The sequence below is a fragment of the Levilactobacillus sp. genome (assembly GCF_022646225.1).
In the GTDB taxonomy this organism is placed as follows: domain Bacteria; phylum Bacillota; class Bacilli; order Lactobacillales; family Lactobacillaceae; genus Levilactobacillus; species Levilactobacillus suantsaiihabitans.
Genome location: NZ_JALCJA010000002.1, coordinates 1 through 115343 on the forward strand (window position 1 = coordinate 1; position 115343 = coordinate 115343).

At 51.7% G+C, this 115343-nt stretch carries 98 protein-coding genes, 1 rRNA gene and 1 riboswitch (1 of these 100 running past the window's edge); of the genes, 54 read left to right on the forward strand and 45 right to left on the reverse strand.

The features are described from left to right. The first annotated feature begins 3 nt into the window (after nucleotides 1-3). The 3 genes from rrf to LKH74_RS02835 all read left to right on the forward strand — a co-directional run bounded on the left by rrf (nucleotide 4) and on the right by LKH74_RS02835 (nucleotide 3655). Nucleotides 4-120, forward strand: a 5S ribosomal RNA gene (rrf, locus tag LKH74_RS02825). Between the two features lie 553 nt (nucleotides 121-673). After that, nucleotides 674-1960, forward strand: a complete 1287-nt coding sequence (locus LKH74_RS02830) for a cation:dicarboxylate symporter family transporter (protein ID WP_135368898.1) — start codon at nucleotides 674-676, stop codon at nucleotides 1958-1960. Nucleotides 1961-2707: 747 nt separating this feature from the next. Then, nucleotides 2708-2874: riboswitch (M-box (ykoK) riboswitch) on the reverse strand. A 217-nt stretch (nucleotides 2875-3091) separates the two neighbouring features. Further along, nucleotides 3092-3655 (forward strand): redoxin domain-containing protein, encoded by a 564-nt coding sequence (locus LKH74_RS02835; protein ID WP_135368899.1) that lies wholly within the window; start codon nucleotides 3092-3094, stop codon nucleotides 3653-3655. 197 nt (nucleotides 3656-3852) lie between these two features. Here LKH74_RS02835 and LKH74_RS02840 read toward each other — a convergent pair whose 3' ends face one another. Further along, nucleotides 3853-4200, reverse strand: coding sequence for a hypothetical protein (locus LKH74_RS02840; protein WP_135368900.1), 348 nt, complete (start codon nucleotides 4198-4200; stop codon nucleotides 3853-3855). A gap of 186 nt (nucleotides 4201-4386) precedes the next feature. Here LKH74_RS02840 and LKH74_RS02845 point away from each other — a divergent pair, with 186 nt between their 5' ends. Further along, nucleotides 4387-5028 (forward strand): SDR family oxidoreductase, encoded by a 642-nt coding sequence (locus tag LKH74_RS02845; RefSeq protein ID WP_135368901.1) that lies wholly within the window; start codon nucleotides 4387-4389, stop codon nucleotides 5026-5028. Between the two features lie 91 nt (nucleotides 5029-5119). Beyond that, nucleotides 5120-5383 (forward strand): hypothetical protein, encoded by a 264-nt coding sequence (locus tag LKH74_RS02850; RefSeq protein WP_135368902.1) that lies wholly within the window; start codon nucleotides 5120-5122, stop codon nucleotides 5381-5383. A gap of 78 nt (nucleotides 5384-5461) precedes the next feature. Here LKH74_RS02850 and LKH74_RS02855 read toward each other — a convergent pair whose 3' ends face one another. Beyond that, entirely contained in the window at nucleotides 5462-6010 is a 549-nt protein-coding gene (locus LKH74_RS02855) for a TetR/AcrR family transcriptional regulator (RefSeq protein WP_287788015.1), read from the reverse strand. A gap of 139 nt (nucleotides 6011-6149) precedes the next feature. On the opposite strand from LKH74_RS02855, the gene LKH74_RS02860 reads away from it, so the two are divergent. Then, nucleotides 6150-7325 carry an NADH-dependent flavin oxidoreductase gene (locus LKH74_RS02860; RefSeq protein WP_287788017.1) on the forward strand — a complete coding sequence of 392 codons (1176 nt, stop codon included), beginning with the start codon at nucleotides 6150-6152 and terminating at the stop codon, nucleotides 7323-7325. A gap of 371 nt (nucleotides 7326-7696) precedes the next feature. On the opposite strand, the gene gndA is transcribed toward LKH74_RS02860, so the two are convergent. Beyond that, on the reverse strand, nucleotides 7697-9139 hold the full coding sequence (gene gndA / locus LKH74_RS02865; protein ID WP_287788018.1) for an NADP-dependent phosphogluconate dehydrogenase: 1443 nt from the start codon (nucleotides 9137-9139) through the stop codon (nucleotides 7697-7699). Nucleotides 9140-9291: 152 nt separating this feature from the next. Further along, nucleotides 9292-9705 carry a MarR family winged helix-turn-helix transcriptional regulator gene (locus tag LKH74_RS02870; RefSeq protein WP_287788020.1) on the reverse strand — a complete coding sequence of 138 codons (414 nt, stop codon included), beginning with the start codon at nucleotides 9703-9705 and terminating at the stop codon, nucleotides 9292-9294. A gap of 82 nt (nucleotides 9706-9787) precedes the next feature. Here LKH74_RS02870 and LKH74_RS02875 point away from each other — a divergent pair, with 82 nt between their 5' ends. After that, nucleotides 9788-10225, forward strand: a complete 438-nt coding sequence (locus LKH74_RS02875; protein WP_287788022.1) for a GNAT family N-acetyltransferase — start codon at nucleotides 9788-9790, stop codon at nucleotides 10223-10225. Here the strand turns inward: LKH74_RS02875 and LKH74_RS02880 are convergent. Continuing rightward, complete coding sequence (locus LKH74_RS02880) at nucleotides 10222-10908, reverse strand: Crp/Fnr family transcriptional regulator (protein WP_287788024.1); 687 nt, start codon at nucleotides 10906-10908, stop codon at nucleotides 10222-10224. The two genes, LKH74_RS02875 and LKH74_RS02880, sit on opposite strands and share 4 nt — an antisense overlap. 88 nt (nucleotides 10909-10996) lie before the next feature. On the opposite strand from LKH74_RS02880, the gene LKH74_RS02885 reads away from it, so the two are divergent. Next, entirely contained in the window at nucleotides 10997-11749 is a 753-nt protein-coding gene (locus LKH74_RS02885; protein WP_287788027.1) for an SDR family NAD(P)-dependent oxidoreductase, read from the forward strand. Between the two features lie 107 nt (nucleotides 11750-11856). Here the strand turns inward: LKH74_RS02885 and zwf are convergent, their stop codons facing one another. Together zwf and LKH74_RS02895 are read right to left on the reverse strand one after the other, a co-directional pair. Next, the gene (zwf, locus tag LKH74_RS02890) at nucleotides 11857-13344 is read right to left on the reverse strand and encodes a glucose-6-phosphate dehydrogenase (RefSeq protein WP_135368910.1); all 1488 of its coding nucleotides are present in this window, start codon (nucleotides 13342-13344) and stop codon (nucleotides 11857-11859) included. A 609-nt stretch (nucleotides 13345-13953) separates the two neighbouring features. Further along, complete coding sequence (locus tag LKH74_RS02895) at nucleotides 13954-14796, reverse strand: aldo/keto reductase (protein ID WP_135368911.1); 843 nt, start codon at nucleotides 14794-14796, stop codon at nucleotides 13954-13956. Between the two features lie 239 nt (nucleotides 14797-15035). On the opposite strand from LKH74_RS02895, the gene LKH74_RS02900 reads away from it, so the two are divergent. Further along, a complete protein-coding gene (locus LKH74_RS02900) occupies nucleotides 15036-15842 on the forward strand; it encodes an Ig-like domain-containing protein (protein WP_287788030.1) in 807 nt (268 codons plus the stop codon). Between the two features lie 1285 nt (nucleotides 15843-17127). On the opposite strand, the gene LKH74_RS02905 is transcribed toward LKH74_RS02900, so the two are convergent. After that, nucleotides 17128-17913: a hypothetical protein gene (locus tag LKH74_RS02905; RefSeq protein ID WP_135368913.1), complete on the reverse strand. Its 786-nt coding sequence runs from the start codon at nucleotides 17911-17913 to the stop codon at nucleotides 17128-17130. Nucleotides 17914-18882: 969 nt separating this feature from the next. Here LKH74_RS02905 and LKH74_RS02910 point away from each other — a divergent pair. Then, complete coding sequence (locus LKH74_RS02910) at nucleotides 18883-19233, forward strand: hypothetical protein (protein ID WP_135368914.1); 351 nt, start codon at nucleotides 18883-18885, stop codon at nucleotides 19231-19233. Between the two features lie 64 nt (nucleotides 19234-19297). Here the strand turns inward: LKH74_RS02910 and LKH74_RS02915 are convergent, their stop codons facing one another. From LKH74_RS02915 to LKH74_RS02925, 3 genes are all read right to left on the reverse strand, one after another. Beyond that, on the reverse strand, nucleotides 19298-21199 hold the full coding sequence (locus LKH74_RS02915) for a heavy metal translocating P-type ATPase (protein ID WP_287788032.1): 1902 nt from the start codon (nucleotides 21197-21199) through the stop codon (nucleotides 19298-19300). A 220-nt stretch (nucleotides 21200-21419) separates the two neighbouring features. Beyond that, nucleotides 21420-21749: a 5'-nucleotidase C-terminal domain-containing protein gene (locus tag LKH74_RS02920; protein WP_353845638.1), complete on the reverse strand. Its 330-nt coding sequence runs from the start codon at nucleotides 21747-21749 to the stop codon at nucleotides 21420-21422. 379 nt (nucleotides 21750-22128) lie between these two features. Next, nucleotides 22129-22710, reverse strand: coding sequence for a hypothetical protein (locus tag LKH74_RS02925; RefSeq protein WP_287788035.1), 582 nt, complete (start codon nucleotides 22708-22710; stop codon nucleotides 22129-22131). 161 nt (nucleotides 22711-22871) lie between these two features. Between LKH74_RS02925 and LKH74_RS02930 the strand changes: the two genes are divergently transcribed. After that, nucleotides 22872-23120: a helix-turn-helix domain-containing protein gene (locus LKH74_RS02930; protein WP_287788038.1), complete on the forward strand. Its 249-nt coding sequence runs from the start codon at nucleotides 22872-22874 to the stop codon at nucleotides 23118-23120. A 329-nt stretch (nucleotides 23121-23449) separates the two neighbouring features. Here LKH74_RS02930 and LKH74_RS02935 read toward each other — a convergent pair whose 3' ends face one another. Genes LKH74_RS02935 through LKH74_RS02945 form a run of 3 tightly spaced genes read right to left on the reverse strand, consistent with a single transcriptional unit; the run spans nucleotide 23450 to nucleotide 24525 of the window. After that, complete coding sequence (locus LKH74_RS02935) at nucleotides 23450-24013, reverse strand: Dps family protein (RefSeq protein ID WP_287788040.1); 564 nt, start codon at nucleotides 24011-24013, stop codon at nucleotides 23450-23452. 34 nt (nucleotides 24014-24047) lie between these two features. After that, nucleotides 24048-24275, reverse strand: coding sequence for a heavy-metal-associated domain-containing protein (locus LKH74_RS02940; RefSeq protein WP_125575572.1), 228 nt, complete (start codon nucleotides 24273-24275; stop codon nucleotides 24048-24050). 22 nt (nucleotides 24276-24297) lie between these two features. Then, nucleotides 24298-24525 (reverse strand): heavy-metal-associated domain-containing protein, encoded by a 228-nt coding sequence (locus LKH74_RS02945; protein WP_135367217.1) that lies wholly within the window; start codon nucleotides 24523-24525, stop codon nucleotides 24298-24300. Nucleotides 24526-24753: 228 nt separating this feature from the next. Between LKH74_RS02945 and LKH74_RS02950 the strand changes: the two genes are divergently transcribed. Together LKH74_RS02950 and LKH74_RS02955 are read left to right on the forward strand one after the other, a co-directional pair. Continuing rightward, nucleotides 24754-25923, forward strand: coding sequence for an MDR family MFS transporter (locus LKH74_RS02950; protein WP_287788044.1), 1170 nt, complete (start codon nucleotides 24754-24756; stop codon nucleotides 25921-25923). Between the two features lie 437 nt (nucleotides 25924-26360). After that, nucleotides 26361-27476, forward strand: coding sequence for an AAA family ATPase (locus tag LKH74_RS02955; protein ID WP_135367215.1), 1116 nt, complete (start codon nucleotides 26361-26363; stop codon nucleotides 27474-27476). An 89-nt stretch (nucleotides 27477-27565) separates the two neighbouring features. Here LKH74_RS02955 and LKH74_RS02960 read toward each other — a convergent pair whose 3' ends face one another. From LKH74_RS02960 to LKH74_RS02970, 3 genes are all read right to left on the reverse strand, one after another. Then, complete coding sequence (locus LKH74_RS02960) at nucleotides 27566-28330, reverse strand: NADPH-dependent oxidoreductase (RefSeq protein ID WP_287788046.1); 765 nt, start codon at nucleotides 28328-28330, stop codon at nucleotides 27566-27568. Next, nucleotides 28327-28797 (reverse strand): class Ib ribonucleoside-diphosphate reductase assembly flavoprotein NrdI, encoded by a 471-nt coding sequence (gene nrdI / locus LKH74_RS02965; protein WP_287788048.1) that lies wholly within the window; start codon nucleotides 28795-28797, stop codon nucleotides 28327-28329. The genes LKH74_RS02960 and nrdI overlap by 4 nt, the downstream gene beginning before the upstream one ends. Nucleotides 28798-29059: 262 nt before the next feature. Next, complete coding sequence (locus LKH74_RS02970; RefSeq protein WP_287788051.1) at nucleotides 29060-29479, reverse strand: hypothetical protein; 420 nt, start codon at nucleotides 29477-29479, stop codon at nucleotides 29060-29062. A 353-nt stretch (nucleotides 29480-29832) separates the two neighbouring features. Between LKH74_RS02970 and LKH74_RS02975 the strand changes: the two genes are divergently transcribed. Further along, nucleotides 29833-31539, forward strand: coding sequence for an ABC-F family ATP-binding cassette domain-containing protein (locus LKH74_RS02975; protein WP_434737643.1), 1707 nt, complete (start codon nucleotides 29833-29835; stop codon nucleotides 31537-31539). A 128-nt stretch (nucleotides 31540-31667) separates the two neighbouring features. After that, nucleotides 31668-33101 (forward strand): DHA2 family efflux MFS transporter permease subunit, encoded by a 1434-nt coding sequence (locus LKH74_RS02980; protein WP_287788053.1) that lies wholly within the window; start codon nucleotides 31668-31670, stop codon nucleotides 33099-33101. 665 nt (nucleotides 33102-33766) lie between these two features. Here the strand turns inward: LKH74_RS02980 and LKH74_RS02985 are convergent. Further along, a complete protein-coding gene (locus LKH74_RS02985; protein WP_287788056.1) occupies nucleotides 33767-34696 on the reverse strand; it encodes an AEC family transporter in 930 nt (309 codons plus the stop codon). Nucleotides 34697-34828: 132 nt separating this feature from the next. On the opposite strand from LKH74_RS02985, the gene LKH74_RS02990 reads away from it, so the two are divergent. Beyond that, entirely contained in the window at nucleotides 34829-35026 is a 198-nt protein-coding gene (locus LKH74_RS02990; RefSeq protein ID WP_135367209.1) for a hypothetical protein, read from the forward strand. A 9-nt stretch (nucleotides 35027-35035) separates the two neighbouring features. Continuing rightward, entirely contained in the window at nucleotides 35036-35215 is a 180-nt protein-coding gene (locus tag LKH74_RS02995; RefSeq protein ID WP_125575562.1) for a hypothetical protein, read from the forward strand. A 252-nt stretch (nucleotides 35216-35467) separates the two neighbouring features. Here LKH74_RS02995 and LKH74_RS03000 read toward each other — a convergent pair whose 3' ends face one another. Beyond that, the gene (locus tag LKH74_RS03000) at nucleotides 35468-36841 is read right to left on the reverse strand and encodes a hemolysin family protein (RefSeq protein ID WP_135367206.1); all 1374 of its coding nucleotides are present in this window, start codon (nucleotides 36839-36841) and stop codon (nucleotides 35468-35470) included. Between the two features lie 403 nt (nucleotides 36842-37244). Here LKH74_RS03000 and LKH74_RS03005 point away from each other — a divergent pair, with 403 nt between their 5' ends. From LKH74_RS03005 to yjeM, 5 genes are all read left to right on the forward strand, one after another. Further along, nucleotides 37245-37604 carry a hypothetical protein gene (locus LKH74_RS03005; protein WP_135367205.1) on the forward strand — a complete coding sequence of 120 codons (360 nt, stop codon included), beginning with the start codon at nucleotides 37245-37247 and terminating at the stop codon, nucleotides 37602-37604. A 250-nt stretch (nucleotides 37605-37854) separates the two neighbouring features. Then, on the forward strand, nucleotides 37855-38313 hold the full coding sequence (locus LKH74_RS03010) for a hypothetical protein (protein ID WP_287788060.1): 459 nt from the start codon (nucleotides 37855-37857) through the stop codon (nucleotides 38311-38313). Nucleotides 38314-38557: 244 nt separating this feature from the next. Then, complete coding sequence (locus LKH74_RS03015; protein WP_287788062.1) at nucleotides 38558-38749, forward strand: hypothetical protein; 192 nt, start codon at nucleotides 38558-38560, stop codon at nucleotides 38747-38749. 367 nt (nucleotides 38750-39116) lie between these two features. Continuing rightward, a complete protein-coding gene (locus tag LKH74_RS03020; protein ID WP_125575550.1) occupies nucleotides 39117-39542 on the forward strand; it encodes an Hsp20/alpha crystallin family protein in 426 nt (141 codons plus the stop codon). A gap of 323 nt (nucleotides 39543-39865) precedes the next feature. Continuing rightward, a complete protein-coding gene (gene yjeM, locus LKH74_RS03025; RefSeq protein WP_125575549.1) occupies nucleotides 39866-41359 on the forward strand; it encodes a glutamate/gamma-aminobutyrate family transporter YjeM in 1494 nt (497 codons plus the stop codon). Nucleotides 41360-41878: 519 nt separating this feature from the next. Here the strand turns inward: yjeM and LKH74_RS03030 are convergent. Both LKH74_RS03030 and LKH74_RS03035 read right to left on the reverse strand, forming a co-directional pair. Continuing rightward, entirely contained in the window at nucleotides 41879-42727 is an 849-nt protein-coding gene (locus LKH74_RS03030) for an aldo/keto reductase (RefSeq protein ID WP_287788066.1), read from the reverse strand. 99 nt (nucleotides 42728-42826) lie between these two features. After that, complete coding sequence (locus LKH74_RS03035; RefSeq protein ID WP_167850121.1) at nucleotides 42827-42985, reverse strand: hypothetical protein; 159 nt, start codon at nucleotides 42983-42985, stop codon at nucleotides 42827-42829. A 194-nt stretch (nucleotides 42986-43179) separates the two neighbouring features. Between LKH74_RS03035 and LKH74_RS03040 the strand changes: the two genes are divergently transcribed. Next, the gene (locus tag LKH74_RS03040; protein ID WP_287788068.1) at nucleotides 43180-45525 is read left to right on the forward strand and encodes a cation-translocating P-type ATPase; all 2346 of its coding nucleotides are present in this window, start codon (nucleotides 43180-43182) and stop codon (nucleotides 45523-45525) included. A gap of 89 nt (nucleotides 45526-45614) precedes the next feature. Next, the gene (locus LKH74_RS03045; protein ID WP_125575546.1) at nucleotides 45615-46139 is read left to right on the forward strand and encodes a DUF1836 domain-containing protein; all 525 of its coding nucleotides are present in this window, start codon (nucleotides 45615-45617) and stop codon (nucleotides 46137-46139) included. A gap of 347 nt (nucleotides 46140-46486) precedes the next feature. On the opposite strand, the gene LKH74_RS03050 is transcribed toward LKH74_RS03045, so the two are convergent. Further along, the gene (locus LKH74_RS03050) at nucleotides 46487-48280 is read right to left on the reverse strand and encodes a glycerophosphodiester phosphodiesterase (protein ID WP_287788071.1); all 1794 of its coding nucleotides are present in this window, start codon (nucleotides 48278-48280) and stop codon (nucleotides 46487-46489) included. Between the two features lie 409 nt (nucleotides 48281-48689). On the opposite strand from LKH74_RS03050, the gene adhE reads away from it, so the two are divergent. From adhE to LKH74_RS03075, 5 genes are all read left to right on the forward strand, one after another. Beyond that, on the forward strand, nucleotides 48690-51308 hold the full coding sequence (gene adhE / locus LKH74_RS03055; RefSeq protein WP_135367197.1) for a bifunctional acetaldehyde-CoA/alcohol dehydrogenase: 2619 nt from the start codon (nucleotides 48690-48692) through the stop codon (nucleotides 51306-51308). A 673-nt stretch (nucleotides 51309-51981) separates the two neighbouring features. Then, entirely contained in the window at nucleotides 51982-52602 is a 621-nt protein-coding gene (locus LKH74_RS03060; RefSeq protein ID WP_135367196.1) for a LysM peptidoglycan-binding domain-containing protein, read from the forward strand. Nucleotides 52603-53678: 1076 nt separating this feature from the next. After that, nucleotides 53679-54323, forward strand: a complete 645-nt coding sequence (locus tag LKH74_RS03065; RefSeq protein ID WP_287788074.1) for a LysM peptidoglycan-binding domain-containing protein — start codon at nucleotides 53679-53681, stop codon at nucleotides 54321-54323. Nucleotides 54324-54547: 224 nt separating this feature from the next. Next, nucleotides 54548-54895 (forward strand): aggregation promoting factor surface protein, encoded by a 348-nt coding sequence (locus LKH74_RS03070; RefSeq protein WP_135367194.1) that lies wholly within the window; start codon nucleotides 54548-54550, stop codon nucleotides 54893-54895. Nucleotides 54896-55078: 183 nt separating this feature from the next. Beyond that, nucleotides 55079-56266 (forward strand): acetate/propionate family kinase, encoded by a 1188-nt coding sequence (locus LKH74_RS03075; RefSeq protein WP_287788076.1) that lies wholly within the window; start codon nucleotides 55079-55081, stop codon nucleotides 56264-56266. Nucleotides 56267-56452: 186 nt separating this feature from the next. Here LKH74_RS03075 and LKH74_RS03080 read toward each other — a convergent pair whose 3' ends face one another. Beyond that, nucleotides 56453-57250: an alpha/beta fold hydrolase gene (locus tag LKH74_RS03080; RefSeq protein ID WP_287788078.1), complete on the reverse strand. Its 798-nt coding sequence runs from the start codon at nucleotides 57248-57250 to the stop codon at nucleotides 56453-56455. A 234-nt stretch (nucleotides 57251-57484) separates the two neighbouring features. On the opposite strand from LKH74_RS03080, the gene LKH74_RS03085 reads away from it, so the two are divergent. After that, entirely contained in the window at nucleotides 57485-57964 is a 480-nt protein-coding gene (locus LKH74_RS03085; protein ID WP_287788080.1) for a hypothetical protein, read from the forward strand. 381 nt (nucleotides 57965-58345) lie between these two features. Here LKH74_RS03085 and LKH74_RS03090 read toward each other — a convergent pair whose 3' ends face one another. Together LKH74_RS03090 and LKH74_RS03095 are read right to left on the reverse strand one after the other, a co-directional pair. Next, the gene (locus LKH74_RS03090; protein WP_287788082.1) at nucleotides 58346-59968 is read right to left on the reverse strand and encodes an ABC transporter permease; all 1623 of its coding nucleotides are present in this window, start codon (nucleotides 59966-59968) and stop codon (nucleotides 58346-58348) included. A gap of 5 nt (nucleotides 59969-59973) precedes the next feature. Then, nucleotides 59974-60867 (reverse strand): ABC transporter ATP-binding protein, encoded by an 894-nt coding sequence (locus tag LKH74_RS03095; RefSeq protein ID WP_287788085.1) that lies wholly within the window; start codon nucleotides 60865-60867, stop codon nucleotides 59974-59976. A 177-nt stretch (nucleotides 60868-61044) separates the two neighbouring features. Between LKH74_RS03095 and LKH74_RS03100 the strand changes: the two genes are divergently transcribed. From LKH74_RS03100 to LKH74_RS03110, 3 genes are all read left to right on the forward strand, one after another. Continuing rightward, nucleotides 61045-61680, forward strand: coding sequence for a TetR/AcrR family transcriptional regulator (locus LKH74_RS03100; protein ID WP_287788087.1), 636 nt, complete (start codon nucleotides 61045-61047; stop codon nucleotides 61678-61680). Further along, complete coding sequence (locus tag LKH74_RS03105) at nucleotides 61677-62336, forward strand: HD domain-containing protein (RefSeq protein WP_287788089.1); 660 nt, start codon at nucleotides 61677-61679, stop codon at nucleotides 62334-62336. Before LKH74_RS03100 ends, LKH74_RS03105 begins: the two co-directional genes overlap by 4 nt. Nucleotides 62337-62528: 192 nt before the next feature. Then, nucleotides 62529-63932, forward strand: coding sequence for an MFS transporter (locus LKH74_RS03110; protein ID WP_135367187.1), 1404 nt, complete (start codon nucleotides 62529-62531; stop codon nucleotides 63930-63932). 111 nt (nucleotides 63933-64043) lie between these two features. On the opposite strand, the gene LKH74_RS03115 is transcribed toward LKH74_RS03110, so the two are convergent. Beyond that, nucleotides 64044-64847, reverse strand: coding sequence for a hypothetical protein (locus tag LKH74_RS03115; protein WP_135367223.1), 804 nt, complete (start codon nucleotides 64845-64847; stop codon nucleotides 64044-64046). A 4-nt stretch (nucleotides 64848-64851) separates the two neighbouring features. Further along, complete coding sequence (ybaK, locus tag LKH74_RS03120; RefSeq protein WP_135367184.1) at nucleotides 64852-65355, reverse strand: Cys-tRNA(Pro) deacylase; 504 nt, start codon at nucleotides 65353-65355, stop codon at nucleotides 64852-64854. A 186-nt stretch (nucleotides 65356-65541) separates the two neighbouring features. Between ybaK and LKH74_RS03125 the strand changes: the two genes are divergently transcribed. Together LKH74_RS03125 and LKH74_RS03130 are read left to right on the forward strand one after the other, a co-directional pair. Next, complete coding sequence (locus LKH74_RS03125; RefSeq protein WP_135367183.1) at nucleotides 65542-66267, forward strand: GntR family transcriptional regulator; 726 nt, start codon at nucleotides 65542-65544, stop codon at nucleotides 66265-66267. 463 nt (nucleotides 66268-66730) lie between these two features. Further along, nucleotides 66731-69109: a phosphoketolase family protein gene (locus tag LKH74_RS03130; protein WP_287788093.1), complete on the forward strand. Its 2379-nt coding sequence runs from the start codon at nucleotides 66731-66733 to the stop codon at nucleotides 69107-69109. Nucleotides 69110-69810: 701 nt separating this feature from the next. Here LKH74_RS03130 and LKH74_RS03135 read toward each other — a convergent pair. Beyond that, nucleotides 69811-71190, reverse strand: a complete 1380-nt coding sequence (locus LKH74_RS03135; protein ID WP_287788096.1) for an MDR family MFS transporter — start codon at nucleotides 71188-71190, stop codon at nucleotides 69811-69813. Nucleotides 71191-71285: 95 nt separating this feature from the next. Here LKH74_RS03135 and LKH74_RS03140 point away from each other — a divergent pair, with 95 nt between their 5' ends. Continuing rightward, nucleotides 71286-71876, forward strand: coding sequence for a TetR/AcrR family transcriptional regulator (locus LKH74_RS03140; RefSeq protein WP_135367180.1), 591 nt, complete (start codon nucleotides 71286-71288; stop codon nucleotides 71874-71876). 67 nt (nucleotides 71877-71943) lie between these two features. Here LKH74_RS03140 and greA read toward each other — a convergent pair whose 3' ends face one another. Continuing rightward, the gene (greA, locus tag LKH74_RS03145; RefSeq protein WP_135367179.1) at nucleotides 71944-72435 is read right to left on the reverse strand and encodes a transcription elongation factor GreA; all 492 of its coding nucleotides are present in this window, start codon (nucleotides 72433-72435) and stop codon (nucleotides 71944-71946) included. A gap of 71 nt (nucleotides 72436-72506) precedes the next feature. Here greA and LKH74_RS03150 point away from each other — a divergent pair, with 71 nt between their 5' ends. The 4 genes from LKH74_RS03150 to LKH74_RS03165 all read left to right on the forward strand — a co-directional run bounded on the left by LKH74_RS03150 (nucleotide 72507) and on the right by LKH74_RS03165 (nucleotide 77192). Beyond that, nucleotides 72507-72935, forward strand: a complete 429-nt coding sequence (locus LKH74_RS03150; protein WP_287788100.1) for a hypothetical protein — start codon at nucleotides 72507-72509, stop codon at nucleotides 72933-72935. Between the two features lie 821 nt (nucleotides 72936-73756). Further along, nucleotides 73757-74512: a response regulator transcription factor gene (locus tag LKH74_RS03155; protein ID WP_135367177.1), complete on the forward strand. Its 756-nt coding sequence runs from the start codon at nucleotides 73757-73759 to the stop codon at nucleotides 74510-74512. 15 nt (nucleotides 74513-74527) lie between these two features. After that, nucleotides 74528-75853, forward strand: a complete 1326-nt coding sequence (locus LKH74_RS03160; protein WP_287788103.1) for a GHKL domain-containing protein — start codon at nucleotides 74528-74530, stop codon at nucleotides 75851-75853. Between the two features lie 4 nt (nucleotides 75854-75857). Then, nucleotides 75858-77192 (forward strand): signal transduction protein, encoded by a 1335-nt coding sequence (locus LKH74_RS03165; RefSeq protein ID WP_287788105.1) that lies wholly within the window; start codon nucleotides 75858-75860, stop codon nucleotides 77190-77192. A 478-nt stretch (nucleotides 77193-77670) separates the two neighbouring features. On the opposite strand, the gene LKH74_RS03170 is transcribed toward LKH74_RS03165, so the two are convergent. The 4 genes from LKH74_RS03170 to LKH74_RS03185 form a co-directional block, all read right to left on the reverse strand. Then, the gene (locus LKH74_RS03170) at nucleotides 77671-78270 is read right to left on the reverse strand and encodes a zeta toxin family protein (RefSeq protein WP_135367174.1); all 600 of its coding nucleotides are present in this window, start codon (nucleotides 78268-78270) and stop codon (nucleotides 77671-77673) included. Further along, nucleotides 78270-78452 carry a hypothetical protein gene (locus tag LKH74_RS03175; RefSeq protein ID WP_135367173.1) on the reverse strand — a complete coding sequence of 61 codons (183 nt, stop codon included), beginning with the start codon at nucleotides 78450-78452 and terminating at the stop codon, nucleotides 78270-78272. The genes LKH74_RS03170 and LKH74_RS03175 overlap by 1 nt, the downstream gene beginning before the upstream one ends. Nucleotides 78453-78812: 360 nt before the next feature. Then, nucleotides 78813-79703: an RluA family pseudouridine synthase gene (locus tag LKH74_RS03180; protein ID WP_287788108.1), complete on the reverse strand. Its 891-nt coding sequence runs from the start codon at nucleotides 79701-79703 to the stop codon at nucleotides 78813-78815. 120 nt (nucleotides 79704-79823) lie between these two features. Then, nucleotides 79824-80279, reverse strand: a complete 456-nt coding sequence (locus LKH74_RS03185) for a universal stress protein (protein WP_125575520.1) — start codon at nucleotides 80277-80279, stop codon at nucleotides 79824-79826. A gap of 526 nt (nucleotides 80280-80805) precedes the next feature. On the opposite strand from LKH74_RS03185, the gene LKH74_RS03190 reads away from it, so the two are divergent. Continuing rightward, nucleotides 80806-81474, forward strand: coding sequence for a hypothetical protein (locus LKH74_RS03190; protein ID WP_287788112.1), 669 nt, complete (start codon nucleotides 80806-80808; stop codon nucleotides 81472-81474). A gap of 13 nt (nucleotides 81475-81487) precedes the next feature. Here the strand turns inward: LKH74_RS03190 and LKH74_RS03195 are convergent, their stop codons facing one another. The 5 genes from LKH74_RS03195 to LKH74_RS03215 form a co-directional block, all read right to left on the reverse strand. Continuing rightward, nucleotides 81488-83299 carry an oligopeptide ABC transporter substrate-binding protein gene (locus LKH74_RS03195; protein WP_287788113.1) on the reverse strand — a complete coding sequence of 604 codons (1812 nt, stop codon included), beginning with the start codon at nucleotides 83297-83299 and terminating at the stop codon, nucleotides 81488-81490. Between the two features lie 139 nt (nucleotides 83300-83438). Next, a complete protein-coding gene (locus LKH74_RS03200) occupies nucleotides 83439-84389 on the reverse strand; it encodes an ABC transporter permease (protein ID WP_287788115.1) in 951 nt (316 codons plus the stop codon). Nucleotides 84390-84403: 14 nt separating this feature from the next. Then, a complete protein-coding gene (locus tag LKH74_RS03205; protein ID WP_287788117.1) occupies nucleotides 84404-85363 on the reverse strand; it encodes an ABC transporter permease in 960 nt (319 codons plus the stop codon). Further along, a complete protein-coding gene (locus tag LKH74_RS03210) occupies nucleotides 85363-86337 on the reverse strand; it encodes an ATP-binding cassette domain-containing protein (RefSeq protein WP_135367167.1) in 975 nt (324 codons plus the stop codon). The genes LKH74_RS03205 and LKH74_RS03210 overlap by 1 nt, the downstream gene beginning before the upstream one ends. Continuing rightward, complete coding sequence (locus LKH74_RS03215) at nucleotides 86334-87347, reverse strand: ABC transporter ATP-binding protein (RefSeq protein WP_179951122.1); 1014 nt, start codon at nucleotides 87345-87347, stop codon at nucleotides 86334-86336. The genes LKH74_RS03210 and LKH74_RS03215 overlap by 4 nt, the downstream gene beginning before the upstream one ends. A gap of 439 nt (nucleotides 87348-87786) precedes the next feature. Here LKH74_RS03215 and LKH74_RS03220 point away from each other — a divergent pair, with 439 nt between their 5' ends. From LKH74_RS03220 to LKH74_RS03245, 6 genes are all read left to right on the forward strand, one after another. Next, entirely contained in the window at nucleotides 87787-88257 is a 471-nt protein-coding gene (locus tag LKH74_RS03220) for an Rrf2 family transcriptional regulator (protein ID WP_135367165.1), read from the forward strand. A 463-nt stretch (nucleotides 88258-88720) separates the two neighbouring features. Then, nucleotides 88721-89734 (forward strand): lipoate--protein ligase, encoded by a 1014-nt coding sequence (locus LKH74_RS03225; protein WP_287788120.1) that lies wholly within the window; start codon nucleotides 88721-88723, stop codon nucleotides 89732-89734. A gap of 132 nt (nucleotides 89735-89866) precedes the next feature. After that, nucleotides 89867-90289, forward strand: coding sequence for a hypothetical protein (locus tag LKH74_RS03230; protein WP_135367163.1), 423 nt, complete (start codon nucleotides 89867-89869; stop codon nucleotides 90287-90289). A 10-nt stretch (nucleotides 90290-90299) separates the two neighbouring features. After that, the gene (locus LKH74_RS03235; RefSeq protein WP_287788123.1) at nucleotides 90300-90908 is read left to right on the forward strand and encodes a hypothetical protein; all 609 of its coding nucleotides are present in this window, start codon (nucleotides 90300-90302) and stop codon (nucleotides 90906-90908) included. Nucleotides 90909-91241: 333 nt separating this feature from the next. After that, entirely contained in the window at nucleotides 91242-91832 is a 591-nt protein-coding gene (locus tag LKH74_RS03240) for a TMEM175 family protein (protein ID WP_135367162.1), read from the forward strand. A 15-nt stretch (nucleotides 91833-91847) separates the two neighbouring features. After that, on the forward strand, nucleotides 91848-92915 hold the full coding sequence (locus LKH74_RS03245; protein WP_287788126.1) for a YdcF family protein: 1068 nt from the start codon (nucleotides 91848-91850) through the stop codon (nucleotides 92913-92915). 337 nt (nucleotides 92916-93252) lie between these two features. On the opposite strand, the gene LKH74_RS03250 is transcribed toward LKH74_RS03245, so the two are convergent. The 3 genes from LKH74_RS03250 to LKH74_RS03260 all read right to left on the reverse strand — a co-directional run bounded on the left by LKH74_RS03250 (nucleotide 93253) and on the right by LKH74_RS03260 (nucleotide 96997). Further along, nucleotides 93253-94104: an SAM-dependent methyltransferase gene (locus tag LKH74_RS03250; RefSeq protein ID WP_287788128.1), complete on the reverse strand. Its 852-nt coding sequence runs from the start codon at nucleotides 94102-94104 to the stop codon at nucleotides 93253-93255. 150 nt (nucleotides 94105-94254) lie between these two features. Next, the gene (locus tag LKH74_RS03255; protein ID WP_135367222.1) at nucleotides 94255-94674 is read right to left on the reverse strand and encodes a helix-turn-helix domain-containing protein; all 420 of its coding nucleotides are present in this window, start codon (nucleotides 94672-94674) and stop codon (nucleotides 94255-94257) included. A 514-nt stretch (nucleotides 94675-95188) separates the two neighbouring features. Continuing rightward, a complete protein-coding gene (locus LKH74_RS03260) occupies nucleotides 95189-96997 on the reverse strand; it encodes a M3 family oligoendopeptidase (RefSeq protein ID WP_287788130.1) in 1809 nt (602 codons plus the stop codon). 126 nt (nucleotides 96998-97123) lie between these two features. Here LKH74_RS03260 and LKH74_RS03265 point away from each other — a divergent pair, with 126 nt between their 5' ends. The 3 genes from LKH74_RS03265 to rny all read left to right on the forward strand — a co-directional run bounded on the left by LKH74_RS03265 (nucleotide 97124) and on the right by rny (nucleotide 101125). After that, nucleotides 97124-98068: an alpha/beta hydrolase gene (locus tag LKH74_RS03265; RefSeq protein WP_287788132.1), complete on the forward strand. Its 945-nt coding sequence runs from the start codon at nucleotides 97124-97126 to the stop codon at nucleotides 98066-98068. 654 nt (nucleotides 98069-98722) lie between these two features. Next, entirely contained in the window at nucleotides 98723-99415 is a 693-nt protein-coding gene (locus LKH74_RS03270) for a YoaK family protein (RefSeq protein ID WP_287788134.1), read from the forward strand. 99 nt (nucleotides 99416-99514) lie between these two features. Further along, complete coding sequence (gene rny / locus LKH74_RS03275) at nucleotides 99515-101125, forward strand: ribonuclease Y (RefSeq protein ID WP_135367156.1); 1611 nt, start codon at nucleotides 99515-99517, stop codon at nucleotides 101123-101125. 208 nt (nucleotides 101126-101333) lie between these two features. Here the strand turns inward: rny and LKH74_RS03280 are convergent, their stop codons facing one another. Together LKH74_RS03280 and LKH74_RS03285 are read right to left on the reverse strand one after the other, a co-directional pair. Next, entirely contained in the window at nucleotides 101334-102911 is a 1578-nt protein-coding gene (locus LKH74_RS03280) for a bifunctional metallophosphatase/5'-nucleotidase (protein ID WP_287788139.1), read from the reverse strand. 1278 nt (nucleotides 102912-104189) lie between these two features. After that, on the reverse strand, nucleotides 104190-106268 hold the full coding sequence (locus LKH74_RS03285) for a cation:proton antiporter (RefSeq protein ID WP_287788141.1): 2079 nt from the start codon (nucleotides 106266-106268) through the stop codon (nucleotides 104190-104192). Nucleotides 106269-106794: 526 nt separating this feature from the next. On the opposite strand from LKH74_RS03285, the gene spx reads away from it, so the two are divergent. Further along, nucleotides 106795-107193 carry a transcriptional regulator Spx gene (spx, locus tag LKH74_RS03290; RefSeq protein WP_125575502.1) on the forward strand — a complete coding sequence of 133 codons (399 nt, stop codon included), beginning with the start codon at nucleotides 106795-106797 and terminating at the stop codon, nucleotides 107191-107193. Nucleotides 107194-107471: 278 nt separating this feature from the next. Here spx and LKH74_RS03295 read toward each other — a convergent pair whose 3' ends face one another. Together LKH74_RS03295 and LKH74_RS03300 are read right to left on the reverse strand one after the other, a co-directional pair. Then, entirely contained in the window at nucleotides 107472-107756 is a 285-nt protein-coding gene (locus tag LKH74_RS03295; protein ID WP_135367153.1) for an ATP cone domain-containing protein, read from the reverse strand. A gap of 722 nt (nucleotides 107757-108478) precedes the next feature. Next, nucleotides 108479-109411, reverse strand: a complete 933-nt coding sequence (locus LKH74_RS03300) for a ketopantoate reductase family protein (RefSeq protein WP_287788143.1) — start codon at nucleotides 109409-109411, stop codon at nucleotides 108479-108481. 161 nt (nucleotides 109412-109572) lie between these two features. Between LKH74_RS03300 and LKH74_RS03305 the strand changes: the two genes are divergently transcribed. From LKH74_RS03305 to LKH74_RS03315, 3 genes are all read left to right on the forward strand, one after another. Next, the gene (locus tag LKH74_RS03305; protein ID WP_287788145.1) at nucleotides 109573-111555 is read left to right on the forward strand and encodes a S9 family peptidase; all 1983 of its coding nucleotides are present in this window, start codon (nucleotides 109573-109575) and stop codon (nucleotides 111553-111555) included. A 631-nt stretch (nucleotides 111556-112186) separates the two neighbouring features. Continuing rightward, nucleotides 112187-113797, forward strand: a complete 1611-nt coding sequence (locus LKH74_RS03310) for a putative polysaccharide biosynthesis protein (RefSeq protein WP_287788146.1) — start codon at nucleotides 112187-112189, stop codon at nucleotides 113795-113797. A 369-nt stretch (nucleotides 113798-114166) separates the two neighbouring features. Then, on the forward strand, nucleotides 114167-115343 hold the 5' portion of the coding sequence (locus LKH74_RS03315; protein ID WP_287788148.1) for a DUF5776 domain-containing protein. The gene runs 176 nt beyond the window's last position; only the first 1177 of its 1353 coding nucleotides appear in the window; the start codon lies at nucleotides 114167-114169; its stop codon lies off the right edge, out of view.

Genomic DNA, 115343 nt, shown 5'->3' on the forward strand with positions numbered 1-115343 from the left:
TAGTGTGGTGGCGATAGCCTAAAGGATACACCCGTTCCCATGCCGAACACGGAAGTTAAGCTTTAGCACGCCGATAGTAGTTGGGGGATCGCCCCCTGCGAGGATAGGACGTTGCCACGCGACTGAAGGAACCCTGTGAGGGTTCCTTTTTTTATACCTAAAAACCTAGCGCGGCAAACGAGAGCAGCCCCGTCAGCGGCCCGCCCACCATCTGGCCAAACGGCTGTGACGGTGGTGCTCCAAAGCGGCTGAGTCCATTTAAGAATCCCCTAACTCTTGAAGGACATGTGTAACCGACCCTCACCTCCAGGATTGGCTTCTAAGCCGAGGTGCGGTTAAGCGTCATCGCGGGGCGGATTTGGCAACGAGCCCCGCTGCCAAATCCGGAAAAATTCTTCGTCAGCTCTTCCTACGACTTGGTCAGTTGACCGAACTCACCGAAAATCAGCCATTTAAGTGGGGTAGGACCGCGACTAGGTGGATTGTCTGTCAACGATACCCGACAAATTTGGCGACGTGTGTGGCGCTGACAAGGGGGATTTTGCCGGTGCGTTCGATTGGGCACTATCTTTTCCCGGGGGGACCAGTGTGCTATGATTATTAGTGTCGCAGCAAAACACCGTTAAAGTTGTCTTGAAAACAAACACATACAGAGAGAATGGGTGGAATTAGCATGCAGAAATACCGCAAGTACCGTCTGAGTCTGGGCTGGCAAATCTTAATTGGCCTGGTGCTCGGGGTGGTCTTAGGTGCCGTCTTTTATCAAAACAAAGTGGCCATCACGGCAATGCAAAATATTGGGAACATGTTCATTGGGCTGATCCAAATGATCGTGCTGCCCATCGTGGTGTCGTGTCTGACTGTGGGGATCGCCAATATGGGGGATATCAAGCAGTTGGGCCGGGTCGGTGGGAAGACCATCATCTACTTTGAAATCATGACGACCATCGCCATTGCCTTAGGGCTGTTGGTGGGTAACATCTTTAAGCCGGGGGATTTTATCGATATTCATCAACTACATAGTACCGATATCAGTCAGTACGTGTCCTCGGCCAAGTCCGCTGGGAATACCGGAATCTGGTCCACGTTGATGGGGATTATCCCGACCAATATCTTCAAATCCCTGTCCGAGGGTGACATGATGCCCGTCATCTTCTTTTCCGTCTTCTTTGGGCTGGGAACGGCCGCGATTGGCAAACAAGGACAGGTCATCATTGATGTCTTGGATGCCGTTTCGCAGGTCATGTTCCGGGTCACCAACTGGGTCATGCACACCGCGCCAATCGGGGTCTGTGCTTTGATTGGGGTCACCATTGCGCAAATGGGACTGTCGGCCCTGGCACCGCTGGGGTATTTCATTGTCCTGGCCTACGCAACAATGGCGTTGTTCATTCTGGTCTTCATGGGGCTGGCCGCGCGGTTGTTCGGCTTTCGGCTCTGGGATCTGTTGTACGTGATCAAGGACGAAGCGGTCTTGGCCTTTTCCACGGCCAGTTCCGAGGCGGCTTTACCGCGGTTGATCGATAAAATGGACAAGTTCGGGGTCAGTCAAGGGATCGTGTCGTTCGTGATTCCGACCGGCTACACGTTTAACCTGGATGGGTCCGCTATCTACCAATCACTGGCTGCCTTGTTCCTGGCGCAAGCCTACCACATCAACCTGAGCCTGGGGCAACAGATCACCTTGCTGGTGGTGCTGATGATCACCAGTAAAGGGATGGCCGGGGTGCCAGGGGCCTCGTTTGTGGTCCTGTTAGCCACCGTTTCCACGATTGGGGTGCCGATGAGCGGGTTGACTTTCATCGCCGGCATCGACCGCCTCGTCGACATGGGGCGGACCGCGGTCAACGTGGTCGGCAACTCACTGGCAACCGTGATCATCGGGAAATCCGAACACGAATTCAGTGAAGAAAAGAGTCAGACCTACCTGCAACAGATTCGCACCGCTAAAACAAAATAAACGCAAAAAAGCAGCAACGCCGTCCCTCTTTTGGGAGTGCGTTGCTGCTTTTTTCGTGGTGCGTATTTGGCAAATACCAGCACATCCAAGACACGTGGTCACGGCTTAGCGGGGTGATTCCCATCAGCCCATGGGCCCTAACAGGTGGCTTGGATAACCAGTTTCAGTTTGGTATTCATTATTCGTATCGACCGTCAGAGATTAAAAACCGACCTAGTTGAAACGGCGTCAGTTACGAAATGTTTTTCTCCCCACTGGGTTCCCCCAGCGGTGAAGCATCGCTACGTGGCGTAACGCTATGGGACTAGCACGTCAATGCATCATGGTCGCATAGTCGCCGAGAAAGACTGGTAACTCTAGCTTGCGTTATCCATTAAGTGGCTGGAACCCAACTGGTCCACGAACGAATTCGGGAAGTTCAGACGAGTTACGGTCGGCTGCAACACCGACAGCGTCTGAAATAAAGTGGCCAGTTGTTTCCGTTTAAAGTCTACGAGTCGAACCTCCGCATCAAGCTACGGGGTCCGGAATCGGGAAAGCTAGAGTGGTGTCCTCCTCAAAGCGTCAACCAAGAGGCTTGAACAGACGGTAACTTTCCCACCGGCGAGTAATAACACGCTCCAGGATCATCTAAAAGTTGCGTTGTCATGTTCAATCACCTCCTGTAGTAAGTCGACAGTGACAACTGCGGACAAATTAAAAGCGCCTAGCCACGACCAGCTAAGCGCACCTTAAAGAACAAGTGTGAGTATTGGCTAGTCGTTGAGTTTTAGCACTATACGGCGTAGTTAGTTTCATAACAGCTACATTAGATCAGGCCTTCTGTTGACCTGAACAGCTGACTCATTGGCGTTTCTCGACGTTTCTGAGCAGTAGCATTTTCCGTATAGGAGCCTCACCTAACAGCTTCTAATTTATCTTACGTACATAGTATATCTGGTTCTCATCCAGATTGCAAGAAAAAAGTCCAAGTTCTACCGAATAATAATTATAATAACTAACTATAAATATACTTATAACGCGGGCTTTACTAGCCTAACTCTACTTTAGAATCATTCTTGATTTAATTGGTAAAACCGCGTATGCTAAGGGTGCATCAAAAAGAAAACAAGAATTGAGGGGAGTTTTATCATGAATTACATTGGTTCTGCGTTACCCGATTTTCAAGTAAATGCTTATCAAAACGGCGAGGTCAAGGCCTTAACGCCGACTGACCTGTTGGGGCACTGGTCAGTACTGTTCTTTTACCCAGCGGACTTCTCATTCGTTTGTCCCACGGAACTGGGGGATTTGGCGACGCACTATAGCGAGTTTCAAAAGTTAGGCGCCGAAATCTACAGTGTTTCCGAAGACACGGAGTTTGTGCACCAGGCTTGGCATGAGCAGAGTACCGAGGTGGGCCAAGTGGCTTACCCGATGATTGCGGACCCAGCGGGCGTCTTGGCGCGGCACTATGACGTGTTGGACGAGGATGCCGGGCAAGCCTACCGCGGCGTCTTCATCTTGGACCCAGCTGGTAAGGTGCGTTCCTACACCATCAACGATATGGGCATCGGCCGCAACGCCGCAGAAGTCTTGCGGACGCTGACCGCCGCCCAATTCGTGGCAGAACACGGCGACCGCGTTTGCCCAGCCAACTGGCACGCTGGCGAAAAGACGCTGAAGCCCGGAACTGACCTGGTGGGGAAGATTTAAACGCCTGGTTCAATTAATTAGATTAGAACGAAGAGAGTGGGGCAAAAGGCGATTAGCCAGCGAAGTTTAAGCGGAACCGGCTGCCTTTGGGCGCACATTTCAGCTATGTAAGACATAAAAGCGCCTGAGCGGTATTTGCTCAGACGCTTTTGTGCGCAAAAAAAAGACAGCCAGGCTTCCCTAACCGTCTCCAAGACCTATTTGCCTTCTGCGATGCCGGCGTACTGTTGAGCGTACCAGCCGTCCCAGGTCAGGTCCTTTAACGTGCCACTAGCCGTGTAGGGCAAGTTGACCGTCTTTAAAATCGTTAAGAACAGGTCGCGCTTGTTGGCCAAGACACCTGCGGCCAATTGGTCGGGGCTAAAGTTTAAGTTGGCGTAAATGTACATGTTGATATCGTTCATGGCGTAATCAACCTTGTATGAGGCCAAGATTTCCAGGTCGTTGGTCCGGTAGTGTTTCAAATAGAAATGAACAAAGTCAGTTAATGCGGTGTTTTGGGCGGTTTCGTCCAAGTCACTAATGGTTAAATCAGGATTTTGCAAAATTTGAGACCTCCTCAAAATGTCTAGCTTTCACGAGTATCGGTCAAATCGGTCGGTGCCCTTTCTACATTATATGGCATCGGACGGCTTGGGGTAAAGGAAACTCACCGAAAAATTTCACCAGTCAACCGAACTGGTCTAGGGTATAATGGAAAACAGAAGTTTGTGAAGGGAGTTAGATGAGAGATGCGGGTAATGATCGTAGGCGCCAATGGTGAAGTGGGGCGCCTGTTAGTGGCGCAGCTGTTGGCTAATGGGGATGAACCCATCGCCGGGTTGCGCGCGGATGAAGATGGTGAGGACTTGGAAGACCAAGGCATTGCCGTGCGGCGAGTGGACTTGTTGGCCAAGCCAGAGCGCATTGCCAGTACCCTGATGGATGCTGAAGCGGTCATCTTCGCCGCGGGTTCTGGGGGCCGCACCAAGGACGACATGACCTTGTTGATCGACTTAGATGGTGCCGTCAAGACCATGCAGGCCGCCGAAATTGCCGGGGTCAAGCGCTTCATGATGATCAGCATGCTATTTGCCGAAGACCGTAACCGCTGGGCGGACCCGCTCAAGCCGCTGTACGTGGCGAAATTTTACGCCGACAACTGGCTGGTCCACCAGACCCACTTGGCGTATACCATCGTGCAACCGGGCGCGCTGTCCTTTCACGCGGGTACGGGCAAGGTGCAAAGCGACCCGTTGGCCGTGGGCAGCATTCCCCGCGCCGATTTAGCCGCATTCATGGTGGCCGCCTTGCACGCGCCACAGACGATTGGCAAGACCATTCCGTTACTCAGCGGGGAGCAGCCTATCCAAACGGTTATTGACCAATTATGAGCATAATGGTCGCGTCTGGTCGCCGTTCTTGCTAAAATAAGGATATTGATAGGACGTGTCCGTCAGGATTTTCGCTAAGGAGGTTACGGTTATGACTGAGAACTTGGTTTTAGCCCCGCCGGCAGCCCGCGAGTTAGCGCATCACCTGGACGAATGGGCCAAATGGCGGCAGACCAATGACCGGACCACGGCCGATGTAGACTGGGACCGGTTCATTGCTAAGAGTCGCGAGAAGGCTCAGTGGCAGGCTGGTTTAGCCGCCGAGATTGACCACTGGGAAAACCTGCATGCGATTCAATTGGCGTTAGAAGAACGATTAGCCGGGACCACAGCTGGTGGTCATACGCGGCAATAGAGTTTGATATCGAAGAAAGGCCTCCGTGGTTGCGGGGGCCTTTTGGTTGCGCTAAAAATAAATCTCTCAACCGCCACCCTAGCGCGGCTCCGGCACCGCCGTTAAGGTAATTTCACACAAGCAAGCCGGCATGAACAAATGCAGGTCACTTGCCAGCTCGCTGGCCGCTTGCTGCATGCCGGTCAAGGCCCACTGCCGCGTGTAGGCGACGAACCCGTCGGCGAAGAATTGCAGCGCCTTTTGGTCGTCAGTCGTCAGCCGATGGGTGCTGTGGCGCGCGATGATAGCTGCGAAGTGGGTTACCAGGTGTTGCCGGAAAAAGTCGGTGAAGGAGTTTTGGCCAGTCGCACGGAAAGCAGCGTCGAAGAATGCCGCGTGCGTCTCAAAGTAGCATAACATTTTGGTGAAGATGCCTTGCCACGTGTAGGCGTCACAGTCGCGAAAAATGGCCGTCATGGCCTCGGTGTAGTAACTATTGATAACGTCATACTTGTCAGAAAAATATTTATAAAACGATCCGCGACTCACCGTGGCCTCTGCCAGGATATCGTTGACCGTGATGTCCTTGATGGCCTGGCGTTGGGCCAGGGTGTAGACGCTTTGTAAGATCTGGTGGCGAATATCCATCAGCTGGGCCTCCTCGTGGATAGAATCTAATTTTTGTTCAAAAATGAACAAATTGCACGTAATATTCGTTACTAATAATAAGCGATTCTGGTATGGTAGACAAGTAAAGTTCTTACCAATTCCTGAGGAGGCTATTTGTATGAGTCGTTATCAATTTTTGCAATCAGCTACGTTGAAATCCGGCGTGAAGGTGAAAAACCGCGTCGTGTTACCGCCAATGACCGAATGCATGGCGTTAGCCAACGGGGAAGTTTCCCGTGATGAACTGCGCTATGCCGCCATTCACGCGGGTGGCGTGGGGCTGTTCATTACCCCTGTCGCTTACGTCAATGCCCGCGGCAAGGGGTTCGAAGGCGAACTCTCCGTGGCCGATGACCGCTTCATTCCGGGCTTGAACAAGCTGGCCACGACCATCCAACAGAAGGGCACCAAGGCCATTTTACAGATCTTTAGTGCCGGGCGGATGTCCAGTTCCGCTATCCTACGCGGCCAAAAGACCGTGTCTGCCAGTGCCGTAGCGGCACCACGACCGGGGATGGAAACGCCGGAAGAGCTGACCAATGCGGAGATTGAGCAGACGATCACGGACTTCGGTGAAGCCACGCGGCGGGCCATTCAGGCCGGATTTGATGGCGTCGAGATCCACGGGGCCAACACCTACTTGATCCAGCAGTTCTTCTCTCCCCACAGTAATCGGCGGACCGACAAGTGGGGCGGGTCCGTTGAAAAACGGATGACCTTCCCGCTACGCGTGGTTGACGCGGTCCAAACGGCCGTCAAGACTTACGCCGACCGGCCATTTATCGTCGGTTACCGTTTCTCACCGGAAGAAATCGAAGAGCCCGGCATCCGGATGGCCGATACGCTTAAGCTGGTTGCCAAGCTGGATACCTTGGGCTTGGATTACCTGCACGTTTCCATGGGCAACGTTTGGCGGCCGTCGATCAATGATCGAAGCGATAAGACGCCGTTGATCGACCAGATTCAAGACGCGGTCACGGCCACGCCATTGATCTCCGTCGGCAACGTCAAGACGCCTGTCGACGCCGAACGTGTGATGGAAGCCGGCATTGATTTCGTCGCCATCGGCCGGGAAAGCATTCGGGAACCGCACTGGGTCGAAAAAGTTGAGGCGGGTGCCGAGGAAAGCATTCGCTACACCTTGCCACTGACCGACCTCGATGAACTGGGAATCGCCTCACCGTACTTTGACTTTCTGGCGGGGATGGATGCCGGGGGCGCCCACATCGGTTTTGAACCGGCGTTAGCCACGACTGAAAAAGGCAACGCCAAGGATTTAGTCTTTCGGAAATAACCACTGAAAGCTCTGACAGTCGCGGGAAATCTTTCTCGTGCTTGCTAGAGCTTTTTTAGCATGCGACTCATGGCGGTAAAAAATCCTCACAATGCGAACTTCCGGCTATGGTAATACGTGTTAATGACGGTCACCTTAACCCCAGGTAGTAGCTGCATTGACGACTAGAGTTTCATTAACACAGTGTTACTGATAGACGCCAACCTTGCCGGAGGCAGCCAGGGTGGAACCAGCGAGTCGGAAGACCGTCCCTCAGGCTGCAGGCACCTGGTCTCATCCATGTTGTCAGAACACCGCCACAACCCTCAGGAAATCAACAAAAAAGCGCATAGCCATCGCGGCCATGCGCTTTTCCCTTAACGACATTAAATTTATTGTTCTTCGTACCAAGTGTAGTGGAAGTTCCCTTCGCGGTCATTCCGTTCGTAAGTGTGGGCACCGAAGTAGTCCCGTTGTGCTTGTAACAAGTTAGCAGGTAAGACTTCTGCGCGGAAGCTGTCATAGTAAGTGATGGCAGCGGACAGACTTGGAACGGGGATGCCGGCTTGAACGGCCATGGCAACCACGTCACGGATGGATTGTTGATACTTGCTGGCGATATCCTTGAAGTAGCTATCGAACAGCAGGTTGGTCAACTTCGGATCCTTATCGAAAGCGTCGGTGATGTTTTGCAGGAATTGGGCCCGGATAATGCAACCGCCACGCCAAATTTGTGCTAATTCACCAAACTTCAGGTCCCAATCGTTGGCTTCGGAAGCGAAGCGCAATTGTTCGAAGCCTTGGGCGTAACTCATCAATTTCCCAAAGAAGAGGGCTTGACGCACTTCTTCAACGAACTTGTCCTTGTCGGCGATGTCAGCCTGGCCTTGCTTTTCAGCAGCTGGTAAGACCTTCGAAGCCTTGACCCGTTCGTCCTTCAACATGGAAATGTAACGGGCGTAAACGGCTTCCGTAATCACGGATTGTGGGACTTGAACGTCGAGGGCATCTTCAGAACTCCACTTTCCAGTCCCCTTGTTGTTCCCACGATCCTTGATGGCATCGACGATTGGCAAGTTCTTGTCGTCGCCCAAGTCATCCTTACGGGAAAGGATGTCGGCAGTGATTTCGATCAAGTAGCTGTCGAGTTCGCCCTTGTTCCATTCCTTGAAAATGTCAGCCATATCATCAACGGAAATGCCGGCGACGTTACGCATGATGTTGTAGCTTTCATCGATCAGCTCTTCATCACCGTATTCGATCCCGTTGTGGACCATCTTAACGTAGTGGCCAGCACCATTCGGGCCGATGTAAGTGACACAAGGCTTGCCATCTTGAGGCGCCTTAGCGGCAATCTTGGTCAAAATCGGTTCAACCAGGTCGTAGGCTTCCTTTTGACCACCAGGCATCAGTGAAGGCCCTTGTAAGGCCCCCAGTTCACCACCGGAAACCCCCATACCAATGAAGTTGATCCCGGACTTGTCCAGTTCGGCGTTACGGGCCATCGTGTCGTGGAAGTTGGTGTTCCCACCGTCGATCAGCACGTCACCCTTATCAAGTAGTGGCAACAGTTCATGAATGACTGCGTCGGTTGGCTTTCCGGCCTTGACCATCAAGAGAATCCGCCGTGGCGTTTCCAAGGAGTTGACGAAGTCTTCAATCGTGTAGCTGGGAACCAGCTTCTTTTCACTGTGGTCCTTCATGACCTGTTCAGTCTTGCTGCTGGTCCGGTTGAAAATGCCCACGGTGTACCCGCGGCTTTCGATGTTCAGGGCTAAGTTCTTGCCCATGACCGCCATACCAACAACACCAATATTTGCTTTTTGATCTGCCATTAGTAACCTTCCTTTTTGTGTCAAAATTAGTAACGACTTTCCATCAGCTAGTGTAGCATTGAACAATTTGAAAGGAAACTTATTTGACTTGTTTTGGTGAAAAAGATTCGTTTGGTTTCAAAACGGCCAGCTGAAATGAGAGCACCCGGCAATCATTGACGAAGGTTGGCGGCCACTTTGGCTAATAATTCTGTTAGGATGGCCTGCTCACCGGGGGAGAGCGCCCGCGTGCCGTCCGCGATGATTTGCGTTTCGTAGGCCGTTAGTTCGGGATAGCGGGCCCGACCAGCCGCGGTGGGCACCAACGGCCGCCGCTTCTTGTCAGCGGCGTCGATACCACGGGTCACGTAGCCGTTGGCAATCAGCTTTCTTACGGTCCGCAGGCAGGTCGACGGGTCGACGTGTAGTTGGGCGGCCAGCTCCGTTTGGGTGATGCCGGGCGTCTCAATGATGCGCATCAGGTAAATGAATTGGTTGTTACCCAGGTGTTCAGCCTGAAAAAGGCGATTGCCCCGGGTGGCCGTTACTCGGGCAATCAGGCCGATACTGCGAAATAAATTAGGCATAATTTCTCCTTTCTAGTTGCATTTGCAATTAAAATGACCGATACTATTAAAAACAGTATACCATAGAGAGAAGACGATTGACTTGGAATGGCAAACAAAACGGTTTGATGAATTATCAACTAAAGATTTATATCATCTTGCATATGAACGTACTCGGACCTTTGTCGTGGCGCAGAAACGGGCTTACCAGGAAATTGACGACACGGACTTAGTCGCCCATCACGTCTTGGGTTACGATGACGGCCAATTGGTCGCCTACGCCCGCATTTTTCGCGTGGGGGACCACGTCACGTTTGGCCGGGTCCTGACGATTCCGGAACGCCGGGGCACAGGACTAGGCCGGCCGCTAATGGCCCAGATTGAAGCCGACCTGCACGCCAGTTTTCCGGGGGTGCCCGTTAGCATCGAAGCACAAGTCGACAAGCAGCACTTCTATGAAAAGTTTGGGTACACCGCACGGGGCGATGTGTTTGATTTCCAAGGTACGCCCCACATCGAAATGACTAAGCCGGGGCTTTAGTCGTTGGTGTGTAACAGCTCCGGACTGCATCGTTGAATCAAGGCCGGCCAGTCGGTAACCGTTAGCGTTTTGCGCGCCGTGGTCACGATGCCCAGCTGCCGGAGCTTCTGTAAGACGCGAGTAAACGTCAACAGCGGCAGACCAATGTTGCTGGCCATCGCTGCCTGGGTCAACACGATACCGTGGGGCTTGAGGAGCTGTTCGTACTGGTACAGGTAGTTGCAAACCTTGGTCGTGCTGTCCTGGGTAGCCAGGATTACGGCGTCGTAGAGCAAGATGCTACTGAAATCGGCATACTGCCGCAACATGGCCAGTGCCAAGGCCGAATTTGTCGCCAACAGGTCGGCCAGTCGGCGCTGTGGCAGCGGCGTCACCACGGCATCCGTTTGCGCCTTGACCAAAAAAGCGTCCCGTTCCATACGGTATTGCCGCTCCACCGGGCTATAGAGTGGAAAAAGGCCACCGGGGCCGATAAACAATTCGGTCTTTTCGCTACCGGTCGAGCCGTCTAAAATGTAAAACCGCAACACGCCGCGATGGACGTAGAAACTACGCGTCATGAATTCGCCAATGGTCACGAGCTGGTCGGTAGCCGCGACTGACTGGGGCGAACGGCCAGCCGTCAGTTGCGGCTGAAAGGCGGTAAAGGTCCCGTCGTAATAGTATTCAGGAATTTTTAACATCGGTCGTTGTCCACCTCACTTGATGTATAAGCGCTTTCAATTATAGCTTAAAATGGGGGCTGAAAACAAAGCTAAGGAGTGATTTTGGATGACGAAAAAAGTAGCAGTGATTACCGGTGGGACTAGCGGTATTGGACTGGCAACGTCGCAAAAATTTGTGCAAGAGGGGTATCGCGTGGTGGCCGCCAGCGTCGATGCTGCGGATAAGGTCGCCGCAGCCCAAGCCCAAATCGATTCGCCGGACTTTGACGTCGTTAGCTGTAACGTGGCTGATCGTGCGGCTGTGCAACAGGTCATTGCCAGCGTGGTTGAAAAATACGACCGCATCGACGTATTGGCCAACGTGGCCGGCGTTTTAGCCAAGGAAGTCGACCTGACCGAGGCCGACCTGGACAACGTGGAACAGACGATTCAAATCAATTTGCTGGGGAGCATCTACGTGGCTAAGGCCGTGGCCCAGGTCATGAAGCAACAGGGGAGCGGAACCATCATCAACGTCGGGTCAATCGATGGTGTGATGGCCAACCACGAATCCATCGCCTACCATGCCTCCAAGGGCGGCATTCACATGTTCACCAAAGCACTGGCCCGCGAATTGAGTCCCTTTGGCATTCGCGTCGTGTGTGTTGCGCCAGGCTGGGTCGATACGGGGATGGTTCCGGACAAGGCCCGCGCCTATGGCTCAAAGCTCCTGATGAAGGGCCGGTTGATCACCACCGATGAGTTGGCTGGGGCTATCTGGCTGATGACCTTACCGGAAGCCGCTGCGATCAATGGTAGCGTGGTCATGGCCGATGATGGTTACGCGGAATTCAAGGGAATGGGGATTTTGGATTTGTAATACCGGCCGACTGACGAACGGCAGGCGACCATGACCCCCTCATTTCGTCATAACCAAAAAAACCGCCAACCATCAAGCCATGGTCGGCGGTTTTATTTCGATTAAATTTAGTTGTTCAAACGGTAGACCCATTCACGGTGGTCGCGTTGAATTAATTCTTCAGCGGCGGCAGGTCCCATGGAATGTGGCGTGTAGTTCGGGAAGTTAGGTGCTTGTAAGTCCCAAACACGACGGATTTGGTCCACGAACTTCCAAGCGTAGGAAACTTCTGGCCAGCTGGAGAAGTTGGTCCCGTCACCCTTCAAGACGTCGTGTAACAGGCGTTCGTAAGGTTCTGGTGTTTCCTTAGACTTTTCGGCGTCAACCAAGTAGTCCAACTTGATGGGTTCCGTTGAGAACGTGGCGTCGTTAGTCTTGGCGTTCAATTGCAGGGAGAACCCAGCGTGTGGTTCAACGAAGATCGTCAAAACGTTGGCTGCCAGTGGCGTGTTTTGAGATTGTGGGAAGGCAAAGATGTCGACTAATGGCCGCTTGAAGACAACGTCCACCCGCGTAAATTTGTCAGCTAACATCTTCCCAGTCCGAACGTAGAATGGGGTACCAGACCAACGGTAGTTGTCGAATAACAACTTCCCGGCAACGAACGTTTCAGTCGTTGAGTCAACCGGCACATTGTCTTCGTGACGGTAGTCGGGTTGGTTGTCGATCGAGCCGTATTGGCCGCGGACAAAGTTGGTAGCGGCATCGGCTACGTTGTAAACGCGCAGACTCCGTAAAGCCTTGACTTTTTCAGCCCGGATATCGGTATCCGTGAAGGCGACAGGTTGTTCCATGGCTAACAGGGAAACGATTTGCATGATGTGGTTTTGGACCATATCCCGCAAAGCCCCACTGTTGTCGTAGTAAGAAGCCCGTTCTTCGACCCCTAATTTTTCAGACAGGGTCACTTGGATGTTGTCGATGTAACGGTTGTTCCATAAGGATTCGACCAACGTGTTCCCGAAACGCAGCGCTTCGATGTTTTGGATCATTTCCTTACCCAAGTAGTGGTCGATCCGGAAGATTTGTTCTTCCTTGAAGGACTTGCTTAAGGCGTCGTTCAATTGCTTAGCGGAGTCAAAGTCGCGGCCAAATGGCTTTTCAATGACCAACCGGTTGAAGGCGTCTTTGTTCTTGGACATCAAGCCTTGGGTCTTCAAATCTTGGGCAATCGTGCCGAAGAATTGTGGGGCCATGGACAGATAGAAGATGCGGTTACCTTGTAACTTGTACTTCTTGTCCAGCTTTTCGGCGGCGTCCTTCAAGACGGAATAGTGCGCCGTGTCGGTAACGTCGTGAGCTTGGTAGTAGAAATGAGAAATAAAGTCGCTGGCTTCTTTTGAGTCGGCGCGGTTGCCACTGTCAGCTAGAGATTTCTTAACTGCAGCGCGGAATTTGTCGTCGTCCAATGTTTGCCGGGAAGTCCCGATAACGGCGAAATGCGTCCGTAAGCTACCTTTGCGATAAAGGTTAAACAGACTAGGGTAAAGTTTCCGGTAAGCCAAGTCACCGGTACCCCCGAAGAACATGAATAAAGCTGTGCGTTCAGTTGCCACGAGATCGTCACTCCTTAAGATTGATTACGTTATATGAGCAGTATCTACAAATTTAAAAAAACATGCGTTAGAGACTATCGGTTATCCAAGGCGGTGAGCAAGGCCACCTCAGGTCCGCGAGTTGCCTAAACACTGTCTAGACCACTTCGGGAATTTATTATACGCTACTTTGCCGTGAAACGCGACCTTTTTAAAGCAAGAATTTAAAATTTAGACAACCGGTTGCATTGGCTTAAAATCAACGTTTTCATGAATTTCGCGTTTTCATGAAAACGTTTATATTTTTGGCCAAGTCTCATGGAAGCGACTTTCGTTCGTTACTTTTTTGAAATCGCTACCACCTGTAGTCTAGCAGAAATGGTCCTGCGTGTAACGTGAGAAGGGGCGGAATGGTTAAAATTTTTAGTAAACGGAAATGAGGGTGTGACAGACGGGCGGTTAACTGGCGAGCATTAACGGTGCTAGGCGGATAATCCTGGTCCTGGATTATTGGCCTAGCAGTGTTAAGCGGAACCAGTTGCCTGTTGGCGCACATTTCGGCTATTTAAAGGCAGCGCAAAAGAGCCTGAACGCGATGTCCAGACTCTATCAGTTTTTTTAAAGTGTAAGTTACTTTGCCAATGCCTTCAACGCGTCAAAGTCCGCTTGACTCAGGTCGATGTCGGCGCCATGAATGTTTTGTAATTCGTGGTCCGTTGACTTGGTCCCGGGGATGGGCAGGATGACGTCGGAGCGCTTCAATAGCCAGGCCAATGCAATTTGGGCCGGTGAAGCGTCGTATTTCTGCGCGATGGTGGTCAACGTCGGATTGTCGATCAGCTTCCCGGTTGCCAGGGGGAACCACGGAATGAAGGCGATGTGGTGCGCGTCGGCGTAGTCCAAGACGTCTTCGTCCTGGCGGTTGCTGAGGTTGTACATGTTTTGCACGGAAACGATGGGCGCGATCTTTTCAGCGGCCTTGAGCTGGTCAACGGAGACCTGGCTCAAGCCGATGTGCTTGATCTTACCCTCGTCTTGCATGTCCTTGAGCACGCCAATCTGGTCGGCCAGCGGTACCGTTGGGTCGATGCGGTGCAGCTGCAGCAGGTCGATGTGGTCCAGCCCCAACGTGAACAGGTTGAGTTCCACCTGTTGCCGCAGGTAGGCGGGCACACCGGTGGGGGTCCAAATGTCTGGGCCTTGGCGTGTCTGCCCGACCTTGGTGGCGACCATCACGTGGTTGTGCGGCCGTTCCTGTAAGGCCTTGCGCAGGTACAGGTTAGCGTAGAAGGGACCGTAAGCATCGGCGGTGTCGATAAAATTAACGCCGTTGTCGATGGCCGTTTCGATTACCTTGACCGCATTGTCCGGGTCAGCCACGGGTCCCCAGACCCCGTTACCGGTCAACTGCATCGTCCCGTAGCCTAACCGATTGACCGTTAAATCATCATCAAATTTAAATGTTTTCTCCATTAGAGTACCACCTAACTGTTAGAATAAGTTTACTGACAATAAGTTAGTCTTTTTAACGGGTAGAAGCAAACATTTAGTTCTGTCTTCAACCATAAATCAAGTTAATCTTAAGGGTGGTTAAAAAAAGCTAAACTCCTGTTCGATTTTGGTTCCTTTTGCGATAAAATCTGTTATACTACTAAGCGGTTAAATAAATTAATGCCGGTGGGAATCGCCGGTAGAATAGGGGTCAGGATATAATGAAAAAATTTATGGTTGCGATGACCGGTTTGGTCACTTTAGCTACTGTTGGCGCTGTTGCCCCAGTTTCCGTGGCGACGCCCGCTGTAACGGCACATGCGGCAACGCACATTGGGCCTAACCTGAGTGTTAACGCGATTTACACGTCTTCCAAGAAGGTTTCTGGGACGGCGACGAAGGGGTCTAAGATCACCGTTAAGGCGACGAAGAACGCCAAGAAGAACTTGGCTAGCGGCACGTCTTCCAAGAAGACTGGTAAGTACAGCATTAAGCTGTCCAAGAAGCTGAAGAAGAACGCTAACGTCTACGTTTATGCAACTAATCCTAAGACCAACACGTCTTTCTACCGGATCATCCGGGTCCAAGCCGCAGCTACTAAGACGGCGACGAAGACCACGACTAAGAAGACTACGACCAAGAAGACGACTACGAAGAAGACCGCAACCAAGAAGACCACGGCTGCTAGCTTCTCCGTTAAGACGCCAACTGGGACTTGGAAGTCCAACACGGCCAACAAGTACTCCCAAAAGTTCGTCTTCAGCCAAAAGACCGGTTTCAACCAAACCCTTTACAAGAACGGCAAGAAAGTGAAGACCTTGGTTTCTTACGCAACTTACAGCGTAAACGCCAAGACCCCAACGTTCTGGAAGATCACTTACACGCCTAAGGGTTCTAAGACGTCCAAGAGCTTCTACATGCACTTTACGTCTGCTAAGAAGTTCAAGATCGTTAACAGCAAGGATAAAGCCATTGCCGTTAAGGCCGGCGTTGCTCCAGCTGCTAAGTGGACATTCACTAAGGCTTAAATCAACTGAATCAGCGTCAACCGCGGCGTCATGCCCGGTTAGCGCAGGGAGGTCGGGACTGCGGTTCTGGCCTTTTTTCTTGTGCGCCCGGCATGGGCAACTAGGCGGTGAAAGTCCGCTGTGGTCCGTAGTAGTTGGAACCACGAGTCGAAGGCAAGGATGTCCATCATGAGGTGGAATCTGAAGGAAGCCCTAGACAAAGTAACGCACTGATGTACAAAAAGCGGCTAAAATACTGAAAATGCTTGGATGAGGTTGCCTAACAAGCTAAGTCCAGTCATTTACAGTAAGGTCGACAGTGATAGGATACGAAAGCTGGCGTTCGTACCCGAGACCGCTGAAAAACTAAATTGTTATTTGAAGAATCACCAGCTAAGTCTAAAAATAGCCAGCAAAGTGGATAGTTTCTTCTGCTTTGCTGGCTATTTTGACTATATTTTTGAGAATTCGATTTTGCAAATACCGGATTTCTGACTTTTTCAGCAGCTCCCTCTTACCCGGGGCCCGGGGAGGCCTGATTGATAAGTTCCCGACAAGAGGTGTGTTATACGCTACAGGGGCGAGCGAGTCAATGCTGGCCCGTTGAATCTTTCAGGAGTCAGCTGAGGTCACAGTAGGACTGTCTTAGCAGTCTGAAGGACCGAACAGTAATAATCCAGGATGACGCGGTCTAAATCGAAAAACATCGATTTAGACCGTGTTATTTTTTGTCAAATCCACGTTGATGAATGTTTCAGGAATTATTTTCTTATAAGGCATTGGTGTTGATTTTTATTAAGACATTAATGAGGATGCTTATTTTATAATATTAACGTTTTACGTGTTGACGAGCAATCGAAAATCCAGTATCTTACATACTAACAGCCACTAAGCAAAATAGAGCTGTGGGGGAGGGGAGGTCATTGCAAAAAAACTTATATATATTGAGTGCAATGATTCTGATGGTTCTTTTAATTTTCGAAATTGCCAAGTTCTTTTCGGGTTTAGTTTACAATCATAGTTCCGGATTATCAATATTAGTTAGTTTGCTTATACTGTTGGTAGCTGGAATAGCAATTTTTGAATTAATTCGATTTTTTTCAATTAAAATATTTTCAAAAAAGCATAAAAGAGAGTAACACATGAATAAAAAGATAGTATATTCGGTACTCACAACTACTTGAAAATGAATAAAATAAAAAGGACTCCTGTATATTGGTATGGAGTCCCTTCTACAACCTATTTTTTAACCTCTCGCCAGTTATTTAATCAGCGAAAAGCAATTCAACACGTTTCAATTGTTCCTTTACTCACCCTTTGGTTGAGCAATAACAAATGCATAACCGCGACCATTGTTGTACTTTGCATTGCCGTTTGTATGATCGAAGATGTTGATGCCAATTTCATAGTTCTTCAAACTCTTGCGTTTAGCCGCATCATACCCATTAGCAGCCAGTAGACTCTTAACCTTTGCAATTCTAGTTGCAGTTGATTTGGTGTAACTTTGATCCAGATATTTAGTGATCTTAGGGAATGTCTTAATTGCCGTATAATTATTGGCTAATTGGCTTGCACCAGTTACCCCAGGTTTGTATCCCCAGTCATTTTGATAATAGCTCCCCTTGGCAATAGAGACCCTGGTTAAATTCAAAGTTACTTTTGAATTAGGAAAAAGTGCGACAATTTCTCGCGTAATTTCTTGCGCAGGCGACTTTTGGATGTACTGCAAGTAATCCTTGTTGGAAGTAAACATCATCAATGGCGCAAACTGGCCTTTAATCATATCAAGTCCGACGCCTTGTTCAAGATACCCATGCCAAACATAGCCACTAACTGACGCTTTCCCATCAGCCTTTTGGCCGGTTATATAAACATACTTTGTATTTTTGCCATTATGTTTAAGGGTGAGTGTCGCTGTACTTTTCCAAGTTCTGTTGGGAACTTTGTTTAAATTATAGTATTTCTTAGTATGTTTTTTATTCCAAATGGCGACTGACTTTTTAGGCTTAACTGCACGTAAGTACGTTGTCTCGGTTGACCAATGCTCTTTCACAATGGAATATTTTGTCGCTGCTTGTGCTTGTCCTCCCATTAGTCCTACCCCCACCATGCATGCGATAGATAGAAATAAAATGCTCTTTTTCAAATTATCAGCCCCTTTTAAAGTTCATTTTAGCATAGGGAAAAGTCAATGACGAATTGCTAAACGCTGCAAAAATAGGCCCGCAGGATCGCTTCAATCCTGCGGGCCTATTCAATATTAAGCTATTTGTTTTTTAAAAGACGCTTTTTGGAATGCTGTAGATATAGTTAGCATCAACGCTACCATTTGAGTGTGCTGCTCACTCCTTCGGGGATGCTTGATGTTTCTTTAACGAGTAATTTATTATTCAATAATCATTCGGCCGTGATTTAACAAAAGTAGCTGAATATTGACGTGTTCTCACCCCCAATTTCTTTTAATCTAAAAGTGTATAAAAAATATTCGCGGAATACCAGGACTTTTAACCAATATTGCACAGCAGAAGTAGATGATCACTATGAACCTTAAAAGATGTGGGCACTCTAATCGGCGCTCTGGGGTCCTTGGCAATGGTTATCTCGTGAAAAGGAGGCTATGTCCAAACGATATGAACAACAGATTCTCTCTCTTCGTCAAGCTAACGACCTGCTTCGCAAAGAGAATGACGAATATCACGCGAAGTATGGTAATTTATAGGGCTACAACGCTATTGAACAATGTCAAACGTGACAAATAACAAAGTTATGCTTCTTCGACCCAATAAGCCGATTACCCAAATAATCGCATACGTTTCGAAATTACCAGTAAGCAACCACTGATACACTTGCTTTTATAGAACAGCCGATGTTTGCATATCCCAATTGCTGGCGCTAATAATGGTCTTCTCGAATCCGCGAAGAGGGTCTTACGATTAGCCTCAATATAGTCGCCACATGACTTGGGAAACAGTAAAGCGGAAACACCTTTTGTATCTTTAATCGGAAAAGGGTAAGATGTTTAGAGAAACTGATATTTTCAGGGGAAAAGGGGAGAAGACAGGTGCGACGCGCAATCAGAATAAGTTTAACGGTCCTAGGCGTTGTCGGTTTGGCCATTGCGGCGGGCTTGGCCATGGGTTATATGGCCAATGACGTGGCTGTTTCGTACGGTGAGGCAGCGGGATCCGAATTGGTTTTGTGGATCTTGACGGCCGGTGCGACCGTAATCTTTGCTGTGAGCCTCTTTTGGCTACGATTCCGCGGCATCACGCTGCTGAGTGGTGTGTTAGGCGTCGTGAGTGTCAGCGGCTACGCAACGCTGGTGGGGACCGGCTTTGATTGGCTGATCCTAGGCTACCTGCTGTACCTGTGCGTGGGTAGCGGTTTGAAATGTTATGCGATTAAAATTTGAACCAGCAAAAGCCCTGACCGGCCATCGTGATGATGGGCGATCAGGGCTTTTTTTAAGCATTTGATTAGTTCGTCGCTAATTGTTGAGCGGCTGGCTTAGCTTGCTTGGCGCCGCGAGGCTTGTAGCCAATCAGGCGCATCGCGTTGAAGATAACCACGAGGATGGAAGCTTCGTGGACGAACATCCCACTGGCCATGTAGATGTAACCGTAAACCAACCCGATCAGCAGGAAGGCAACCGTTAAGATGGCGATGGTGATGTTTTGCTTGGTGTTGGCCGAGGTCTTCTTGGCCAGGCCGACCGCGTGATTCAAGGCGGTGAAGCTGGATTGCATCAGGACCACGTCGGCGGTTTCAATGGCGACGTCGGTCCCACCACCCATGGCGATACCGACACTAGCGGTGGCTAAGGAAGGACTGTCGTTGATCCCGTCACCGACGAAGGCCACGTTACGACCCATGTCTTGGAACTTCTTGACGAAGGTGACCTTGTCAGCTGGCAGTAAGTCGGCGTGCACTTCGTCGATGCCTAAGGATTCGGCGACCGCTTGGGCAGTGGCTTGGTTGTCACCCGTTAACATGACTAAGTGCTTGATGCCTTGACGTTTCAAAGCGGCTAAAGCGGCCGGAACTTCTGGGCGAACCGTATCGGCGACCCCTAAGATGAAGGCGAGTTGGCCTTGGTAACCGACTAAGACGGTGGATTGGCCTTCGTCTTGCATGTTGTGCAGGTCGGCTTGTTGGTCGTCCGTTAACGTGATGTCGTGGTCTTTTAACAAAGCAGCGTTGCCGACGTACAGGTCATTGTCGTTCCAGTGACCGATCATGCCGCGGCCCTTGACCGTTTCCGTTTCAATGGCGTTGGCGTTGTCCTTGAGGTGGGCGTCTAAATGGGCCACGATGGCTTGAGCCAATGGGTGATCAGAGGTCTTTTCGACTTGAGCGACTCCGGCTAAGAGGCTGTGGTCGTCGGTGTATTGTTTCATGTCGGCCACCGTCATTTTACCAGTGGTCAGGGTCCCAGTCTTGTCAAAGACAATGGTATCAACCTTGGCGAGGCTTTCGACCACGTCGCCACCCTTGATCAGGATGCCGTTCTTGGCGCCGTTACCGATCCCAGCCACGTTAGAAACTGGGGCACCGATAACCAGGGCACCAGGGCAACCGAGGACCAAGACGGTGATGGCTAAACGCAGGTCACGGGAGAAGATGAAGACCAGAATGGCGATGACTAAGACGGCTGGCGTGTAGTATTGGGCAAACTTATCAATAAACTTTTCGGCAGGTGATTTGGTATCTTGGGCTTCTTCGACCAGTTCGATGATCTTGGAGAAGGTCGTTTCGTCCCCAACTTGGGTGGCTTCGATGGTCAACGTACCGCTTTCAACCATGGCACCGGAGTAAACGCCGTCACCGTTTTGCTTGTTGATGGGACGGGATTCACCGGTAATGGAGGCTTCGTTGACGTAGCCGGACCCGTCGACGATTTTACCATCGACTGGGACTTGGCCCCCGGCCTTGACTAAGACCACGTTACCTTCTTCCAGGTCATCGACGTCGACTTCTTCAGTCGTGCCGTCGTCATTGACCAGTTGCGCAGTGGTCGGGGCCATTTCCGTCAGAGATTGGATAGCCCCCCGCGTCTTGGCCAACGTCTTTTGTTCCAGGTAGGAACCGAAGAGGAAGAGGAAGGTGACGATGGCGGATTCCTCGAATTCCCCGATGGCGAAGGCCCCGATAACGGCGATGCCGACCAGCAGTTCAATACTGAAGACCTTGGCTTTCAACGCGCTGATGGCCCGCAGAACGATTGGCGCCGCGGCAATGACTGAAGCGATGATCCAAGCGATATCGGTCACGTACGGCACTTTGGTAAACCAGGTGTTGAGAAAACCCAGAATGATTAAGCCGGCTGACCAAAAAGTAATGGGATTGGTGTGACTGTAAATAAAGCGTTGAAATTTCATGGGAGAGCATCCTTTCTATTGATAATTCCTAAGTTCTAAATGTTTCGTCCTTGTTTATGTTTCCATTATGCCGTGGATTGGGGGAGATTAACTTGATGCGAATCAAGTTGGGGGAAATAGTTGGGATTATTTTCGATTTTTTTAGTGGGAAATCAAAAATGACCCTAGAAATCAGCTGAGATTCCTAGAGCCATTTGGGTTGAGGACGTGAATTTTGCATTTAGTTTGAAGCTACCGGAACTTTCCGGTCCAATTGTGGTGTCGCGATGGGACTATGACTTTGCAAGTAGGTGGTCAAGAGGTCAATATCCTGACCGGCGTTATCAACAATACTTCCGTGAGTGAAGGCTGCATAACCGTCTCCACCCGTGGAGAGGTAGTCGTTGGTTAAGACGCGATATTTCTGCGTAGGGTTGATGGCGTCACCGCTAGCTGTCTTGACGTCAGAAACAGTGAAGAGTTGATCACCAGTAGTTGCAGGGCTGTACTTGTAGGTCAATCCTGAGATTTGATGAAGTCGTGTGTAAATAAAAAAAGCCGCCCCGACGATAACTTTGGCGAGTTACAGGGCGACCATCTTCACGTAACGAGCCACTGCCTTTAAGGCGGCTGCTAGGGGTTGGTATGTCTCTACCAATCCTTTTTGCATACCATGCTAGTTGGCAGTGGGCAATCGCTGAGACTTGCCAACCCATAGATAACCAAAAAAACAGTACAATCACACAATACTGGCCTCTTTGAAACAGACTGAAAAACAGTTCTTCTACTTCCTCAAATAATGTGCCTTAACCCACAACGCAATCAATAGTAAAACAGTCACAATCACAGTATTTACAAAATCAGTCATCAGAAAATAGACATAAAATCCAAAAATACCAATAACCAAAATTATGGCTAAAATTTCAACTAATCGTTTCATAGAACCTATTTTACACTAAAACTTCAACAACCGTCACAACACCGGCAGCTATCGTATTTGAAACTCCCTTAGAAAGACCACAAGTATGTAATCCCTTTGAAATAACCTTCTCCAGAGCTGCACCAGTCGCAACATCCATGGCATTTCCCCAGACCTTTACAAACTTTTGCTCACTAACTTTCTTACCAATCACTTTTGCAAACTTCTTATAAACAATCTTTGGCAATGTCTTAGCAACATACACTTTACCATAACGAGCAATCAAATGAGCCATCAAACCAGCGGCCGCTCGCGATTGTGGCCGCTGAGGTGTCGTAATAGCTGGCGCACTCGCCAAAACCTCAGACTTCAACTCAACTTGCAACTTGGCAGTATAGATATTAATCACATTTTCCCGATCAGTAGTTAAGTTATCCATATCATATGTACTTACAATATTTCCCAACTCATCTGTATCCATGTTTTGATAGTCAACCTTCGTGATCGCTGATGTACCAATTGTATCAGCAAAGGCAGAAACTGACGGTACAACAACACTCCCCAAAGTCATCGCCGTTAAAGCCACCGTAGCCAATCTAACAGTTTTATTCATAAATAGGCACTCCTATAAAAATATTATTTTGCCAACATGTTTCACTCGACAACTAACATATTCTCAAACATCGCCAAGACACAAAAGAAACCAGATGTTTACGTAAATCATACGTTTCCCGGTTACATACACAAATTTTCAACTCACTCCCATTCACTCAAATGTTAACTCATCCAAAAGTTGTTAGTACTCATAATCAAAAAATTAGTATAGTATTATATTTAGAATCAACGACAGATTCCAGTCAGACAAAACATCTAGGAGGAATATTCATCGCAGAATTCAGTATTCAACTAAGAAACGCACGTATCGCCCAAGGCTTTTCCCAAAACGAAGTAGCAACCATTCTGCACGTCACACGCCAATCAATTTCTAAATGGGAAAACGAGGGTGGGACAAAAGGCGATTAGCCGGCGAGCATTAAGGCTGATAACCGAATAATCCTGGTCTTGGATTGTTTGGTTATCAGTTTTAAGCGGAACCGGCTGCCTTTTGGCGCACGTTTCAGCTATGTCAAGGTGAAGGCGACGGGGCTGGGAAGTTTTGTCCCAGACCCTAGATAACCTAATTCAACTAAGTGAGGTCTATAAAATGTCAATTGACAACTTACTCAAAGAAACCGATAAGCCACTAACCACCCCAAAACAAAAACGCGATTCACTCAGCACCTCGCAGTGTACTGAGTGAATCGCGTTTTCTCGCAGGATGAAACAATTTCGTAAGTGAGTGAAGCTAGTGATTAATCTTCGTCGTCATCATCGTCTTCTTCGTCCAGGCCGTCGCGGGCGTCGTTGCCCAGTACGGCTTGGAGTTCGCGGATGATGTGGTTGTTGGTGCCACGCAGGTCGGTCAAGAAGCTGGCCAAAGCGGGGCGTTCTTCCTTTTCGGCGAGCTTGATGGCCCGGTCGATGAAGAGGTTGTGGGTATCGGCGTCGTGGACCAGCTCACTGACTTGGTCTTCGGCGCTCAGGTACTTCTTGGCACCACTTTCTTGTAACATGTTGTAGTCGTGGAATTCCTTGGTCGTGGTCGAGACGACTTCGCCCTCGTCCAAGAGCAGTTCGCCTAACGTGTCGAATTGGCGACGGTAGGTGTCAATGTAGCCGGCCAGCAATTGACGGACGCTCAATGCCAGGGGTCCCTTGACGGACCAACGCACCTGATGGAACTTCACGATGGAGATGTGCAGGTTGGCCAAGATGTGGTTGGTCATGGCACCGGCCGTTGGGACGTGGTGGTCGTGGTCAGTTTGGGCTTGTTCGGCTGCGAAACGGTCTTCGATACTCATAGTAGTTGTCGTCATGGGTTGAACTTCCTTTCGTTTTTAGGAGACTGGTTTAGAGGGCTTTAACTTTAGAACTCTTCACGGTGTAGCCAAGATCGGTGACCGTGTCGGCGAGGCTTTCAGCGGTCACTTGGCTATCGTCAAAGTCGGCCTTGATCTTGCTGGCGTTGAAGAGGACCTTGACGTTTTGTACGCCATCCTTCTTACTCAGCGCGCCTTCAATCTTGGTCATGCAAGATGGGCAGGTCAGTGCGTCTAACTTCATGGTTACTTTACTCATAATTGAAAACCTCCTAATGGTTTTAAAGGGCTTTAACTTTACTACTTTGAACGGCGTAGCCTAGGTTGGTTACGGTGTTGGCTAAATCTTCGGCAGAAACGGTGGTGTCGTCGAATTCGGCTTTGACCTTGCTGGCGTTGAACAAGACCTTGACGCTTTTGACGCCGTCTTGTTTGCTCAGCGCGCCTTCAATTTTAGTCATGCAAGACGGGCAGGTCAGATCATCTAACTTCATGGTTACTTTACTCATAATGAAAACCTCCTTCGGCTTTTTCGTTTGCCTTGATTACATGACTTAGTATACGGGCGGCCGGGGGAAAAGAACTTGACTCAAATCAAGTTAAGCAGATTTCTTCAATAAAAAAATGGATTTTCGCAAAAAAACGCGATTTCATCGGCTTTTGGAGCGGTAACTGTTTCAGAAATATTTTAAATATGCGACAATGAAGGCAGATCGAAGATAAGTGAGGGACAGTAAATGTGGAAAACCAAAAGAGAAGTCAGTATGGCGGGGATTGTGTCGGCGACGCTGCTGCTTAATGCCGCCGCGGCGTGTATGTGGCCGTTAACCACGGTCTACATGCACAATCAGCTCCATCAAACGCTGACGTTAGCGGGCATTGCGTTGTTGGGGATGTCGTTATGTATGATTCTAGGCAATTGGCTAGGTGGCTGGCTATTTGATCATTGGTCGCCATTTTACTCGGGCATTGTCGGGACGTTGTGTTCCTTCATTCCCATGACGACACTGATCTTCTTCCATGGCTGGCCGATCTTTGGTGTGATGTTGCTGTTGATTGGTCTGGGCGATGGCATCGTGATGACCGTCGTCAATTCTTTTGCGGCCACGGTCAAGTCGGTGCAGAGCCGAAAAGTGTTCAATTATCTCTATATTGGGATGAACTTAGGGGTCGTCGTGGGGACCTTGATGGTTGGGGTCCTGATGAAACACGGTGTGACGCTGGTCTTCTCCGTGGCGGCGGTCAGCTATTTAGCCCTGTTGTTGATCTTCTTCTTTGACTTTAGAGCCGACGTTGAGCAAAAGACCTACAAACGCACCAAGGGCCCGGCCAAGCCGGCGCGGTTGAAATTGATCTGGCTGATCAGTGCGCTGGTCTTTGCCCTGTACATGAGTTATTCCTTATGGGAAAGCGTCATCTCGGTACACATGACCAACCTGGGCATCTCGTTTGAAAAATACAGTCTGCTGTGGACGCTCAATGGGTTGATGATCGTCTTCGGTCAGCCCATCGTTAACCGCATCGGAGCAGACTTCAAGCTCAGCTCGCAGATTTGGACCGGGACGCTGGTCTTCATCCTGTCGTTTCTCCTGTTGGTCTTTGCCAAGAGCTACGCGATGTTCGTGGTGACCATGGTGATCTTGACCCTGGGTGAAATGACCGGGTTCCCGGGAATTCCCGCCTGGATCGACAGTTTGGCTGGCGACAACGACAAGGGGAAATTCCAGGGAATTTACAACATGGCGATTTCCTTCGGTCGGGCGGTCGGACCGCTGTACGGCGGGCTGATCATCGAGTATGGCAGTTACCATTCCCTGTTCTGGTCAGTCACGGCACTGATGCTGTTGGCGTTGGCGGCAGTGATGCTGGCCAATCATCGGGGAAACGCCCGGATGAAGCGGAATTAGCTAGCGGTTGAAGGACAAACAGTTACTAGCGTCATAGCGGGAACTGGTCGCCTACAGCTTGCCACTAACAATGGCTTAGTTCTTGGTGACGCTGACTGTACCGACTAGCTTCTAACGGTCCCCGCGTTACTGGCGGAGTTCATCTTGGCTGTCGTCGGCTGCTGGTTCCGCTAATTTGAGGGGACCGCGCCTAGTTCCGCGAATCAATGCGTTAGGCCTTTAGTGATTAAAAAATTAGTGATAGTAGCGTGGTTTCCGCTGGGAATCACGCTATTTTTGTGACTTCAGCTAAACGCCGGTGTGGCGCGGATTAGCCGATTTGAAGTCAATTTTCGAAGGATTATTAAATCCGTAATAGCAAATTTGGCCATTTCGGGTGAAAATCATTGTGAATTTTGCCGAGTAGCGTAATCTAAAAGCCAAAGGGAGGTCATGTCATGTTAGTTGAATTCTCGTTGCAAAATTTTCGGTCGTTTAAGGAAACCGCGACTCTGTCTACTGCCGATGCGAAATGGGTGGCCCTCAGTGGGCTCAACGGTGCCGGGAAAAGTGCGTTGTTGGCTGGTCTCACGGTCTTTCAACAGATGATTGTGGCCCCCACGGAACAGGTGACCGATGCCCTGCCCTATGAGCCGTTTATGCTGGACACCACCAGTCGCTTCCGACCCACGCAATTTGCCGTCACCATTAGTTGTGACCACCAGCGCTATCACTACGCCGTGCGCTACAACGCGACGCGCATCTTGGCTGAAGAATTGGCCTTAGAACTGGCTGACGGCCAGCTCCAGCGGCTGTTCTTACGCCAAAATGGCGACCTGATCCAGGTGCCGGCGGGTCAACGAACGACGGCAGCCAATACGCGGCCCAACGCATTGTTTTTGGACAGCCTCCAGGCGGCGAACTATCAGCCGGCGGTCGCCGTGTTCCGCTGGTTTGCCCGCGATTTGGTGGTGTTGACGGATCGCCCACAGGCAGATCTGGCGATCGAAGACTGGGTGATTCCCCAATTGACCCAGTTCCTTCACGCAGTCGGCAATGAGGTGGCGGGGGTGACCCAGCACCAAATGGCCGTTCAGTTCCTCGATGGCTCCCAGTTCACTCGGCCGGAGTTAGCTTTGTTGTATGAGCAATACGACGAGGAAGGCGAGGTCGAAGACGTGGTCGAATTGCCCCTGGACCGAGCGTCTAGCGGAACCCAGCAATTGGTGGCCGCGGGGCTGGCCTTCATCACGGCCCAGGTGGCCCCGGCCCCGCAAACCGTAATTGCGGATGAATTCGCCAGTGCCGTGCGGCCAGAAGTCGCTATGGCGCTGCTAGCGCTGGTTTCAGGGGAGGTCAATCGTAGTCAGTTGCTGTTTTCGACCTCCCACGACACCTTGTTAGGGCAGGCAAACTCGGCCACGCGACGGTACTTGGCCGAAAAAAACTATCGTGGCGAAAGCACATTGCACCCGGTCACGACGGCCAGTGCGGCCCCCAGCCTGTTCACGCACCCCATTATCGATGCCCAGACCCTGCAGACGGCCTTTTTAACGGACGCGGCGGGACTGTGAGTCGGCTGACTGGCAACAATGGCCTACCGTTCTTAGCAAACAAAAACCAGTCAGGACAGGATCCTGGCTGGCGGCGTAGTGCATGCGATTTAGTCTTGGATTGGTGAGTTCAGTGTGAACCCCTGTTGGGCCAGGGCCACGAGGATTTCCGCGCGTTGCTTCGGGTCACGACTCATTTCCGTGACGATGTGGTGGGTGAACGTTTCGTCTCGCTGGTGACTGCCGCGCTCATGGTAATAAGTCGTGATGAGGTGGTTGTACCCGGACAAGATGGGGTCGTTAGCCGTGATGGGCTGGTAGTCGTTGTCAAAGTGGACCAATTCTTGCGGGAGCCGCGGTTTTAGGGCTGGCTTTTCGGCGGGATGGCCGACCGCCAAACCCAGCACGGGGAAGGTCAATTCCGGCAGGTTGAACAGTGAAATGACCCGGAGTGTGTCGTTTAAAATGCTACCCATGACGGTGCTGCCTAGGCCGAGACTCTCGCCGGCCGTGACCATGGCTTCCGTGGCGATGGCGGCGTCAAAGATACCCGCCAGCAGCTTGTCTGTACTGTGGAGATTGGCCGTGGTGGTGGCATTCTCCGGCGTCAATTGGGCGTTGCGGTATTGATCAGCGACCATCAAGAAGTAATGCCCGGCCCCTTCCAGCCAGGGATGGCCCGTGATTTCACCGAGGACCGCGAGCTTTTGCGGGTCGGTAACGCTGATGATACTGTATTGTTGCGAAAAGGTACTGGTGGCGGCGTGTTGGGCCGCACTGACCAACGTGTCGACCTCGGTCGGCGTTAACTTTTCCGCCGTGAACTTGCGAATGCTTCGGTGATTCAATAGGGTGGTGAGGGTTGGATTGATCATGCGTCAGTCACTTCCTTTGCGCGGGCGACCAGGGCGTCGTAAACCCGCGTCTCGTCGCGAGGCACACCCCGGAGTTCGTAGTTAGCAATGAACGGCACGTTGAACTTGTCGGCGTAACGCTTGGCAGTCAGGCAGTATTGCTCGTTAAAATTACGGTTGCCGCTACCCACAACACCCAACAAGTGGGTGGCGTTTTGTCCGTAAGCAATGTATTCGCCTAGCACGTTGGTCATCAGCTCTTTGACGCCGTTGTCGATGCCGTTGCCACCGTCCAGGTAGGTTGGCACGAAGCAAAAGTAGGGCTGTGTCTCGGTGACAAAGTCACTGGCCTCGCTGATTTCGGTGGCGGTGATGGTCGGTCGGTCAGCGTCAGCGGCGTGTTGCTTGGCCGCGTAGGCGGTGAGGTTTTCCACGAAGTTGCGCGTATTGCCTTCAATGGAAATAAATAAGATACGTAAAGGTTGCATGCAAGTCCCTCCGGTTTTGATAATGGATTTACTCCTAGTGTACTCGGATTTCGGCGAGAGTGGTGGAGAAAGTTTTGAGGGAAGCTGCGTAATCGTTGACACGCGATGGCAGTGAAGGCGTCATGGCAAGACAAAATTAACCCGCAGAGGAGAAAAAATGTTACGACAAATCAAAGGATTGTTCGTGGGGCTACTAGTGGCCGCCGCAATCGGTAGTCTGTTCTTAGTGGCGTCACCGGTTCAGGCACAAGCCGCTAGTAAGTTAAGCAGAGTGCCAGCTGAGATCGCTGGAAATTGGTTTATCCATCCCCAGCACATGGGCAAGTTTAGTCACGGCAAAACGATAACGATGCATTTCACCAGTAGGTATGCCGACACGCGTTTTTGGAATAACCGAGAATTGACGCTTGCGCAGGACAAGGCGAGACACCGGCTTTCTAAAAAGGCGGTTAGACTGGTGACGCAACATCCTAATCGGTCTCAATTCATGTTGGCCAAAGTAGGAAAATCGATGTGGAATCGCTATTACATCAGCAAAGTTAATGGCAAAACCAGGTATGTTACCGATCATTACTGGGTCCATGCGCCAGTGATTGATGGCATTAGATGGAACAATCACTTGTATACCTGGAGGACGCTGGCGGCGCACAAATTTAATACACAGCCATTGCGGGGCAAACATGCTGTCGTGTCCTGGAAAAAGGTGCAAAGTCAAGGAACCTGGTTTATTAAGACACCGTAAATTACGCCAGATGGTTCGCGTTTTCGTTTAGGATGGCTTGCCAAAATAAACTGCCTGTGCTATTCTGTGGGTACTTTAAGAAAGAACGAGGTATTCAGCCGATGCGCAACTAATCAATCTTCAAATGTTAGTCAGCTTCACCCGTAGACCAGGGGTGGAGTGGGCCTGCAATTGGGATTGATGGTGCACCGACTGAGTTGCCAAACGCAACCAGTGGGCGCCATTTCCGGACGGGAAATGCGGCCACTATTTTTGTACCCTCAATCCCTGCTTTTTAAAAGGGGGATTACCAAATGACCCAACCAAATCAAACTCATCGTTCACTGGCGACTGATACTGGGCAGTCGCAGAGAAATCCATTAGCCGCTTATCAAGTTGGTCAAACCCAGTCCGCAGCGATTCATGCGCAACTCACTACGCCGAAAAACGGACCGCACCCCAACACGATCAACGGCAGTCAGTCACGGAAAGGGGACGACCTTTTGACACAAATCAGCTTAAATCAACTCACCAAAACCATCGCGGGCGAGTCGCTATTCACCGCCGCACGCTTAACCGCCCAGGCCGGTGATCGGGTCGGCATCATTGGCGCCAACGGGACCGGGAAGAGTACCCTGGCGCACATCATTGCCGGTACGGATACCGACTACACCGGGCAACGCACCGTCACGGATGACGTGGTGTTGGTGCCACAGATTGCGCCCACTGCGGGCCGTTCTGGCGGGCAAAGCATGTTGGACCGGATTCGCCGGGCCTTGGCCCAACGGCCAGCCATTTTAATCTTGGACGAGCCATCGGCTAACTTGGACGACGACCACCAACGCTGGTTGACGACCCAACTGTTGCATTTTACCGGCCTGCTAGTGGTCATTTCCCATGACCGTGAGCTTTTGACCGCCGTGGCCACGCAGATTTGGTCGCTAGAGGACCACCAATTCACGCAATACAACGGGGGCTTCCAGGAATTTACGACCTATCGTAAACAGCGCCGCGAGAATGCCTTGAGTCAGTATCAACACGAGCAGGCTGAACGCCGGAAATTGAAACAGGCTGTGCAAGCCCGCCACGAAAAGGCCGAGCGGATTCGCAAGGGCAGTCGCAACATGAGTCAGGCCGAGCGGGCCAATTCGCGGTCGATTCGGGAGCAAAATGCCGGGAAGATGGAACGGGGCGCGCGAGCCTTACGTGACCGCGCGGAACGGCAAACGACGGCGGTCAAGCCACACGAGGCCGCGGCCTTGAAGCTGGTGGCGACGGACCTGCCGCCGGTGACCGGCAAGCGGTTGGTGGCCGCCGAAGACCTGCATCTTAAGCGGGGGCGCCATGAGCTACTCCACCACGCCCGGTTTGACATCGCGCCCGGCGAACGGGTGGCGTTGGCCGGACCGAATGGCTGTGGCAAGTCCACCCTGATCACGGCCATTCTGGACCACGCGCCACACACCCGCTTAGCGCCCAGCGCGCGAGTCGGTTACTTCCACCAAGACATGACGGAGCTACCGGCCGCTAAGACCGTTTGGCAAGTCATGGCCGCGGCCACGGCGCTCGATGCCGACCGTACGCGGCAGGTCATGGGGGCGTTTGGCTTAACTGCGCGCTTCTATGATCGCCTGGTGGGCGACTTGAGTGGTGGCGAGCAGGTCAAGCTTCAGCTGTTAGCCATCCTGGTGAGTGCCAGCAACCTGCTGATTCTAGACGAGCCGACCAATTACCTGGACTTGCCAGCGCTGCAAGCGTTGGAAGACTACCTGCTCGGCTATCCAGGCACGGTCTTGTTCGTCGCCCACGACCAGGAATTCCGCCAGCACGTGGCCACGCGCACGTTGGTGTTCAAGGACCGCCAGCTGGTAGATCCGGCCCAAACGGCCCAGGGCACGCCAGCTACCGACCTGCCGCGCCTGCAATTTGAATACGACCAGGTCATGATGGCCCCCGAGTTAGACACGGCTCGCCTGCAAGAACTGCGCCAACAGATGGCGGCCATCAAGGGAGAAAAGTAAGACAATTTGCCCGAAATGTCGATGTGAAACCGTTTTAATTTAATTTTTTCTAAATTTGCTATTACGAAGCCGGCTTTTTTCTGCTAAAGTAATCCATTGTGTTTAAATGAAAGTGAGTGTGAAAACAAATGGATTCAGCACAAAGTAGCCAACCAGAAATGGCAAAGACAGCGCGTGTTCAAGTCGCGCACCCCATGCTTGCCATGATGGGGATGCTAATCGGGGGCTTTGTCGGGATGTTTTCCGAAACGTCCTTAAATATCGCTTTACCACAATTAATGGCGCAATTAAACGTCTCAACGGCCACGGTTCAATGGCTCGTGACGGGCTATATGTTAATGGTCGGGGTGGTCTTACCCCTGTCCAGTATTATTACGAAATGGTTCACGACGCGGCAGGTTATCCTGTTTGCCTTGATCGATTTTGCGGTCGGGGCCATCATTTCCGCTTCGGCCCCCGGGTTTGGGGTGTTGTTGTTTGGGCGGATGATCCAAGGAATCGCCACCGGGTTGATTTTGCCACTGATGTTTACCGTGGCCATGCAAATCTTCCCGCCGTATAAGCTAGGCGCGGCCATGGGGATGGTCGGCTTGGTCATCATGTTCGCACCAGCCGTGGGGCCAACCTTAGCCGGTATCGTCTTGGGTGTCGCTTCATGGCGGTGGATCTTCTGGCTGTTCGTCCCATTCTTGGTCATCGCCTTTCTCTTCGCGGTAACCTCCTTGAAGAACATCGCTGAAGTGTCGCGGCCCAAGGTGGATTTCTTATCCATCATCTTGTCCACGTTAGGCTTCGGGAGCTTAGTCCTCGGGGTTAGCTTGGCCAGTGACCAAGGCTGGGGCTCCGCAACCGTGATTGGCGCGCTGATCGTCGGGATCTTGATCCTGGCCTGGTACACGCATCGGCAGTTAACGGTAGACAAGCCGATTTTAAACCTGCGGGCGTTTGCCATTCCCGGTTTCCGGATCGGGGCCATTTTGGTCATGATCAACTTCGGGATTATCCTGTCCGCGATGTACCTGTTACCAATGTACATCCAAAAGGGCTTGCTGGTGCCCGTAGCCTTGACCGGGATCATCATGTTCCCAGGTGGGGTCATGAACGCGATTGTCTCCGCCGTTTCTGGCCGGTTGTATGACCACGTCGGCGCGCAAATGCCAGCCCGGTTAGGCTTCATCATCTCAATGGTCGGGGCCTTGATGCTGGCGTTCACGTCCACGCATTCCGCTGTTTGGTACGTCATCATGGCCCATGTCATCTTAATGATTGGGGCACCGCTAGCGATGTCACCGTCACAGACCCACGGGTTAAACGCCCTGACCGGCCCAATCGCCGCCGATGGGAGTGCCATCATGAACACTCTGCAACAGATCGTGGGTGCGATTGCGACGGCGATTGCCACCAGTTTGCTGGGCATCGGCCAAGCCGCTTACCTGGCTAATGGCACGACCAATGCCGCTGGCGCCTTCGTCAATGGGGCGCATTACGGCTTTTACTTCACCTTTGTCTTGGCCTTAGTCGGCTTCCTGCTGGCTTTGCGTTTACCCAAGGCAGACCGTTAATTAACTGATTAAAAATGGTGTCCAACCACTGCGGCTGGGCACCATTTTTCTTTGGAATAAACGTGACCGCCTGCCGTTGCGTGAAACTCTGAGCTGGCCGCCTACCGTTCGCCAAATATGGGTTGGAACGCTGGGGCGGACGGGTCGAGCCAAAAGACGGTCTCGACGCCTCGCTTTGAGCCGAAAAACACGTCTCAAAGACGGCCAGTTGCCTAAGCGGCATGAACCGCGCCGCTAAGGCAACTCCCACGGCTGAACCCATATTTGGCGAACTCTCGGCTACGGTAGTGCGTGTGAGTAACAGTCGTCTTAACCCCAGATAGCAGCTACGTGAAAGACTATTCTTTGATTAACACAGTGTTACTGCTAACCACTAACTTGCCGGAGGCAGCCAGGGTGGAACCAGCTGTGTCAGCGCTGTAGGCTGAGGCCCTTTCTCAGCCTACAGCGCGGGACGACTTGAGAGACTGGCCGGTTTTGCCAGGCTTTCAAGCGAGGCGGAAGACCGCCCCTCAGGCTGGAGCCGTTCCCCAGAGCAGGTGGAACCCTGGCTGACGTAGGCGGCTGGTTTCACCAATTTTAGATGTCGGAACACCGTCGTTACGGCAATTAGCACATTAGTCTGAACAAAAGCCAGTTAACTGGGTCGGCGCAGTTGCCCCCAGTTAAATCAAGTTACTCAAGGCAAAGACCAACGGAATCGTGGCCATGCACAGGATGGTGGACAGGCTCATCAGCGTGACGGCGGGGCTGGTGTCGCCGTGGGCCTTTAAGGTGAACAGGACTACGTTACCCGCCACCGGGCAAGCCGCCATTAAGACGGTCGTGTACAGCGGAATGCCGCGCACGCCAAAGGCTTGGAGGATCAGCAGGCACACCAGCGGAAACACCACGTTACGTAGAGCCAGAGGCCACCACAGCCGACGGTCCAGCGTGTGGCGATTTAATTTGACCGCCGCCAGGCTATTACCAATGACGATCATTGACAGCGGCGTGTTGATGGAGCTGACATAGGTGATGGTCTGGTTGAGTAGGCGGGGCAGCTGAATCGCGCTTACGAAAATGATCAGGCCGACCGCAATCGCTACGATGTTGGGATTGAGCAGGATCTGCCGCCAGTTGACGTGGTGGTCGTCTGCCTGATGGGGCGTAAACAGCGCAATGCCGTGGGTCCAGCAAAAGATATTGAAGCCCGCCAGTGAGGCGACGGCAAAGAAGACGCCGGTACTGCCAAACAGCGCGCTAGCCAGGGGCACACCCATGAAGCCGGCGTTGGAGTAGACCGCGCCAAAGCGCATGATGCGCTGTAAATTCGCGTCGGCCACGCGTTTAAAGACCAGCTGAGTGATGACGACCATGACGCCGTACGTCAAGAGAATGCCCAGCATGACGCAGGCCAGCGCCTGCAAGCGGCTAGCGGAGAAGTGTTGCTCGAAGGCATTGACGATCAAGCAAGGCGAGACGATGTACAACAGGATGTTGGTCAGATCCGTCGCCGTTTGCCCGTGCATGAAGCCCAGTTTGTTGGTCAGGAGGCCGACCGCCATTAAAATAAACATGAGAATGATTTGATTCGATAATTGCGTGATGTCCAAGCGGATAGCCTACCTTTCTACGATGCGGTTACGTTCATCTTGGGACTAATTTTCAGGTCTGTCAACGATTGGGTAGTCAATCCCCTAATCATTCGTGCTAGAATGGAAGGTAAATAGAAAGGCGGCAGTAACGTGATGTTTAACAAGGAATTTTATCGTTCGTCAAATTTCTGGGGTGGCTTGGTCGCCCTGGTACTGAGTGGCTGGGGCTTTTCACCGTTGACGGGTAACAGCGTCTACGAAATCGTGGTGTCCGTCATCCTGGTCGTGATTGGCGTTTACGAACTGTCCCGTGGTCTATTTGGGTCAACACGACCACAGAAAAAATAGGGGGTAGCCATGCAATTTAATCAGCGTTTCGTCCATTCACTGGATTTCTGGAGTGGACTGTTAATTATGTTTTTAATGATTTGGAATATCCTGCCATTTCGGGTAACCAGTGTGTTCTGGTGGGTGTGCTTCCTGTTGTTTTTAGGCGGCGTGTTCTACCTGGTGAAAGGGTTAGTGCGCCTGCGGTAAAGGGTATACATATGAAAAACGAGCCTGGGAAAACCTCCCAGGCTTGTTCGCGTTACCTTTACATAGCTAAAACGTGCGCCAAAAGGCAGCCGCGCCCGGTTCCACTTAAAACTGTTAACCAAACAATCCAGAACCGGGATTATTCGGTTAGCAGCCTTAATGCTCGCCGGCTAATCGCCTTTTGTCCCACTCTCGTTTGGGGTTATCTTGACACAAAAACCCGCCGCTCAATCCAGAGCAGCGGGTTTAACTTTACTTATCTTTCTTGTCGTGATCCTCGGCATCCGCCGTCGCGATTTGCTTTTGCGGCGGGTTGACCGTGACCTCTAACCAATTGATGAAGGAGTTCTCGTAATCCAAGACCTTCAAGTCGAAGTTCTTCAGTTGGATAACGTCGTTGACCTTCACGTCCGGGTAGTTATCAATGATAAACCCGGCCATCGTGACCGTATCGGAGGCCTCAAAGCCCTTGATATCGGTGTTGAAGTACCGCTCAAAGTCATAAGTCGTCATCTTCCCGTTGACCTGGTAAGTGCCATTGGGTTGCTTGAAAATGTACTGGTCGTTGGCATCGTCGATTTCGTCACGGACGGTCCCAAACAACTCTTCATAAATATCCTTATCGGTGATGATCCCGGAAGTGCCCCCGTATTCGTCAACGACAACGACGATTGGGGTCCGCTTCTTGATCATTTGCTGCAGCACTTGGGTAATCGGCGTCGTTTCGGGCGTGGTCGAAATGTCACGAATCAATTTATCAATGCGAATATGAGAATCCACCTGCTGTTGACGAATCAAGTCGTAATTGTAGACGTACCCTAAAATCTTATCCTTATCCCCATCGGCAACGACTGGCAAGCGGCTGAACCGTTCCTGTAGGTAGACATTCAAGGCTTCCTTAACGTTGGCCGTGATGTCGATGACTACCAGTTGGGTCCGGTCGATCATGATATCCTTGGCGACCTTGTCGTTTAATTCAAATGCCCGTTGCATGTAGACCAGGTCGTTTTTTTCCAGTTCGCCACCCTCAACGGCACTCCGTGAGAGGTTCAAAATTTCAGCTTGGGAGAAGACTTCGTCACTTTCATTGGCCACTTTCAGCCCCATCAATTTGACTACTCCAGACGCACTGCTGTTGAGCAACCAAACGAACGGGTAAAAGAGGACGTGGCAGTAATGCAGTGGCGTGACCACTAGCATCAAGACTTTCATTGGCATATCAATGGAAATGTTCTTCGGGACAATTTCCGTGAAGACCACTTCGAGGTACGTCAGTAGTAAAACCCCGACGATAACCGCGATGGTGTGGGCCGTAGCGCCGTTCAGGTGAGCTGGGGCGATGCCGCCCAATAACAGGTCAACGAAGAACGTCTCCCCAATCCACCCTAAGATGATCCCAGCGAGGGAAACCCCCACTTGAGTCGTCGATAAGTATTCATTCAAATTGGTGACCATTTTCATGGCCCGATTGAGCTTGGTCGATGGCTTGTCTCGTTCGGCAATTTTTTCCTCCAGAGCACTAGGCCGGGTTTGGACCAAAGCAAATTCGCAGGCAACAAAGAAAGCTGCAAAAAAGAAGGTAATTAAAATAATAATTAGATTCACAACTATCTGACCGCTATCCACACATCATTCCTCATTTCATATCGTTCTATCTCTTCATTATAGCGCGTCTTACCCCCTTTTCACAGGGGGTGAATTGAAGCAAATTTTACCCTTTCTGGGGCCGCATAGCAACCGAACATCGTAAAATTTTCGCGATTTTTTGGAAATTTGACCGACCATTCCGGCTAGATGCAACGCCCAATAAAAGCAAACGCTGCCAAACGTTGTCAGACGGGCAATCACATCGGTAACGGGTGAAACGATTGTGGCCAATAGTTAGTCACTCAGAAGGTCAGTTAAAACGCAATTAACTGGCTCGGTTAGACTGATGTGGCACAAACGCAGTTAAACCGCGAATGAATACTTAACGTTTCGACTAAAAAGGACTAGACTAAAGTCAGTAACATCAAAGGAGATTTTGATTATGGCAGATACACCTAAAGAAAAAACAGAAACGACCGTACAAATTCCTAAAGAAGACGTGGAAAAAGCGGCGAAGTTGGTTCTTGATCCGGGGTATGTGACGAAGAAAGATTTACCAAAGATGGCAGATTTAGAATGGGCAACCGCTTTATCTGATGCAGTTATGAAGCATTTCTTAAACGACGACGATGACCACGATCCTTACGTCTACTTCGAACAATTCGACTTTGACGGTGGTGACATTGATTCCATCATCTTCAATATGGATATCGTCAAGACGCGGGATGCCGGGCTACACAAGTTGTCAGAAGCCTTAGGCGAAAAGATTATTGACAACAAGGTTCAACAAACCACTTACTAATTTAATGGGAGAGCAGCTGGGATGACCTGGCTGCTCTTTTTTTCTGTTATCAAACACAGCTAAAAGGTCATTCTGGAAAGTACCCCCAGGATGACTTTTTGCGTGAGGACGCAATTGTTGGTGAAAAAGTTGAGACTAGCCAAACTAAACGGACATCAATAACCTGTGGGCATGAAGGTCGAACAGGGGTATGATAGGTAGTGGGTGGTGGTTAACACCGCTAAATTAGTGATTGGGGAGTGAATCGAGGATGAAAAAAGGTTGGCTAACACTGGCTGTTTTACTGGCGCTGATCAGTGGTGTTGCACTGGTATCTAGCAGTTCAGTGACTGCGCAGGCAGCTAAGAAGCATTACACGGTGGTGCCTAAGTCGTTGCGGGGTCATTGGCGCAGTTACAATTCGCAAAAGCACGGCTACGACAAGGTGATTTTTACCAAATGGCAGTGGAAAACGAAGAATGCGGGCCAGCGTAAATGGCATCGCTTATCTGGCAAGACGTTTAAGGTTGCCAAACGCGTTGGCACCTCACCATGGTACAGTGACCTGTCGATTTCCAAAGGAAAATGGGGTTATTACGTGGGCCAAAGTTACTCGGATCAGTGGCCTTACTGGAAAAAGCTGAAGCATCACGGAAAAACGGCTTTGCGATGCTACCTGCCACCAATGGGACCGGGTAAGGGTCAAACCAGTTATTATTATCGTTATTAAATGAAGGAGCGTAGCTGGGATAACCTGGCTGCGCTTTTTAAATGTGAAATGTTTTTTAAATCTCAATAAAGTTTTTTATAGGGCGTTTAGTTATCTTGGCTTTTTATGAACATTTTATAGTTTTTATAGTAGATAGATGTTTAGGAAATCACAAATTATTTTTGGGATGATTTATTTAGTAGCATTAAAAAGATACTAGTAGTATTATGACCGTGAACAAAACAATTTGGGGAGGAAAATTATTATGGATGAAGGTTCGGCTCCAAGACTAGTTGTTCTAGGCTTTTTAATTAGCATGGCAGTTTTTGCTGTGTTTGATTCACCGATGTTTAGCATCAATCAAATGTTCGGTGTAGTTGGTGCTGTACTGCTCACAGGAGTATTTGTTTACAACCTAAAAATTGCAATAAGTTCTTCAGAATCAGACAAGCTATAAGCCATTTGTGTATAATTCGAATTCTGTGAAGGTCAAAGCTATTTTAGGATTAAGATTGTTGTCGGGGTATTCTCGTTAATTTAAAGAGTGACAGCAGAAGGGTTTGCCAGCGTGGCAAGCTCTTTTAATTTGTGTCAACCGGGAGCTAAGCAGCCACAAATCGACTAGTTTTTCTTTGACCTTTAAACAAAATAATTGACCTTTCTGTCGACAGGTCCTACAATGCATTTACATAAACACCGAATTGGCGGTGTTTATGGCAGGAATTTAGCACTCCTGTTAGTCGAGTGCTAATTACTTGCAATTCTGACCAATACTGACTATTATAGAAAATGTAAACAAGGAAGACAGAAAGGGGTTATTGATTATGACTAACGATGTTATGAACCGGAACTTTGATTTCTTTGATCCAATGAATTTCTTTAATGAAGTGGGTAACCTGGGACGCGACATGTTTAGCGGCGATGGCTCCATGAAGACTGATGTGGTTGAACACGATAAAGACTACGTGGTTACGGCTGAAATGCCTGGCTTCAAGAAAGAAGACATCCACGTCGATTATCGTGACGACACGCTGCGGATTTCTGGGAAGTCCGAAGTTAAGCAAGCCACGAAGGATGACGATGGCCGGGTTCTCCGTCAAGAACGTAGCAGCCAAAATGTTGCGCGTTCCTTCTACCTGCCAAGCATTGACTTGAAGAAGGTTGAAGCCAAGTATGATGAAGGCGTCTTGACCTTGACGTTGCCAAAGCAAACTGAGGTTGAAGACAACCATCACATTAGTATCGACTAATCGATTCGTAAATCAAAAAGCGTCCTCGCTGGCAATGGCGGGGACGCTTTTTTGTCGTTGGTTAGCTGTTAGCAGCGTTCAATGGCTAACCCCTAAACGGAAGCCAAGATAGAAGTGGCCTGCTAAGAGAGAGGGCTCGTTTTTGGCCGAGCCATTTACAAGGGGGAACTATTTGCCAGCCCCCACCGCATTAGAAAACATCCAGTTATCACACGAAAAATTTACCCAGCTATTATTGAAATGCCAGCGGATTGTATGGTCGCTCATGTAAACTAATTAAAGCGCCTACAATCGGGCAGTTTGAAAATATTGGAGAGAAAATAATGGCTGATAATAATAACAATAAAATCACCTTAATGGCCTTAGTCATGATGATCTTTACGACCGTCTTTGGCTTTGCCAACAGTACGGTAGCCTATTTCTTGATGGGTTACTCTTCGATTCTATTTTACTTAGCCGCCGCAGTGCTGTTCTTTATTCCGTTTGCCTTAATGATGGCCGAATACGGGGCCGCGATTAAGTCTGACGAGGGGAGCGGGATGTACCAGTGGCTGGACCGCAGTGTCGGACCGCGGTTTGCCTTTATTGGGACCTTCATGTGGTTTGCGTCCTACATCATCTGGCTGGTCTCCACCTCTGCCAAGGTCTGGATTCCGTTTACCACGACCTTCTTTGGCCGTGACCAAACGCAGAACTTCGCCTTTGCCGGAATGAACGCCACGCAGGTCATTGGGATTCTGTCGTGTCTGTGGATGATCTTGGTGACCTGGGTCTCCATCAAAGGGGTCAAGGGCATCGTACGCATCACCAGCCTGGGGGGATTAGCTGTCATGAGCTTAAACGCCATCCTGCTGGTCATTTCCGGTATCGTCTTGGCCTTGCGTCACGGTGAATTTGCCCAACCGCTGAACACCTTCTTGCACTCACCACACCCCAATTACCAGCAACCGATGGGCATCATGAGCTTTGCCGTGTTTGCCATCTTTGCTTACGGAGGCCTGGAAGTCCTCGGGGGGATGGTCGATAAGACCAAGAATCCGGAAAAGACCTTCCCCAAGGCCATTGTCATCTCGGCTATCGTCATCACGCTGGGCTATGCCATTGGGATTCTGTGCTGGGGGATCAGTACGAACTGGCAAAAGGTCCTGTCCGACCCGACGACCAACATGGGGAATATCAGTTATGTCATGATGCGCAATCTCGGGGATGTCTTGGGTGAGTCGCTCGGCCTGAGTGCTGCGACGAGCACCACAATCGGCCTGTGGTTCGCCCGTTATACTGGTCTGGGCATGTTCCTGGCCTACTCGGGGGCCTTCTTCACGTTAACGTATTCACCACTGAAGACGTTGATCATGGGGACACCCAAATCCATGTGGCCGAAGAAGTTCACCAAGCTCAATGCCAACGACATGCCGAGCTACGCCATGATGTTACAATGTGCGGTGGTCATCGTGATCATCCTGCTGGCATCCTTTGCCTCGACGGATGCCTCGGCCTTCTACAACATCTTGACCTTGATGGCCAACGTCTCCATGACGCTGCCATACCTGTTCTTGGTCTACGCCTTTCCCAAATTCAAGCACAACCGCGACATCATGAAGCCCTTTGAGGTCTACAAGTCCCCAACCTGGACGACCATCATCAGCTGGGTCGTCTTCATCGTGGTCTTGGGCGCCAACACCTTCACGCTGGTCCAACCTATCTTGGAAAACGGCGACGTCCAAAGCACGATTTGGATGCTGGTCGGCCCAATCCTGTTCGGGGTCATGGGAATCATCTGGTATGATATTCGCCAACGCAAGCATGCGAATGATTAATTAACCGTGAGTCATCAAAAAGCCACTGACCTGCTGAAATGCAAGTTGGTGGCTTTTTTGATGATGAGTGGTGAAATCGGAAGTCTTCGCCATCGGGGAGTGTTTTACTGGGTCGCTTGTGACGTAACCCCCAGAGTGCTAGTTGACGGGAAACGTCACAGGCCAGTTATTTAACCGACTACTACTAGAAAACGCAACCGACTCGCTGAGAGGGCAAGTCGGTTGCGCTTTTTAAATCACTGCTGGTATTAATAGTTGATGATAGGGGGGACAACACTAGTCGCCGCTGACAACCACAATCGTAGCCGAGAGTTCGTCAAATATGGGTTCAGCCGTGGGAGTTGCCTTAGCGGTGCGATTCATACCGCTTAGGCAACTGGCGTCTTTGAGACGCGGGTTATCGGCTCAAAGCGAGGCCGAGACCGTCCTTTGGCTCGGCTGGTCCGCCCACCGCGTTCCAACCCATAGTTGACGAACGGCAGGCGGCCAGCTCTCATCGTGTTGCCCAGTCCAGCGCGCTTAGTATTGCTTACCGGTTTCGTAAACGATTTCCGGTTCGTTCCCCGTCCGCTCGTTGCGGTTGAGGATGTCGATCATAGTCATTTCGTCGACGTCTAAGTCAAAGTCAAAGATCTCGGCGTTTTCCTTGATACGGTCGGGATGCGTGGACTTGGGAATCGTGACCAGCTCGTGTTGGAGTTCCCAGCGCAAGACGATTTGGGCGACGGATTTCTGATGGTGTTTGGCAATCTTCATTAACATGGGGTTGTCCAATACGGCGCGGCGACCCAAGGGACTCCAGGCCTCCGTCACGATATTTTTCTCCTGGTCGTAGTCGAACAGCGCCTGTTGGTTTAAGTAGGGGTGGTATTCAACCTGGTTAACGACGGGCATTTCCTTGGCCTGCGTAGCGAGCAGTTCCAGGTGAGAAATGGTGTAGTTGGAGACCCCAATCGACCGGACCTTGCCATCGGCCTTGAGTTGTTCCATGGCCTTCCAGGTGTCAAAGAAGTATTCACGAACGGGCCAGTGAACCAGCAGCAGGTCCAAGTAGTCTGTTTGGAGCCGCTTCAACGAGCCTTCGACGGCCTTCATGGTCCGGTCATACCCTTGAACGACCTCGGCGACCTTGCTGGTCAAAAACAGGCCTTCACGGGGTAAGCCCAGCTGTTGGATCGCGGGGCCCAGGATGTCTTCGTTGCGGTACAACATGGCGGTGTCAAACATCCGATATCCGGCGTTCCAAGCCGCGTCGATTGCGGTGTTCATAGTTTCTTGGTCGCCGATTTTGTACGTCCCAAAGCCCATGACCGGCATGCGATTACCGTCCGCGAGCTTGATAGTCTTGGTGATTTTGGTAGGTGCCATTAAATTTCCTCCTTGACGGCAGATACCGTCAGTCATTTCGTGTGCGTCACCACACATAATACTTCTAATCTTAAGCTAAAATCACGGAAATGACAACGCTTACCGCCGCTTGAATTGGTCGTACAGGTTGACGCTAGCCTCAATCAGCATCCCAAAGGTCATCAGCCACATTGCCAACATATCTTGGTGGGTCAACATGCATCCCAGCAAAATCACGTAGAGAATAAATAAAATAACTGCTGTAGATTTATGGTTCAAAATAAACCCTCCCCTTGAATAGTTTGTTACCAATTCCAGTATAGTCTTCTCGCGGCGACAGGGGGCGGTAGACGGCGGCAAATTTGGTTGCGATTCCGTAAAGGATTACGCAAAAGCCAACGAAATAAGCGCTAATCGGTGGGGTTTTCTAGTACAATAAAGGGGTAAACAAACGTGAAGGAGGCTACGGGAAAATGACCACAACAAAACGGGAAGAGACACCGTTAGATTTAGGCTTAACGGCCGCAGAGGTGGCCCAGCGGGTGGCGGCCGGTCAACAGAATGACCCCTTGCCCCCGCTGACTCGCAGTGTCCAACAAATTTTTCGGGATAATTTATTAACGCTATTTAACTTAATCAACGTGCTCTTAGGGGCCTTGGTGCTGTTTACCGGGAGTTATAAAAATTTACTTTTCTTGGGGGTCGTCGTGGTCAACACGGGGATTGGCATTTTCCAAGAAATTCGCTCGAAACGCCAGGTCGATAAGCTGGCCCTGTTGTCGGAAGGCAAAATCAATGTCTTACGTGACGGCCAGGTGGCGGCCTATCATCAGGATGCCATCGTGCAAGACGACATCCTGGAACTTGGCCGTGGCGATCAGTTGCCGGTGGACGGCCGCATTCGCGATACCGCGGGGCTCGAAGTCGACGAGTCCCAGATTACCGGGGAATCCACGCCAATCAGTAAACAGACCGGGGATGACCTGGTCTCCGGTAGTGTCATTCTTGGCGGTCGGGCCTTGGTTCAGGCGACCACGGTCGGCCACGGCAGTTTTGTCAAACAACTGGCCTATTCGGCCAAGAAAGACCGCCGCAGCGCCAGCCAATTGCTCACGATTATTAATCGAATTATCAAGGTCTTGACGTTTGCCATCATCCCACTGGGAGCCGCATTGTTCATTTCCGCCATGTTGCGGGGGCAGAGTCAAACGCGCGCTATTCTGGGCACCGTGGCTTCGATGGTCGGGATGATTCCGGAAGGCTTGGTATTACTGACGTCGGTGGCCCTGGCGGCCGGGGCGCTTACCCTGGGGCGGCATCACGTATTGGTGCGGGAATTGCCGGCCATCGAGGCGTTGGCCCGGGTCGACGTGTTGTGCCTGGATAAGACGGGGACCATCACCAACGGCCAGCTCCAGTTGGACCGGGTGGAACCGCTCGGCGCCGTTACCCAGCAGGCCGCACAAACGCAGCTAGCCCAATTAGTCGCCGCGACCGGGGATGACAACGAAACGGCACAAGCCATTCAAGCCGCCTTGGGCACGCCGGCCGTTCAAGCCGGGCAAGTCTTGCCGTTTTCTTCCGGTCGTAAATGGAGCGGGGCTGTCTTGGCAGGACAGGCCACCCTCATGGGGGCACCCGAGTTTATCTTCGAGACCGTCCCGACCGCGCTTCAGCAGCGCATTCAAACGCTGGCCGCGCAGGGGTACCGGGTCCTGGTGCTCGCCACGGCAGCCGATTTAGCGACGCCCCGGCCGACTGACCCGCAGGCTATTGGTCTGGTCCTCATTACCGATGAACTCCGGCCGCGGGCTAAGGATACCTTTGGTTATTTTGCCAATCAAGACGTGGCCTTGAAGGTCATTTCCGGGGACAATCCGGTGACGGTCGCCAGCATCGCCGCACGTGCCGACATCGCCGGTGCCCAACAACTGGTCGACATGAGTCAGGTGGGCCCGAGCCCGGACTACGCCCAGCTGGTGGCGGACTACAACGTCTTCGGCCGGGTGACGCCGCAACAAAAGGAGTCGCTGATCAAGGCCTACCAAGCGGCGGGACACACGGTCGCCATGACCGGTGACGGGGTCAACGACCTGTTGGCGTTACGCCAGGCCGATTGTAGCATCGCCATGGCCTCGGGGAGTGAAGCCACCAAGAGTCTGGCGGATTTCGTCTTAGTGAACTCGAATTTTGACGCCATGATCAACGTCTTAAATGAAGGTCGTCGGGTTATTAACAACATCGAGCGGGTGGCCTCGCTCTTCTTGATCAAGACCATGTATTCCGTAGCCTTGACGCTGATCTTTATCTTCATGAGTCGCAGCTATCCCTTTGAACCGATTCAACTGACGCCCATCTCGTCTTTGATGGTGGGTATTCCCACGTTCTTCTTGGCCCTGCAGCCCAACTATGCGCGGATTACCGGTCGTTTTATGAAACAAGTCATGGAAATTGCCGCGCCGGCCGCCGTCTGCGTGGTCGGCTACATCCTGGTCATCATGGGGATTGGCACGCAATTTCATCTAAGTTTTGCGACGACCTCAACGCTGAGCGTCTTGATGACCGGCCTGATCAGTCTCAACGCCCTGGTCATGGTGGCTCGGCCGCTGAATCGCTTCAAAGTCGGGTTAGTGGCGTTGATGGCCGGGTTATTTGCCATCATCTTCATCTTCTTTGGCCCCATCTTTTCGCTGGTCAGCCTGCTAAATTGGCGCTTGGCCTTGCTCTACTTGCCGCTGATGGTGAGCGTGGTTCCGGTCTTTATCCTGGTCCAAGACGTCTTGGGCCACCGGATTTTAAGCAAGATTCATTGGCGCTAGATGAATTGCCAAAATTGAGCTTTAGCTAGTCATTGAGACTAGATTATATGCTATAATTGGACCTAGAAACGGAAGGGTAGGGAAAAGACATGGCTGATTTTAATCAATACACCCGTTGGGAACACCAGATGCACGGCGTCAAGTTGCCCCGGTGGGATGATTTACCGAAGTTTGACCTGTACATGGACCAGGTAACGGCGCTGATCAACGACGTGCTGGGGCCGCTGGGCGTTGACATGATTACGCCGGCGATGATTAACAATTACGTGAAGCATAACGTCATCTTGGCACCGGTGAAGAAGAAGTATCAGACCATGCAGCTGACCGATATTTTAATGATCAGCCTCCTGAAGCCCATGTTCCAAACGGATACGGTCCGCTCAGGAATCGACCAAATCACGGCGGGTGACTATCCCAAGCAGGCCTATGATAACTTCATCGACCGCCTGGAAGATCGGCTCCACCACTTGGGTGAAGACCAGGTCCAACCCGCGGCCAAGGACTTGAACGAAAAGCTGATGCAAGTCGCCGTCGATGCCGTGGTGGCGCGCTTACAATCGGAAAAGTTGTTGCACTTGATCAAGCGGCCGATTCGCAAAATTGAAAAGAAATAATGGAAAAAGCGTGTGAGAGTGAGACCAAAGGCGATTAGCCGGCGAGCATTAAGGCTGCTAACCGAATAATCCTAGGTTTGGATTGTTTGGTTAGCAGTTTTAAGCGGAACCGGCTGCCTTTTGGCGCACGTTTCAGCTATGTAAAGGTCACGCGAATGAGCCTGGTAGGTTTTGTCCCAGGCTCGAGTGATTCTAGCCAATTTTAGACTTTCAACCTACAGATTTAAAGATAAAAACGACTGCCGACCAGGCCGAAACCTGTGTCAACAGTCGTTTTTGTGTACAGCTGAAGGTTGAACCTAAAATTACCGTGCTGATTGCCGTCTTTCAACCTTCAGTATGCGGCATTATTGGGTTTGCGACTCCAAGGACAAATCATTCATCAGCGTCAACAATAAGTTGGCGTAGCTGGGATGATCCGTGTTTTCCTTGATTTCTTGTTGAATCACCGACAAGTTGTTGGTGATGACCCCGTTGGCGCCCAAGAACATCATCTGATCCAGGTTGGTGATGGTGTCGATGTCCCAGGCATAAACCTTCTTATGCTGGCGGTTGGCCTGGTCGATGAAGGAATCGTTAAGCGTGGTGGATTCCATGGTGTAGGCGTTGGCCCGGGTGTGCGGGAACGTCAGGTTATAGGGCATGATGTAGCTGACGAACAGGTCGGGGTGCTCAGTCTTCAATTGATTCATGATTTTATAACTGAGTGTATGAATCTGCTCGTGGTGGGCCAGGATGCGCTGGCCAAATTGCCGGTAGAAGCGTTCCGAGAGATCCGGCGTATCGGCACCGCCCGTCTTGATCTCAATCAGGAGACGTTGATGGTGGCGGATAGCCGTGTTCAGATACTGGTTAAAGCTGGGAATTTTGGCCTGGTAGCCGTTTTCCGTGACGGTCACTTTAGTCAGCTGCTTGAGCGTCATCTTGGCCACGGACCGTTTCAAGCCAGCCAGCGCCTTCAGATTGGCATCGTGCATCACGACAAATTGGTGATCCTTGGTCATGCGGACGTCCATTTCCACGAAGTCGGGTTTCTCGCGGCTGGTCTTGATCATGGCGGGAATCGTGTTTTGGACGCCATTGCCATGGTCGACGCCGCGGTGGGCAATCGTCAGCGGTTTGGTCATGGCCAGGCCGTTTAAGTAGATGAGGTTGAAGCCGACCAGCGTGGCACTAATGACGGCCAGCCCACTGACAATCAACAGGCGGGTCCGCAACTTGGTCTTGGCGGGTTCTCTGAAGCTAAACAGCGACAACGGGGTCCGCTGGTGACGGTCGTGACTGCTCAAGATGATCATCATGAACAGCACCGTCGCGTAGCACACGATAAATTCCGTAATGACCTCCATCAAGAAGAGGTTGGCGGTCGCCGCGACCAGAGCCACGTGCGTTTTATCAAACAACACCTGGCCAATGTAGAGGGCGGCGTAGATGACAAAGACGGTGGCGCTGATCAAAGCTAGCGTCAATAGAATTTTACTCAGGTAGTTACAGAAATTGTGGCGGGTTCGTTGCCAGCTCAGGCGAATGGCCTCGCGACTGTGGTAGTGGTCGAGCATCATCAGCGGTAAGACCGCAATCAGGCGAATGCCGATGTAGGCTGCCACCACGTAGCCGACCGCCAGCAGCGCGGCCCACAGCGGGTTGTCCATGAGATAACTCACGATAAAGGCGGGAATCTTGGCCTTGTTGAGCAGGGGCGTGGTGAACAGCTCACTCCCAAACGGGATGATGACGATGAAGTAGCCGATGAAAAATAAAAAGGTGCTGGGGGAGGCGCCGGCAATGCTCCGGACCGTGTCGGCCAAGAGGGACCGGGTGGATTCCGGGCGCCCGTTACGAATGTTAATGATCCCCAGTAATAAGTAGGCAAATTGCCAATAGATCAGGGTGACGACCACCAGTAAGATCAGCACCAGGCCGATGATGGCCAAGGGATGCTGGAGCGCAATGGCGCCAATGTTGGTGTAGGACACGTAAGGGACGTGTTGCCAGTCCATCAAAGCGGACGTCAGCCAAGTCAAGGCCGGCACCGCCAAATAACTAATGGCCAGATTGGTCACGAAGACCAGTGTCACGTAGCTCCCCCAGTGTTGGAAAAAATGACGGGTCGCTTCCCGCCAGAACCGCCAAGCTTGCACAGTTCTCAACTCCTCTCGACGAGTGAAAGTCCCAGTGGTTACCGGCACTTTCGATAATGTATTTACCTTCTACTTTAGCACAATCACGGGCCGGCTACCTGAGAACTGTGGCGGGGCGTGTTCGCCGGTGAGATGGGGGGCGTATTTTGAAAAGACTACGGATAGTTATGAAAACAAAACAGTTCGGTAGTGATTTTATTCACAGATAGAAGAACCGGTAATTTATTTTTGCCGAGGTGTATGCGCTTACATTTAAAACGGCTGTAAGCCTTGCTAAATCAGGGCTAGTAAGCTGGATAAATTAATTGTGATATTTTTAACAAAAATGTCTTGCGTAATTTTGAAATCATGATATGATATATCTCGTGAAGAAGTTAACAAAGATGTTTTCAAAAATGGAGGCATAACCATGTTAAAAGACGTGAAAGAGAAAACTACTACTAAAAAACAAGAAAACAATGAAACTGTTGATCAAATGATCGACCGCTTAACCGCCAAGGCTCACGACGCCCTGTGCGCGATGGACAGCTTTGACCAAGCCAAGGTCGATCACATCGTCCATCAGATGGCCATCGCCGGGTTGGATCACCATATGGAACTGGCCCAAGCCGCCTTCGACGAAACGGGTCGGGGTGTGATGGAAGACAAGGCCATCAAGAACATGTACGCAACTGAAGAAATTTGGCACTCAATCAAAAAGGACAAGACGGTCGGCATCATCAAAGACGACCACGAACGCCAACTGATTACGGTGGCCGAACCGCTGGGCATCTTAGCCGGGGTCACGCCGGTCACCAACCCAACGTCCACGACCTTATTCAAGTCTCTGATTGCGGTCAAGACGCGTAACCCGATCATCTTCGCGTTCCACCCACAAGCACAAAAGTCTTCTGTCATGGCGGCTAAGGTCGTGCGCGACGCCGCCATTGCGGCCGGGGCACCTGAAGGCGTGATCTCTTGGATCGAAAAGCCTAGTATCGAAGCCACGACCGCTTTGATGAACCACCCGATGGTTGCCAGTGTCTTGGCAACTGGGGGTCCAGGCATGGTCAAGGCCGCTTACTCCACCGGGAAGCCAGCCTTAGGGGTTGGTCCTGGTAACGGTCCGGCTTACATTGAAAAGACGGCCAACATCAAGCGGGCCGTTTACGACATCGTCTTATCCAAGACCTTTGACAACGGGATGGTTTGTGCTTCTGAAAACAGTGCCATCATTGACCACGAAATCTACGCGGAAGTTAAGAAAGAAATGCAAGCACGTGGCGTCTTCTTCATTAAGAAGAGCGACGAAAAGGCCTTAGCCGAAGCCATGTTCAAGCCAGAAGGCGGCGTTAAGGGCCCCGTTCCCGGCATGTCTGCCCAGAAGATCGCTGACATTGCCGGCATCAAGATTCCCGCTGGCACCAAGGTCTTGGCCGCTGAGATCACGGGTGTGGGACCGAAATTCCCACTGTCTCAAGAAAAATTGTGCCCAATGATCTCCGTTTACAAGGCCACCAGCAAGGAAAACGCCTTTGACCTCTGTGACCAACTGCTGCACTTCGGTGGGCTGGGCCACACGGCAGCCATCCATACCATGGACGACGATCTGGCCACTGAATTTGGCATCAAGATGAAGGCCAGCCGGGTCTTGGTCAACACCCCATCCGCTATCGGTGGGATTGGGAACCTTTACAACGAAATGGTGCCATCACTGACCTTGGGGACTGGTTCATGGGGTAAGAACTCCGTGTCTCACAACGTTTCCTCATTTGACCTGTTGAACATCAAAACGATTGCAAAGCGGCGAAATAATATGCAATGGATTAAATTACCTCGAGTTTACTTTGAAAAGACCTCTGTCCGTTACCTGGACGATATGCCAGGCATCAAGCGCGTGTTCTTAGTTACGGACCCAGCCATGGTGGAATTGGGCTACGTCGACACGGTCTTAAACGAATTGAAACGCCAACCAAACGGCATCGAATACTCCCTGTTCTCCGACGTGGAACCTGACCCAACGACCGACACGGTCAACCGTGGGGTCACGCAAATGCGGATGTTCAAGCCAGACACCATCGTGGCATTAGGTGGGGGCTCTGCGATGGATGCCGCCAAGAACATGTGGTTGTTCTACGAAGACCCAGAAGCTAGCTTCTTTGGGGCAAAGCAAAAGTTCTTGGATATCCGGAAGCGGGCTTACAAGTTCAACAAGCCGCACAAGGCCCAATTCGTGGCCATTCCAACGACTTCAGGGACTGGTTCCGAAGTGACGCCATTCTCCGTCATCACGGATTCCAAGACCCACGTGAAGTACCCACTGGCCGACTACGCCTTGACGCCAGACGTTGCCATCGTGGATTCCCAATTTATCGAAACGGTGCCAAAGAAGACGGTGGCATACTCTGGACTGGACGTCTTGACTCACGCCATCGAATCCTACGTTTCCAACATGGCTTCCGATTACACGCGGCCATGGTCGCTGCAAGCCATCAAGTTGGTCATGGATAACCTGACCAACTCGTACAACGGCGACATCACGGCGCGTGAGGAAATGCATAACGCGTCGACCTTAGCCGGGATGGCCTTCGCCAATGCCTTCTTAGGGGTTGACCACTCCATCGCCCACAAACTGGGTGGCGAATTCGGCTTACCACACGGCCTGGCCATTGCCATCACCTTGCCACACGTGATCCGCTACAACTTCAAGGAACCAACGAAGCTGACCATGTGGCCGAAGTACGAATACTTCCGGGCCGATGAAGACTACGCCCAAATCGCGCGTTACCTGGGCTTGCCAGGCACGACGAAGGAAGAATTGAAGGAAGCCTTGGTCAACAAGATCATCGACTTGGCCCACTCCGTTGACGTGACCTTGAGTCTGAAGGCCAACGGTGTCGACAAGGCCCACTTCGACAAGACGGTCGACAAGCTGGCGGAATTAGCCTTTGAAGACCAATGCACGACCGCTAACCCACGTGAACCACTTGTTTCTGAACTGAAACAAATTATGATTGACGAATACGATGGTAAGAACGTTGAAAAATAACGGCTAACGACCGTATTCGGACTCAACTCTCTGTAAAACTAGGTCAGTTTCCCTTTACCCGGGGAGGCTGGCCTAGTTTTTTTGGCGTCTTCAGGAAAAGGTGACGGACCAAAGTCGTTGTCGGGGGTCCAATCGTTTCACCTGCGCTGGGGAATGTGCCAACCCGAAGGCAAAGGGACGCCAGAATCGCTGTGCTGGTGCCGTAGAACGGCGATTTGGGGGACGATTAGCAGTAAGTTTCTACTATAGTATAACGAGATTTATCAGTGAATCGTGGTGGGGGTTGCGCATTTGGGGGGTTAGTGATTGCGTGGTGGGAGCAAAAGTTAGGCCGAATTTAGTCGGATTTCGATCGATTTCACTTAACTATTAACGACTACAATCATAAAAATCGGCCTCGCAACCCCCATTTTTCATCAAATTTTCATGAAAATCGGGAAATTTTTAGGGATATTCAGTGCAAAAGACACGGAAAAACCAGGGTCGTTTGCGCCAAAATGGGTAAAAATGAGGGCAAAAAAGCGGTTTATGTGACAACACCATTACAAATATTACGGATTGTCACACTGTAATATTTTTCTTAACGCTGGCGTAACGTAACCCCAATCTAACTGACACAACCATCAGTTATTCTAATAGCCGTTAAGCAAACAAAGGAGGACATTCATTTATCATGAATATCAAAAAAGCTTTAGTTAATACTTTGGGTACGGTTGCCGTTGTCGGTGCCGGCCTGTTCGCCACCAACGTCACGGCCAACGCCGACACTAATGTTACGGTCAAGCAGGGGGATTCTGTTTGGTCATTAGCTAACCAATACGGTTCATCCGTTAGTGCCATCGAAAGTGCCAACAGCTTGAGCAACAGCAACTTGATCTACGTGGGTCAAACGCTGAACGTGCCAAGCAGCACGAAGACGGCCACGACTAGCAGCTCTAACGTTGCCAGCCAAAACTACACGACTAACAACCAAGCTAGCCAATCCACGACTAGTCAAGCAACGACTAACCAAGCAACGACGACCAACAACACCCAAGCAAGCAGCACGACTGCTTCTACTGGTGTGTCTGGTTCCGAAGCCAGCGCTAAGGCTTGGATCGCCAACAAGGAATCTGGCGGTTCATACTCAGCTACTAACGGCCAATACATTGGAAAGTACCAACTGAGTTCTTCTTACCTGAACGGTGACTACTCAGCTGCTAACCAAGAAAAGGTTGCGAACTCATACGTCGCTTCCCGTTACGGCTCATGGTCAGCTGCCCAAGCTTTCTGGCAAGCTAACGGTTGGTACTAAACTAACCGCGGCTTAGATAAGCTAACTAATTTACGTTTAAAATCAAGTAACGCCTTCGGATGCAGGTCCGGGGGCGTTTTTTGTCGGAAATTAAGTAGGGATAATCCTGGATGTGTGGCTTCGACCCATGTTGGGAAAGACATTAAAGTGTGTTCATCCATGGCTGATCCTTTCTTTTAGTAAATACGGGATTATCTACTGAAGGTTGCAAGTAAAATTAACGCGCTGATTGCTGTAACGACGGTGTTCCGATGTCCAAAATTGGCGAACCCAGACGCCTGCGTCAGCCAGGGTTCCGCCTGCTCTGGGGAACACCTCCAGCCTGAGAAGCGGTCTTCCGGTTCGCTTTGAAGCCTTACAAAACCCGTAAGTCTTCAAAGTCGCCCCGCGCTGTAGGCTGAGACAAAACCTCAGCCAACACCGCCGACACAGCTGGCTCCACCCTGGCTGCCTCCGGCAAGGTTGACGTCTATCAGCAACATTGTGTTAATTAAAGACTAGTCGTCAATGGCAGCTATTATCTGGGGTTAAGATGACTGTTGCTGGCAAGCACTACCTTAGCCGAGAGTTCGCCAAATATGGGTTCAGCCGTGGGAGTTGCCTTAGCGGCGCGGTTCATGCCGCTTAGACAACTGGCGTCTTTGAGACGTGAACTTCGGCTCAAAGCGACGCGTCGAGACCGTTCTTTGGCTCGACCCGTCCGCCCCAGCGTTCCAACCCATATTTGGCGAACGGTAGGCGGCCAGTTCGGATTGTGAGGCTGTAGCCGACTATTTTTGACGTCATAAGGTGTGTGGCTAGAAAAAAGCCCCCACCACAAAGTGTTGTTCAACGACGACTGCTGTCCAAAAACGTTGCAATGGCGTGGTTGCCGTCACACTGATGCAACGTAAGAACCGGAAACCCGGTTAATGTTGCAACTGGATTAACCACATTACGGTTTGTCATTTAAGCCGGTTTTTCTTAACGTGGGTGTAACTCAGGAACAATGGCGGTGTAACCTCCACGGGTTATGATAGGTCTCGTTAAGTAATTGATAGACAGATTCACTAATCAAAAGGAGGACATTCATTTATATGAATATCAAAAAAGCTTTTATCACCACTTTAGGAACTGCAGCCATCTTAGGTGCCGGCATCTTCGCTGGGACCACTTCCGCTAACGCCGACGTCCGGGTAACGGTGAAGTCGGGAGACACGGTTGCCAAAATTGCTAACCAATACAACTCCAGCATTTCTGCTATCGAAAAAGCCAACAACTTAAAGAACGTTAACTTGATTTATGTGGGTGAATCCTTAGAGATTCCTAACGCCACGAGTGCTTCAACGACGTCAACGACTAGCGCTACCACGACACCTAGCCAATCCACGACGACTACGAACAACACTAACACTTACAATGCAGCCAACACGACCAGCAACTACAGTCAACAGTCCAGCAACACCGCTTCCACTGGTACGACTAGTAGCGCGTCTACGGCCACGTCAACCAGCACGTCAGACTCATCTTCAGCCAAGGCTTGGATCGCCAACAAGGAATCTGGTGGCTCTTACACCGCTTCTAACGGGAATTACTACGGTAAGTACCAGTTGAGCAAATCCTACTTGAACGGGGACTACTCTGCCGCTAACCAAGAAAAGGTAGCCGATGCTTACGTTAGCTCCCGTTACGGTTCTTGGGCCGCAGCCAAGGCCTTCTGGCAAGCAAACGGCTGGTACTAAACCGGTTTTCGGTCAATTAACCAATTAAATCAAAAAGAAACGACGGTTCAGTGTCAAAAACTGACCGTCGTTTTTCGTGTCTACAGCGGGCTTCAACGACATATTGTTACACCAACCCGGTGAATATGGGGTACCTCGTTACAGGTTTGTAACATTCGGACAATCTGGCTGTAACTTAAGAACGTTATGATATTCTTAACAAATTCATTAGGAGGGGCATTCATTTGAAACTTAAGACTGTTTTCATGTTAATCGTTATGGTGGTTTCTTTAGCCCTTCCTAGTGTCGCCGACGTGGTGACCCCGACCACGGCTGAAGCCAGCGTGACTTATACCTGCACCTTGTCCAAGAAGGAAAAGCGGGCCAAGGCCTGGATCGCCGTTAAGGAATCCGGTGGCAACTATCGCGCCCGCAACGGTCGGTACTATGGCAAGTACCAACTGACCATTTCCATGCTGAAGGGCGATTACAGTAAAGCCAATCAAGAAAAGACGGCGGATCGTTACGCCCATAACCGTTACGGCTCATGGGTCAAGGCCAAGCGTCATTGGTTAAGCTACGGGTGGTTCTAGTCAGATAAATTGCATGTTAACGGGTCACGGCTGCGGTCGTGGCTTTTTTGATTGCACGCCTAAAACGTGGTACTGGAAGCCTGGTCTAAAAATTCTCACAGAAAGCCAATCTTTTCTTGAAAGCGGTTACAAAATCATTTAAACTGGGAAGTAACCGAGAAAATGATTGGGAGGATCAGGACGATGGCAAAGACATTAGCAATTAACGCAGGGAGCTCAACTTTGAAGTGGAAGTTATTTTCCATGCCCGAAGAGACGGTAATCGCCTCGGGGATGGTCGACCGGTTGAATTTACCGGGGTCCATTTTCAAGGTCAAGTTGCCTGATGGCAAGAAGATCAAGGAAACGCAGGATAACATCACCAATAAGTTGGCGGCAGCCATGGTACTGACGCGCCTGAAATCTTACGGTATCGTCAAGCACTTGAGTGAGATCACCGGGGTCGGTCACCGGGTCGTGGCTGGCGGGGAAGTCTTCAAGGACTCCGCGCTCATCACGCCGATCGTGTTAAAGCAGATCAAGGAACTCAAGGACTATGCGCCGTTGCACAACCCCGTGCAGGCTTACTACATCGAAGTCTTCCAACAACTTTTACCGGAAGCCAAGCAGGTAGCGGTCTTTGACACGTCGCTGTACACGGAAATGCCCGCAGTGAACTACATGTACAGCATTCCGTATGAATATTATGATAAATTTGGTGCCCGGAAATACGGCGCGCACGGTACGAGTCACCGCTACGTGGCCCACCGGACCGCTGAAATCTTAGGCAAGCCGTTGTCTGATCTGAAGCTGATCACCTTGCACCTGGGCTCCGGCTCTTCCATCACGGCCTTTGACCACGGGCACGCGCTGGACACCTCGATGGGCTTCACGCCACTGGCAGGGGTCATGATGGGGACGCGCTCCGGTGACATTGACGTGTCACTGGTGGCCTTCTTGGCAGAAAAGCTCCACAAGACCATGCCGGAAATGATCGACATTTTGAATCACAAGTCCGGCTTGCTGGGGATTTCCGAGCTGTCACCCGACCAACGGGACTTGGAAAAGACCCAAGACGAACGGCCAAAGTCCAAGTTGGCCTTGCAGATGTTCGTGGACCGCGTTGTCAGTTACGTCGGTAGCTATATCGCCGAATTGGGTGGCGTGGACGCCATCGTCTTTACGGCGGGTTCCGGTGAAAACGGTGTGGAAATGCGCCAAGCCGTGGCCGACAAGCTGAATTACTTCGGCATTGCCATCGACCCAGCCAAGAACGACTTCCGCGGCGAAGAACACATCGTCAGCCCGGATGGCAGTAAGATTCAAGTGCTGGTCGTCCCGACAAATGAAGAATTAATGATCGTGCGTGATGTGGCACGGTTAACCAAATAAGTAAAGTGAGAGCCTGGGCGGACGTTGCCTGGGTTCTTTTTTTATGCCCGAATTTTAACTAGCCGAAACGTGCACCAGCAGGCAACTGGTTCCGCTTAACACTGCTAGACAAATAATCCAGAATCGGGATTATCCGCCTAGCACCGTTAATGCTCGCCAGTTAACCGCCTGCTGGCCCACTCTTTTTTAAGCAAACGTTGTCAGAAAGTGCCGGAAGTACGCGGCCATCATGGCGTATTGGTCGATGGGCAAGTTGTGGCCGGCGTCGGCGAAGAGTCCCAGGGTGCCGTTTACTTGCCGCGCCATGAAGGCCAGGTGATCGGTGTAGCCGATGGTGACGTCGTGGCGGCCAGACAACAAGGTGATTGGTTGGGTGAAGCGGGTGGTCTTGAGGTCCGGTTCAAAGGTCAAGCGGTAGTGTTGGCCATGGTCGCGGTGGAGTTGGTGTAAGGCATCAAGGTCGGTGCGACGGATGCCAGGGATGACCTGCGTTTGAAAGGCCTGCCAGGTCTGCGGCGTTTGGACGACCGTGACCTTTTGGTAGTTGGCAAAGTAATCCGCGTTGGCCGTGACGTCGATGGGCGTGGTCGTAATGACGCGGTGTTTGGCCACGTGGCGTTCGCCCTTGATCCCGGTGAGGGTCGGGCAGACCAAAAAGAGCCGCGCAACGCGTTCAGGTTGTTGAAAGGCCAGGCCTAACGCTAAATAGCCGCCGTAGGAATAGCCGACCATCGTGTAGGGTTGCGTCCCTAAGACCGCGTGGATGGTCTCTTGAATCGCCGCCAAGATGTGGTTGCTGTCCGTTTGCTCGGGGGGCAAGGCCGGCGTGGCGCCCATGCCCGGCAAGTCCAAATACAGGCGGGTGTGCGGTTGGTCGTCCAAAAGCGGCTCGAACCATTGCATCATGGCGTCGTGGTCGATGGCGGCGCCGTGAAGAAAGACGATCGGACTGCCGTGGCCGCGTAATACGTAGTGTAGTTGCATGGAGATTCCTCCTTAAAGTCAATAGTTACCCTTAATTATAGCCTAGTATCACCGTGTTAAACGGACCTTAAGTGGGGGCTTAATCCTTTCTTGCACACTATGTCAGTTTGGTAAAGACCGTGACAATTTGTCATGAACGCCGACATTCTTTAATCGAGTGGTAACGTGGGCCTAATAGCGTTGAGATATCTGGGGGGTAAGCTAAGGGTACATTCATAAGGGAGGAACCATTCGATGATTAAAAAAATTATGCTAACGGCGTTCAGCGCCGCCGCGGTCCTGGCCGCCGGTATCGGTTTTTCCAACGTTTCTGCTAGTGCGAGCGTGACGCAGACACCAGCACCAGGTTATCAAACACACGTGCAACAGGTGTCAGCGGGCTCTCAGGTGGCGTTACGGACGACGAATCCGACCGTGGCCACGACGAGTAACGTGACCAGCAATGCTAGCGGCGCCACCATCAGTGTGGCCCAGTTTGAACAACAAGGGGTCGTCTACCTCAACGGCAATAAATGGACGTATTATTCTGGAAGTTTGACCGCCGATGGGACCCACATCAGCGCCAACGGGTTGGATCCGAACGGCTATCGGGTCGTTGCGGCACCGGCCAACGTGCCATTTGGGACCAAAATCATGACGCCACTGGGCATGGGAGTCGTGCATGATCGCGGGGCGGCCATCACCGGCAACCACTACGATGTGGTCATCCAATAAGCATAAGATAAACGTAACCGCACCTCTTCGGTCGAGCCGAGGGGTGCGGTTTTGTTTACGTCTAAATGGCTGGGGGAGCCAACGTATCTATAGCATACCTAATGTTTAGCCGAATTGCGAGTAATATCTAATTAATTTAGTTGGTCGCTTAGGGGTTAACTAGTTGAACTAAAAATGGTGGTGTGCGGACAGCTTTTTGATAAGTAAATTGATTGAAAAATATAGATAATATTATAGATAGTTAACACTTGATGCTTAGCTGAAAATCAGGTAAGCTAGGAGAACGTTGAGAAGTAATTGCTGATAGCAGAGCTGGGGGATTCCACCAAAAAACGAGACCAGCCCAATGGACCAATCTCGTTCGTGTAGCAAATTTAAGACTCAACTCATCTGTAAATCACGCCGCCGGTATCCCAGCCAACCAATCACGACTAGGACAACGGCTAAGCCGACCATCCAACTGAAGGTGGTCCAATCCAACGCATGTAGCGGAACCCGGGGCATCCAGCCGGTAGGGGTCACGTTTTTGACCCAATCGGGCAGTTTTAAGAGACTCCCCATGTAAACGGTGATGAAACCTAGGGCCAGGTAGAGCCAGCTGATGGTCTTGAGACGGGGCCAGTAGCCCACTAACAGGACGCTGAGACCCAAGAAGACCCAGATTTCAGGCAATTGGGCCGCCACCCCGTGCCAGAACTCGGTGGCACTGATACCGTCTTTGACGTGCGTCAGGCTGGCGTCACCCATCACCACGATGCCGCCCAAGCCGCCGATAAAGGCCAGCGTGCTGGTCGCAAAGGCGGTGCCCACGTAACTGAAGAGCACGTGGGTCCGACTGATAGGCCGAGCGTAGAGCGCTTCGAGCCAGCCGCGAGTCTCGTCGCTGTGGAGCTTTAAGATCAGTTGCATGCCGGGGATGATGGCGACCGCGGCCATGACGATGGCCAGCAGTGAGGTGAAGCTCAAGAGAATCTTGTGGTTGGCCTCGTGAACCATGGCGGCCCCGAAGACCTGTTGCATCGTGGGATTGGTCTTCAAGATGTCGCCAATCGTGTTGAAGACAGTCCCGTAAGCCACGCCGAAGATGATGACTGCGATGATCCAGGCGATGATCACGTTACGTTGCCGTCGCCAAACCAAAGTGGCTGGTCCCCGCAAGCAGGCCGAGGCCTGGGCACGACCAGGCCGTGTCGTGATGGCACCGGCGCCAATATCCCGGTGGTTATTGGCCCAAAAGGCCAGGCCCAACAAGATGATGGCTAGTACTAAACTCAACCCAATGGGTAACCACCGTGGTGAGTTGTAGGGGGCGAGTTTTTCCACCCATCCCAGTGGCGACCACCACGTCAGACGGGGATGCTGTACATCGGTGATCATCCGGGCCAAATAACTGAGTCCAAAGAGCGTGTAGGCGATACCCGTTGCGCTGGAGGCGTGGTCGGCCACCTGAGCGGTCAAGAGTCCCAGCATCCCAAATAACAAGCCGGTAGCAGCCAAACCGAGTCCAATCAGCCAATTGCCTTGCGTCGTGGCACCCGGCATGTTAGCGGCACTAAGACCGACGCTGTAAAGGACCCCCAAGCACAGGTTGACCAACAAGAGTTCGATAGCCGCCGCTGACAGCGGAGCCAAGGTGCCGACCGCGTGGGCGCGAACCAGTTCGGTGATGCCCAGGTCTTCTTCGGCCCGGGTCGCGTGGACACTCAAAGCCAGGTTCATAACGACTTGAATCAACGCCATGAACAAGAGCATCTCGTTGGCAAAAATTTCGGCCGTGGTGACTTGACCCTTGAAGGAAAAGGCCCCAAACATGGCGACAATGCCCGGACTGGCCAGTGTCCCTTTAATAGCATTGATCTCACTCGGTGTGCCGTAGATCCCCTCAAATTTCCAGGCGACACTGGCCATGAGGGCGGCGAGAATCACGATCCACATGAGAATTCGGAAGCGGTCGCGGCGAAAGGCCAGCCGGACCAGCTGTCCCGTACGTCCAAAACGTGTCATGGTGATCACTCCTTCCCCGTGTAGTAGTGCATGAAGAGATCTTCCAGCGTTGGTGGTGTGCTTTGTAGGGCCGCCACGTGGTGTTGGGCCAGCGTGGCCATGACCGTGCTTAAGTGTTGGGCCTCAACGGAGAATTGCCATTCGTGTGGCGCGTGGCCGGCCTCGACGCCGTGGACACCAGGCAGGGTGGTGACATCAAAATCATCGCCTAAGGTAACCGTGACCATAGTCCGCGTCAGGTGGCGCATTTCCGCCAAACTGCCGGTTTCGATGATCTGGCCCTCGCGGATAATGCCGATACGGTCACACATGCGCTCGACCTCTGACAGGATGTGACTGGAGAGCAAGACGGCCTTACCCTGTTGCTTCAGAGCCATGACGGCATCCTGGAAGATCCGTTCGTTCAACGGGTCCAAGCCAGAGGTTGGTTCGTCAAAGATGTAAAAATCAGCGTCCTGAGAAAAGGCAGCAATCAACGCGACCTTTTGGCGGTTCCCCTTGGAGTAGGTCCGGGCCTTTTTGGTCGGGTCCAAGCCAAACTTCTTGATCAAGTCGTCGGTCTTGGCCGTGTGCGCGGTGCCGTTCATCTTGAGGAGGAGATCGATGATTTCACCCCCGGTCAGATTCGGCCACAGATATACGTCCCCGGGCACGTAGGCCAGTCGTTGGTGAATGGCCACGCTATCGGTCCAAACATTTTGGCCAAAGATGCTGGCCGTTCCCCCGGTGGCCCGAATGATGCCCAGTAAGACGCGAATCGTGGTCGATTTCCCCGCGCCGTTGGGGCCAATGAAGCCAAAAACCTCGCCAGGCCGGACGTCAAAGGTGATGTCCTTGAGCGCTTGGAAGTGGCCGAATTTCTTTTGTAGATGATTAATTTGCAGTACAGGATTCGTCATACGCAATCCCCTCCTTACAGTTTTAAAATCGATTACATCGTAAGCCCTCGGTTGGGTAAAGTCAACGAAAAAGTGAACTATTTTTTAAAAATAGTTCACTAAAATTCCAACCGGCGACTGTTTGCGGTATGATAAAATAAAAGTGCATGTCCAATCTGCGAGGAGGGAAACGGGCCAATGGCAACTAATCAGGAACGTAAAAAACAACAGCGTCAGGGAATCTTGGACGCCGCCATCAAGCTGTTCAGCACCCAAGGCTTTAAGCCAACGCATGTCAAGACGGTGGCCCAAGCGGCGGACGTGTCCCAGGTGACGTTATATAAATACTTTGATAGTAAGCTAGAGCTGGGCCACCAGGTGGTCATCGAGATGATCAATCAGGGCTATGCCAGTTTCCAAAAGCTGATCGATGATGACCAGCTGCCGTTTCCCGAGATCGTAAAGGCCATGATGGCCAACAAGGTCAAGCTCAGCGACCAGATCCATCCGGATTTCTATCAATTCGTCATTGACGAGATGAACGGCAAAAACGGTAGCGACGTGGTGAAGCAAGCCTACGTGGCGGGAGAAGAAAAATTCTGGAACGCCGTGGTGGCGCGGGGCCGCGCGGCGGGCATGATCAATCCCAATGTTTCGGATGAGGCATTACTGTTATACTTGGAAATGTACGTGTCGTACTTCACGACGGCTAACATCGCGCCGGAGAAGTACCAGCGACTCATCGATCAGTTAATGCATTTATTTTTCTACGGGTTCGCGGGCGTGCCGGCAACCAGCGACCATCCGCAACCCACCAAGGAGGAAAAATCGTGACAGAAACCACAGTTTTAGCAGCAGTACGCCAGTTCTCTCAAGATAAAATGGGGGATGACGAAACGGGCCACGGGTTCGATCACATTCAGCGTGTCGTGGGCTTGGCCGACCGCATCAGCCAGTCTTATCCGGCGGCCGATCATTTAGAGACGTTGACGGCCGCCTACTTGCACGACGTCATCGACGAAAAATTGGTGACGGACACCGCCGCGGCCAGCGCCGAGGTGAAGCAGTTCCTGGTCGACCAAGGCTTTACGACCGGCCAAATCACCGCCATCTTTTTGATCATGGACAACATGTCGTACCACAAAACGTTGGATGGCACCGCTAAACCACTGCCGTTGGAGGGCCAGATCGTTCAAGACGCCGACCGTCTCGATGCCATCGGCGCCATCGGGATTGCCCGGGCAATTTATTTTGGTGGGCATTTTGGCGAAAAGATCTACGACCCAGCCGTGCAACCCCGGACGGCCATGACACACGCCGAATACCGGAATTTGAATCACGAAACCATCATCAATCATTTCTACGAAAAACTCTTAACCTTAAAGGATTTGATGAACACGGCAGCCGCTAAACAAATTGCGGAACACCGCCAACAGGTGATGTTAGATTATCTGGCCGAATACAAGGCCGAATGGAACGCGGAGGCTTAGGCCGACCGCGTTTTTTAGCGCCAACTGGGACACCGCCTGGCGCTAACTGAAACGTGGGCCACGGAGCAGTCGCTGCCGTTTAAATCGGCTAGCCCTAAAATTGGAATCGCTTTAATCGAAATTGGCTGGTGCATTTCCCGCTGAAAATGCGTATCATGGATAGTAATGTTAATTTAGAGAGAAGCGAATAAGATGCAAACGACTGTCCAACCCGAGAAGGTCCCACGGGGCAATTTGATCGCCATTTTTGCGATTGCCCTGATGGCTTTCTTGGGAATTCTAGTGGAGACGTCCATGAACGTGGCGTTTCCCACCTTGATGACGCAGATGCACGTGTCACTGAACACGGTGCAGTGGATTACGACGGGGTACCTGTTGACGGTGGCCCTGTTGATGATCACGTCAGCCTTTTTGAAGCAACGGTTTACGAATCGCCAGTTATTTGTAGCGGCCGCGAGCGCCTTTATTTTGGGTGATTTAATCTGTGCGCTCGCAACTAACTTTCCCATTCTGTTGATTGGCCGCCTGATCCAGGCCGGTTGTGCCGGGTTGGCGATTCCGTTGATGTTTAACATCGTGGTCGAAAGTGTGCCGCGGTCTCGCCTGGGCTTTTACATGGGGATGGCCGGGTTGATCTTGATGATTGCGCCGGCCAGTGGCCCGACCTTTGGCGGTGTCATGGTTTACCTAGCGGATTGGCGGATGATTTTTTGGTCCACCTTGCCGATTGAAGTACTGATTCTCTTGCTGGGCTTCGGGGCCATCAAGCAATTTTCGCCGGTCCAGCGGGTCAAGTTCAACTGGGGACAATTTCTCCTGTTGGCGGTGGCCTTCATTAGCTTCACGTTGGGCTTAAACAGCGTGTCCACGGCCGGGGCGTTGAGCTGGCAATTCTTAGGCGGCCTGATTTTGGCCATTGTGGCGGTTGTTGGATACATCTGGCTGGCTAAACACAGTGACCAACAACTATTGAAGCTGGAAATCTTTAAGAATCCCGTTTTCACCTACAGCTTTTTTGCCTACTTCATCCTGCAGTTCTGTAATATCGGCATCAACTTTGCCTTGCCCAATTACGCGCAAATCGTAGTCGGTGCCACGTCGCTGTTCGGAGGCCTAATGCTGTTGCCGGGGAGTCTGATTACCGCGGTGCTTCAGCCATGGTTCGGGCACCTGTTGGATGAACACGGCGCGCGGTTGCCCATCTTGTTGGGGAGCAGTTTATTTCTGTTTTCGGCACTGATTTTTACCATCTTCGGGCAGCACCTCAGTATCGTGTTGATTTCGGTGATGTACATTATCTTCAGTATTGGGCGGTCGATGGCTTTCAGTAACACGCTGACTAACGGCCTCAAGGAAGTCGATATGAGTCAACGGGCCGACGCCAATGCCATCTACAACACGGGTCAGCAGTTTGCCGGGTCCGTGGGGACGACGATTCTGGCCGCCTTAATGTCATCGGTCAAGGTCAGTGGCATGTCCTACGCCCACGAAACGGCGCTGGGGAGCCAGTTAGCGTTCGGTTTGATTTTTGTACTGAGTATTTTGAACTTTGGATTTTACTTTATTGTATTTCGTTATCAAAAAACTGATAAGTAAGATTGTGGCGAGGGCGGTTGGTCCTCGTTTTTTTGCGTAGCGAAAAAGCGCCCGAGAAAAATTCTCAGACGCTTGAATGAATAGCTGAAATTTGTGCCAACGGGCTTAACCCTAATGCTCCTTAATCTGCAAAGCCAATCGCACCACCAAGTTTGTCAGCAACGAGATCACCAATGCGTACCCCAACACAACTGCCAATAAAATGATGGCGGCCGTGAGAAAACGCAGGAAGCCACTGGCCACGTTGAAGAGGGTCAGGACTACCGTCAGGGTGACCACAATGGTGATGAAGCCGATCAGGCCGATGCGTGAATTGGCGAAGTCGGCCGCGCTCAGGTCAAAGCCACCGATGCTGAGATTGAGCGACAGCAAAATCATGATGGGCCAGCGCACCCAAGGATGGGGATCGCCGCCCAGTGCGCCGAAAAAGCCGGCCCAGTCCAGGGCAAAGGGATTGGCGATCAGCGTCAGCATGCCTTGAAACCAACTGGGAATCAACACGGCCGTCAAGCCCAGTAACACCGCTGCACACCCGAAGATGGGAGCCACGCCGATGAATAGGTTGCCCGTCGTTTGGTACCAATTGCGCTGGTTCCAGGTGTGATTGACGTACCCTAGTGACAGGTCCGGCTGGCCGTCGCGCCCGCGTTGCTGGGGATGGGGCCGTTTTAACAAGCGCACCTGCTCGATGCGGTGTCCGAACAGCAATGCCGCCAGCAAGTGACTGAGCTCGTGGCAAAAAATGCCGATGAAGCCCAAATACAACTCGCTGTTAACGCCAAAGCCGTTGGCCAAGAACCGTTTGGTATCGCGATTCAGGTAGGTCAGCAGAGCGACGAACACGAACGGGATCACGAGCAGGTCCAACCCCACGATGCCCAGGTTTTTAAAAATCAGGCTCAGGTCGGTGTTCATCCGGTTACTCCAGCAGGTCGGTGAAGGTGCCGTGGACCAGCGTTGCCAGGTCCGTGGCGTTGACTTCTACCGACCGGCCAATCTGACCAGAGGAGACGAGAATCTCGCCTTGTTCCTGCGCCGTGTTGTCGAAATAAATCGGGAAGTGGTTCTTTTCCCAAATGCCGACGGGCGTATTGGCGCCGTGTTCGTAGCCGGTCGTCTTGACCAGGTCCTTTAACGGCACCATGTCCACCTTTTTATTGCCCGACACCTTGGCCAGTTTCTTTTCGTCCAGGTGTTCGTCAATCGGCAAAACGCCGACGACCGGCCCCGTAGTCGGCCCACTGAGCACCAACGTCTTGTAGATGTGGTGTTCATCCACGCTGGCGTGGTCGACTTCCAACTGCGCGACATCACCCTTGGTGTGGGTGGCAAACTCGAACTGTTTGTAGGCGATTTTGTTTTTATCTAAAATCTGTTCCACCAATGTTTTGTGCAGGCGTTTGCCTTTTTTCTTCTTGGACATAAGCGTCACCTTTCAAAAAAAATAATAAATTGGACCGCACTTTAAAATCAACTGGTCCGGTTGTTTTCCGATAAAAGAAGACACCGCCAGTAAAACCTGTTATACTCTAACACAGAGAAGTGATGTTGGGTAGCATCAACACTCAACACGTGACGGCGTTTATTTGCAGAGTTATGAGGAGATATCATGGCAGATTTAGTCTATCGACAAGTAATGCGGGACTTAAAAAAGCGAATCCATCAAAATGAATTTCCCAACAAGCGGCTACCAGACGAGCGGAGCCTCAGCGAAACTTACGGTGTTAGCCGTAGCTCGGTGAAACGAGCCCTCAGCATTTTAGCCAATCAGGGATTGATTTTTAAGAAGCGCGGTTCCGGGACATTCATTAACCCATTATATATGAAAAACCAGACAATTTTTCAATATGAGGGCTCAAATTTAGGAATTACTGACAGTATGAAGTCCGCGGGCAACACCCCCGGCATTCGGTTGTTGAACTTTAACGTGGTTCCAGCCAGCAAGGAGATTCAGCAAGATTTGTTCTTGGATGAAGGCGATTTCGTTTACGAGATCAAGCGGCTGCGGTTGTTTGACGACAAACCGTTTATGATTGAGACCGGCTATATCCCGATTAAAATCGCGCCGAACCTGTCTCAAGCGACGGTTTCGGATTCCATTTTCAATTATCTGGAAAGCCAAGACAAGGTTGTGACCAAGTCGTTCATGTCGATTCAGGCCCAACCGTCGACGGCCGAGGATCAGGAATTGTTGCACTTGAAGCCCGTCGAACCGGTGGGCATCATGGAAGGCATCTTCTTCCTGGATGACGGGACCCCATTTGAAGTATCCAACATGCGGTTGCACTACCAATATTTGAACTATAACACCTTTGTCTCCTTAGATGAAGAGTAGTTCGTAGTGGCACCGACCACCTGGTGGCAGATTAGAGTTTGGGAAATTTTTCCTGGACTCTTTTTTTGCACGTAAAATTTTCGGGCCATAGTTGGCGAACGGTAAGACGGGCCAGTGCATCCAGTGGTAAGTTCGGTCGTTGACATGGCCAAGCGTCTTGGCTGGCGCTACTGACGGTGAACCTGCTACAGTGGGCATAGCCCCGCGTCGTCTTTCGCGGCGGCGTGGTCAAAATCGCCGGCAGCGCAACTGGTGACCGGGGGAGGGAGGTGTGTCTAACAAGTTGGTTCGCTAACTGCTAAAATTGATACGGTCCAATTGTCAAAAAGGTTGACTTTTATTTAAAACAGACTATGATAGGACTTGTAAAAAGCATCCCGGTCAACACAACGGGGTAAATTTTACTAAGTTATCTAGCAGTTAGGTAATGTCGTTACGAATTCAAAGAAGGAGTGTTATTTACATGGCAAATGCAGACTTCGACTCCAAGGCATACTTGGAAGGCGTTGACAAGTATTGGCGTGCAGCAAACTACTTGTCAGTTGGTCAATTATTTTTGCGTGACAACCCATTATTGAAGCGTGACTTAACCTCTGACGATGTAAAGATTAAGCCAATTGGTCACTGGGGAACCATTGTTTCTCAAAACTTTATTTACGCTCACTTAAACCGGGCAATCTTAAAGTATAATCTGAACATGTTTTATATTGAAGGCTCCGGTCACGGTGGCCAAGTCATGGTTTCTAACTCGTATCTAGATGGTAGCTACAGTGAAATTTATCCAAACATTTCGCAAGACGAAGCTGGGTTGAAGCGCTTATTCAAGCAATTCTCCTTCCCAGGTGGTGTGGCTTCTCACGCTGCCCCTGAAACGCCAGGTTCGATCCACGAAGGTGGGGAATTAGGTTACAGCCTGTCTCACGGGACTGGTGCAATCTTAGATAACCCAGACGTCATCGCTGCCGTAGAAATTGGTGACGGGGAATCTGAAACGGGCCCACTGGCAACGTCATGGTTCTCAGACAAGTTCATCAACCCAATCAAGGATGGGGCAGTTTTGCCAATCATCAACATGAACGGGTTCAAGATTTCTAACCCAACGATTCTTTCCCGGATGTCTGACGAAGACTTAACTAAGTACTTCCAAGGCATGGGCTGGGATCCACACTTCGTTGAAACTGATGGTTCCGACCACATGAAGGCCCACGAAGACATGGCTAAGACCATGGACGAAGTCATTCCTGAAATCAAGGCTATTCAAAAGAATGCCCGTGACAACAACGATGACTCCTTGCCTGTATGGCCAATGATCATTGTGCGTTCGCCTAAGGGCTGGACTGGTCCTAAGGAAGACTTAGATGGCAATCCAATCGAAGGTTCCTTCCGTGCCCACCAAGTGCCAATTCCTGTAGCCGCTGGCGATATGGAACACGCCGACATGCTGGTCAACTGGTTGAAGTCTTACAAGCCAGAAGAACTCTTTAACGAAGACGGCTCAATCAAGCAAGAAATCCGTGACATGGCGCCTAAGGGTGATCAACGGATGGCCATGAACCCAATCACCAATGGTGGGATCAAGCCAGAACCATTGAAGCTGCCTGACTACAAGAAGTATGCGGTCGACACCACCGAACACGGCAAGACGATTGCCCAAGACATGTTAGTTTGGTCCAAGTACCTGGCTGACGTGATGAAATTAAATCCAAACAACTTCCGCGGCTTTGGCCCTGATGAAACCAAGTCTAACCGGCTCTACGCCACGTTGGACTACGGCAAGCGTCAATGGATGGAAGACATTCATGAACCAAACGATGAAAACATGGCTCACGAAGGCCGAATCATCGATTCACAATTGTCCGAACACCAAGCTGAAGGCTGGTTGGAAGGTTACGTTTTGACTGGTCGTCACGGCTTCTTCGCCACTTATGAATCATTTGGCCGGGTCGTTGACTCCATGTTGACGCAACACATGAAGTGGTTACGCAAGGCCTCTGAACAAGACTGGCGTCATGACTACCCATCCTTGAACTTCGTGGACACCTCGACTGTCTTCCAGCAAGACCACAACGGGTACACCCACCAAGATCCTGGTATGTTGACGCACTTGGCTGAAAAGAAGCCAGAATTCATCCGTGAATACCTGCCTGCTGATGCCAACACCTTGTTAGCTGTCGGTGACGTGGCCTTCCGGAGTCGCGAGAAGATCAACTTGATCGTGACATCCAAGCACCCACGTCCACAATGGTTCTCCATTGATGAAGCCACTAACCTGGTTCACAATGGGTTGGGCTACATCGACTGGGCTTCAACGGACCAAGGTCAAGATCCAGATATCGTCTTCGCAGCTGCTGGGACGGAACCAACTTGGGAATCCTTAGCCGCAATTTCCTTATTGCATGACGAATTCCCTGAAATGAAGATTCGCTTCATTAACGTGGTTGACCTCTTGAAGTTGCGTTCACCAAAGCTGGACCCTCGTGGCCTTTCCGACGAAGAATTCGATCGGTTATTCACGACGGACAAGCCAGTGATCTTCGCCTTCCACGGCTTCGAAGGTCTGATCAAGGATCTCTTCTTCGACCGTCACAACCACAACGTTCACGTTCATGGTTACCGTGAAAACGGGGACATCACCACGCCATTTGACATGCGGGTTCTTAACCAATTGGATCGCTTCGATCTGGCTAAGGAAGCTGTTAGTGATATTCCAGCTTACGCAGTCAAGGGAGCTTACTTCATTCAACGGATGAACGACATGGTGGCTAAGCACACGGCCTACATTCGTGAAGTTGGGACTGACTTGCCAGAAGTTAACAACTGGCAATGGAAGCCTTTGAAGTAACCTTTAAAATCTAAACACAATTAACGTCTAAAAGGTGTTCAACCGGTCTGAATTGACTGGTTGAACACCTTTTTTGTGGGAAAATTGACGTGGTGTTTTTGATAATTAGAATTGGTGAAACCAGGCGCCTGCGTCAGCCAGGGCTCCGCCTGCTCTGGGGAACACCTTCAGCCTGAGGAGCGGGCTTCCGGTTCGCTTGAAAGCCTGGCAAGACCACCAGTCTCTCAAGTCGTCCCGCGCTGTAACCTGGCAAACAACGCCAGGTAACACCGCCGACACAGCTGGCTCCGCCCTGGCTGCCTCCGGCAAAGTTGATGCCTATCAATAACACTGTGTTAATGATAGACCTGTCGTCAATACAGCGACTATCTGGGGTTAAGACGATAGTTACTAACACGCACTACCGTAGCCGAGAGTTCGCCGAATATAGGTTCAGCCGCTTAACAAGAGTGGGCCAATAGGCGGTTAATTGGCGAGCATTAACGGTGCTAGGCGGATAATCCTGGTTTTGGATTATTTACCTAGCGCCGTTAAGCGGAACCAGTTGCCTGTTGGCGTACGTTTCGGCTCAAAGCGAGGCGTCGAGACCGCCCTTTGGCTCGGCCGCCCCAGCGTTCCAACCTATATTTGGTGAACGAACGGTAGGCGGCCAGTTCCCAGTGTGAGGCTGTAGCCGCCTATTTCGCAGGTTGAAGGTGAGGTTATTTCGCAGACCGGTGGCTCAAAAACCAGGCCGGGATGGCGGTGATGGCGATGAAGCCGACGGACCACAGGAAGGCCGTTTGGTAAGCCGCGGTCTCGCCGACGTGGGGGAGTTCGTGTTGGATGATGGTGGCCAAGACGGCCGTGCCCAGGGCGCCACCGATATTTTGGAGCATGCGCGTTGCCGTGGTGGCCTCCGCTATCAGGGGCTGTGGGACGCCCGTGTAGCTGTCGGCCATGACGGGGATGGTCAGGCCGCCTTGGCCAATCCCGCGGATGAAGAGGGCCAGGAGAATCCACCCAGTATTGGTGTGCGCGGTGAAGAAGACGAACGGCAGTGTTCCCGCGATAGCAATCACGATGGCGCCCAAAACGACCCAACGCGCGCCAATTTGGTCGGTCAACTTGCCGATCTGGCTTCGCGAGACCAGGAGGCCCACACCTTGGGCAATCAAATAGGTACCGGACCAGATAACGCTGAGACCGCGGCTATTTTGCAGGTACAGCGGCAGGAGGAACATCGCACCGTTGACGGCAATGCCGGACAACATCAAGATGACCACGGCGGCGTCAAACGTGGGGGCTTGGAACAGTTTGAGGCTGACCAGTGCCCGTTGTGGCTGACAGGTGGCGTAACCGATGTAGCCCAACAAGAGGACGACGGCAATGCTCAGGGGAACCAGCACGCGGGTCGACGTAATCCCCGCGCCGGTGCTGAAACGAGTGATGCCAATAATAGCGGCCGTGAAGAGACCCGCTAACAGGCCGAGGCTGGGTAGGTCCAGGTGCTTGCCGTGCTTGGGTGCAGGAAAATGGGGCATTTTCCAACTTAAGAGGAGCAGGGAAATCAGGACCAGGGGGATGTTGATCAGAAAGATCCAGTGCCAGTTGCCGGCCTCAATCAGATAGCCGCCGACTGTGGGGCCCAAGATCGGAATCAAGACGGCGGGCATACCGACAATGGCCATCAATTTGCCCAGGCCTTGACTCCCAGCCACTTGGACGATTAATGTGGTAATGAGGGGTACCACGATACCAGCGGCGGCCCCTTGAATGACCCGGCCAACCACTAGGAGTGGCAGGGTCGTGGCCCAGCTGGAAACGACGGATCCTAACAGAAAAACGACGAGAGCGCTCAGGTACAGCGTCTTGCCGTCAAACCAGTTGGTGGCCCAACCGGCAACGGGTACGGCAATTCCCAGGGCTAAGACGTAACTGGTTGTGACCCACTGAACGGCGTTGACGGAAACGCGAAGGGACTGCATAATGGTGTCTAAGGCCACGTTGGTCATGGTCGTGTCTAACAGTGGTGCAATGGCACCGATGACCAGAAACAGGGCAATTTGAATGAGTTTTTTCGTAGATGGTTGTGAAGACATAAACGTCACCTGGCTTTCAAATTAGATACGGCCGTATCTTATATTTGAAGATGGTACACCTCAGTACTTAAAAACGCAAGGAAGGCGGTGGAATTATGGCGAAAAAAAAACGCCGGCGGGGCGCGGAATTGGTGGATGCCATTTTAAAGGCGGCTTGGGAGCAACTCCAGGCCAAGGGCTACCAAAACGTGACAGTTGAAGGGATTGCGGCCGCCGCGGCGACCACCAAGACTGTGCTGTATCGGCGGTGGCCAGACAAGGCCCACCTGATTATTGCGGCGTTAAGTAAGTTTGGCAATTTACCGGATTATCAGGTCCCCGACACCGGGAGTTTGCGGGGCGACCTGTTGCATTTATTTGGACAGATGGCCAGCTTGCTGGACCGCTTGCAAGAAGAAACGTTGCGGGGCTTACTGGCCGACCGCCTGCAACACCTGGAGTTTGGCGAGATTTTTAGCCACCTGTCGTCGGGCGAACAACTTAAGGGGTTGATCCAACCGCTACTGGACCGGGCGGCCGCTCGTGGGGAAATCACCCACGCCGATTGGCCCGACCGGGTTGTGACCTTGCCCGGTATCTTGTTATTGAACGAAATCTTGGGACGGCAGACGTTGACCTTAGACGCCCAGACGGAAATGGTCGATGAGATCCTTATGCCGATTTTTATGGCGGATCGGTCGCGGTAGAGTGGCCAGTGCAGTAAAAAAGAGCTTGAGCGCAGTGGCTCAAACTCTTCGGTAAACTGCGATGAGGTTACGACTGGTCGGGTTGCTGGAGACTGACCGCGATGATTTGGACGTCGTAGCTGGCATTGGGCGCGTGAATCGTGACCGTGTCGCCGGGGTGGTGGCCCAACAAGGCCTTGCCCAGCGGTGAGACCCGGGTGATTTTGCCCGCGTCGAGGTCGGCCTCTTGGGTACCCACCAGCTGATAACTGTCTTGGTCGGCGTCGTCCATGAATTGGACCGTGACCCATTTGCCCAGCTCGACCGTGTCATTAGCGGCTGGGTTGACCACCTTGGCGTATTGGAGTTGCTTGTTATAAAAACGCAGTTGGCTTTCCAGATGGCGCAAGTCGCGCTTGGCCGCCGAATACTCGGCGTTTTCCGAAAGGTCACCGTGGGCCCGCGCTTCAGCTAAAATTGCAATTTTCTCCGGCCGGTCGGCTTCCAGTGCCGCAATCTTAGCTTGTAGCGCCTGGTAGCCCGCCGCCGTGATGGGGTTAAAATCCCGTGAATTTGCCATTGAATCACCTCAACCTGTTCTGATACGTCCCATTCTAACGAAGGTTGCGGGAAAAGAAAAGGAGTTTTCCAATGAAATTATCACTTACCTATTGGGTGAAACAAACTGGCATTGGCCTGGTTTTTACCCTGATTTTTATGCTGTTGGGGCACTTTAATTATGCCCAGGGGCGCTTGATGCCAGGGATCACGATTGCCGACTGGTATTTCTTGGTGTGTCTGTTGTGCTTTGCGCTGGCCAAATGGGTCATTCTCGAGGATAACCGCGACGTGAAGGCCCCCACGATTCGGCGTCGAAAGCGGCGGGGCCACCGCAAAGCCGCGGACCAAACGGCGTCTGCTTACGAGAAAATGGCCAAGCCGGCCCGGGAACCGCGGCTGCAAGCGGCGCCCAAGACCACGCTCAAATGGTACTGGCGCGTGCTCTTGGATGTTGTTTTAGCCTTCACGAGCCCACTGATTTTGGGTGGATTTTTAACTTATTTGCTACGACACAATTAAATTGTGCTGTTCAACTCCGCTTTATCGTGCATTAAATGACGTTTTTGCTTGTTCCCGGTCTTAGCGGGGGTTCCATGGTAAAGTGGTAACAGTTGGAAGGGGTCAGTTTTACGGCAACTGATTTTGCCAGTCAATCGGTTAAAGTATACGTGAATCGTGACACAAACCGTGACTGGGTAAACCCAATGATTATCTAATCAGAATAGTCGGCTTGACAGTGTTTAGTGAAAGTTATGGCTTAGGTTTGTTAGGTAATGGTGTTACCAATGTGCTAAAGAGTAAGTTGTGGTTATTGGAGGCCTAGGGTTGTGACTAGTTAGAACTTGGGGGAGTGCTAATTGCCGACACGGGAATTAAATAATCCACTTAGAAAGGGGCTACCGATGGGGTAGTTCTTTTTTTTGCTGAAGGTTGAAAGGCGAAAATCAACTGGAATTATTGTTCTCATGCGATTCATGGCGTGAAAAATAGTCGTTTTCAGCCTCACAATACGAGCTGGCCGCCTTACCGTTACCTAACTTTAAATAGCCGAAACGCGCGCTAACAGGCCACTGGTGCCGCGCAAAAGGCAACCCCAAAAATTTCACAAAAAACCGGTTGTGACCGGACGAATGACTAGTGCCATGGGCCTGTCATCGCTAAACACCGCCAGCGATAGGGCGGTCAGTTGATAAGCCAATGGGCCAGTGCTTTGCTCGGGTACGAATAATCTCGTACCAAGTAAACGGCGTGCAACCGAAACGATTGCAAACGCCAGCGATTCAGGGTACATTAGTGGGTAATAGGTACGGTAACATGTTAGTTGAAAGGGTGTGAGGTTAATGCTAGCCGTTTATCTTTGTGAGGATAATCCGGAACAACTCAAACATTATACGGAAGTGGTGCAGCGCTACATCATGATCAATGATTATGACATGCAGGTTCGGCTAGCCACGCCCAGTCCGGCGGCGCTTCTGGATAATTTGCAGCAGGATCCCCCGGAATACGCCTTGTTTTTCTTAGACATTGAATTTCCGGCTGAAAAGACCACGGGACTGGAGACGGCGATTACGATTCGCCAGCGCTTGGCGTTTGCAGAAATCGTGTTCGTGACCACCCATTCGGAAATGGCGCTGCTGACGTTTGAACGTAAGGTGGAGCCGATGGACTTCGTGGTCAAGGACCTGGGACGCGAGCAGATCGACCAGAAGCTCCGCGAAAACATCGATTATGGTTATCAACGGTACACCAACTACTTAGGTAACACGGAAAATTTATTTACTTATACCATCGGCGGTCGGACCTTCAAGCTACCGATGGGCGACGTCTACTTCGTGGCGACCGCCGCCACGCCGCATAAGGTGACCGTTCACGCCGCCACACAACTAGTGGAATATCCGGGCTTTTTGAAAGACATTGCGGACCAGTATCCCGAACTTTACCGTACGGACAAGAGCTTCCTGGTGAACTTGGACAATGTCAGTGGTATCGATGAGGTCAATCGGCGGCTGATTTTTCCCAATGGGGACGAAACGGACGTGGCCACGCGGCGCTTTCATGAGGTCAAAACGCTGGTTCAGAAGCATTTGAAAGGGTAAAAGAAGGTGAGAGCGATGTTGGCATTGCATCTATTTGATTCACATTTCTGGATCAATTTTGTGTTGGCCATCACGATGCAGTGGTTCATTACGCTGTGGATCGGGGTCATTCGCCCGCAGAACTGGAAATTGCCCTTGAAGTGGATGGGCTGGGCCCTGATTCCGGCATTCATTGGCCGGCCTTGGTCGCTGATGTTGCCGCCCATCAGTGCGCTGGTTTATTTGATCCACCACCGGCCCAAGATGGCACTGATCTTTGTCAATGCCACCATCGTCATCTACCTGGTGGTCGTCTTGGTCAATGATGTCGTGCGGGCCGTCACCATTGAGGTTTTTGGTGCGACGACCAGTCAATCGGCGGTGGTCATTGCCGGCCGGCTGGTATTTCAGCTCTTTATCTACACACTGTTTTCTGTGGCGGTGTCAGGCATGCGCGTCCAGCCAGGGAATCTGGAGCGACTGGCCTTCAGCCACAAGGAACAGTGGACCGTCATGTCCATGCTGGCCAGCCTGGCGGTGTTGGCGCAACTATCGACGTTGATCATTCACCGCTTGGCCATCAATCACGCAATGATGACGTTTGCCCTCAGTATTGAATTGTTAATGATTCTCTTGATCAGCACGAGTCTGTTCTTCTTTCTGCAGAGCTTCTTTCGCCGGCAACGGGTTCAAGCGGAGTATCAAGCAACCCTGATTCGTTCCCGCTACGACCGGCGCATTTCCAACCAGGTCCAGGCCATTCGCCAGTTCAAGCAGACGTATCAAAAGCAAATGTTGCGGCTGGGCGATTACTTGGATGCTGAGGACTATCAAGGTTTAACGACGTATTACCAGTCGCTAAATTCCCGCTGGCAGGCAACCAGTCGTTTAGCCGGCTTAGAAGAGATGGGCTTACAACAGCTGCAGGACCCCCCGTTGAAAAGCCTCTTGTTTCAAAAAATTCTGGCCGCGCAAAATCACGGTTTGGCCCTGCGCCTGGAGATTCCCGACCCGATTCAACAGATTCCGCTCCCCAACGTGAAACTGCTGCGTATCGTGGGGATTCTCTTGGACAACGCGATTGAGGCGGGTGCCGTCGGGCAACGCAAGGACATTCACTGCGCCATTTTGAACTATCCGGATGCCATCGAAATTGCGATCGCCAATCCGGTGTCAGCCACGCAGCCGCCCAAAATTAATCAATTTATGAAGGCGGGTTACACCACGAAGGGGACGGGCCACGGCCAGGGCCTCAGTACGGTCCAAGACATCGTGACCGCGGCCCCCAATGCCGCGCTACAGATTGCCATCAAGTACCATCGCTTGTACTTTACGCTGATTTTGACCAAGCCAAAGGGGTGAGTCTATGATTACGGTCAATGCGCTGAGCTTTTCTATCGCGGATTATTCGATTGTCTATTGGTTTGTTTTCTTTCAATACTATTGGTTCTCACAATTGGTCATGATGAAACACGTTTCGCTATTTTGTGCGCTGGTTGCTGGCGTCTATGTGGCCGTTGACCTCCTCAATCCCTTTACGGCGGATAGTCGGCTGCTCGGGGCGTTGCCCGTGATCTTGTTGCTGGGTTTTGAGTGGAGCGTGCTAGCGATTCGCCATCAATTGCAATTTTTGCCAGCGTTCATCGACGTGACGATCCTGGCGTATTTGATGATCGAATTCATTGACATGATGGTGATTGCCGCCACGATTCAGTTGACCAGTCTGTCCTTTGCCACCAGTTTGTGGGGGACGCTTAGTGAAATCGTGATTGACAACATGATCTTTGCTCTGGTCGCCTCGGGATTGTGGATGACGCGCGCACCGATGGAAAATATGATTCACGACATGCTGGGGCGGTCCATGGAGTATTTATTCTTGACGTTCATGACCATCCTAGCCGTTGTGTACATTTTATTCGAGTACTCCCTGCAATCACTCCAGGATTCGGCGCAATACCTGGTCTTCTTGGGGGGGATTGCGGGGACCCTGGTCATGGGGCTATCGTTGAGCACCTACATGCTGATGCAGACCCACCTGCAGGCGACTCATAGCCGGATACAAGCGCAAAATCAGGCGTTTCGCGAGCAGTACACGACGGAGCTGAATCGCCAGATGGGTGCAGTCAAGAAATTCAATCATGACTACCAAAATATGCTCCTGGGGTTAGGTGGCTATTTGGCTGACCACGACTACGCGGGGTTCCGTCAGCTGTACATCGATATTCGCTCCGGCTGGGAGACCAGCAATGCTGCGGAACTGACGATCGAGGACCTGGCCAACGTGCCCAATACGGAATTGCGGCTTCAGTTGTATCACAATTATCTGTTGGCCCGCCAGCAAGACGTTCAACTCTTTGTGAAAGTACCGGAGCCACTGACCGCCACGGTATCGATGCTCAAGCGGTTGGGGAAAATCGTTGATGAAACGCTCCCGGCCAATCTGCCCGTCTTACGCAATCTCCAGCCAGCCGCGGTGACCTTTGAGTTACAGGAGACTACGCGAGAATTACGGTGGTTGTTAACCTTTCCGGTCCCCAACAACGCGCAACTCGACGGTCACAGCCGCGTGACTTCTAGTGCTGGTATATTAGATTTTTCTTATATACATGAATTGTTACCGCCCAAAGCTACCAGTTCGCTGCAGATAAAATTTCATTGGGGACAATTAATTGTGGCTTTACCGAAGTCAATGACGGGATAGCCCACCCCTTGGAGCTTTCACAAAGTCAGTAGGCAAAACCGTTTACTGAATACTATCGTCCGAATAAACTAATTATCTGAAAACGCTTGCATTTCTACAGCCATCTGATATACTAAGTCTTGTAATACCAATCAATCTTTCAGGGAGCCTGGAAAATAAAGTGATTTTGCAGGTTCTTGACATTGTGAAGTTTCTCTCAATCGGTGTGATTAGGTGAATCTTCACAGCACGATTAGTTTTAACTAACTAAAAGTGATTTGAATTGCTCAATACTACATATTGAGATTATGGCTGATTTGAGTAACAGCGTTTTCCTGACTACAAACTGTGATTATGTTGAATGCTCTAATGATGCTAGTGGGAGTCGGAGAGTGGTTACTCCGGCTTTTTTGTTTTATATTGATAAGATAACCGAAATTCTAGAATCATTGATGCTGAGTAGTTCACAGTCAAGTTGATTAGAAAAAAGGCAACGCAATTAAGAGTTGCCTTGGAGGGGATAAAATTCATTTGATTGAGGTAACCAGGGGTGTAAGACGAGTAGATCTTGCAAAACTTGGTTGTGATCACGGGCGTAGACCAATTCCAAGAATGGCTCATTTGAATAAATCTTGACCGCATCCACGGAGCGCGCAATCTTTGGCAGGTTAGCTAATGATTGCCGAAATCTCTTCAAAATTAATTCGGTAGGGACACCGTGGCCACCTTTAGCAACTCGTTTTGCAACGCGATCTATCGCAATTTGTGGACTAGAAACACCAATGTATAGTAAAGTTACGAGAAAGCCTTGCTGCTGGGCTTGGGTAATTAATTCTTGCTGAGTTTTACCGTTACCCGCCAGTGTTGTTTCCATATGAAACGATACTTTTTCTTGTATATATTTGCGTATTAGTTTTAACTCCATACGCATCGCACGCAAATTGTCAGCTGAACTCTGCCAATCACCTTGGTGTTGACGTAAAATTTCGTCAGCATTGACTCGTTTGGTGTCAGAAAAAAGGGTTCGATTGTCAGTATACAGCGTTGTTTTACCGGAGCCGTTGACTCCAGCAACGATGATAAATATAGGCTGGGTCATTAGCGAACGAATCCTTTCTGGTTGATGGTCTTTTTTTGACGCTCCCCTAAAACGTAATTGTATAGCGCCAAGTAAACCTTCTTTTTCTGTGGATCTTTTTCGTACAATGCGCCATGTAATAGTTCATCAATGTCATACTTTTCCGGGTCATCAAAGACGTTAGAAATAGGGTTACTGGCCATTTATGATCACCATACTTTCCGTTTAGAATTAACGTTAGTATAACGTATTTTGAATACTTAGTCTCGTGTTGCGCGTAACGGTTACTCGTTTACGCTGGACGATGAATTAACATCATTTTTATTTAAAAAAACAAGGGCGTTACCGGTTTCCGCATGCCGGTAACGCCCTTAGTGATTTCAGGATAGATTTAGGATTCCCCAGATTAATAAGATGGCTAATAATAACAGTAACAGAATTAGAGAAACTCTGGATTGCCAACGCATCAAATCCCCCCTAAGCCTACTAACTATCCTTAGTTTATCAGGCGGGATGGTTAACGGTTACAATCGTCTAAATCGCCATTTTTTTGACGATAATGCCTAATTTAGCTGGAAATGGTCAAAATCAGGCGGTATCGGGGCCACCACCGTCGTTTGAGGGCCGTCTAGGGTAAATGGCTGGGGAAAGCGTAACTGCCAGCAGTGTAGCCGTAAACGGCTCTGACCGTGAACGGCGTATAAGGGGTCGCCGATTAACGGATGACCCGCGTGGGCGAGGTGGACTCGCAACTGATGCGTGCGGCCGGTCTCGAGCCAGAGCTTGACTAGCGTGGCTTGTGGCCTATGGTCGAGCACAGCGTAGTGGGTGATGGCGGATTGGGCGTGCACGCCGTTGACCAGTCGTTTGCGGCGGTCTTGGGGGTCACGGCCAATCGGGTCGGTGAAGGTGCCCTGGCCAGTTAAGGTACCGTGCACCCAGGCCAGGTAAGTGCGCTGAACGCGTTTTTCGGCGATGTTGCGAACCATGATGGGCACAACGGCGGGCGTTTTGGTCATGAGTAATGCACCGGTCGTTTCCTGATCCAAACGGCTCAAAATGTAGGGGCCAGGCTGGTTGGGCCCCAGGTAGGCCGCCACGTGATTGAGGGTGGTGCCCCGTTCCCACGGTAGGTTGGGGTGCGTTTTACTGCCACGAGTCTTATTGACGACAATGAGGTCAGGCGTTTCGTAGAGCACGCTGACCGTGGCGGCGCTGTCGGGGGCGACGTCTGGGAAGGGTTCCTTGAAATCACTGGGCAAGAAAGTTAGTGAAACGGTGTCGCCGCCAGTCACGGGCTGATTCATGGTGCGGTAGCTGCCGTTGACCAAGACCCGTTGATGGATGCGCAGATCATGGACCAGGTGACTCGGCAGGTACCAAGCGGTCAGTAGCGCACGCAAGGGCATGGCGGCTTGGTTGACGGGAAGCTGAATGGTGTAGGTCCACTGCATGGGAGCACCTCCTTTGAAATGTGGTTAGTAGAAAAATGGCCACCAATTTTAGATACCACGCTTAGAAAAAGAGTCCGAGACACGTGGCCTCAGACTCTCGGTTAGGTTCTAAATGAAAAATTATTTCGTTGGTTCTGGCTTAACAATCAGCACGTCGCAGATGGCCGAACGGCTGACGTAGTTGGTTACGGAGCCGACCATTAACCGTTCAACGGCGGTCAGACCCGTTGAACCAATGACGATCAGTTCAGACTTGTGGTCTGCTGGGAATTCGCGGGCAATAACGGGCTTCGGGTTACCGAAACGCACGTGAATGCTGACATCCGGCACACCGGCGTCGATAGCTTGTTGCTTCAACGCATCGAGGCGGTCTTGGACGTCTTGAGAAAGTTTGTAGATGACGTCGCCACTTACGGCACCACCATAGGTATCGCTAAATTGATTGACTTCGAGGACGTTTAAAATATCCAGATGGGTCTTGTTGCGTTTTGCAACTTCGATTGCTTTTTCTAAGACTGGTTGGGTTGCCTTGGAACCATCAACGGGAACCAGAATGTTCTTGTATTGTTGTAACATATGGAATGCCACCCCTTCACGAGTCATGTTAAAACTTTACCTTAACTATATCATTTATTGCCCAGGGTGTAAGCCTTTTATTCTCAAAAACCCACATGAAAAACCGTGAAAAGGCCGTGAAGTAGGGGATTATTCAGGAAAGAAAAAATCTCTTTTTCACCGTCAGCGATTAAGTGGTGAATCAGCAATGGTGATGGGTAATTGGCGATACAAATTAAAAAATTTTCGACTGATTCTTGATGACGCCAATTCGTGGCCAAGCGGTTGTTGCGACGGTGATAATTTGTCATAAAAATCATTATAAACGTTGTTCTGACGGCGTTTATAACTATTGGCAATAGCACCTAATTCCGGTATAGTGATGGTTACCAAAACGAATCGGGGAGGACAAACATGTCGGATGGTGCAGGTCTCGAGTGGGTCAATGTGATTTGGCTGGTGGTCAAGGTGGGCTTAGTACTGATTTTTGTGAGTGGCTTTTGGTGGCAATGGCGGCATCACGGGCGTAAATGAAGGGGATAGCGAAATGATAAAACAACTACACGTTTTTGGGCTACAACATAGTCAGCGACTGGGGATCTTACTCACGTTGCTGCTAGTCACGGTGGTCGTTACGGGGTTTCAAGTGAACGGTCAGCTGGATACGAAAGGGACCTTGGATCTGGTCACATTGATGCTCCCCAGCCTGGTGCTGGGGGGAACTTTCGGCCAGACCACCCAGACGCCGGGACAACGACTGGCGCTGATGGGCGTGGTGAATCTGCTCTACTTGGCCGTCTTGAGCAGTGGTCTGTTTTTGCTGACGCAATCGGCGTTTCAAAATCCGCTGCAGATTGACTCCGTCTTGATGATGGGCCTGGCCTATGGCGGACTGGCGGGAGTTCAGGTCGGTCTTGAGTGGTGGTTACTCTTAATGCTCTTAGGCACGCTCCAGCTGATTGGTGGGCTCTATCATCGCCGCTGGTCACTGCTAGTTCCGTGGCTAGTGCCCGTGGGCTGGTTCGGGTATCAGGGCCTGTTGGTTCTCACGGCGGTTCCCTGGAGTTATCCGGGGTTCTTTGCGGCAGAAGTGCTGGCCTTTTTACCGGCGATCGTTCCGGTAGCCACCGGCATCAGCGTTGCGGAATACCTATACCTGATGGCACACAAAAACCGCCGCATCCCGAAAGATACGACGGTTCATCTGAGCGATTAGACAACGATTTTGATTATTCAAGCTTTGAAGAAGTCAAGCTCAAACTGCTCCAGAATTCGTTGTTGGCAGGACTGATATCAAAGCCCTTGACCCGCTTGTTGACTGGACCCCAGTTGTAACTGAAGGCACCAGGAGCAACGGCGGCTTGTTCGTTCATGTATTGTTGCCATTCCTTGAAGGCCTTAGTCCGGTAAGATTCGTTCCAAGCCTTGTTGTTGTTCATGTTGTTGATCAATTGCGTGTTCTTCTTAGAGACGAAGTGACCCATGTTGTAGGTCGCATCTTCACCGTAGAGTTGCGTAGGGGTTGGTTCAGAAGATAAGCCCCAAGCAGCGGCGTAAACGTCGATCTTGCTTTGCTTTGGTTGTTGTAACGTGGCGTAGAAGCTGTTCATTTCCATCGTCTTACCACCAGTGAATTTGACGTTCAAGCCGATTTTGTGCCATTGTTGCAGGTAGTCTTGGTATTGAGCGGCTTGTGCAGAGGTCCCCGTCATGGCACCGAAGTAGATGGTTAACTTCTTGCCATTAGGATCTGAACGCCACTTGCTACCGTTACGCTTCTTGTAACCGGCGTCAGTCAGTAACTTTTTGGCTTTCTTGATGTTCAGTGGGAAGCCCTTGGCGCTAGAGTCGTAGTACTTTTCAAAGATTGGTGGAATCAAGGTGTTGGCCCGCCAAGTGATCCCGTTCCCAAACTTCTTGTCGATAGCATCCAGGTTCAAGGCGTACATCATAGCTTGACGTAAGTTCTTGTTAGCCATCTTGCTGTTCTTATCCATGACGTTCTTTTGAGTCTTGGTGTCGTAGTGACCAACGTTGAAGCCAAAGTAGTTGTAAGAAAGAGCTGGTTGACCAACCATCTTGTAGTCCTTCAAGTTCTTCAACTGCTTGTAATCAGTGCCACGCATAACGCTGGCTGGAACCGTGAAGTCGTACTTCTTGGATTGGATAGCCTTGTCAATGTTGTTTGAGGAAACAACGTTGATGGAGATGTGCTTGATTTGGGCTTTCTTGCCGTAGTAGTACTTGTTTGGTGACCAAGTGGTGGATTCACCTTCAACGACCTTGTCCAGCTTGTAAGGACCCGTGAAGAGAGGGTTCTTCCGAACTTGACTAGAGGAAGCTAACTTGGCGATTGGGACGTTCTTGATGTATTCGTAAGGTTCAACGGTGCTCCAGATGAAGGAGTTCCCAGCATATTGCATGGCTGGCGTCACTTTATCTAAGTGTAAGACCGCTGTCCGACCCTTTTCACCATCGGGGAAAGTGATCCCAGAGATGGTCTTGGCCTTACCCGTGTGGTAAGCAGCCATCCCTTTGATGTTGTTGAAGTCGGCCGAGTATTGTTGTGAGGTCGTCTTCGGGTTGGCAATGACTTCGTAAGGGTATTCGATATCCTTGGCAGTGACCTTAGAACCGTTAGACCACTTGGCGTTACTCCGCAAGGTGATGGTAACAGTCTTGGCTTTCCGGTTGATTCTTTGGTTAGCTAAGCCACCATCAACAATCTTGTAGTTCTTGTCGACTTTCCAGAGGCTGGCTGCACCACCGGGAGAGAAGACGTCGGAGTCTTCAGCATTGGTCGATAAGACGGGATCGGAGATACCTTGGAATGGCGAGTCGTTAGGTTCGGCGACCTTCAATGTACTGTTGTTCGTGGCTGACTTATCAGTAGCTTTCGTGTTGTTGTAAGATGCAGACAGCTTGACGGAAGCGCCGGTAGTCCCACTACTGCTGGATGAACTCTTGTTGTTGGAACATGCCGCGAGGCTAATCGTCGCTAAGACGGCCACCGCTGACAATGCGAGTTTTTTCTTATCCATGCTATGTTTCCCCCTTGTTTTTGAGAATCCTCATAATCAACGCAAATCGGTTCCCCTCAGAATCGATTGGTAAAGCAGTAACGCAGTAAATACATACGGACGTTGAGTGGCACCATCTCCTCAAATGGATTCAGGCTAGTTAATCAGCAGCCCCTTGCCGTTGCGAAGCATCCGCTGCGCGCCGGAGAACTTGCCCGATGTAACTAATGGATAAACACAAAATAATGATTTCTAATGCGGCTGGCAACCAAGTCCACCAGTATTGGGTGATGTTGTTAGGATCATTGGCGTTGGCAATCATGGTCCCTAGCGAAGGCGTTTGGCTAGGTAGCCCGAAGCCCAGGTAGGAAAGCCCGGTTTCAACCCCAATGTTTTCCGCAAAGGATAGGGTACAGTCGACGATGATCAGAGAAGAAATGTTGGGCATGATTTCGCGGAAGATGATTTTCCAGTTGCTGGTCCCGGAAGTCTTGGAAGCCGCAACGTAATCCTTCTCTGATTCAGCCAGGGTCCGCGACCGAATCAGTCGCGACGTGCCTTCCCAGTAGAAGATGGAGAAGATCAGTGTCAACGTGACTGAGTTGTAGTGGGGAATGATGGTGACCAACACAATGATCATCATGGTCATGGGCAACATCATCATGAAGTCGTAGACCCGTTGCATGCCCCAGTCGATGTAGCCGTTGAAGTAACCGGAAATCAACCCCCAGCAAATCCCAAAGGTGGAAGAGATAATGGTCAGCCCAATGGCAATCCCGATAGAATTACGGGAGCCCACAATCAACTGTTTGGCAACGGAACGCCCACCAGAATCGGCCCCTAACCAGAAGTCCGAAGTGAACGGCTGGTTAAAGTAGGCCATGATATCCGTTTCCATCATCTTGGGGGTGTTAATGAACAGAGCCCCAATCATAACGAAGAGGATAAAGCCCACAATGATGAAGAGGGCGACCATGGCCGGCTTGTCAGCCTTGAATTCGCTCCAAATAATCTTAGCCGTAGAAGGCGTTGCTTCTGCCTGCGCCTCTTGCGTCAGACGGGCCAAATCAGTTGCGGAAACGTCTGAGTGTTGTTCAAAATTTTCTGCCATTCTGTTTAGCCTCCTTATTCGATTCGAATTCGTGGATCAACGATACTTAAGATAATGTCAGATAGTAAGGTCCCCAATAAGTTCAAGATCCCGTAGATCAGGACCAATGCGGTAATGACCGTGTAGTCCCGGTAGCTAATCGAGTTCACGAAGAGTAGGCCCATCCCGGGGTAGGAGAAGACGGTTTCGGTAAAGATCGATCCGTTCAGTAACCCGGTAATGGAGTAGCCTGCGAACGCAGCGATTGGCAACAGGGAATTTCTGAAGATGTGGTGACGGTAGATGTCCTTGCTAGGCACCCCTTTGGAACGGGCTGTCCGGACGTAATCAGATCCCTTGGCGTCGATGACTTCGGAACGCAGGTACTGTACGATGTTGACGGTCCCGAACAGGGCTCCTAAAATACCCGGCAAGAGGATGTGGTAGAAGCGACTACCGATGGTACTTAGCCAACCGCTTGCCGACGAGGATATTGACCCAGTCGTGGGGAACCACCCGAAGACGTAGCCAAAGATCCAGATCCCTAAGACCAAGATGACGAAGAAGGGGATGCAGTAAGTTACGTAGGTGTAGACCCGGATGATGGTATCGGGTAATTTACCTTCGTGGCGACCGGCGTAGACGCCCATTGGTAAGGCGAAGGCGTAGGTCAGAATCATGGTGAAGAGGGCCAGCCATAAGGTGTTGGCGGCCCGACCACCGATCAGCCGGGTGACAGGTTCTTGGTACTGGTAACTGTTCCCTAAGTTACCGTGGAACAAGTGAACGACCCAGTTCCAGTATTGCTGGTACCATGGGTCATACAACCCGTTGATTTTCATCAAATGGTGAATCTGTTGCGGGTCAGCCTTGGGGTTGATGGAGCCGGTAAAGGGATCACCGGGCATCGCTTTGGCCAAGAGGAAGACCAGAATACTGAGAATGATGACTTCGGGAACCATGATTAAGATACGACGGAGAATCGTTTTCCACATTAGGCCTGCACCTCCCCTTCCTGGCTGGCAAGTTGTTTAGCAATCGTTTCAGGGAGGGCCACCGAGTGGGTGGGGCTGACCTGAACCAACGGGAACGCCTCGCCGTTTTCATCGTAGTATTTACTCTGTTGTTCTTGGTAAATCTTTTCGACGGCTAGCCGAGAGGCCCGGTGTGCCATCCGTTGATTAACGTTGGTTTCGGGGATCGCGGCGAGCAGGCGTTTCGTGTAGATGTGTAGCGGATTGTTGTAAATGTCATCTCGCGTGCCAATTTCAACCAAGCGGCCTCGGTTCATGATGGCAATGTTGTTACACATGTGCCGCACGACCCCTAAGTCATGGGAGATGAATAGGTACGAAATGCCAAATTCTCGTTGAATCTTTTTCATGAAGTTCAACACTTGGGCTTGAACGGACAGGTCCAACGCGGAAACCGGTTCGTCGGCGATAATCAGCTTGGGATTGGTGGCTACCGCGCGGGCGACCCCAATCCGTTGCCGTTGTCCACCGGAGAATTGGTGGGGATACTTGTAAAGTGCGTCGGCATCCAGTCCAACGATATCTAGCAGCTGTAAGACCCGCAGCTTTTCTTCATCTTTACTGAGGTGTTCGAAGTTCCGCAGTGGTTCGGCGATGATGTCTTCGATTCGCTTCCGGGGATTCAGACTAGATAGGGAGTCTTGGAAAATCATTTGGACGTCCTGGTTGTAGTCGAGCTTGGTGCGGTTCGCCTTCTTGGTGATGTCGACGCCCTTGTAGAGGATCGATCCGCTGGTAACCTTTTCCAAGCCAACCACGGATTTACCAGTGGTGGACTTGCCAGAACCAGATTCGCCAACCAGGCCGTAGGTTTCACCGGCCTCAATATTGAAGGTAATGCCATCCACGGCCCGAACAGAATCGGTGATACGGTTCCAGAAACCCGTCCGGATGGGGTAGTGGACCTTTAGATCTTTGATTTCAACTAAGCTCATGCGGTCACGCTCCCCTTCTCATCTGGAAATTTGAAGTGTTTGTAGCAGGTGCACCGGACCTCGTGTCCCGGGGCCACTTCATGCATGGTTGGATTGGCTTCGTGTGCTTCAGCAGGCACCCACGGAATTCGGGGGGCGAACCGGTCGCCGGTACTTGGCATCTTCTGTAAGGAAGGCACGTTGCCATCGATGACGTAGAGGTCGTCGTTCTCATTGTCCCGTTGCGGCATGGACCGTAGTAGGGAACGGGTGTAGGGATGTTCGGGCGTGTTGAAAATCTGTTCCGCCGTTCCCTGTTCGACGATTTGCCCCGCATACATGACGGCAACCCGGTCGGCCGTTTCGGCAACGACCCCCAAGTCGTGGGTGATCAAGATGATGCCGGCGTGATTTTCCTTTTGAATCGCCCGTAAGACATCCAGGATCTGGGCTTGAATCGTCACATCCAGCGCCGTCGTGGGTTCGTCGGCAATAATGAGGTCCGGCTTGCAGGCGATGGCGATGGCAATGATGACCCGTTGCCGCATCCCACCGGAAAGCTCATGTGGAAATTGGCGCGCGGTCCGCTTGGGATTAACAATCCCGACTTCATCTAAGAGCTGTAAGACGCGGTCGTGTTTTTCTTCCTTGGTCAGCTTGGTGTGGTAGTCCATGACCTCACTGATTTGGTCCTCAATGCGCTTGAGTGGATTCAAAGCAGATAGGGGATCTTGGAAGATCATGCCGATCTTGGCGCCGCGGAATTGGTTGTAGTCGGCATCATCCAGTTGTAAGAGGTTGGTGCCTTCAAAATCAATTTCGCCGGAAATCTTGGTTTCACTGGGATCATGCAACCCCATGATCGTTGTTGCTAAGGTACTCTTGCCACAACCTGATTCACCAACGATGGCGAGAATTTCGTCGTGCTGGACTTGGAGGTCGATGTGGGAAATGGCGTCGTAGAATTGGCCATTGATTTTGAAAGCCGTACTGACGTCTTTAATGTTTAAAAAGTTTGATGCGGTCTCCACGGAAATCCCTCCCCAATGTCATTTCTAATATATCTCTCATTTTTTGTATAAAGCCCGGTGAATAAACATCTTTGCGTATTCAGTTCGGCGCTTAACAATAATTGTGTTTGATTATAGTTAATCAAATTCTCATTTACAACCCCAAATTTGAAATTTTTGCCCATCAAATCTTCATAGAATACTCACAAACTTTGTTATACCAATCATCTCAGACAATTACGAAAATGATAAAAAATTTAACTTGAAACTAAATAGTTGGACAATCTGGTTATCAAACTAGTTATTTAACGGGTCGAGCTATACATTTGCTTGAAACAATATGCATGTATATTCCGAATGAGAAAATCCTTAGTGGCCAGGGCCCATTGTCGTCGACAGCCACCAGGTGTGGTATGATACCAGTAATAACTACAGAATTTTTGAAAGCGATGGCTGAACGATGAGACTAGACTTTTCTGTTGCGGTCCACAGCTTGCTCTACCTGGACGAGAACCGTCCGCGCAAGATTGCGAGCCGGGAGTTGGCAACATCCTTACAATTGAATGCGGTCATGATCCGCAACATTCTCTCTGTCTTGCACAAGCAAGGATATATTGAAGGCTCCGTGGGTAAAAACGGGGGCTATCAATTGGTACGTGACTTAACGGATATTAACGTGGGGGAACTGTACGACCTCACGATTCCGCCGACAATCAGCTATGCGCGCTTTATCACGGGCGATTCCAAGGGAACCAAGGCCACGGATAATACGGATATCTCCGCCAATATTTCGCAAACGTTGACGGATCTGTTCACACTGGCTGACGAAGATTATCGCAGATTTTATCATCAATTCACGATGACTGACCTCAAAAAAGACCTGCATCAGCACGGATTTTTCCGCCGCTTAATTAACCACGAAGAAGGGTGAGTGGCGTGAGCAGTTTACTGCGCTTTTAGTGGTCCAGCAGGTATAATAGAGATGTAGACAAGGGATGGTGGTCACGGCCACCATTAATGTTGTTGGCAATCGCCCGGGGTGAACCTGGACGATTTTTTTGTGAGCGGGTGCCAACAGGCGGGTAACTGGTGAGCATTAACGGTGCTAAGCGGAACTAGTTGCCCGTCGGCGCACGTTTCGGCCATTTTAACGTTGACACATAAGGGTCAGAGATGCTTTCCCAGATTCTTATAGCCAACCTTGAAAAATTCCTCTCAGTGAGTGGGTGCGTTGCGCGCGTTCAGGTGCTACTGGGCCGCCTTTTTCACGGGTAAAAATCAGTTTGAAAGCTAAATTGTAATCGATTACAAGTCGTGCTATGATTTAAAGTAACCGGGAAAGTTACCGTATGGGACGGCCCCGGGTTGGTTAATTTGAAAGGGGTTTTTGGGTTATGTATTGGTATGCCATGAAATCACACGATATTCGCCACAATTTAGCAACGGAACAATACTTAATGAACAACAAGGAATTCGATGAACCATTAGTTTTGTTCTACTATGAAGGGCCTTGCATCATCGTTGGTCGTAACCAAAACACGTTGGAAGAGATCAACCAAAAGTACGTTGAGGAAAACAACATTACGGTCACCCGTCGGTTATCGGGTGGCGGTGCTGTTTATCAAGACCTCGGGAACCTTTGCTTCAGCTTCGTGGTTGATAGCGATAGCGAAGAGTTCGGGGACTTCAAGTCCTTCGTCCAACCCGTCGTCGATGCCTTACACCAAATGGGCGCCACAACCGCCGAAGTTTCTGGCCGGAACGATATCTTAGTTGACGGCAAGAAGTTCTCTGGTAACGCGATGTACTCCCACAGCGGGAAGACCTTCTCTCACGGGACCTTGATGTTGGACGTGGATCAAGACGTGATTGCCCACGCCTTGAACGTGCCTGAAGACAAGATGAAGTCTAAGGGTATCAAGTCGGTCCGTTCACGGGTCACGAACTTGAAGCCATACCTCGCACCGGAATACCAAAACTTAACGGTGCCAGAATTCCGGGATACCCTGTTGAAGGAATTGTTCCACGTGGACAATTTGGACGCCATCAAGGACAAGGAAGTCGTCATCGAAGACAACGAAAAGGCTGCCATCGACAAGATCTACAACGACTACTACAGCAACTGGGATTGGGTCTACGGCAATTCACCAGAATTCACGGTCAAGAAGCGCCAACACTTTACGGCCGGGACCATCGATGCGCGTTTGTTAGTTGAAAACGGTAAGATCAAGAACATCAAGTTCTACGGTGACTTCTTCGGCCCAGCCGACGCCACTGAACTGGCTGACAAGCTGGCAGGTGTCCGGTATGACCGAGAAAATGTCGGCAAGGTCTTGGACAGCGTCAACACCCAGCTGTACTTCAACGGCATCGACAAGCAAGACGTTTTGGACTTGTTAGTCGATTAGATTCCCGTTAGTTTTCGGTGATTAGCTGATTTTCTAGCAGGAATAAGTTAGAATAGAATGGAATTGACTAAGACGTGGTCGGTTTGACTGCGTCTTTTATTTTATGAATTTATTTGAGGAGTTTATTTTAAAATGAAAGATCGTAACGTGATTGCCTGGGCCATCATTTCCATGGTGGGCTTTGTGGTATTAAATTTCCTGATGTCTCGGCCCTTCGTTGACTCGACCAACGTGCAAATGACGATGAGTGAATTTTGGCGGACCACGCTGATCGCCGTAGTCCTGTACGTGATTCCCATCGTGTTGGCGGCGTTGGATTGGCACCCGTCCTTTTACCTGATGGGGTTGGTCATTGCGCTGTACACGTTGTCACCCATCAGCGTTCTCTTCAACATGTGGATGGACAGCGGCGCCAGCGTCATGATCAAATTATTAATGTCGGCCTACAGCCTGGCGCTGATCGTCGGCAATGCCTACTGGCTGGTCCTGGCATTACGGTTACGGCAACGGCAGCAAAAGATCGCCGACCGCAAGCGATTCGCTGCGAAAAAATGAGGTGTAAAGCATGAAACGTGAGATTCAAACTTTTATTGATGCGGCCGAAGCCGATGAGATTCAACATTTCACGGTGGACACCACTGCCAAAGACTTCGAACAAGACCCGGACAAGGCCATGGCCCCACTGGCCGCCTTTATCCGCGAACAAATCGGCAAGGACCAACTCGCCCAAGCCGAACTGAAGCTGAAAGATACGGCGGTGTCGGTGCGCTTGGAAATGAGTGTGCTCAACCTGCCGCTACAGGATAGCAAGACCATCGGCAAGATCATGGAGACCGACCAGGAGGCCGACATCAACGTCTACGCCGTCATCGAAACGCCAGATATCAACGTTTCCGGCCTGCGTATCGATGCGTTGGCCCCGGCAGATACCTACGTGGCCCAAGCGGCCGTGGCGGACCAAAGCCTGCACGACTGGTTGAAACTCCAAATTGAAAAGCTCCAAACGGCCGCTGCCAACAAGGCGGCCACGGACGTTAAACAACCCGACGAGGCCCCCGCTGCCAAGAAACCGGCGGCTAAGACCACCACGCGCAAGACGGCGAAAAAGGCCCCGGCCAAGAAGCCCGCAGCCAAGCGCACGACGAAGCGGACCACGACCAAGAAAACGAAATAGGCTTGAACTCACCACTAGCGTGTGGTAGTATTGTCCCTATGCGATGAGTCGAGAAATCACGCGTCCCTTGCTTGCAAGGAGCGTCCGCGCAAGCGGCTAGGTGAATTTGTCAGCAGGGCACAGATGTCACCGGATTTGTGACGTGTCTGATCTTGAGGGAATGTGGATTCCGAGATAGGTCCATTCGAGCAATCGAATGCTGTATAAAAGCGTCCAATCAGTCTTTTGACGGGTTGGGCGTTTTTTTTTGACCAAAATGGCAGCGGTTCCCCACCGCTTGAACGGGAAACTGTGCTATTCTAAAATTATCTGAGAATTTGAGGGGACCTGGAAATGAACAAAGGACGCGTGGAGGCCTTCACCGATGCGGTGGTGGCCATTGTCTTAACGATCATGGTGTTGGAGTTTAAGACACCGGAAGAACCAACGTTTGCAGCGCTAGCTCAAAATTGGAGCTACTTAGTGGCCTATCTGATTAGCTTTCTGTTTATTGGTGTGGCTTGGTACAACCATCATTACATGTTTGCACTGACTAAGCGCGTGACTAAGAAAATCTATTGGGTGAATAATATCTGGATTCTGGTGATGGCCATGTTACCGGTTTCCACGGCCTGGGCGGGTAAATTTATCTTTAAGGTCCAGCCTGAAATTTTTTACTTTGTAATATTCACGTTTTGGGCGTGGGCGTATGCGGCGTTGTCCTATACAGTCATGCGGACCAATCAGGCGCACGACCCGCAGATTGCCCAGAAGATTCGTAACATGTCAGTTTACCGGTTACACGCCAATGTCTGGTTTTGGCTGGTTTGGCTCATCGTTTTTGGCCTGATCTTTGTGTGGCCGCCGATTTCGCTAGTCTTTACGCTGGTTGAACTGGTGGCCATGGCAGTATACACTCCGGCTGACAGCGACAAATTGTTTTAGAGGAGCTTGGAATCGATGCAAAATGAATTATTTGATATTCCCGGGGTCGTGTACCTGGGCTGGCTGGTGCCGATTGGCTTTGGTCTGATCTTTGCTATCAGCTATGGCATCGAGAAACGCCGCCTGGGCAACGGCATTTGGTTTTCGCTATTTTTCTATTCTTTTTTGACCATGTTGGCGGTGAGCATCCTGGGTACCAACAACCAGTGGCTGATCGTCATCAGCATCGCGCTGTTCGTGCTGTTACTGCTGCTGATTGGGGTGGCCTTTGCCCTACAGGCGTTTTTGCTGCTATGGAATGCGTGGATCGTCTGGAAACGGGAGAGTCACACGCTGGCCAACATGTTGACGCTGATATTGGGTCTCGCCATTCTACTGGCGCCCTTCGTCACGCGGCTGACCACGTTGTACTTGCCGGCGCCGGTCGCGACCGTGTTAAATTTATTTCCGGCCATGGTGATCTTCTACGTGTTGTTTTGGTTTTACAACTACCTGACCATGTTGTTTATTTATCAATTTAATCATCCCCGTTATAAGCAGGATTATTTAATCGTGCTGGGGGCGGGCCTGCTAAATGGTGACGAGGTCTCGCCGCTGTTGGGGCAACGCATTGACCGCGGGTTGAAATTTTATCGCAAGCAACTGGCCAAGACCGGGCGGCCGCCAATGATGATTTTCTCCGGTGGCCAAGGGGGCGACGAGACCGTGGCCGAAGGGGTGGCCATGCGCCGCTATGCCTTGGCCAAGGGGTTACCGGCCGACCACGCGATTGCTGAGGACCAGTCCAAAACGACCTACGAAAATATGGTCTTTTCTCAGCGCATCATTGACCAGCGCGGTCCCGCCAAGCCGCGGGTGACGTTTGTGACTAACGGTTACCACACGTTTCGGGCGGGGATGATTGCTCGTAAGGCCGGGCTGCGGGCCAACGGTATCGGCGCGCACACGGCCAAGTTTTTCCTGCCCAACGCCATCTTGCGCGAATACATTGCCATCTTTGTGGGCAACAAGCGCTGGCATGCCGTGGCCATCGGGCTGATGCTCCTCTTGACCCTGGTTTTGACCTGGGCGGAATACCAGTAGATCAATCATTGCGTCGACTAAACGGCCACTGAACCAGATGCAAGCCAAGCCTAACGCAAATCAAGCACGCAACGAAAAATGAGGTCAGGTCCATTGCCAATCGGCGGGACCTAACCTCATTTTTTAATGTTCTTCGTCATTACGATGGGCTTGGTAGCTTGCGACCGCCGCGTAACCTAACGCGAGCAGTAGCAGCGTGCCCAAGCCGTAAAACAAAATATTCCCCAGTGCGACCATTCGTCGTTCCTCCCTGTCTGCCAGTTACTTGTCATATCATAGCAAAACTGCCAACAGGGGTAAATAGATGGTGGGTGAATGTAATATTACAGTTAAGGGGTTACTTGACCAAATAAACGTGGTCAAGAATCAAATCAATTTGCGTATAGTGACGGTTCAGGTCACGCGTGGCTTTATTTTCTAGCAAGTCGGCGTGGTCCCAAAAGTCTGCTGAACCGGTGGCGCCGTGGGGTTCGCCCAAAACGACAAAGTCCACGTCCTTACCAGATTGGCGAATCGCTTGTAGCAGTTCCCAATCCAGCGGCAGGCCGTCCGGTGACCAGGACATGACCACGACACTCACCTGGTCTTGGTACTTGGCCCAGGCGTCTAGCGCAGACAAAGGTTCGATGGTGGTCAGGGGATGGCGGCCGGTCTCGTTTTCATGGGTCCAGGCCTGACTATCCGTGGCAAAGACCGTTTGGTGCTTGTCGCGCAGGCCTTTGGAAATGTAGCCGTTGCCCGCCATGACTTCTAAGACGGGGCGACCGTCGACGAACTTGGCCAGGTCACTAATGAATGGCGCCGGCGTGTAGGCCCACATGCCGTAGTGGCTTTCCAAGTAATCACGGAAGGAGCGCAGGTCGTGGTCCAGCTTCGGCAAGGCATCGGTCAGTTCGTTCCAAAGCCGGTCGCCGGTCGCGTCTCCAGCGGGATAGCTTTCGTTGAGCTTGCGGTAGACCTGGTCTTGGCTGTCGTCGGGCAGCTGCAGGAGTGGCAATTGCTGAGGCAAGTCGCCTGCCGCCAGCATCCGGTCGGCCAACAGTACGTTGCTAATTAAAATTTTAATCGATGGGTAATCATTAAATTGGTGATAATAGGCCGTCATGCGTTCGATGTAGGTCGTCTTGCGTTGACTCAACGGCGCGTGGCGGACTTTTTTCTTGAGTTTTTGCAGTTTCTTCGGATTCACAGTAAGGGTCCTTTCTGATAGAAATACTAAGAAAAACTTAAATCGGCCGCAAATGGGTCACAATTTGCGCTTGGCTTTCGTTTGTAAGTATAGGGCGACCCACAAGAAAAGCCGGCTGATTAGCAGGTTCGCTGACCAGCCGACCCCTGATTAATGGTCGTCTAAATGTAGATCCAGTTCCTCTTGTTGGTTCGGTGACGACGTGGTGGTCCGGTTTTCACGGCCATGCAGGTAGCCATCGATCAACTGGTAAATTTCGTAACGGTCTTGGCCACTCAGCAGTTCCCGGTTAAAGCTCAGTTGCTTGCCGGACAAGAAGAGGCGGCCCAGATCGTATTCGTCACGCTCGGCCTTCCCCGTGAGGTAGTCCATCGTGACGTCAAAGTATTCAGCGAGTTTGCGCACTTCCATGAAGGAAGGTGTCCGAATGCCGCGTTCCCAGTTACCGAGTTGTGAGGCGGTATTCTTGCGTGTATGCGTTTCGTTTGGTAGGGCGTTCAACGCTGCGGCCAACTCACCCAAAGTAATATGTTGGCCTCGTCGTAAGGCCCGAAGTCGTTCTGGAAACATCTCACTCACCCGTTTCTTTCCTAGTCTTGATTACTACTAGTATACCACTCTCTGTGGTTTTTAAGGGAAAGTTTACTGGGGATGGGGCTGGCCGCCTTACTGTGGCGCTCATGGAAACCGAGATGTCACCGGCTAGAGGGACATCCCCAACCCAAGTTCGGTCTACCAGCTCACTTGAGGTATTGCCGAGATTGCAAAAGTGCGTGTCACCTAAGCAGCCTGTCACATCTGAGGTTATCTTCGCCTACCTGCGGCGATAGATGGCGTTTTGGGGGAAGCAAACGTGGTTGACGAACTCACTGGAGCCGAGAGTGGAGCCAAATCTGGGCTCAGCCGTGGGAGTTCCCTTAGCGGCGGTCTGTGCTGCTTAGGGAACTGGCGTCTTTGAGACGCGATTTTCGGCTCAAAGCGAGGTGTCGAGACCGCTCTTTGGCTCGACCCGTCCGCCCGCCGCGTTCCAGCCCGGATTTGGCGCAACGGAAGGCGGTCCCCGTGGGAAGTGTTGCCAAGAACGTTACTTCACCAACGGATCGGTGAGGCGCATGAAGTCGGCGACGTCGCGCTTGATCAGCTTGACTCCAGCCAGCCAGAAGTCCGGTTGGGTCAAATCGACGCCCAGGTGCTTTTGCGCCAGCTCTTCGGTCGTCATGTTGGCGGTGTCGCGCAACAAGGCGATGTAGCTGTCCTCAAAGTCGCCGGCTTGTTGGGCCTTGGCGTAGATGCCGAGGCTGAACAGGTAGCCGAAGACGTACGGGAAGTTGTAGAAGGCCGGTTCGTCGATGTAGAAATGCAGCTTGCTGGCCCACAGGTGTGGGGAGTAGGTCGACAGGTCGTGGCCAAAGGCTTCCTTTTGGGCGTTGAGCATCAACTCGTTCAACTCGGCTGGCGTGACCAGTTTCTTTTGCCGCAGTTGGTAGAAACGCGTTTCAAAGAGGTAGCGGGCCCGAATGTTCAAGAACATAGCCAGGGGGTTGTCCATTTTGGCGTTCAACAAAGTGATCTTCTCGGCGTCGGTCTTGGCCGCCTTGACGTTGGCATCCGCAACGATCAGTTCGCCAAAGGTCGAGGCCGTTTCCGCCACGTTCATGGCGTAGTCTTGCCGCAATTGGGGCAGGTCGCTGATGACGCTGGAGTGAAAGGCGTGCCCCAGTTCGTGCGCCAGAGTGGCCACATCGTTGGGGGAGCCGGTGAAGGTCATGAAGATGCGGGATTCGTTGGTCTCCGGGGCGCTTTCCATCCACCCACCGGGCGCCTTGCCCGCGCGATCCTCAGCTTCGATCCAGCGGTGTTCAAAGGCGTGTTTGGCCAGTGCCGCCATTTTCGGTGAAAATTCGCCGTAGTGCTTGATGATAAAGGACGCGGCCTCGTCGTAGGTAAACTGGTGGATCGCACTGCCCGGCAGATTCAGTGGGGCTTCGACGTCTTGCCAGCCGGCGTGTTTCTTACCCAACAGGGCCGCCTTGCGATCGAGGTAGTCTAGTAGAAATTGTTTATTGTCGTCGACAACTTGCCAAATGGTGTTGAGGGTGGCGGCACTCATGCGGTTGGCGCGCAGGGGGTCACGTAAGAAGTCGGTGGTCCCGTGAGCGGCGTATTCCGTCAACCGAAAGCCGGCCAAATGGTTCAACGTATCGGCGAAGAGCTGTTCCTTGTCCGTCCAAGCCTGTTCCCAAGCCGGCAATAAGTCCGCGCGGTACTGCGGGTCAGCGTTGCCTAATAAATTGTTGTCGGCTTGCCCGGCGGATAACGTCACCGCCTTGCCGTTCGCGTCATGGAAGGGCACGTTGACGGTGGCGACCAGTGAATCGTAGTGACTGCTCCAGGCGGCCTTGCCGTCGAGGTTGAGTCGACTGATCAGCGCTTCGGTCTTGTCGTCCAACAGTTCCTTGCCATCATTGCGCATCTCCGTCAGGTTAAAGGCAATCGGCTGGAGCGCCGGGGTGGCCAGCATGGCAGCAAAGTTGGCGTCGGGCACTTGGACCAAGACCTTCTTCAGCTTGCCACTGACATTTTCGGCCTGGGTGCCCAGGTTGCGTAGTTCAGCTTCCATTGGGGCGACGTCGGGGTTGGCGACGTCCGCTGACCCCACGGCGGTGATGAAGATGCCCATTTGACCCAAAGCGGCGTCGATTTGTTGCAGTTGCGTGATCAATTTTTCAAATTGTTGATACGCTGGTGCGTCACTCGCGGCGTCCCAACGGTCCAACAGGTCTCCCAGTGACGCGATGGCACTTTGCGTCTGGGTAAGCTTCGTTTTCAATTGAGCGGAATTGATCCCACCCGGAAATAGTGAATCGAGATCCCAATTTAAAGCGTAGGTCATCAGCGACCCCTCCTAAGAAATAAAGTTGTGACCATTATAGCAAATTTCAAAGTGATTGCGCTGACTGAAAGAACTTCGTATACTTACCAGTAAGAGAGAAATGAGACATTGGGAGGATATCGTATCATGAGCAAACGACTAAAACGGTGGCTGATTGCCGGCGGAATTTTGGTGATTTTAATTTTGGGCGGCTTGATTGGCGCCAGCTTTTATTTCTACAACATGACGGTGGCCAGCGGCAAGAAGAGCTTTGTGGCGGCCGCCAAGCCATTGAAAAAGTCGGATCCCTTGTACGCGCAAAAGAACTGGTATCAAAACGTGCACAAGTACCGGTGGACGGAAAACGCGGCGGGCACGCATTTGAAATTAGTAGCCGACTACATTCCGGCGGCTAAGGCGACTAAGAAGACGGTGGTCTTGGTTCACGGCTTCGGGTCCAACAAGGAAGCCATGGGCGGATACGCTGGCATGTTCCATGATTTGGGCTACAACACGCTGATTCCAGACACTCGCGGTCAGGGCCAGAGTCAAGGTAAGGTCATCAGTTACGGCTACTATGAGAGCCGCGACTATTTGAAATGGGTCAAGCAAGTCATTGCCAAACAGGGGCCACAATCGCAGGTCGTCTTGTTCGGCGTGTCGATGGGTGGCGCTACGACCATGATGACCAGCGGGTTAAAGACACCGCGGCAACTCAAGGCCTACATCGAAGACTGCGGCTATACCAACGCCGACGCGGAAATCACGTATCAGGCCAAGCAAATGTACAACTTGCCCCATTGGCCGCTAGTGCCGCTGACCAGTCTGGTCACCAAGTTGCGTGCAGGCTTTTACTTCAAGGATGCCAATAGCGTCGCCGCGGTCAAACGCAACCACAAGCCGATGCTGTTCATCCACGGTGGGGCGGACACCTTCGTGCCAACGCGGATGGTGTACCAGGTCTACCAAGCCGACGCGGGGCCTAAGCAGTTACTGGTCGTCCCCGGCGCCGCCCACGCTGCGGCCTTGTCGCATGCCCCTAAGCGCTACACGCAAAAGGTCCAGGAATTTTTGGCGAAGTACATTCAGTAGGTTTGCGGGTAACGTGGCGTGTGCTGGTCGCCTGCCGTTGCGCGAAATCCAGGTTGGAACGCTGGGGGAGGACGGCCCGAGCCAAAGCCCGGTCTCGATCCTTGCTTTGAGCCGAAAATCACGTCTCAAAGTCACCAATTTCGTGGCAAAGGTCGCCCCAAAATTCCCCGGCTGAACCTGGATTTCGCTTCGCTCTCGGCTACATTGGTGGTTGTCCACAACGCTTGGACTAATTGGCCAAGTAGCGCCTGTCGTGTGTGCTTCGGCAAGCAGTTGTTTGCGGGTTATCGCGGTGGTGTGCATGACATGGTAGCTGAGTGCTGGCCATCCGGAGCATCACCGGTCAGTCGCGGCAGCTTGCTTGCTAAACGTTTTGTCGCTGACACCGACTATTGTAGCCGAGAGTGGAGCGAGTAGGCGCTCAGCCGTGGGAGTTCCCTTAGCGGTGGGTTGGGCCGCTTAGGGAACTGGCGTCTTTGAGACGCGGGCTTTCGGCTCAAAGCGAGGCGTCGAGACCGCTTCTTGGCTCGACCCGTCCGCCCACCGCGTACCGGCGCCTACTCGCGCAACGGCAGGCGGCAGCGTCACTCTATCGTAGCCCAAAAGAACGAACGTCTAGCAACAAGCAACGAGTAAACAGAGGAGATGATTTGGATGGAGCCCACTGTTTCGCGGCAATTTCGGCCCGTGACCGAGACCATCCTGACACTGGGGGCGACGCTGGTCATGGGGATGATCGACGCCGATACGTTTTTGAATCACGGCGCCGTCTTCGTGAGTGCGCAGACCGGGAACCTCGTGGTGTTCGTGGTAAAGTTTGTAGAGCACGGCTGGCAGGCCGCCTGGGTCAACGTGCCGGTGTGGATCGGCTACTTCTTGGGCTGTTTTTTGGCCCAGGGGATGAGTGAACGCCTGGGTCAGAACAATAAGCGCCGGCAAATGCGCTGGCTGATGCTGGCGGATGTGTTGGCGTATGCCATTTTGGCAAGCCTGCAGACGACGATTTCGACCATCTGGCTGATTTTTTGTTTGGGCATCGTGGCCGGCTACGAGCTGACGGTCTTTCGCCAGGTCGGTGGTATCGGCATCAACAACGGCATCATGACGGGCAATACCAAGAATTTGGCCACTGCGACCTATCAAGCCTGGGTCAACGGCGATAAGGTGGCCCGCAACAAGCAACGCCGCATCGCCATGGTCTTAGTCACGTTTATCATCGGCTGTGCCATGGGCGCGCGGTTAGCGGTCTTGACCACCCTGGGCGTGTTGTGGATCGCAACCGGATTGAAATTGATTCTACTCGCCTGGTTGTTTATGCCAGCAGCGATGGAAAATCCGGACAGATGATTGGTTGGGTTGTGGCCGCAAATAGCGTATAATTAACGAGATAAGTGACCAATCCACCCGGCGACAGTCGGGATTGACAAACTAAGGAGCACGACCAATTTGCTAAATATAGGACTCATCATCGGTCTACTACTGATTGGGTTGCTGGTCGGTTATCTGGTGCGCCGTCACAAGCATCGTCAGGAGCTCCTGGCGGTCCAAGAACAGGCTCGGGGGATCATTGCCCAGGCCAAGACGAAAACGCAGCAGCGTGTGGCCAAATTAAACGCTGAAGCCAAGCGGGACACTTTAGCCTATCAGCAGTCAGTTAAAGATGAATTGACCGAACAAAAAAATGATATTGCCGTCAGAGAACAGCGGCGGCAACAACGCGAACAGTTACTGGGCCAAATGAGCGTCCGGTTAGACGACCAAACGGCAATGTTAGACGAACGGAGTCAAAGCAACCGCGACCAGCGCCAAGCCATCCACGGTTTGAAAGACGACGCGGCCGCCTTGCGCACGACGCGTGACGAAACGTTGGCCGACCGCGCCGGTATGGACACGGCGGCCGCCAAGGACCATGTTTTACAGGCCACCGAACTGGCGTTGAAGCGCGACCGAGATATCGAAATCAAGGCGCTCAACGACAACGCCGTGGCCAACGCCGAGAAATGGGCCAAGGACGTGGTATTATCCGCTACGGAAAGTGGCCCACAAGACTTGCCCAAGGAACACATGGAACACACCGTCACCGTGCCTAACGGCGAGATTCGCAGTAAGATCATCGGCCGCGATGGTCAGCACATTCGCTTGTTGGAGACGCTGACCGGGACCGATTTGATCTTCGTGCCCGACGACAACACCACGCTGTTCATCAGCACGCACGACCCGATCCGTCGCGAGGTTGCCCGGCTGGCGTTGACCAATTTGGTCGCTAGTCGCCGCATTTCCGCTAATCAGATTGAGACCCAGGTGGAAAACGCCCAACGTGACGTCAACCACAGCCTGTGGGAGACGGGGGAACAGACCGTCAGCCTCTTACACGTCGGCTGGATGCACCCCGACTTGATGAAGCTGATCGGTCGGCTCAAGTACCGGACCAGTTACGGCCAAAACGTCCTGCTGCACTCGATCGAAGTGGCGCAGTTGACGGGGGCTATGGCGGCGCGGCTGGGATACAATACCCGCTTAGCCCGCCGTGCCGGCCTGTTGCACGATATCGGCAAGGCCATTGACCACGAAGTCGAAGGCACCCACGTGGAAATCGGGACGGAATTTGCCCAGAAATATGGCGAAGACGCCGTGGTCATCAATGCCATTGCGGCCCACCACGGGGACGTGGAAAAGACGTCGCCGTTGGCTGACCTGGTGGCGGCCGCCGATGCCATTTCCGGGGCCCGGCCTGGTGCGCGGAGTGAATCCGTGGAAGATTACATCAACCGCCTGCGCGCCTTGGAAAAGATCGCCAATGATCAAGAAGGTGTGGCCGAAAGCTATGCCATCCAAGCCGGTCGGGAGCTGCGGATCATCGTGAAGCCCAAGGAATTGGACGACCACGCCGCTGCCAGCCTGACCCAGGAAGTGGCTAAGCAGATTGAAAACACGTTGACCTATCCCGGAAAGATCAAGGTCACCACGATTCGCCAGTCGACGGCGGTCGAGTACGTCGGCGATGAAAAGAAAAAGACCAAAAAGAAGAAAAAGAAAAAGGCGGCTAGTGCGAGCTAGTGACCTGAAGCGAAATCCGCTGCGACGCTGTGTCGTGGCGGATTTTTTGACTTAAACCGGAATTTTAAGTGAATTTGGCGCGTCCCCTTACAGAGTTGGAACGTGCACCAACAGACAGTCGGCTGGCCCACGCTCCACGAAAAAAAAGGGTCTCCTTACCCAGCCACACAACGGTGGTGAAGTCAGGAGACCCTTTTTTGCTGGTGCCTTAATGACGCGGTTCGTTGATGATCGTGAAGTTGGCGTTGGCCGTGGCGTCGATCACCGGGTGTTCTTGAAGATAGTCGGCGATAATTTCGCTCATGGCCCCTTGGCTTTCGGCGATGATCTTGTCGGCGCTGTACATGCTGTAGTGGCCACCACCCACGGCCCGGTATTGGTTCAATACGATGCGCAGCGGTTGGTCCGGCGTCACGGGCTGGCCGTGATACGTCAGGTTTTCCACGCGCTGGCCGACGGGATTGGCGATGTTTAAGGTGTAGTCGACGCCCTCGTACATGTCGTAATTGTACTGGCGGTGTTTGGGGTGAATGAAGGCGGGGTTCACGATGATTTTGCCGTCTTCGTTACTGAAGTAGCGAGCACTGACTTCCAGCGCCGCGCGTAAGTCCGCCCCGGTGATGTTGAGCAAAGACAGTCCGTTGGGATAGACGTAGTTGGTCATAATGTTGCGCATGGTAATCGGATTTTCAAAGCCGCGGGCCTCGTTATTGAACAGGGCCGTGGCGGAAATGTCGGCGCCCATCGTGGCCATTTGGACCTTTTGAATGAACTCGATGTACGGCGTCTCGTGGATGCGGGCATCAAAGGGATCGTCAAAAGTCATGTCGCCCTTGATGTGGCCGAGCGGTTGGTCGAGCCAGTGGCCCACAGCGTCGTTTAGATCGCTGGCCGCGGCGAGGACCTTGTGATCGAGCGGGGCTTCTTGAGCGGAGACCAGCTCGGAATGGTGTTGCGTCACGGTCACGTGGCCCTGGTCGTCGCGGTCGAGGTCCAGCGTGATTTTGCCCACGGCTTGGCCCCGGAAGCCCGGTTGGGTCGTGGGGATGTCAAAGACGTCGGTGGCCAGTTGCCGGTGTTGGTGGCCAGTCACCAAAGCGTCGATGCCCGGAATGGCCTCTAAAATGTGATAGGCTTCGTTTTCGCCGACGTGAATGTCGTTAGGCTCACCGGTGGTCAAATCGCGCTCAAAGCCGCCGTGATAGCACACAATGACTACGTCTGCCTGTTTGCGGATGAGGGGGACGTATTTTTTCGCGGCAATAAAGGCCGACTCAAATTGGAGGCCACTGATGTTGGTGGCCTTTTCCCATTTGTACACGGCCTGAGTCGTCAGGCCCAAGACACCGATCTTGATGCCGTCTTTTTCAATAATTTTATAGGGCTGGCCGTATTCCGGATCGCCATTTTCGTCTAAAATGTTGGCGCATAGAATCGTGCGTTTTGCATCTCGAATAGCGGCCTGCAGGTATTCCTGGCCGTAGTTGAATTCATGATTGCCCAGAATGCCGCAGTCATAATTAATTTGGTTGTAAATATTGATCAGCGGTTGCGGGTCGCGGTCAGGCTGGACGCGCGCAACGTAGTAGGCCAAAGGCGAGCCTTCCAAGAAGTCCCCGTTTTCAATGGTCACCACGGGGCCTTGTTCCTTGGCAGCGGCTTGCTCGCGGGCGATGACCGTGGCCGCCCGGGCCAGGCCAAATCCCTGGTGGCTTCCCTTTTTCACGTAGTTCGTGGGGAAGACGTACCCGTGGGTATCACTTGTCGATAAAATTGTCAGCTTCATTGTAATGTCACCCTCCAATAGGAAGTCTGGCTGGCCACGGGTCACGTAGACCAGTTGCTGGCAGACCGTTCGCGAAAAGACGCCGAATCTTTAACGTGTTAAAGAAATTATAAGCTAGTTTGGGTTGTGTGTAAATTTTAGCTGGCTAAAATCGTAAAAATTTGTGATTTTTCTTCCTGAAAACGATTCCGGGTGGTAAAAAATAGCGCCCGGCAACACTGAGCCCCGAGTCCGCCTTACCGTTCGCTAGCGATGGGTTGGATTGTGACCTTGGACATTGGCTAAACCAGGTGCCTGCGTCAGCCAGGGGTTCCGCCTGCTCTGGGGAACGCCTCCAGCCTGAGAATCGGTCTTCCGGCTCGCTCCACCCTTGGCTGTCTCCGTCAGAGTGGTGATTGTCAATAATATTATGGCATTGATGCCCACGCTGTGTCACGAGGAGCAGGGTAGCAGCCAATGATAGTTAGTGTTGCCATACGAGATGTCTGGTTGTTCCGTGATGATTTCTGTTTTGAAGCCGTCAATTTTCATCGGTGTTGCCTAGGAATTCTGAGTACAATTGTCTTTAAGGCAAGGTACCTAAATCGATTGCATGTCAAAAACTAGCCGAATTAATCAGCTAAGTCAACTGCACCCAACCAGGCGCAACCAGGCAATCAAGGCCGGCCCCGTTAGTTGCCATTAACAGCTACTGTAGCCGAGAGTGGAGCGAGTAGGCGCTCAGCCGTGGGAGTTTCCTTAGCGGCTTAGCCGGTTAGGAAACTGGCGTCTTTGAGACGCGGGCTTCGGCTCAAAGCGAGGGCGAGACCGCACTGTGGCTCGACCGGTCCGCCCACCGCGTTCCAGCGCCTACTCGCGCAACGGCAGGCGGCCAGCAAACGCAATCTCAGTTCCAAGACGACAAAAAACGGCGGCCAGGCCTTGATTACCTGCGTCGTCGCTTTGAGAAGAACGTATCTTACGTTTGGAGTGGGCTGGTTGCAGTAGCAGTGCCGCCCGTTTTTTACTTGGAGGAGTAAAATTGGTAACTTATTCGTTTGTTTTAGTCGTAAGTTATGATTTCACTATACCAACAAATTGTGAAGAAAATGTGACGCGAATATTACAATGACAGCGGTAGTGCACAATCTCGTTCACGGGGAAAACGACTCGCCGACCAGACCTGACGAGGCACTAAGGACGGTTGCTGGCGGTGGTTCACGCGTTTGTGGACCCGGACCAGTTTCACCGCCACGGGTCAGTTAGTGACGAGTGGGGTGAAAAATATTCCTGCAAAATTTAATCCGTCCCGGCATTTTCTTGCATGTAAAGCATTTGGTCGGTGGAAATTTGCTGGTACAATTCATCCGCCAGGGCCGGTGACATGAGGTTGGCGCTACGCTGCTGGCGAATGTAGGTGTATTCGTACTGGAAGGCCTGAATGAAGAGTTCATTTTCCAGATCCGTGGTTTCCTGGGAGACGAATCGGCGGTGCCGGGCGTTGTAGTAGTTGCGCACGGCATTGACCTCGGTTTGGTTATCAACGCTGGAGACCTCATTTAAGAAATTGGCCACGTGGGTGTAGATGTCGTTTTCGATCCGCAAGAAGTTCTCGCGGCGCTTGGCCTCGGTCTGCGGTGTGCGTGCGGGACGATGGACCAGCGATTGTTGCCGTTCTTGCGCGATGCGTTGCGCCTGTTGGGCGGCTTGGTCGGCAGTAGGTGCCGTTTGGGCTAAACGCTGTTGTTGTAAGGCAATGCGCTGTTCACGGTGGCGCCGGCGAGTGACCATGTGGGTGAGCCGGTGGCCAACAAATTTCAGCCACAGCGTCAGGTTGATAAACGGATTGTTGCTGTTCATTTGGGACTTGATCACCAGCAGGCGGACGTAACGGTTGGCATAGCCGCTGGGGATGACGCCTTGATCGGCCAGTTCTTGGACCGTCTGGACCTCGATTTGGGTCGCCTGATTCAAGAGTTCACGGACCTTGCGCTTGTCCGGACGCTCCGCCGTGGCTTGACTGTTGAGAACCTCAATCACGGCCTGCGTAGCGCTGGGGTTGCTGGGATTTTCCTGGACCAGCCGCTCACTGGCGTAGGCGACCAGCGCCTTGCGTTGCTGGAGCGCCTCGGCGGGGTCGACGGCCGTTTCCTTGCTGGGCAGGATGTGGGGCATGACCAGGGTGGGTACCAATAAGCTTAAGATGATGACGACGGCCGCCACGAAGATCAGGGAGTTTCTAAAGGGAAAGGCCTGACCGTTTAGCGTCAATGGTAGCGAGAAGGCCATGGCCAACGTGATGGTCCCGTGAACGCCGGAAAGCGCGCCAATCACGGCATTGAGCCGTCGCTCGTGGGGCTTGGAGTGGATCAGCGCCCAGTCGAAGCGAATCCACAAGTAGCGTAGCGCCAGCATGACCAGGTACAAGACGACGGCTAAGAAGATCAGGCTCGGCAGGGTCTTGGAGGTGTCTTGTTGAATATTTACCCAGACTGTGGGCAGCGAGACCCCCAGCAAAACGAAGACGAAACCATTTAAAATGCTGGTTAGAAAATGCCAGGTCGACCGGGTGACCAGTTGGAGTTGTGTACTGGATAGCCGCAGTTGGTTGGACGACAGGCTGTACATCAAGCCGGCCGCCACGACCGCCAGGATGCCAGATAGGCCAACGTGTTCGGCCGCCAGATAGATGAGGAAGGGCACCAGCACGTCGTAAGGCACGATGACGCTGGCGGAGTCTTTGCCGCTGCGGACCAAGAAGACGCGGATCCAAACGGCGAAGATGCCCAAGATGATCCCGATGAGCAGGCCACCGAAGAAGACGACCAAGAAGTGCTTGAGGCCGCCGCCGACGGAGAATTTCCCGGTGGTAAAGGCGGTCAGTGCCAGGCTGAAGGCGACCAAACCGGAAGCGTCGTTGAAGAGTGACTCGCGTTCCAGCATGCCCATGACCCGCTCGGGCACCGCCATGTTAGTGGTAATGGAGCTGACGGCCACGGCATCGGTCGGCGTGACGATGGCGGCCAGCGCAAAGGCCAGGGCCAGTGGCAACGTCGCCAAGATGGCGTGGCTGAGGTAGCCCATGAGCACCACGGTCAGGATGGCCAAAACGACCGCCACGGACATGATGGAGCCCACGTTTCGCCGGAGTTCCTGCGCGTTGGTGTTGCGGCCATCGTAGAACATCAAGGGCGCGATGATCAGGAGCATGAAGACCTCAGGCTCGAGCACAAAGTGATGGTAGAGCGGCACCAGTGACAGGATGGCTCCGGCAAAGATTTGGTAAAAGGCTTGGGGAATCGCCGGAAAATAGGGGTAGATGGTGTTGGCAACAATCGTGGCTAACACCAGCAGTAGGACGGCATAGAAGACTTCCAAATTAATCCCTCCAGATGAGTTTATTCGTTACCGTATATTCTACGCCAGTCGCGTGAAAAGTGGCGAAAAACTTCTTGGTAATCTGCCCTTGACCAAATTAGGGAAAGTGGCTAGACCTACGCGTGTGGGGAGAAGCCATTAATGAATATTAATGCGAACTGAATGGATATTAATGCATTTTATTGAAAAAGAGACGCCAGGCGGGATAGTTTGTAAAACTTCATAATTTATCAATAGATAATTGGTCAACGGGGAAAACCTTGTGGCCGCGTTGCAAGCTGATACGGTGGTCATTTTTCGAATTTATCACAAATCAGTTTAGTGGCCTCACAATGGTTGGGACCCACAACCAACCCACTAAGAAATGTGGGGAATTATTTAGAAAGTTTCCAAAAAAGGTTGATTATTCATTCAATTGTGGTAACATATAAGTTGGTTCTACTAGATGGTTCAATGAATTGTTTAGGCGAGCTTAGTTACGTTGTCTGTTATCGTTACTCAATCCAACGATAAGGAAGTGCTGAATATGATCAATTTGTACATTGCACCAAGTAGCGCATCCAGCCGGAAAGCACGCGCTTGGCTGAAGGAACATGACATTGCGTTTAGAGAACGGAATATCAAGTCCAAGCCATTGAATGCAGCTGAGGTTAAACAGATCTTACGCTTAACCGAAAACGGTAGTGAAGACATCATCTCTACCCGTTCCAATGTATTCAAGGAACTGCACGTAGATTTAGACAGTCTGTCAGTCAGTCAACTCGTTGATTTGGTTGTGAAGTATCCAGACCTCATCAAGCGGCCAATCATCTTTGATGACAAGCGCCTGGAGGTTGGCTACAACGAAGAAGAAATTCGCCGGTTCTTACCACGTGAAGTCCGGACGGCAGAATTGCACCACCTGGAATCACAATTAAGCTCATAGATCGGATCGATCAGTTCTCGGGGGAGTGCTGGTCGGTTTTTTATTGAAATAATTATAAACGCGAGAAAAAATAGTGCTCACGCCGGATGGATGACCATCGGTGCTGAGCACTATTTGTTTATAGTTAGAGATTGTTTAGGCCGGCACAATAAGCTGATTAGTGTCCGTACTTGGCGTCGGCTAAGAAACTGCATCTGTAGTCGCAGTGTCATGACAAGTACTACAGTAGGCGGTAAGCCAACACTGGATGAAGTTACCCGGACACCACAGTATGTGGTTTAGTGATTAGCCTTTAAGTAACTTTTAGCCATGTGTGCGTAGCCTAATTGTTCCAACGTATCGACAATCGTGGCCTGGATAGTCCCGGTTGCCACCACGTCAAACCCCGCTAGCTGCGCCACAATCAGGCTCTCGACCCGATGAACGACGGTTGGGTCGTTAGTGAGGTCAGCCAGCGCCGCGTGAATTTTACGCGAATTAAACGGTGTGTGTTTTCCGCTGGGTGTTTCCACGGTCAGACCGGTTGGGTCCATTGTCGCTTGAGATCTTCTGATAACGTCCATCGTCTTAACCCTCCTAGGTTTTACGACTTCTTGGGGAGCTAAATGTGCTGACCGAAAAAAGCCTGTACAACTATGGTACGATGAATTCAGAAAAAATACAACTAGATATGGGGGTAAAATTTGATTAAATTCTACATATGGTAGCAAAACCACAGAGTGTGGTCCACCAAATTTTCCGTTGGCTGATAATCATTAAAAATAAGATGAATTGTGCCCAACCACCATTAGGAAAGAAAACGGTGATTGGGCACAACTTGTCAGATAGCGAATTTTGAAATGACCTGGTTTTGAGGACTGGAATCTAAAGGTTGAAAGTAATATCCGTGCTTAACCGCGAAACAACAGTGTTCTGTTTACCAAAAGCAATGAAACCAGGAACCTGCTGCAGGAGATCCGATTGACGCCGACCTGACAGAATCACAGATTTCGTCTAGTCCATGGACATTGGTTGTCGATTTAGGGGTTAAACCAGTAGACTATGCAACGACTATCGTAGCCGTGAGCTCGCTAGAGATGAGTTCAGCTGTGGGAGTTCCCTTAGCGGCACGCTTCATGGCGCTTAGGGAACTGACAACTTGAAGACGTGGTTCACCGGCTTCAAGTTGAGGTCCAAGACCGTCCTTTGGTTTGGACCGGCGCCCTCAGCGTTCCAACTCATCTCTAGCGAACGGTAAGGCGGCCAGCTCCCGCCACACGCCGGTAAGGATACCCACTAAAGTCGACTAAGAGATGCCCTTCAAGGCTTCTTGGGCGTGAATTTCCTGAGCCAGGATAGCGTTCGTCGGCGCGGGCACCTGGAGTTGGGCACCTAATTTGGCCACGTAGCCGTTTAGAAAATCAATTTCCGTCGGCCGTTGATGTGCCATGTCCTGGTGCATGGACGGGTAGTGACCGCCATTGGTCTCTGGTGAGAATTGCGCGGCAATCAGGTCGGTGACGTCTTGGGCGCTAAAGGCAATGCCCGCGGCCTGGGCGACGGCCTCAAATTCATTGAGGACGGCATCGTTGAGGGCCCGCCAGTTGGGTAGCGCGCCGAATTCACCGATGTTGCAGTCGAACAGGGTGCAGTAGGTGTTGAGCACGCTGTTGAGCCCCGCCTTTTTCCAAATGGCCGCCATCACGTTATCCGCCTGGCTGGCATTGAGCCCGGCAGCGTTTAGCGTGGTCAGTAAACCAGAGAAGTCGGCAAATTCCGTGGGCACTACGGCCTGTAGCGAGATGCTGCCAGTGCCCGTTACCTTGATGTGACCGGGGCCCGGCATGCCGGAGGACCAAACGGTAGTGCCGACCACGATCTGGCTCTTCGGCACGTGGCGTTCAATGGTTTCGACGTTACCAATCCCGTTGGCCAGCGTTAAGACCGCGGGGTGGTTGCCCAAGATGCCGCTGATGTCTTGCAACATCTGGTCCATCTGCATCGCTTTGGTAAAGAGGATGACCAGGTCAAACTCCCCGGTCACCGCCTGTGGGGCCACCGCTGTTAGATGGTAAATGTGATCGGTACCATCATCGGTCGTGACCGTCAGACCCTGTTGATTGATGGCCGCCACGTGGGCCGCCCAGTTGTCGATCAACGTGACTTGGTTCCCGGCTGACTGGAGCTTCACGCCAAAGCGACATCCCATGGCGCCAGCACCTGCAATCGCAATTTTCATGTTCCATTCACTCCTTTAATCGTCGTTAAGTTCAGTGTATCAGTTTTTATGAGAGGTGTGGCAAAAAGAGCAATTGACATTGGCGGAGCACTGGATTAAGATGTAAAACAATTATTTGATGAGAAAATAATGAGAAAATAACTTACATAGGAGTGATGCGTATGGCAAAGGGTGTTAGTGCACAGGATCTATTCAAGTTAAAATCGGTGACGCAGCCGTTAGCAGCGGGGCGTCAGGTCGTTTTCGTGGAAAATGGCATCGATGAAGCCGCCAACGATTATCGTGCCCAGCTCAAGCGACTGGACGCGGCCGGCTATGTCCAAACGGTCGCGGTCAACGGTAAATTGAACGTCCAACCCGCCGTCGCCGGCGACCAGCTCTTTTACGCCGCCACGGTCGGTGACGCCAAGGCGCAGTTGTTCCAGGTCAACGTGACGGGTGGCGAGCCTAAATTGGTGACCACGACCAGTCCCGATGAGGCCGTGAACACGGTGATTGCCGCCGCGGACGGCCGGAGCGTGTTCTTCAAGACGACGGCCACGGCGGAGCATCCCAAGTTGCCCAGCCCGCAGAAATTTCCGCAGACCCGCCACGTTGACCGACTGATCAACAAGGCCGATGGCTACGGCTGGTTGCCATTAGACGTCACGTATCGCTTGCGGCGCTACCAACCGGCGACTGGGGTGGTAGACGAGCTGTTCCAGCAGGGCAACGATTTCAGTTTGACCTCGGTCAGCGACGATGGCCAGGCCGTCACCATTTTACAAGACGACCAACCGGATAACGATCGTGACTTTGCCCACGGCGCCTACCGCTTTGACGTGGTGACCCGCCAACTGACCGATCTCACGGCCAGCTTTGCCCACGGCCATTTTGACGACGCCACGCTGTCACCGGACGGCCAACAGGTCGCGCTGATCGGCGATGATGGGGCGTTTGGCCGCCACACTGTGGCCAATTTATATCTGGTCGACCAGGCGGGCCAACACGTGACTAATTTGACGGCCGACCTGCAGGCAGACCTGTCGCCGGAATTTGCCGGGGATTTCGTCCAGCAGGCCGGTGGCAAATTGGTGCGCTGGTTGAGCGCCGACCAGGTCGTCTTTGCGGCGTGCTTTCACGCCCACAGCCAACTCTACGTGGGGAATTCCCAGGGCGTCAAATTGGTGGATGACACGGCGCGACAAATCGTGGATTTCACGGTTGTCGATGCCCAGACGGTGGTGCTGGCCGTTTCCTATCAGGATCAGCCGAGCGCCTTGGTACGCTTGGACTTGACGAGCGGCCAAGAGACCGCGCTGTACGACCCCAACGCCGCTTACGAAGATACTCATGAGTTCGCTCATCCGCAGCGCTTCGACTTTCAGGCCGCCGACGGTCAAGCGCTAGAAGGCTGGTATTTACCGGCCCAAACGACGGCTGCTAAACAACCCGTGTTGCTGTACGTACACGGCGGTCCCCATGCCAATTATGGCGAAACATTCTTCTATGAATTCCAGGTCCACGCCAGCCGCGGCTTTGGCGTCGTCTTCTTCAATCCACGCGGGTCAACCAGTTACGGTCAAGATTTCGAAAGCCACGTCAACGGCCATTACGGCGAAGACGACTACACGGACGTCATGACCGGTCTAGATACCGCGTTGGCAAAATTCCCGCAGTTAGACGCCGACCGGCAGTACATCGCTGGCGGTTCCTATGGCGGCTTCATGACGACCTGGGCAGTTGGCCACACGCACCGCTTCGCAGCGGCCGTGGCCCAACGCGCTGTGACCAACTGGATCAGCCTGTTTGGGACCAGTGACATTGGCTTTTACTTCAACCCTGAGGAACTAGCCACCGACCTGTTTGACGAGGGTGGCGCGGCGGCCTACTGGCAAGCGTCGCCACTGGCCTATGCACCCCAGGTGACCACACCGATTCGCCTGCTACACGGTGAGTGGGACATGCGTTGTCCCATCAGCCAGTCCGAAGAATTCTTCACCGCGGTCAAACGCGCGGGCGTCGACGCCGACTTGGTCCGCTACCCGCAAAGCTTCCACGGCATCTCCCGCGGCGGCTTACCGAGCTTACGCATTCAACGACTGGACGACATGACGGCCTGGTTCACGGCCCATCCGACGGTGACTAACAACGACCAGGCATAAATGACGGTAGTGATTGTCAGGGAGGGCGGTCGCTTCACTAACGTTGTGTTGAAGTGATTTGCCCCAGTGGTGATGACTGGTCAGGAGTATTCACAAATAAATTGAAAATTTGGAGTCCAGGACGCAACGGTCTGGGCTCCTTTTTCTTGCGCATTTTTGAGTGGTATCGTTCAATGAAGAGATAGTGGTCACTGTTTGGCACGGATAGCAGGTAGGTTGTCAGCAGAGGGGTGGCTGCTAGTCGGCCGGGATGACTGGCCTAGGCATGACGGTTGCTGCGGACAACCACAAACCGTAGCCGAGAGCGGAGCGAAATCCAGGTTCAGCCGGGGAATTTGCCAGTGGGGTTTGCTGGCAAATTGGTGTCTTTGAGACGTGGGTTTCGGCTCAAAGCAAGCCACGAGACCGCCCCATCAGGCTCGGGGCGGTCCTCCCCCAGCGTTCCGACCTGGATTTCGCGCAACGGCAGGCGGCAGTAAAACCAATCATCGCCCGCCAACCGCCAGGCGTTTGCCAGGTATCCGGAAAATTCACCGCTGTTCCGGCATTGGTTATGTACAGCGCCAGGTGAGAAGTGTATCCTGACTAGTGGTGCTTGACGCATTAGACTAGAAGAGTGAGAGCAAGTTTTATGGATAAAAAAATAATTTCAGGATCGTTTTGGCTCTCATTTGGGAGCATTTTTTCACGGGTCTTAGGGGTGGTTTACCTGATTCCGTGGTTGGCGATGATTGGGTCGCCGCAACATCAAACCGTGGCGCAGGCGCTGTTTAACACGGCGTATACGCCCTATGCCTTGTTCATTGCGCTGGGGACGGCGGGTTTTCCGTCCGCGATTGCCCGACGTGTGGCGTTCTTTAATGGGGAAGATAGTTTTCAAAATTCGAAACACATTGCCGTGGCCGGATTTGGGTTCATGGTCGCGTCCGGGGTCATCTGTGGCGCGCTGCTGTACGGGTTAGCGCCCGTGCTTGCCGCCAACAGTCCCGTGAGTTCGGTGGCCAATGCGACCACGGCGATTCGTTGCCTGGTGCCGGCCATTGTCATTTTGCCATCGATGAGCATCTTGCGGGGCTGGTTCCAGGGCAACGGGGACTTGAAGCCGTTTGGCATTTCGCAGTTGTGGGAACAGTTCATTCGCATCCTGGTGATTTTGGGCGGGACCTACCTGTTGATCGAGGTCTGGCATCAAAGTTACGTGCAGGCCGTCTTCATCAGTGTGGCCGCGGCCTTCGTCGGGGCGGTCGGCAGTTATTTGTACCTGCTGGGGCACCTCTGGCGACAACGCGGCACATACCGCCAGTTAGCGGCCAAAAGCCAAGCGGGCAAACAACACGCTGCGGGACAGTTGCTCAAGATGATTGGTTACGAGTCGATTCCGTTTGTCATCGTGGGGTCGGGGATTACCCTGAGTCAATTAGTGGATCAGTTGTTCTTTAAGCAAATTATGCAGGGGATGCTGCACCAGACGGCGGCCATGACCCAATATGTCTTCACGATTTTCTCCGCCAATCCCAACAAGATTACGACGGTCATCGTGTCATTGGCCATGGCGGTGGCGGAAACATCGCTGCCGCTGTTGGCAGGAAAATTGGCCGATATTCAACGCAACCGGCCGCAGATCAGCGCCTTGTTGACGAATAATTTTCAGCTGCTCACGTTCGTGTTGTTGCCGCTGGTCATCTTGGTCAGCGTCTTTGCCTACCCCACCTATGGCATCTTCTTTAACTTCGACGGGGCCGGCGCGACTTACCTGGTAGCCAACGTCTGGCAAAGCCTGGTACTCGGTCTGGCGCTGGACCTGTTGACGGTGCTCCAGGCGCTACGGATGAGCAAAAAGGCCACGACCTACCTGTTGACGGGGTTGGGCATTAAAATTGTGCTGCAACTGCCGTTCGTCTACGCGTTCCAAGGATACGGAGCGCTGCTGACGACCGGGATCGCCTTTGGTTGGATCACGTTGGTCAGCTGGCGGCTGATTCGGCGGAGTTATGCGGTCCGGCTGAGCGCAATTGGGCCTATCGCGCGGTTGAATCTAATCTTTGCTGTGGTGGCCACGGTGCTGGTCGACGGCTGTCAATGGGCGTTCGGCCACCTGTTCTTCACCAGCAAGCTTCTTGCCATGGGCTACGTGGGCGTGTTGGGCCTGGTGACGCTGGGCATCTACATTCTCCTGGCCAACCGGCTGGGCGTCGCACGATTGATTTTCAAACGACCGATCAAGCTGGCTTTGCGCCGGTAGGATGATTTTGATGAGTGAAATAACGGTTCGAATTTGGCTTAGCCGGATTTGAGCCGTTTTTTATTTTGTGAATATCGTTAGAGGTGTAAACGATAAATGCAAGCTGAACGACATTCATAAAAACAAGAAATTTGGGACCGAATTGTCAGATTGACGATTAATTTCAACTTTTATTTTGTCATTCTTGAAAAGAGAGTATTTAATCGAAAATGTTGATACGACGGCGTTTGAACGAGACCATACAGATTAAAAATCGTTATTTTGACTAACAATACCATCAATAAATTCTGGACAACATAAAAAATTCAGTAACAAAACTAACAAATTAATTATTTGAGCGTTATACTGTAAGTGTGAGGGGTGATTAAGATGTTAAATAAAAGAATGTTACAACGTATTTTGGTCGGCCTTGGTATCCTGTTGGTGTCATTAGCCTTGGGGATATTTGCTGGCAACCAGCAGACTGCACGTGCGGATATACATCACACTGATAATATTAATATGCCGCTGGAGTTTGTGGCACCAGATGGCACAACTCAGGAAGCGGTTACATTGACGCATAATAATATTTCAGTCGATGATGCCAATAAGACGACGGTGAAGGACTTCATCGACACGGCGGGGTTAAATCCGGCTCTGGCTAAGGGCCATACGATACTTGATATGTACAATATTCTTTTTGAGTACGCTGACCAGCCGGCGCTGAAGACCCAAGCTGTTAAGGAAATGCAAGCGGTCTTTGCGGATATGGACCAGGCAACTGCAGAGAGCATGGTTGATCAGGGAATTGCGTCCATTAAATCCTTTAGTGGGTTAGTCTTTGATACGGACCGCATCACCCAAGAGGAAAACGAAACGCTCTCTTTGGACCTAGACCATCCGTACACGCAGGGCGCTGATATAACGAGTTACCATACCCAGCAACCCTTTAAAATCTATTTGAAGAAACGCGTAGCGACCACGATCACCACACCTGCCATTACCACGCCTTCTGTCGTCGACCAGTCCAGCCTGACTGCCGATGACACCGCGACCGTAACGGTTGGTGACCCGGTCAATGCAGCGACCTTTAATGCGCATGCGACGACTAGCGACGGCCAGAACAGTCCGGTGACGGTCGATACCGGGAAGGCCGATTTGCAGCAGCCGGGGACTTACACCCTCACCCTCAAGGCGGCCAACGGCAAGACCAAGTCAGTCACCCTGACGGTCCAAGCGGCACCGATTCTGACCGGTGCGGCCGCGGCCACAATCGCCCCCAAGCGCTCCGCCGTCTACGCGCTGAAAACGTTGTACCTGTACCAGCAACCAACCTTTAAGAAGCGCCAACGCATCGTGAAATACCGCAAGACGAAGCGGACCCAACGCCCGATGTTTGTGGTCACCGGCTACGCCAAGTCCAAGGCGGGCTTGCGGCGCTACCGGGTCAAAGACGTCAATCACCACAGCAAGACGGCCGGCAAGACCGGGTACATCACGGCTAGAGCAGCTTTTGTCACCCCAGTTTACTATCACCAAACAGCGAAAAAAATCAAAGTGATCAACC

Excerpts from the sequence above, each read along its gene's own strand:
- LKH74_RS02860 (WP_287788017.1), top strand. The coding sequence starts at position 6,150 with ATGAGTCGTTATCAATTTTTGCAATCAGCTACGTTGAAATCCGGCGTG.
- LKH74_RS03180 (WP_287788108.1), bottom strand. The coding sequence starts at position 79,703 with ATGCAGTGGACCTACACCATTCAGCTTCCCGTCAACCAAGCCGCCATG.
- LKH74_RS03230 (WP_135367163.1), top strand. The coding sequence starts at position 89,867 with ATGAAAGATCGTAACGTGATTGCCTGGGCCATCATTTCCATGGTGGGC.
- LKH74_RS03125 (WP_135367183.1), top strand. The coding sequence starts at position 65,542 with ATGGCAGATTTAGTCTATCGACAAGTAATGCGGGACTTAAAAAAGCGA.
- LKH74_RS03220 (WP_135367165.1), top strand. The coding sequence starts at position 87,787 with ATGAGACTAGACTTTTCTGTTGCGGTCCACAGCTTGCTCTACCTGGAC.
- LKH74_RS03235 (WP_287788123.1), top strand. The coding sequence starts at position 90,300 with ATGAAACGTGAGATTCAAACTTTTATTGATGCGGCCGAAGCCGATGAG.
- LKH74_RS03170 (WP_135367174.1), bottom strand. The coding sequence starts at position 78,270 with ATGACCCAGCCTATATTTATCATCGTTGCTGGAGTCAACGGCTCCGGT.
- LKH74_RS03155 (WP_135367177.1), top strand. The coding sequence starts at position 73,757 with ATGCTAGCCGTTTATCTTTGTGAGGATAATCCGGAACAACTCAAACAT.
- LKH74_RS02900 (WP_287788030.1), top strand. The coding sequence starts at position 15,036 with ATGAAAAAATTTATGGTTGCGATGACCGGTTTGGTCACTTTAGCTACT.
- LKH74_RS03200 (WP_287788115.1), bottom strand. The coding sequence starts at position 84,389 with ATGGCAGAAAATTTTGAACAACACTCAGACGTTTCCGCAACTGATTTG.
- LKH74_RS02935 (WP_287788040.1), bottom strand. The coding sequence starts at position 24,013 with ATGACGACAACTACTATGAGTATCGAAGACCGTTTCGCAGCCGAACAA.
- LKH74_RS03190 (WP_287788112.1), top strand. The coding sequence starts at position 80,806 with ATGATAAAACAACTACACGTTTTTGGGCTACAACATAGTCAGCGACTG.
- LKH74_RS03005 (WP_135367205.1), top strand. The coding sequence starts at position 37,245 with ATGGCAGATACACCTAAAGAAAAAACAGAAACGACCGTACAAATTCCT.
- LKH74_RS02980 (WP_287788053.1), top strand. The coding sequence starts at position 31,668 with ATGGATTCAGCACAAAGTAGCCAACCAGAAATGGCAAAGACAGCGCGT.
- LKH74_RS02925 (WP_287788035.1), bottom strand. The coding sequence starts at position 22,710 with ATGAATAAAACTGTTAGATTGGCTACGGTGGCTTTAACGGCGATGACT.
- LKH74_RS03115 (WP_135367223.1), bottom strand. The coding sequence starts at position 64,847 with ATGAACACCGACCTGAGCCTGATTTTTAAAAACCTGGGCATCGTGGGG.
- LKH74_RS03205 (WP_287788117.1), bottom strand. The coding sequence starts at position 85,363 with ATGTGGAAAACGATTCTCCGTCGTATCTTAATCATGGTTCCCGAAGTC.
- LKH74_RS03310 (WP_287788146.1), top strand. The coding sequence starts at position 112,187 with ATGGATAAAAAAATAATTTCAGGATCGTTTTGGCTCTCATTTGGGAGC.
- LKH74_RS03020 (WP_125575550.1), top strand. The coding sequence starts at position 39,117 with ATGACTAACGATGTTATGAACCGGAACTTTGATTTCTTTGATCCAATG.
- LKH74_RS02950 (WP_287788044.1), top strand. The coding sequence starts at position 24,754 with ATGTGGAAAACCAAAAGAGAAGTCAGTATGGCGGGGATTGTGTCGGCG.
- nrdI (WP_287788048.1), bottom strand. The coding sequence starts at position 28,797 with ATGCAACCTTTACGTATCTTATTTATTTCCATTGAAGGCAATACGCGC.
- LKH74_RS03300 (WP_287788143.1), bottom strand. The coding sequence starts at position 109,411 with ATGAAAATTGCGATTGCAGGTGCTGGCGCCATGGGATGTCGCTTTGGC.
- LKH74_RS02870 (WP_287788020.1), bottom strand. The coding sequence starts at position 9,705 with ATGCCTAATTTATTTCGCAGTATCGGCCTGATTGCCCGAGTAACGGCC.
- greA (WP_135367179.1), bottom strand. The coding sequence starts at position 72,435 with ATGGCAAATTCACGGGATTTTAACCCCATCACGGCGGCGGGCTACCAG.
- LKH74_RS02830 (WP_135368898.1), top strand. The coding sequence starts at position 674 with ATGCAGAAATACCGCAAGTACCGTCTGAGTCTGGGCTGGCAAATCTTA.
- LKH74_RS03080 (WP_287788078.1), bottom strand. The coding sequence starts at position 57,250 with ATGCAACTACACTACGTATTACGCGGCCACGGCAGTCCGATCGTCTTT.
- LKH74_RS03280 (WP_287788139.1), bottom strand. The coding sequence starts at position 102,911 with ATGAAGCTGACAATTTTATCGACAAGTGATACCCACGGGTACGTCTTC.
- LKH74_RS03135 (WP_287788096.1), bottom strand. The coding sequence starts at position 71,190 with ATGTCTTCACAACCATCTACGAAAAAACTCATTCAAATTGCCCTGTTT.
- LKH74_RS02880 (WP_287788024.1), bottom strand. The coding sequence starts at position 10,908 with ATGTTAAAAATTCCTGAATACTATTACGACGGGACCTTTACCGCCTTT.
- LKH74_RS02835 (WP_135368899.1), top strand. The coding sequence starts at position 3,092 with ATGAATTACATTGGTTCTGCGTTACCCGATTTTCAAGTAAATGCTTAT.
- ybaK (WP_135367184.1), bottom strand. The coding sequence starts at position 65,355 with ATGTCCAAGAAGAAAAAAGGCAAACGCCTGCACAAAACATTGGTGGAA.
- LKH74_RS02945 (WP_135367217.1), bottom strand. The coding sequence starts at position 24,525 with ATGAGTAAAGTAACCATGAAGTTAGATGATCTGACCTGCCCGTCTTGC.
- LKH74_RS02915 (WP_287788032.1), bottom strand. The coding sequence starts at position 21,199 with ATGAAATTTCAACGCTTTATTTACAGTCACACCAATCCCATTACTTTT.
- LKH74_RS02930 (WP_287788038.1), top strand. The coding sequence starts at position 22,872 with ATGTTAACTCATCCAAAAGTTGTTAGTACTCATAATCAAAAAATTAGT.
- LKH74_RS03140 (WP_135367180.1), top strand. The coding sequence starts at position 71,286 with ATGGCGAAAAAAAAACGCCGGCGGGGCGCGGAATTGGTGGATGCCATT.
- yjeM (WP_125575549.1), top strand. The coding sequence starts at position 39,866 with ATGGCTGATAATAATAACAATAAAATCACCTTAATGGCCTTAGTCATG.
- LKH74_RS03225 (WP_287788120.1), top strand. The coding sequence starts at position 88,721 with ATGTATTGGTATGCCATGAAATCACACGATATTCGCCACAATTTAGCA.
- LKH74_RS02975 (WP_434737643.1), top strand. The coding sequence starts at position 29,833 with ATGACCCAACCAAATCAAACTCATCGTTCACTGGCGACTGATACTGGG.
- LKH74_RS02855 (WP_287788015.1), bottom strand. The coding sequence starts at position 6,010 with ATGGATATTCGCCACCAGATCTTACAAAGCGTCTACACCCTGGCCCAA.
- LKH74_RS02905 (WP_135368913.1), bottom strand. The coding sequence starts at position 17,913 with ATGGGAGGACAAGCACAAGCAGCGACAAAATATTCCATTGTGAAAGAG.
- LKH74_RS03195 (WP_287788113.1), bottom strand. The coding sequence starts at position 83,299 with ATGGATAAGAAAAAACTCGCATTGTCAGCGGTGGCCGTCTTAGCGACG.
- LKH74_RS03100 (WP_287788087.1), top strand. The coding sequence starts at position 61,045 with ATGGCAACTAATCAGGAACGTAAAAAACAACAGCGTCAGGGAATCTTG.
- LKH74_RS03270 (WP_287788134.1), top strand. The coding sequence starts at position 98,723 with ATGGAGCCCACTGTTTCGCGGCAATTTCGGCCCGTGACCGAGACCATC.
- LKH74_RS03210 (WP_135367167.1), bottom strand. The coding sequence starts at position 86,337 with ATGAGCTTAGTTGAAATCAAAGATCTAAAGGTCCACTACCCCATCCGG.
- spx (WP_125575502.1), top strand. The coding sequence starts at position 106,795 with ATGATCAATTTGTACATTGCACCAAGTAGCGCATCCAGCCGGAAAGCA.
- LKH74_RS02845 (WP_135368901.1), top strand. The coding sequence starts at position 4,387 with ATGCGGGTAATGATCGTAGGCGCCAATGGTGAAGTGGGGCGCCTGTTA.
- LKH74_RS03265 (WP_287788132.1), top strand. The coding sequence starts at position 97,124 with ATGAGCAAACGACTAAAACGGTGGCTGATTGCCGGCGGAATTTTGGTG.
- LKH74_RS02970 (WP_287788051.1), bottom strand. The coding sequence starts at position 29,479 with ATGTTTGCCCCGCAATGGCTGTGTATTAAATTTGTGCGCCGCCAGCGT.
- LKH74_RS02940 (WP_125575572.1), bottom strand. The coding sequence starts at position 24,275 with ATGAGTAAAGTAACCATGAAGTTAGACGCACTGACCTGCCCATCTTGC.
- LKH74_RS03185 (WP_125575520.1), bottom strand. The coding sequence starts at position 80,279 with ATGTTACAACAATACAAGAACATTCTGGTTCCCGTTGATGGTTCCAAG.
- LKH74_RS03130 (WP_287788093.1), top strand. The coding sequence starts at position 66,731 with ATGGCAAATGCAGACTTCGACTCCAAGGCATACTTGGAAGGCGTTGAC.
- LKH74_RS03305 (WP_287788145.1), top strand. The coding sequence starts at position 109,573 with ATGGCAAAGGGTGTTAGTGCACAGGATCTATTCAAGTTAAAATCGGTG.
- LKH74_RS03015 (WP_287788062.1), top strand. The coding sequence starts at position 38,558 with ATGGATGAAGGTTCGGCTCCAAGACTAGTTGTTCTAGGCTTTTTAATT.
- LKH74_RS03030 (WP_287788066.1), bottom strand. The coding sequence starts at position 42,727 with ATGGCACCTACCAAAATCACCAAGACTATCAAGCTCGCGGACGGTAAT.
- LKH74_RS03065 (WP_287788074.1), top strand. The coding sequence starts at position 53,679 with ATGAATATCAAAAAAGCTTTTATCACCACTTTAGGAACTGCAGCCATC.
- LKH74_RS03150 (WP_287788100.1), top strand. The coding sequence starts at position 72,507 with ATGAAATTATCACTTACCTATTGGGTGAAACAAACTGGCATTGGCCTG.
- LKH74_RS03240 (WP_135367162.1), top strand. The coding sequence starts at position 91,242 with ATGAACAAAGGACGCGTGGAGGCCTTCACCGATGCGGTGGTGGCCATT.
- LKH74_RS03255 (WP_135367222.1), bottom strand. The coding sequence starts at position 94,674 with ATGTTTCCAGAACGACTTCGGGCCTTACGACGAGGCCAACATATTACT.
- LKH74_RS03010 (WP_287788060.1), top strand. The coding sequence starts at position 37,855 with ATGAAAAAAGGTTGGCTAACACTGGCTGTTTTACTGGCGCTGATCAGT.
- LKH74_RS03040 (WP_287788068.1), top strand. The coding sequence starts at position 43,180 with ATGACCACAACAAAACGGGAAGAGACACCGTTAGATTTAGGCTTAACG.
- LKH74_RS03045 (WP_125575546.1), top strand. The coding sequence starts at position 45,615 with ATGGCTGATTTTAATCAATACACCCGTTGGGAACACCAGATGCACGGC.
- LKH74_RS03110 (WP_135367187.1), top strand. The coding sequence starts at position 62,529 with ATGCAAACGACTGTCCAACCCGAGAAGGTCCCACGGGGCAATTTGATC.
- LKH74_RS03085 (WP_287788080.1), top strand. The coding sequence starts at position 57,485 with ATGATTAAAAAAATTATGCTAACGGCGTTCAGCGCCGCCGCGGTCCTG.
- LKH74_RS03175 (WP_135367173.1), bottom strand. The coding sequence starts at position 78,452 with ATGGCCAGTAACCCTATTTCTAACGTCTTTGATGACCCGGAAAAGTAT.
- LKH74_RS02955 (WP_135367215.1), top strand. The coding sequence starts at position 26,361 with ATGTTAGTTGAATTCTCGTTGCAAAATTTTCGGTCGTTTAAGGAAACC.
- LKH74_RS02885 (WP_287788027.1), top strand. The coding sequence starts at position 10,997 with ATGACGAAAAAAGTAGCAGTGATTACCGGTGGGACTAGCGGTATTGGA.
- gndA (WP_287788018.1), bottom strand. The coding sequence starts at position 9,139 with ATGGCAGATCAAAAAGCAAATATTGGTGTTGTTGGTATGGCGGTCATG.
- LKH74_RS03245 (WP_287788126.1), top strand. The coding sequence starts at position 91,848 with ATGCAAAATGAATTATTTGATATTCCCGGGGTCGTGTACCTGGGCTGG.
- LKH74_RS02895 (WP_135368911.1), bottom strand. The coding sequence starts at position 14,796 with ATGGAGAAAACATTTAAATTTGATGATGATTTAACGGTCAATCGGTTA.
- LKH74_RS03075 (WP_287788076.1), top strand. The coding sequence starts at position 55,079 with ATGGCAAAGACATTAGCAATTAACGCAGGGAGCTCAACTTTGAAGTGG.
- LKH74_RS03160 (WP_287788103.1), top strand. The coding sequence starts at position 74,528 with ATGTTGGCATTGCATCTATTTGATTCACATTTCTGGATCAATTTTGTG.
- LKH74_RS02995 (WP_125575562.1), top strand. The coding sequence starts at position 35,036 with ATGCAATTTAATCAGCGTTTCGTCCATTCACTGGATTTCTGGAGTGGA.
- LKH74_RS02850 (WP_135368902.1), top strand. The coding sequence starts at position 5,120 with ATGACTGAGAACTTGGTTTTAGCCCCGCCGGCAGCCCGCGAGTTAGCG.
- LKH74_RS03095 (WP_287788085.1), bottom strand. The coding sequence starts at position 60,867 with ATGACGAATCCTGTACTGCAAATTAATCATCTACAAAAGAAATTCGGC.
- LKH74_RS02960 (WP_287788046.1), bottom strand. The coding sequence starts at position 28,330 with ATGATCAATCCAACCCTCACCACCCTATTGAATCACCGAAGCATTCGC.
- LKH74_RS03090 (WP_287788082.1), bottom strand. The coding sequence starts at position 59,968 with ATGACACGTTTTGGACGTACGGGACAGCTGGTCCGGCTGGCCTTTCGC.
- LKH74_RS03295 (WP_135367153.1), bottom strand. The coding sequence starts at position 107,756 with ATGGACGTTATCAGAAGATCTCAAGCGACAATGGACCCAACCGGTCTG.
- LKH74_RS03060 (WP_135367196.1), top strand. The coding sequence starts at position 51,982 with ATGAATATCAAAAAAGCTTTAGTTAATACTTTGGGTACGGTTGCCGTT.
- LKH74_RS03260 (WP_287788130.1), bottom strand. The coding sequence starts at position 96,997 with ATGACCTACGCTTTAAATTGGGATCTCGATTCACTATTTCCGGGTGGG.
- LKH74_RS03165 (WP_287788105.1), top strand. The coding sequence starts at position 75,858 with ATGATTACGGTCAATGCGCTGAGCTTTTCTATCGCGGATTATTCGATT.
- adhE (WP_135367197.1), top strand. The coding sequence starts at position 48,690 with ATGTTAAAAGACGTGAAAGAGAAAACTACTACTAAAAAACAAGAAAAC.